This window comes from Streptomyces chengmaiensis, from assembly GCF_029846775.1.
GTDB lineage: Bacteria > Actinomycetota > Actinomycetes > Streptomycetales > Streptomycetaceae > Streptomyces > Streptomyces chengmaiensis.
In genome coordinates this window covers 1-100919 of the sequence record NZ_JARWBG010000025.1, presented here as the reverse complement: position 1 = coordinate 100919, position 100919 = coordinate 1, and the positions used below count along the sequence as shown (strand labels likewise).

General features: G+C 70.6%; 94 protein-coding genes, 2 tRNA genes and 2 pseudogenes. 30 read left to right on the top strand and 68 right to left on the bottom strand.

Annotated elements, in window-relative coordinates; genetic code table 11:
• Positions 1-225 precede the first annotated feature (225 nt).
• From QCN29_RS21545 to QCN29_RS21515, 7 genes are all read right to left on the bottom strand, one after another.
• Positions 226-1326: an ArsR/SmtB family transcription factor gene (locus tag QCN29_RS21545; RefSeq protein ID WP_279930131.1), complete on the bottom strand. Its 1101-nt coding sequence runs from the start codon at positions 1324-1326 to the stop codon at positions 226-228.
• Between the two features lie 640 nt (positions 1327-1966).
• Positions 1967-4684: a pyruvate, phosphate dikinase gene (gene ppdK, locus QCN29_RS21540; RefSeq protein ID WP_240138124.1), complete on the bottom strand. Its 2718-nt coding sequence runs from the start codon at positions 4682-4684 to the stop codon at positions 1967-1969.
• A 381-nt stretch (positions 4685-5065) separates the two neighbouring features.
• Positions 5066-5770 (bottom strand): HAD family hydrolase, encoded by a 705-nt coding sequence (locus QCN29_RS21535; protein ID WP_279930128.1) that lies wholly within the window; start codon positions 5768-5770, stop codon positions 5066-5068.
• Positions 5767-6939, bottom strand: a complete 1173-nt coding sequence (locus QCN29_RS21530; RefSeq protein ID WP_279930127.1) for an ABC transporter ATP-binding protein — start codon at positions 6937-6939, stop codon at positions 5767-5769. The genes QCN29_RS21535 and QCN29_RS21530 overlap by 4 nt, the downstream gene beginning before the upstream one ends.
• A 4-nt stretch (positions 6940-6943) precedes the next feature.
• Positions 6944-7849 carry an ABC transporter permease gene (locus tag QCN29_RS21525; protein WP_398859641.1) on the bottom strand — a complete coding sequence of 302 codons (906 nt, stop codon included), beginning with the start codon at positions 7847-7849 and terminating at the stop codon, positions 6944-6946.
• Positions 7837-8742 carry an ABC transporter permease gene (locus tag QCN29_RS21520; protein ID WP_240138121.1) on the bottom strand — a complete coding sequence of 302 codons (906 nt, stop codon included), beginning with the start codon at positions 8740-8742 and terminating at the stop codon, positions 7837-7839. The genes QCN29_RS21525 and QCN29_RS21520 overlap by 13 nt, the downstream gene beginning before the upstream one ends.
• The gene (locus QCN29_RS21515) at positions 8742-9899 is read right to left on the bottom strand and encodes an ABC transporter substrate-binding protein (protein WP_240138120.1); all 1158 of its coding nucleotides are present in this window, start codon (positions 9897-9899) and stop codon (positions 8742-8744) included. Before QCN29_RS21515 ends, QCN29_RS21520 begins: the two co-directional genes overlap by 1 nt.
• Positions 9900-10171: 272 nt before the next feature.
• Here QCN29_RS21515 and QCN29_RS21510 point away from each other — a divergent pair, with 272 nt between their 5' ends.
• Positions 10172-10924, top strand: a complete 753-nt coding sequence (locus QCN29_RS21510) for a GntR family transcriptional regulator (RefSeq protein ID WP_240138119.1) — start codon at positions 10172-10174, stop codon at positions 10922-10924.
• A gap of 134 nt (positions 10925-11058) precedes the next feature.
• Here the strand turns inward: QCN29_RS21510 and dusB are convergent, their stop codons facing one another.
• The 4 genes from dusB to QCN29_RS21490 form a co-directional block, all read right to left on the bottom strand.
• Positions 11059-12255 (bottom strand): tRNA dihydrouridine synthase DusB, encoded by a 1197-nt coding sequence (dusB, locus tag QCN29_RS21505; protein WP_279930123.1) that lies wholly within the window; start codon positions 12253-12255, stop codon positions 11059-11061.
• A gap of 151 nt (positions 12256-12406) precedes the next feature.
• Positions 12407-12616, bottom strand: a complete 210-nt coding sequence (locus tag QCN29_RS21500; RefSeq protein WP_240138117.1) for a DUF6243 family protein — start codon at positions 12614-12616, stop codon at positions 12407-12409.
• Positions 12617-12878: 262 nt separating this feature from the next.
• The gene (locus QCN29_RS21495) at positions 12879-13100 is read right to left on the bottom strand and encodes a hypothetical protein (protein ID WP_240138116.1); all 222 of its coding nucleotides are present in this window, start codon (positions 13098-13100) and stop codon (positions 12879-12881) included.
• An 85-nt stretch (positions 13101-13185) separates the two neighbouring features.
• Entirely contained in the window at positions 13186-14568 is a 1383-nt protein-coding gene (locus QCN29_RS21490) for a glycine--tRNA ligase (RefSeq protein WP_240138115.1), read from the bottom strand.
• A gap of 253 nt (positions 14569-14821) precedes the next feature.
• Between QCN29_RS21490 and QCN29_RS21485 the strand changes: the two genes are divergently transcribed.
• The 4 genes from QCN29_RS21485 (at position 14822) to QCN29_RS21470 (ending at position 18248) form a co-directional block, all read left to right on the top strand.
• Entirely contained in the window at positions 14822-15889 is a 1068-nt protein-coding gene (locus QCN29_RS21485; protein ID WP_279930121.1) for a metal ABC transporter substrate-binding protein, read from the top strand.
• A gap of 56 nt (positions 15890-15945) precedes the next feature.
• Entirely contained in the window at positions 15946-16737 is a 792-nt protein-coding gene (locus tag QCN29_RS21480) for a metal ABC transporter ATP-binding protein (RefSeq protein ID WP_279930138.1), read from the top strand.
• 4 nt (positions 16738-16741) lie between these two features.
• Positions 16742-17680: a metal ABC transporter permease gene (locus QCN29_RS21475; RefSeq protein ID WP_279930120.1), complete on the top strand. Its 939-nt coding sequence runs from the start codon at positions 16742-16744 to the stop codon at positions 17678-17680.
• Positions 17681-17816: 136 nt separating this feature from the next.
• Positions 17817-18248, top strand: a complete 432-nt coding sequence (locus QCN29_RS21470) for a Fur family transcriptional regulator (RefSeq protein WP_279930119.1) — start codon at positions 17817-17819, stop codon at positions 18246-18248.
• Positions 18249-18349: 101 nt separating this feature from the next.
• Here the strand turns inward: QCN29_RS21470 and QCN29_RS21465 are convergent, their stop codons facing one another.
• Together QCN29_RS21465 and recO are read right to left on the bottom strand one after the other, a co-directional pair.
• Complete coding sequence (locus QCN29_RS21465; RefSeq protein ID WP_279930116.1) at positions 18350-19174, bottom strand: isoprenyl transferase; 825 nt, start codon at positions 19172-19174, stop codon at positions 18350-18352.
• Positions 19175-19206: 32 nt separating this feature from the next.
• A complete protein-coding gene (gene recO / locus QCN29_RS21460) occupies positions 19207-19953 on the bottom strand; it encodes a DNA repair protein RecO (RefSeq protein ID WP_279930114.1) in 747 nt (248 codons plus the stop codon).
• 306 nt (positions 19954-20259) lie between these two features.
• Between recO and QCN29_RS21455 the strand changes: the two genes are divergently transcribed.
• Positions 20260-21549: a hypothetical protein gene (locus tag QCN29_RS21455; protein ID WP_279930111.1), complete on the top strand. Its 1290-nt coding sequence runs from the start codon at positions 20260-20262 to the stop codon at positions 21547-21549.
• On the opposite strand, the gene QCN29_RS21450 is transcribed toward QCN29_RS21455, so the two are convergent.
• Positions 21497-21709 carry a hypothetical protein gene (locus tag QCN29_RS21450; protein WP_279930137.1) on the bottom strand — a complete coding sequence of 71 codons (213 nt, stop codon included), beginning with the start codon at positions 21707-21709 and terminating at the stop codon, positions 21497-21499. The two genes, QCN29_RS21455 and QCN29_RS21450, sit on opposite strands and share 53 nt — an antisense overlap.
• Positions 21710-21711: 2 nt before the next feature.
• The gene (locus QCN29_RS21445) at positions 21712-21972 is read right to left on the bottom strand and encodes a hypothetical protein (RefSeq protein WP_279930110.1); all 261 of its coding nucleotides are present in this window, start codon (positions 21970-21972) and stop codon (positions 21712-21714) included.
• Positions 21973-22086: 114 nt separating this feature from the next.
• Between QCN29_RS21445 and QCN29_RS21440 the strand changes: the two genes are divergently transcribed.
• The 5 genes from QCN29_RS21440 (at position 22087) to QCN29_RS21420 (ending at position 25949) form a co-directional block, all read left to right on the top strand.
• Positions 22087-22920 carry a helix-turn-helix domain-containing protein gene (locus QCN29_RS21440; protein WP_279930107.1) on the top strand — a complete coding sequence of 278 codons (834 nt, stop codon included), beginning with the start codon at positions 22087-22089 and terminating at the stop codon, positions 22918-22920.
• Positions 22902-23186, top strand: coding sequence for a DUF397 domain-containing protein (locus QCN29_RS21435; RefSeq protein ID WP_279930105.1), 285 nt, complete (start codon positions 22902-22904; stop codon positions 23184-23186). Before QCN29_RS21440 ends, QCN29_RS21435 begins: the two co-directional genes overlap by 19 nt.
• 98 nt (positions 23187-23284) lie before the next feature.
• Complete coding sequence (locus QCN29_RS21430) at positions 23285-23635, top strand: hypothetical protein (protein ID WP_279930104.1); 351 nt, start codon at positions 23285-23287, stop codon at positions 23633-23635.
• A 35-nt stretch (positions 23636-23670) separates the two neighbouring features.
• A complete protein-coding gene (locus QCN29_RS21425) occupies positions 23671-25350 on the top strand; it encodes an alpha/beta hydrolase (protein ID WP_279930103.1) in 1680 nt (559 codons plus the stop codon).
• 104 nt (positions 25351-25454) lie between these two features.
• On the top strand, positions 25455-25949 hold the full coding sequence (locus tag QCN29_RS21420; RefSeq protein ID WP_279930101.1) for a hypothetical protein: 495 nt from the start codon (positions 25455-25457) through the stop codon (positions 25947-25949).
• 107 nt (positions 25950-26056) lie between these two features.
• Here the strand turns inward: QCN29_RS21420 and QCN29_RS21415 are convergent, their stop codons facing one another.
• From QCN29_RS21415 to leuA, 6 genes and pseudogenes are all read right to left on the bottom strand, one after another.
• Positions 26057-26860 carry a hypothetical protein gene (locus tag QCN29_RS21415; RefSeq protein WP_279930099.1) on the bottom strand — a complete coding sequence of 268 codons (804 nt, stop codon included), beginning with the start codon at positions 26858-26860 and terminating at the stop codon, positions 26057-26059.
• A gap of 89 nt (positions 26861-26949) precedes the next feature.
• Positions 26950-27093 carry a hypothetical protein gene (locus QCN29_RS21410; RefSeq protein WP_279930097.1) on the bottom strand — a complete coding sequence of 48 codons (144 nt, stop codon included), beginning with the start codon at positions 27091-27093 and terminating at the stop codon, positions 26950-26952.
• 319 nt (positions 27094-27412) lie between these two features.
• Positions 27413-27757 (bottom strand): annotated as a pseudogene (locus QCN29_RS21405) (VOC family protein); the annotation flags it as partial.
• Positions 27758-27939: 182 nt separating this feature from the next.
• Positions 27940-28293 (bottom strand): annotated as a pseudogene (locus QCN29_RS21400) (HAD domain-containing protein); the annotation flags it as partial.
• A gap of 46 nt (positions 28294-28339) precedes the next feature.
• Positions 28340-29032, bottom strand: a complete 693-nt coding sequence (locus QCN29_RS21395) for a TerB family tellurite resistance protein (protein ID WP_279930096.1) — start codon at positions 29030-29032, stop codon at positions 28340-28342.
• Positions 29033-29236: 204 nt separating this feature from the next.
• A complete protein-coding gene (gene leuA / locus QCN29_RS21390; protein ID WP_279930094.1) occupies positions 29237-31006 on the bottom strand; it encodes a 2-isopropylmalate synthase in 1770 nt (589 codons plus the stop codon).
• A gap of 296 nt (positions 31007-31302) precedes the next feature.
• Between leuA and QCN29_RS21385 the strand changes: the two genes are divergently transcribed.
• On the top strand, positions 31303-32394 hold the full coding sequence (locus tag QCN29_RS21385; RefSeq protein WP_279930091.1) for a M4 family metallopeptidase: 1092 nt from the start codon (positions 31303-31305) through the stop codon (positions 32392-32394).
• A 208-nt stretch (positions 32395-32602) separates the two neighbouring features.
• On the top strand, positions 32603-32869 hold the full coding sequence (locus QCN29_RS21380; RefSeq protein ID WP_279930089.1) for a protealysin inhibitor emfourin: 267 nt from the start codon (positions 32603-32605) through the stop codon (positions 32867-32869).
• Positions 32870-32885: 16 nt separating this feature from the next.
• Here QCN29_RS21380 and QCN29_RS21375 read toward each other — a convergent pair whose 3' ends face one another.
• The 19 genes from QCN29_RS21375 to hrcA all read right to left on the bottom strand — a co-directional run bounded on the left by QCN29_RS21375 (position 32886) and on the right by hrcA (position 53815).
• Positions 32886-33884: a GTPase Era gene (locus tag QCN29_RS21375; RefSeq protein ID WP_398859632.1), complete on the bottom strand. Its 999-nt coding sequence runs from the start codon at positions 33882-33884 to the stop codon at positions 32886-32888.
• An 11-nt stretch (positions 33885-33895) separates the two neighbouring features.
• Positions 33896-35041: a WxL protein peptidoglycan domain-containing protein gene (locus tag QCN29_RS21370; protein ID WP_279930087.1), complete on the bottom strand. Its 1146-nt coding sequence runs from the start codon at positions 35039-35041 to the stop codon at positions 33896-33898.
• Positions 35042-35098: 57 nt separating this feature from the next.
• Positions 35099-36478: a WxL domain-containing protein gene (locus QCN29_RS21365; RefSeq protein WP_279930086.1), complete on the bottom strand. Its 1380-nt coding sequence runs from the start codon at positions 36476-36478 to the stop codon at positions 35099-35101.
• Between the two features lie 303 nt (positions 36479-36781).
• Positions 36782-37267, bottom strand: coding sequence for a hypothetical protein (locus tag QCN29_RS21360; RefSeq protein ID WP_279930085.1), 486 nt, complete (start codon positions 37265-37267; stop codon positions 36782-36784).
• A gap of 442 nt (positions 37268-37709) precedes the next feature.
• Positions 37710-38084 carry a cytidine deaminase gene (locus QCN29_RS21355; RefSeq protein ID WP_279930083.1) on the bottom strand — a complete coding sequence of 125 codons (375 nt, stop codon included), beginning with the start codon at positions 38082-38084 and terminating at the stop codon, positions 37710-37712.
• 129 nt (positions 38085-38213) lie between these two features.
• Positions 38214-38345, bottom strand: a complete 132-nt coding sequence (locus tag QCN29_RS21350; RefSeq protein ID WP_279930082.1) for a hypothetical protein — start codon at positions 38343-38345, stop codon at positions 38214-38216.
• Positions 38346-38468: 123 nt separating this feature from the next.
• A complete protein-coding gene (locus QCN29_RS21345) occupies positions 38469-38825 on the bottom strand; it encodes an MmcQ/YjbR family DNA-binding protein (RefSeq protein WP_279930081.1) in 357 nt (118 codons plus the stop codon).
• A complete protein-coding gene (locus tag QCN29_RS21340; RefSeq protein ID WP_279930080.1) occupies positions 38822-40144 on the bottom strand; it encodes a hemolysin family protein in 1323 nt (440 codons plus the stop codon). The genes QCN29_RS21345 and QCN29_RS21340 overlap by 4 nt, the downstream gene beginning before the upstream one ends.
• A complete protein-coding gene (gene ybeY / locus QCN29_RS21335; protein ID WP_279930079.1) occupies positions 40141-40638 on the bottom strand; it encodes an rRNA maturation RNase YbeY in 498 nt (165 codons plus the stop codon). The genes QCN29_RS21340 and ybeY overlap by 4 nt, the downstream gene beginning before the upstream one ends.
• A gap of 12 nt (positions 40639-40650) precedes the next feature.
• A complete protein-coding gene (locus tag QCN29_RS21330; protein WP_240138536.1) occupies positions 40651-41667 on the bottom strand; it encodes a PhoH family protein in 1017 nt (338 codons plus the stop codon).
• Positions 41668-41945: 278 nt separating this feature from the next.
• Positions 41946-43037 carry a carbohydrate kinase family protein gene (locus tag QCN29_RS21325; protein ID WP_279930136.1) on the bottom strand — a complete coding sequence of 364 codons (1092 nt, stop codon included), beginning with the start codon at positions 43035-43037 and terminating at the stop codon, positions 41946-41948.
• A gap of 169 nt (positions 43038-43206) precedes the next feature.
• Positions 43207-44112: a ribonuclease Z gene (locus QCN29_RS21320; protein WP_279930078.1), complete on the bottom strand. Its 906-nt coding sequence runs from the start codon at positions 44110-44112 to the stop codon at positions 43207-43209.
• Between the two features lie 770 nt (positions 44113-44882).
• Positions 44883-45242 carry a histidine triad nucleotide-binding protein gene (locus tag QCN29_RS21315; RefSeq protein ID WP_279930075.1) on the bottom strand — a complete coding sequence of 120 codons (360 nt, stop codon included), beginning with the start codon at positions 45240-45242 and terminating at the stop codon, positions 44883-44885.
• Positions 45243-45545: 303 nt separating this feature from the next.
• Positions 45546-48890, bottom strand: a complete 3345-nt coding sequence (locus QCN29_RS21310) for a S41 family peptidase (RefSeq protein ID WP_279930074.1) — start codon at positions 48888-48890, stop codon at positions 45546-45548.
• Positions 48891-48922: 32 nt separating this feature from the next.
• Positions 48923-49552, bottom strand: a complete 630-nt coding sequence (locus QCN29_RS21305; RefSeq protein WP_240138540.1) for a hypothetical protein — start codon at positions 49550-49552, stop codon at positions 48923-48925.
• 114 nt (positions 49553-49666) lie between these two features.
• A complete protein-coding gene (locus QCN29_RS21300) occupies positions 49667-50410 on the bottom strand; it encodes a 16S rRNA (uracil(1498)-N(3))-methyltransferase (RefSeq protein ID WP_279930073.1) in 744 nt (247 codons plus the stop codon).
• Complete coding sequence (locus QCN29_RS21295; protein ID WP_279930072.1) at positions 50407-51510, bottom strand: nitronate monooxygenase; 1104 nt, start codon at positions 51508-51510, stop codon at positions 50407-50409. The genes QCN29_RS21300 and QCN29_RS21295 overlap by 4 nt, the downstream gene beginning before the upstream one ends.
• A 145-nt stretch (positions 51511-51655) precedes the next feature.
• Positions 51656-52798 (bottom strand): molecular chaperone DnaJ, encoded by a 1143-nt coding sequence (gene dnaJ, locus QCN29_RS21290; RefSeq protein WP_279930071.1) that lies wholly within the window; start codon positions 52796-52798, stop codon positions 51656-51658.
• A complete protein-coding gene (gene hrcA / locus QCN29_RS21285; RefSeq protein ID WP_240138544.1) occupies positions 52799-53815 on the bottom strand; it encodes a heat-inducible transcriptional repressor HrcA in 1017 nt (338 codons plus the stop codon).
• Positions 53816-53983: 168 nt separating this feature from the next.
• On the opposite strand from hrcA, the gene QCN29_RS21280 reads away from it, so the two are divergent.
• A complete protein-coding gene (locus QCN29_RS21280; protein ID WP_279930069.1) occupies positions 53984-54706 on the top strand; it encodes an MBL fold metallo-hydrolase in 723 nt (240 codons plus the stop codon).
• A gap of 95 nt (positions 54707-54801) precedes the next feature.
• Positions 54802-55617, top strand: coding sequence for a DUF3097 domain-containing protein (locus QCN29_RS21275; RefSeq protein WP_279930067.1), 816 nt, complete (start codon positions 54802-54804; stop codon positions 55615-55617).
• 40 nt (positions 55618-55657) lie between these two features.
• Here the strand turns inward: QCN29_RS21275 and hemW are convergent, their stop codons facing one another.
• The 3 genes from hemW to lepA form a co-directional block, all read right to left on the bottom strand.
• Positions 55658-56890, bottom strand: a complete 1233-nt coding sequence (hemW, locus tag QCN29_RS21270) for a radical SAM family heme chaperone HemW (RefSeq protein WP_279930064.1) — start codon at positions 56888-56890, stop codon at positions 55658-55660.
• Between the two features lie 126 nt (positions 56891-57016).
• Positions 57017-58906, bottom strand: a complete 1890-nt coding sequence (locus QCN29_RS21265; RefSeq protein ID WP_279930061.1) for an AMP-dependent synthetase/ligase — start codon at positions 58904-58906, stop codon at positions 57017-57019.
• A 272-nt stretch (positions 58907-59178) separates the two neighbouring features.
• A complete protein-coding gene (gene lepA / locus QCN29_RS21260) occupies positions 59179-61044 on the bottom strand; it encodes a translation elongation factor 4 (protein WP_279930058.1) in 1866 nt (621 codons plus the stop codon).
• A gap of 216 nt (positions 61045-61260) precedes the next feature.
• Between lepA and rpsT the strand changes: the two genes are divergently transcribed.
• Positions 61261-61527, top strand: a complete 267-nt coding sequence (gene rpsT / locus QCN29_RS21255; RefSeq protein WP_240138550.1) for a 30S ribosomal protein S20 — start codon at positions 61261-61263, stop codon at positions 61525-61527.
• Between the two features lie 207 nt (positions 61528-61734).
• On the opposite strand, the gene QCN29_RS21250 is transcribed toward rpsT, so the two are convergent.
• Positions 61735-62949: a tyrosine-type recombinase/integrase gene (locus tag QCN29_RS21250; protein ID WP_279930057.1), complete on the bottom strand. Its 1215-nt coding sequence runs from the start codon at positions 62947-62949 to the stop codon at positions 61735-61737.
• Positions 62924-63481, bottom strand: a complete 558-nt coding sequence (locus QCN29_RS21245) for a hypothetical protein (protein WP_279930056.1) — start codon at positions 63479-63481, stop codon at positions 62924-62926. The genes QCN29_RS21250 and QCN29_RS21245 overlap by 26 nt, the downstream gene beginning before the upstream one ends.
• A 143-nt stretch (positions 63482-63624) precedes the next feature.
• Here QCN29_RS21245 and QCN29_RS21240 point away from each other — a divergent pair, with 143 nt between their 5' ends.
• The 7 genes from QCN29_RS21240 (at position 63625) to QCN29_RS21210 (ending at position 67458) form a co-directional block, all read left to right on the top strand.
• Positions 63625-63831 carry a helix-turn-helix domain-containing protein gene (locus QCN29_RS21240; RefSeq protein WP_279930055.1) on the top strand — a complete coding sequence of 69 codons (207 nt, stop codon included), beginning with the start codon at positions 63625-63627 and terminating at the stop codon, positions 63829-63831.
• Entirely contained in the window at positions 63828-64292 is a 465-nt protein-coding gene (locus tag QCN29_RS21235) for a hypothetical protein (protein WP_279930053.1), read from the top strand. The genes QCN29_RS21240 and QCN29_RS21235 overlap by 4 nt, the downstream gene beginning before the upstream one ends.
• Entirely contained in the window at positions 64289-65635 is a 1347-nt protein-coding gene (locus QCN29_RS21230) for an AAA family ATPase (RefSeq protein ID WP_279930050.1), read from the top strand. Before QCN29_RS21235 ends, QCN29_RS21230 begins: the two co-directional genes overlap by 4 nt.
• A gap of 17 nt (positions 65636-65652) precedes the next feature.
• Entirely contained in the window at positions 65653-66447 is a 795-nt protein-coding gene (locus QCN29_RS21225) for a hypothetical protein (RefSeq protein ID WP_279930049.1), read from the top strand.
• Positions 66448-66500: 53 nt separating this feature from the next.
• Positions 66501-66704 carry a hypothetical protein gene (locus QCN29_RS21220; RefSeq protein ID WP_279930048.1) on the top strand — a complete coding sequence of 68 codons (204 nt, stop codon included), beginning with the start codon at positions 66501-66503 and terminating at the stop codon, positions 66702-66704.
• Between the two features lie 110 nt (positions 66705-66814).
• Positions 66815-67198, top strand: a complete 384-nt coding sequence (locus QCN29_RS21215; RefSeq protein WP_279930047.1) for a phage terminase small subunit — start codon at positions 66815-66817, stop codon at positions 67196-67198.
• Positions 67195-67458 (top strand): hypothetical protein, encoded by a 264-nt coding sequence (locus tag QCN29_RS21210; RefSeq protein WP_279930045.1) that lies wholly within the window; start codon positions 67195-67197, stop codon positions 67456-67458. The genes QCN29_RS21215 and QCN29_RS21210 overlap by 4 nt, the downstream gene beginning before the upstream one ends.
• A gap of 98 nt (positions 67459-67556) precedes the next feature.
• Here QCN29_RS21210 and QCN29_RS21205 read toward each other — a convergent pair whose 3' ends face one another.
• The 3 genes from QCN29_RS21205 to QCN29_RS21195 all read right to left on the bottom strand — a co-directional run bounded on the left by QCN29_RS21205 (position 67557) and on the right by QCN29_RS21195 (position 68849).
• Complete coding sequence (locus tag QCN29_RS21205; RefSeq protein ID WP_279930043.1) at positions 67557-67760, bottom strand: hypothetical protein; 204 nt, start codon at positions 67758-67760, stop codon at positions 67557-67559.
• 187 nt (positions 67761-67947) lie between these two features.
• Positions 67948-68238, bottom strand: coding sequence for a hypothetical protein (locus tag QCN29_RS21200; RefSeq protein ID WP_279930041.1), 291 nt, complete (start codon positions 68236-68238; stop codon positions 67948-67950).
• A gap of 230 nt (positions 68239-68468) precedes the next feature.
• Positions 68469-68849 carry a hypothetical protein gene (locus QCN29_RS21195; RefSeq protein WP_279930040.1) on the bottom strand — a complete coding sequence of 127 codons (381 nt, stop codon included), beginning with the start codon at positions 68847-68849 and terminating at the stop codon, positions 68469-68471.
• Between the two features lie 147 nt (positions 68850-68996).
• Between QCN29_RS21195 and QCN29_RS21190 the strand changes: the two genes are divergently transcribed.
• Positions 68997-69269, top strand: a complete 273-nt coding sequence (locus tag QCN29_RS21190) for a GntR family transcriptional regulator (protein ID WP_279930039.1) — start codon at positions 68997-68999, stop codon at positions 69267-69269.
• A 519-nt stretch (positions 69270-69788) separates the two neighbouring features.
• On the opposite strand, the gene holA is transcribed toward QCN29_RS21190, so the two are convergent.
• Complete coding sequence (holA, locus tag QCN29_RS21185) at positions 69789-70778, bottom strand: DNA polymerase III subunit delta (protein ID WP_279930038.1); 990 nt, start codon at positions 70776-70778, stop codon at positions 69789-69791.
• 72 nt (positions 70779-70850) lie between these two features.
• Here holA and QCN29_RS21180 point away from each other — a divergent pair, with 72 nt between their 5' ends.
• Positions 70851-71078, top strand: coding sequence for a hypothetical protein (locus QCN29_RS21180; RefSeq protein ID WP_398859644.1), 228 nt, complete (start codon positions 70851-70853; stop codon positions 71076-71078).
• A 110-nt stretch (positions 71079-71188) separates the two neighbouring features.
• Here the strand turns inward: QCN29_RS21180 and QCN29_RS21175 are convergent, their stop codons facing one another.
• The 6 genes from QCN29_RS21175 to leuS all read right to left on the bottom strand — a co-directional run bounded on the left by QCN29_RS21175 (position 71189) and on the right by leuS (position 80917).
• The gene (locus QCN29_RS21175) at positions 71189-71980 is read right to left on the bottom strand and encodes an arylamine N-acetyltransferase family protein (RefSeq protein WP_279930035.1); all 792 of its coding nucleotides are present in this window, start codon (positions 71978-71980) and stop codon (positions 71189-71191) included.
• A 75-nt stretch (positions 71981-72055) separates the two neighbouring features.
• Positions 72056-74818 carry a ComEC/Rec2 family competence protein gene (locus QCN29_RS21170; RefSeq protein WP_279930034.1) on the bottom strand — a complete coding sequence of 921 codons (2763 nt, stop codon included), beginning with the start codon at positions 74816-74818 and terminating at the stop codon, positions 72056-72058.
• An 8-nt stretch (positions 74819-74826) separates the two neighbouring features.
• Positions 74827-76011 carry a ComEA family DNA-binding protein gene (locus tag QCN29_RS21165; RefSeq protein ID WP_279930033.1) on the bottom strand — a complete coding sequence of 395 codons (1185 nt, stop codon included), beginning with the start codon at positions 76009-76011 and terminating at the stop codon, positions 74827-74829.
• A gap of 119 nt (positions 76012-76130) precedes the next feature.
• The gene (locus QCN29_RS21160; protein WP_279930032.1) at positions 76131-76976 is read right to left on the bottom strand and encodes a DegV family protein; all 846 of its coding nucleotides are present in this window, start codon (positions 76974-76976) and stop codon (positions 76131-76133) included.
• Between the two features lie 103 nt (positions 76977-77079).
• Positions 77080-77907, bottom strand: a complete 828-nt coding sequence (locus QCN29_RS21155; RefSeq protein ID WP_279930030.1) for a hypothetical protein — start codon at positions 77905-77907, stop codon at positions 77080-77082.
• A gap of 139 nt (positions 77908-78046) precedes the next feature.
• Entirely contained in the window at positions 78047-80917 is a 2871-nt protein-coding gene (leuS, locus tag QCN29_RS21150; RefSeq protein ID WP_279930028.1) for a leucine--tRNA ligase, read from the bottom strand.
• A gap of 484 nt (positions 80918-81401) precedes the next feature.
• Between leuS and QCN29_RS21145 the strand changes: the two genes are divergently transcribed.
• Together QCN29_RS21145 and QCN29_RS21140 are read left to right on the top strand one after the other, a co-directional pair.
• Complete coding sequence (locus QCN29_RS21145; protein ID WP_318036729.1) at positions 81402-82991, top strand: ferric reductase-like transmembrane domain-containing protein; 1590 nt, start codon at positions 81402-81404, stop codon at positions 82989-82991.
• Entirely contained in the window at positions 82988-84577 is a 1590-nt protein-coding gene (locus QCN29_RS21140) for an NADH-quinone oxidoreductase subunit NuoF family protein (protein ID WP_279930026.1), read from the top strand. Before QCN29_RS21145 ends, QCN29_RS21140 begins: the two co-directional genes overlap by 4 nt.
• A gap of 121 nt (positions 84578-84698) precedes the next feature.
• Here the strand turns inward: QCN29_RS21140 and QCN29_RS21135 are convergent.
• The 8 genes from QCN29_RS21135 to QCN29_RS21100 all read right to left on the bottom strand — a co-directional run bounded on the left by QCN29_RS21135 (position 84699) and on the right by QCN29_RS21100 (position 89500).
• Positions 84699-84771: transfer RNA gene (locus QCN29_RS21135), tRNA-Ala, on the bottom strand.
• 157 nt (positions 84772-84928) lie between these two features.
• Positions 84929-85162, bottom strand: coding sequence for a hypothetical protein (locus tag QCN29_RS21130; protein ID WP_240138561.1), 234 nt, complete (start codon positions 85160-85162; stop codon positions 84929-84931).
• 305 nt (positions 85163-85467) lie between these two features.
• Positions 85468-85540 (bottom strand) — tRNA-Ala (locus tag QCN29_RS21125).
• A 138-nt stretch (positions 85541-85678) separates the two neighbouring features.
• Positions 85679-86299, bottom strand: coding sequence for a histidine phosphatase family protein (locus tag QCN29_RS21120; RefSeq protein WP_279930025.1), 621 nt, complete (start codon positions 86297-86299; stop codon positions 85679-85681).
• 110 nt (positions 86300-86409) lie between these two features.
• Positions 86410-86841, bottom strand: coding sequence for a ribosome silencing factor (rsfS, locus tag QCN29_RS21115; RefSeq protein WP_279930023.1), 432 nt, complete (start codon positions 86839-86841; stop codon positions 86410-86412).
• Positions 86842-86938: 97 nt separating this feature from the next.
• Positions 86939-88651 (bottom strand): LCP family protein, encoded by a 1713-nt coding sequence (locus QCN29_RS21110; protein WP_279930022.1) that lies wholly within the window; start codon positions 88649-88651, stop codon positions 86939-86941.
• A gap of 19 nt (positions 88652-88670) precedes the next feature.
• On the bottom strand, positions 88671-89294 hold the full coding sequence (gene nadD, locus QCN29_RS21105) for a nicotinate-nucleotide adenylyltransferase (RefSeq protein WP_279930020.1): 624 nt from the start codon (positions 89292-89294) through the stop codon (positions 88671-88673).
• A gap of 41 nt (positions 89295-89335) precedes the next feature.
• Positions 89336-89500, bottom strand: a complete 165-nt coding sequence (locus QCN29_RS21100) for a hypothetical protein (protein ID WP_240138566.1) — start codon at positions 89498-89500, stop codon at positions 89336-89338.
• A 288-nt stretch (positions 89501-89788) separates the two neighbouring features.
• Between QCN29_RS21100 and QCN29_RS21095 the strand changes: the two genes are divergently transcribed.
• Complete coding sequence (locus tag QCN29_RS21095; RefSeq protein ID WP_279930019.1) at positions 89789-90865, top strand: M48 family metallopeptidase; 1077 nt, start codon at positions 89789-89791, stop codon at positions 90863-90865.
• A 137-nt stretch (positions 90866-91002) separates the two neighbouring features.
• Here QCN29_RS21095 and QCN29_RS21090 read toward each other — a convergent pair whose 3' ends face one another.
• The 5 genes from QCN29_RS21090 to proB form a co-directional block, all read right to left on the bottom strand.
• Positions 91003-92085, bottom strand: coding sequence for an SCO2583 family membrane protein (locus QCN29_RS21090; protein ID WP_279930017.1), 1083 nt, complete (start codon positions 92083-92085; stop codon positions 91003-91005).
• A gap of 123 nt (positions 92086-92208) precedes the next feature.
• Positions 92209-92832, bottom strand: coding sequence for an SCO2584 family spore wall biosynthesis protein (locus QCN29_RS21085; protein WP_279930016.1), 624 nt, complete (start codon positions 92830-92832; stop codon positions 92209-92211).
• A gap of 78 nt (positions 92833-92910) precedes the next feature.
• Complete coding sequence (locus tag QCN29_RS21080; RefSeq protein ID WP_279930015.1) at positions 92911-94209, bottom strand: glutamate-5-semialdehyde dehydrogenase; 1299 nt, start codon at positions 94207-94209, stop codon at positions 92911-92913.
• A gap of 126 nt (positions 94210-94335) precedes the next feature.
• Positions 94336-95016, bottom strand: a complete 681-nt coding sequence (locus QCN29_RS21075; RefSeq protein ID WP_398859614.1) for a hypothetical protein — start codon at positions 95014-95016, stop codon at positions 94336-94338.
• 130 nt (positions 95017-95146) lie between these two features.
• Positions 95147-96274: a glutamate 5-kinase gene (proB, locus tag QCN29_RS21070; protein ID WP_240138571.1), complete on the bottom strand. Its 1128-nt coding sequence runs from the start codon at positions 96272-96274 to the stop codon at positions 95147-95149.
• A gap of 368 nt (positions 96275-96642) precedes the next feature.
• Between proB and QCN29_RS21065 the strand changes: the two genes are divergently transcribed.
• Entirely contained in the window at positions 96643-99513 is a 2871-nt protein-coding gene (locus QCN29_RS21065; protein ID WP_279930011.1) for a bifunctional glycosyltransferase/CDP-glycerol:glycerophosphate glycerophosphotransferase, read from the top strand.
• 14 nt (positions 99514-99527) lie between these two features.
• Positions 99528-100676 carry a glycosyltransferase gene (locus QCN29_RS21060; protein ID WP_279930132.1) on the top strand — a complete coding sequence of 383 codons (1149 nt, stop codon included), beginning with the start codon at positions 99528-99530 and terminating at the stop codon, positions 100674-100676.
• The last annotated feature ends 243 nt before the right edge of the window (positions 100677-100919 follow it).

The following is a 100919-nucleotide window of genomic DNA, read 5'->3' as shown; positions in this document are numbered from 1 at the left end:
CGCAAACGCCTCCAACTCACCACGCGCCAAAGTCATCTCGTCCGGAGTCACACCCACTCAACGCCACACCGGGCCCGAAGGACACGCACCAGGACAACCAACCTGACCAAGCACTACTAGCCCCTCCGCCCGCAGCCGGCCCGCTCACAGCCCCTCCGCCCGCAGCCGGCCGCGGGGGCCGTGGGCGGTTCAACGGGCCGTGGACCCGGCTGCTGCCGTCAGCCGTCAGACGGGCGTCCGGGCCGGCAGCCGGGCGACGGGCGGGGCAAGCCGGGGTCCGGCCGCCTCCGGGCGCCCGGGCCCCGGCTCGTCCGGCGGCACGGACCCCGGCGGCTCCCCCAGCGCCTCGGGGGTGACGCCGCCGCGCAGCAACGCCGCGCCCAGCGGCGTGAGCGTATGCAGCACGGAGTTGCCGTGGCGCAGGGTCACCACCAGGCCGGCCTCGCGCAGCACCGCCGCGTGCTGGCTCGCGGAGGCGAGCGACACCCCCGCCCTGCGGGCCAGCTCGCTGGTGGTGCTGCCGCTGCGGATGGCCTGCAGGACGGCGGAGCGGGTGTGGCCGACCAGCCGGCCCAGGGAAGGCCCGCCGGGCTCGTGGAAGGCCGGGCCGCAGCGGTCCGCGACCGGGTAGACGAGGACCGGCGGCAGCGTGGGGTCGCGGTAGACCACGGGCGTCCCGCGGCAGAAGAACGACGGCTGGAGCAGCAGGCCCCGGCCGCCGAGGCGCAGTTCGCGGTCGACGGGGTAGTCCGCCTCCAGCACGGGTGCGCGCCAGCGCAGCACGGGCGACAGGGAGTCGAGGAGTTCGTCGGGGCCGCCGTCCAGCAGCGCACGGCCGCGCACGGCGCGGTCCGCCTCGATCCTGGCCTGCAGATGGGGCCAGTACGGCTCGACGGCGGCGCGGAAGTAGCCGTGCAGCGCGCCGACGAGCCGGGCGAGCGGCTCGGCTCTCCCCTCGGCGAGCGCGGCGAGCCTGCCGGGCAGCCCGGGCACACAGGCGCGGTCGGCGGCCGCCAGGGCCAGCTCGGCGCGCAGCCGGGCGGGCGGGGTGGCGCGCAGGGCCTGGAGGCCCGCGTCGAGCCCGTCCCGCGCCTCCGGCGGGGTCAGAAAGTCCGGGAAATAGCCCTTCGGCGGCACCAGCGCCGAGAGCAGCCGTGTTTCACCGTTCAACCGGGCGCGGGTTTCGGACCGCCATTCCCCGAAGACCGTCGCACCGCGCCGGTCCCGCAATCGGTGAAAGCTCAGAATCGTTTCCCACAACACGTCCGGCCTGGCCGCCATCCGCACCCCTGCGAGGTCGTCCCCGGTGAAATGGATACGCAGCACTGAACCCCCACTGTTGCATCCGCTAATTGTCCCGATCCCCGAGTATGCACGCCATCACAGGCCGTCACCACGGAGTTTCGGCCACAGTTGAAACGCCTCGCGGGCCCGGGGTGACAACCGAAAGGCTGTACGACGTCGGGCATGAATCCTTCTGTCACCGATGTGACGTGGCGAAGACCGTGGGGGGCTTTGCGCGTCCGGCGGCGGCTGGCAGAGGGTGCGGCTCCGTGCCCGGCATGGGTAATGGGGCACGGCCGGAGGATGGGGATCCACCGGCCGTGCCCCGCCCGGATTTTGCACAGCGAATGGCAGAGATTCGATTGCCGTTAGCGCGAACGGACGTACGGAATTCAACAGCAGGCAGCGGAAGTCCGCGGGAAAGCATGCGCCGCGACCGGCCGGGGCCGAGAACTCGGAGCGCTCTCAGAGCAGTTACAGAACGGACGTGCGCCCGCGGGACTATGCCGCGTGCGCCTTGCCCCGCGGGCAAGCGGAAGGGGCGGACGCCCCGCACAAGGCGTCCGCCCCTTCCTCTTTCACCCCGGAGCCGCCGCAGGAGTGCGGTGAGGGTGAGTCCTCCCGCGGCGGCTCCGGCGCCCTTCGCAGGCGCGCCCGCAGGCGCCTGGCGGGCCCCGCGGCGTCAGCGCGAGTCGCTGCCGGGGGCCCCCGACGACACAGCGGCCGCCCGGCCCGCCTCCAGCCGCGCCACCGGGATCCGGAACGGCGAGCAGGAGACGTAGTCGAGGCCGGCCTCATGGAAGAAGTGCACCGACTCGGGGTCGCCGCCGTGCTCGCCGCACACGCCCAGCTTCAGATCCGGGCGGGTGGCGCGGCCTGCCGCGACGGCGTCCCGGACGAGCTTGCCCACGCCGTCCTTGTCAATGGTCTCGAACGGGGAGACGCCGAAGATGCCCTTTTCCAGGTAGGCGGTGAAGAAGCTGGCCTCCACGTCGTCACGGGAGAAGCCCCACACGGTCTGGGTGAGGTCGTTGGTGCCGAAGGAGAAGAACTCGGCGGCCTCCGCGATCTGGTCCGCGGTCAGCGCGGCCCGCGGAAGCTCGATCATCGTGCCGAGCGCCAGCTTCAGCTCCACGCCGCTGGCGGCCTCGACCTCCGCGATGACCGCTTCGGCCTCCTCGCGGACGATCTCCAGCTCCTGCACGGTGCCGACCAGCGGGATCATGATCTCGGCGCGCGGGTCTCCCTTGGCGTTCTTCCGCTCGGCCGCGGCCTCGGCGATGGCCCGGACCTGCATGGTGAACAGTCCGGGGATGACCAGGCCGAGGCGGACGCCGCGCAGGCCCAGCATCGGGTTCTGCTCATGCAGCCGGTGCACGGCCTGGAGCAGCCGCAGCTCGTTCTCGTGCGGCTCGTGGCGGGCCTCGGCGAGCGCCACGCGCACCGACAGATCGGTGATGTCGGGCAGGAACTCGTGCAGCGGCGGGTCCAGCAGCCGTACGGTGACGGGCAGCCCGTCCATGGCCTCGAACAGCTCGATGAAGTCCTGCTTCTGCAGCGGCAGCAGGGCTTCGAGCGCCTCCTGCCGCTCGTCGTCGTGGTCGGCGAGGATCAGCTTCTCGACCATCTCGCGGCGCTCACCGAGGAACATGTGCTCGGTGCGGCACAGTCCGATGCCCTGGGCGCCGAACCGCCGCGCCCGCAGGGCGTCCTCGGCGTTGTCGGCGTTGGCCCGCACCCGCAGCCGGCGGACCCGGTCCGCGTACGCCATGATCCGGTGGACGGCTCCGACCAGCTCGTCGGCGTCGTCGGCGCCCGCGTGCATCCGGCCCTCGAAGTACTCGACGACCGGGGAGGGCACGACGGGCACCTCGCCGAGGTACACCTTGCCGCTGGAGCCGTCGATGGATACGACGTCGCCCTCTTCGATCACCCTGTCGCCTGCGGTCATCCTGCGGCGCTTGGTGTCCACCTGGAGCTCCTCCGCACCGCAGACGCAGGTCTTGCCCATGCCGCGGGCGACGACGGCGGCGTGGGAGGTCTTGCCGCCGCGGGAGGTCAGGATTCCCTCGGCGGCGATCATGCCGTCGAGGTCGTCGGGGTTGGTCTCGCGGCGGATGAGGATGACCTTCTCACCCGAGCGGGACCACTTGACGGCCGTGTAGGAGTCAAAGACGGCCTTGCCGACCGCCGCGCCCGGCGAGGCTGCGATGCCCCGGCCCAGCAGCTCGGCTTTCGCACCGTCGTCAAAGCGCGGGAACATCAGCTGCGCCAGCTGCGCGCCGTTGACCCGCTGCAGAGCCTCGGCCTCGTCGATCAGCCCCTGGTCGACAAGTTGTGTGGCGATGCGGAAGGCCGCGCCCGCGGTGCGCTTGCCGACGCGGGTCTGCAGCATCCACAGCTGGCCGCGCTCGATGGTGAACTCGATGTCGCACAGGTCCTTGTAGTGCGTTTCGAGCGTCTCCATGATCTGCATCAGCTGGTCGTACGACTTCTTGTCGATGTTCTCCAGCTCTGCGAGCGCCACGGTGTTGCGGATGCCGGCGACGACGTCCTCGCCCTGCGCGTTCTGCAGGTAGTCGCCGTAGACGCCCTGGTGGCCGCTGGCGGGGTCGCGGGTGAAGGCGACGCCGGTGCCGGAGTCGGGCCCGAGGTTGCCGAAGACCATGGAGCAGACGTTGACGGCCGTGCCGAGGTCGCCGGGGATGCGCTCCTGGCGGCGGTAGAGCTTGGCCCGCTCGGTGTTCCAGGAGTCGAAGACGGAGCGGATGGCCAGATCCATCTGCTCACGCGGGTCCTGGGGGAACTCGCGGCCCGCCTCGGACTTGACGATCTTCTTGAACCGCTTGACCAGCTTCTGCAGGTCGCCGGCGTCCAGGTCGGTGTCGACGGTGACCTTCTTGGCCTCCTTGGCCTCGTCGAGAGCCTCCTCGAACAGCTCGCCGTCGACGCCCATGACGGTCTTGCCGAACATCTGGATGAGACGGCGGTAGGAGTCCCAGGCGAACCGCTCGTCGCCGGACTGCTTGGCCAGACCCGCAACCGAGTCGTCGGAGAGGCCGATGTTCAGGACGGTGTCCATCATTCCGGGCATCGAGAACTTGGCGCCGGAGCGTACGGATACCAGCAGCGGGTTGTCGGCCTGCCCGAGCTTCTTGCCCATGGTCTGCTCGAGGCCGGCCAGGTGCGCGCTGACCTCGTCGCGCAGGGCGGGCGGCTCCTCGCCGCTGTCGAGGTAGACCTTGCACGCCTCGGTGGTGATCGTGAAGCCCGGGGGGACGGGGAGACCGAGGTTGGTCATCTCGGCGAGGTTCGCACCTTTTCCGCCGAGCAGGTCCTTGAGGTCCTTGTTGCCCTCGGTGAAGTCGTAGACGAACTTCTGATCTTTGATTTCCGACACGGGTCTCGACTCCTCGAGGACTCGGTGGCTGCCCTGACGGCGAGGAACATACCCAGATCAAAGGCGTCTGGGTACGTCCACTTGCGCGTCATACGGCCTTAACCACTCGTCCGCCAGCAGATCGAAAGTGACTGCCGCGTAGTAAGCCGCTTCGACCTCCCTTCACCCGCCGAAGCGCACTTGACTCAAACCAGAGATTACGCGCTCACATGAGCGCCTCCATCGGCTTTTGTTTTCAAGTCTTGAAGCCAAAAGGGGTGGCACCCCGTGCCACCCCTTCTAGATCTGGAGCGAGGGGCCCACCCCCTCGAGACCGCTCATCTGAGCGCAACCCCTATCAAGGGTGGCGAGAATCACGCACTCCTACACGTCCCGATTTCATCATCCGGACTCACCGACGGGTGCCCGCAACGCGCCGGAAACACACCGTCCGAGCATCGCCGGATCCACCTCCTCCAGGCTCCCGGCGAAGACCCGGCGGGCCGACGGCTCCACCGGCAGCAGCGAGGGCACCACCAGCACCGCGCACCCCGCGGCCTCGGCGGACACGCTGCCGTCCGGCGAGTCCTCCACCGCCACACAGTCCCCGGGGAGCGCCCCGAACCGCTCGGCCGCAGCCCGGTAGGGGTCGGGGTGCGGCTTGGTCCGCACGGTGTCGTCCGCGGACAGCGTGAACGCGAACGGCACTCCGGCCAGCGCTCCCTGTGCCACCGCATCCACAACGACCCGCGGCGAGGCGCTGACCAGCGCGAACGGCACTCCGTCAGCTTCCAGCGCGGACAGCAGCCGCCGGGCGCCGGGGCGCAGCGGCGCGCCCGCGGCCACCTTGGCGAAGAACGTCCGGGTCAGCTCGGCCGCCACGCGCGCCGCGGACTGCGGGCCTCTCGCACGGGTGACCCGTATGAGATGGGCGGCGGTGTCCTCGACGGCGCGGCCGACGACCTCGGGCGCGTCGGCGTCGCCGAGGTCGTGGCCGAGCCCGGCCGCGACCTCCTCGGCCGCCTGCCACCACAGGACCTCGGTGTCGACGAGGGTGCCGTCCATGTCGAAGAGGACGGCGGCGGGGCGGGGCGCGTCAGGGCTCACTCGGGGGCCCCGGCAGCTGCGGCCCCGGCAGTCGCCGTCGCGGCCGCCGCCTCCGTCGGCGTCTCCGCCGGCGACGCCGACGGCACGACACGGACCGGGCGCTCCGCGAGGCCGATCCGGACGCGGGCACCGGGTGCCAGGTCCACTGCGTCGCGCGAGGGGACGTCCGCGGTGATCGTGCCGACGCCCGCCAGCTCCGCGTGGACGCGGGTGACCGCGCCGAGGAAGGAGGCGGAGGCGACGACCGCCTCGCCGTCCGGTTCGGCGGCCACGGCGACGTTCTCGGGCCGGATGAGCACCTCCACATCCCGTACGGCGGTCGGCACGTCGCCGTCCACGGGCAGCCTCTGCCCCGCTACCGCCACGGTCCCGCCGCCGGTCAGCAGACCCGGCAGCCGGTTCATGGTGCCGATGAAGGAGGCCACGAAGGCGGTCGCGGGCCGCTCGTACAGCTCGGCCGGGGCGGCGCACTGCTCCAGCCTCCCCGCGTTGAGGACGGCGACCCGGTCCGCCATGGACAGCGCCTCCTCCTGGTCGTGGGTGACGAACACGGCAGTGACGCCGAGGGAGAGCTGCAGCCGCCGGATCTCCTCCCGCAGGCTGAGCCGCACCTTGGCGTCCAGCGCGGACAGCGGCTCGTCGAGCAGCAGCACCCGCGGCTCGAGGGCCAGGGCGCGGGCGAGGGCCACGCGCTGCTGCTGGCCTCCGGACATCTGGTGCGGAAAGCGGTCCCCGTGGTCGGGCAGACCCACCAGGTCGAGGAGTTCGGCGGCGCGGGCGTTGCGCCGGGCGGCCGGGACCCTGCGGACGCGCATCCCGAAGGCGACGTTGTCGCGGGCGCTCAGATTGGGGAAGAGGCTGTACGACTGGAACACCATCCCGGCGTCGCGCCGGTTGGCCGGCACACCGGTGATGTCCTCGCCGTCGAGCAGCACCTCGCCCGCGTCCGGGTGCTCGAATCCGGCGAGCACCCGCAGAGCGGTGGTCTTGCCGCAGCCCGAGGGGCCGAGGAGCGCCATCAGTTCGCCGGGCTCGACACTCAGATCGAGGCCGTCGAGGGCGACGGTCGCGCCGAACGCCCGGCGCAGCCCGCGGAATTCGACGCGCGCGCCGGACGCCGCTGCGGCGGCCGGGCGTGCCCGCTCGGCCTCGGCGGTGGGGGTGGACATGGTCTCAGGGCTCCTTGCGGGAGGTACGGGAGGAGTCGCGGGACGGGGCGGCGGTGGCCGCCGCCGTCCCCGCGCGGGACAGCAGAAGCAGCAGCGCCCAGGTGATGAGCAGGCTGAGGACGGAGACGGCCACGGACATCTTCGCCTGCGAGCCGGAGATGGTGACGATCCACACCGCGAACGGCTCGAAGCCGAGGAGCGAGGCGATGGTGAACTCGCCGAGCACCAGCGCCAGGGTGAGGAACGCGGCCCCCGCGAGCGCGGCACGCAGATTGGGCAGCAGGACGCGGACGACGACGTACGGCCAGGACGCGCCGCAGTTGCGGGCGGCCTCCACCAGGGTCGGCACATCGACCGCGCGCAGCCCGGTGTCCAGCGAGCGGTAGACGAACGGCAGCGCCAGCACCGTGTACGCGAGGACGAGCACGACCGGGAACTCTTCGTTCTGCACGGCGAGGAACGTCTGGTACAGCGGCGTGCGCGACAGATGGTCCGGCCCCCAGCGCAGCACGGTGCTGACGCCGGTGACCAGCGCGATCGGCGGCACGACCAGCGGCAGCATGCACATCACCTCGACCACGGGCCGCAGCCGCGGCGCGCCGAGGCGCACCGCGACCAGCGCGGGCACGGCCAGCAGCAGGGCGAGCGCGATGGTCGCGGCGGCGAGGGAGAGCGACAGCAGCAGGCTGTCGGTGAATCCGTCGGCGGCGAGCAGCGCGGTGTAGGCCTCGAAGGAAACGCCCTGCCCCGGGGTGTGCACGGTGAAGACGAAGGAGGCGGCCAGCGGGATCAGGAAGTAGCAGGCGGCGAGCGCGAGCACGGCCCCCCGCCAGACGCGGGGCCGCCCGCTCCGGCGTGTCGCGGCCGCCCGCGCGGGGCGGTCGATCGTGGAGGTCGTCATCGCAGCCATCGCGCGCTCCGTCGCTGGAGGGGGAGGTAGACCGCCATCACGAGCCCGGCGATCAGGATCATGTCGAGGCTGAGGGCGAGAGCCACGTTCTCCTGGCCGACGAGCACGTTCCCGGACAGCGCGTCGGCGATCTTCAGGGTGACGAGCGGCACCGAGCCGCCGACGAGGGCGGCGGCGGTGGCATGCGCGGCGAAGGCGCTGCCGAAGAGGAGGACGAAGCCGCCGAGCAGCGAGGGCGCGAGCACGGGCAGGCCGATGTGGAGCCAGAACTGGCGTCCGCTTGCGCCGGCGTTCTGCGCGGCTTCGCGCCACTGGGGCCGCAGCCCGTCCAGCGCGGGGACGATCACGAGCACCATCAGCGGGGTGAGGAAGTACAGATAGACGACGGCGAGCCCGGTGAAGGAGTACAGGTTCCAGCCGAGCGAGGTGAGGTCGGCGAGCTGGGTGACGACTCCGGAGATGCCGAGGGTCGCGATGAACGCGAACGCGAGCGGTACGCCGCCGAAGTTGGCGAGCACGCCGGACGCGGTGAGCGCGGCGTCGCGCAGGGCGCGGGAGCGTGAGGTGACGATCGCCTGGGCGATCAGGACGCCGAGGACCGAGCCGATCAGCGCAGTGAGCGCCGAGAGCTGCACGCTGCCGATCAGGGAGCCGAGATAGGGCCCCTGGAGCGAGCGGGCGAGATGCTCGCCGGTGACCGCGGTGGCGCCGGTGTCCGGGTCGGTGCGGGTGACGGCCCCGTACAGCAGCGCGCCGACGGGCAGTCCGAAGCACAGCGCGGTGAAGCCGAGCAGCGGCAGCGCGGCGAGATGCGTGCGGGGTCCGCGCCGCCGCCGGCGGCGACGGGACGCGCCGCCGGCGACAGGCGTGGGGGGCTGGGAGAGCGCGGTCATCAGGAGAGGGCCTTGTCCCACTTCTCTGCGAGGTCGGCCTTGGCCTTGTCCAGCTCCTCGGAGGAGGGGAAGGCGGGCGCGTCGGAGACCTTGGGGAGCTTGCCGGTGAACTCCTTGTCCGCGGTGCCGTCCTCGATCATCGCGGGGAGCAGAACGGGCCGGGCGTACCCCTTCAGCCACAGGTTCTGGCCCTCGGCGCTGTAGAGGAACTCCATCCACAGGCGGGCGGCGGCCGGGTGCGGGGCCTCCTTGTTGACGGCCTGCGAGTAGTACTGGGCGTAGACGCCGTCGCTGGGGACGGCGACCTTCCAGTCGACGCCCTTGTCCTTGAACTGGTCGGCGTACCCGGCGTTGAGGTAGTCCCAGTCGATGCTGATGGGCGTCTCGCCCTTCTCGACCGTGGCCGGGGTGGACTCCACGGGGATGAAGTTGCCGCTCTTCTTCAGCTCGGCGAAGAAGTCGATGCCGGACTGGATGTCGCCAAAGGAGCCCTTGTTCGCGAGCGCCGCGGCGTACACCCCGCCGAAGGCGGACCCGGACTTGGTCGGGTTGCCGTTGAGCGCGACCTTGCCCTTGTACTCGGGCTTGAGCAGGTCGGCGAACGTCTGCGGGCAGTTCTTGATCCGCTCGGCGTCGCAGCCGATGGAGACATAGCCGCCGTAGTCGTTGTACCAGCGCGCCTCGGCGTCCTTCTGGGAGTCCGGGATCTTGTCCCAGGACTCGACCTTGTAAGGCGCGAACAGCCCTTCCTCGGCGCCGCTCCGGGCGAAGGCGATACCCAGGTCCAGCACGTCGGGGGCGCGCTTCTGGCCCTTGCGGGACTTCACGGCGGCGATCTCGTCGGCGCTGGAGGCGTCCGGGTTCTCGCTGTTGACCTTGATCTTGTACTTCGCTTCGAACGCCTTGATGACCTCGCCGTAGTTGGCCCAGTCCGGCGGCAGGGCGATGACGTTGAGCTCGCCCTCCTTCTGGGCTGCGGCGATGAGCTCCTTCATCCCGCCGAAGTCGGCGGCGGAGCCGGCGGCAGACGCCTTGACCCCGCCGCTGCCGGCCGCGTCGGCCGTGTCGTCGGGGGCGGCGCCACAGGCGCTGAGGGACGTGAGGACGGCGGCGGCGCCGAGCAGGGCGGCCGTGCCGCGGCCGGCAGATCTGAACACGGGTCTCTCCCAAGAGCCGAGGGGACGGAACTTGTCTGAACAAGCCGGGTTCAGTTCGCCTGGCAGACCTGGCCGGTTCATGAACGGCGAATGACGTGCCGGGCACGGCTTCCCGAAGACCGAAAACCGTGTTCTCCCCGTGATCCAGCGCCCAGCGGGTCTCTCGGCGACGGTGGCGACAGCAGCCCCTCCCCCGGTCTAGGCTGACTGGAAACAGCAGCAGTTCTACGGCGAACTGCGCACACTTGACCCCTGACACGGAGGGCGAACGCGTGGCGGCATCGCGTTATCTACAGATCGCGGAGGCGCTGCGCCGCTCGATCCTCGGCGGCGAGTACCCGGTCGGCTCCCAGCTGCCCAGCGAGAGCGACCTCGCGGCCCGCTGGTCCGCCTCCCGCGGCACGGTGCGCCAGGCGGTCGCCCTCCTCGCCTCCGAAGGCCTCATCGGCTCCCGCCAGGGCGCGCGCCGCATCGTGCTTCGGCGCGAACGGCGGCACAGTTTCGCCGAGTTGAACAGCTTCGCCCAGTGGGCGCAGGGCGAGGGCTACGAGATCTCCAGCCGCATCCTGACCCGTACCCGCCGCCCCGCCACTCCCACGGAGTCCACCCGACTGACCCTGCCGCCGGGCGCCGGCGTCCTCTATGTGGTCCGCCTGCGCCTCCTCGACGGCGAACCGGCCATGCTGGAACGCACCGCCTACGCGGACTGGGTCGCTCCGTCGGTCGAGGAGCTCCCCGACGACTGCGTCTCCATCATGAACAGCCTCGCCGACGCCCACGGCATCGTCGCCCACTACGGCGACCATCTGATCGACGCGGTCCCGGCCGGCAGCGTCGACGCCCGCCTCCTCCACGTCCGCCGTGGCAGCCCCCTCCTCCGCCAGCGCCATCTGACCTGCACCGCGACGGGCCGCCCCATCGAGTGGACCGACGACCGGTATGTGGCGGGCGCGGTCACCTTCAGCGTCAGCAACTCCGCGGACGCCTCCCCGCTGTCGCGCCGGGCGGGCAGGCTGGACGGGTAGCCCTTCCCTCGGCGCGCCTGGAAGGGGCCTCAAGGGCCCGGAGGCAGGCAGAAGCCGGGACGCAGGCAGAGCCCGTGACGCAGGCAGAGCCCGTGACGCAGGCAGAGCGCGCGACGCAGGCAGAGCCCGGGACGTCAGCCGCCCGAGGTGTCCAGTTCCGCGTCCGCCGTGACGCCGGCGCAGTCGTACGGGTCCCGCAGCCAGCCGTCCGGCAGCACCACCCGGTTGTTGCCGGACGTCCGCCCGCGCGGGCCGTCCGCGCCGGACGGCCAGGGCTGGTCGAGGTCCAGCTCGGCGAGCAGCTCGCGCAGCTCGTCCAGGGAGGAGGTGATCGCGAGCCGCTTGCGCATCTCGGAGCCCACCGAGAAGCCCTTCAGATACCAGGCCACATGCTTGCGGAAGTCGACGACGCCCCGCGCCTCGTCGCCGATCCACTCCCCCAGCAGGTGCGCATGGCGCACCATGACGTCCGCGACCTGACGCAGCGACGGCCTTGCGTACGCGTCCGGGCCCGCGCCCTCGAAGCCCGCCACCAGGTCCGCGAAGAGCCACGGGCGGCCCAGGCAGCCGCGCCCCACCACGACCCCGTCGCAGCCGGTCTCGCGGACCATGCGCAGCGCGTCGTCCGCCGTCCAGATGTCGCCGTTGCCGAGCACCGGGATCTCCGGCACATGCTCCTTCAGGCGGGCGACGGCATCCCAGTCGGCCGTGCCGCCGTAGTGCTGGGCAGCAGTGCGGCCGTGCAGCGCGATCGCCGTCACGCCCTCCTCGACCGCGATCCGGCCGGCGTCCAGATACGTCAGGTGATCGTCGTCGATGCCCTTGCGCATCTTCATCGTCACCGGAAGATCCCCGGCGTTCGTCACCGCCTCGTGCAGGATCGCACGCAGCAGCGGCCGCTTGTACGGCAGGGCGGAGCCGCCGCCCTTGCGGGTGACCTTCGGCACCGGGCAGCCGAAGTTCAGATCGACGTGGTCGGCCAGGTCCTCGTCCACGATCATGCGGACGGCCTTGCCGACGGTGACCGGGTCCACCCCGTACAGCTGGATCGACCGCGGGGTCTCGCTCGCGTCGAAGTGGATCAGCTGCATGGTCTTGTCGTTGCGCTCCACCAGCGCCCGCGTCGTGATCATCTCGCTGACGAACAGCCCCTTCCCGCCGGCGGCTGCACCCCCCGGGGGACGACCCCCGAACCCCCGCCCGCCTTCGGCGAATTCGCGGCACAGCGTCCGGAACGGCGCGTTGGTGATGCCGGCCATGGGAGCGAGCACCACGGGCGGCTGCACGGCGTACGGGCCTATCGACAGCCCGGGGAGCGGGGTGGTGGTCATCGACCCATTGTCCCGCACCGCGGCAGTGCCCTCACACACCCGCGGGCACGGCCGACCCGCAAAGCCCGGGGAGCGGGCCTCGGCCGCTCCTGGACCAGGGCCCGGCCCGCAGCGCGCTGCGGGCCGGGCCCTGGTCTTCTGTGCCGTGTGTTCAGCTGTCGCCGTCCTGCCGCGGCGACTGAGGAGACGGCGCCGACTGCCCCCGGCTGCGCTCACGCATCCTGCGCAGCAGGTCCTGCTTCTGGTCGGCGGCGGCGCTGCGGTCGGCCGCGCGGGACGGGCCGCCGCCCTGCTGGTCGGCGCGGGACAGCTTGCGGCGCTGACCGCCGACGCCGAGGAGGTTGTTACGGCTCTTGGCCATGGGTTTCTCCCATTCGCAGTGAGAAGTGCGGTATGTGGTGATTCGCGTCGGAAGGAGGCGGCGCCGGGCCGGCAGGCCGGGCCGCCCTCCCCTCACTCGTAGATCGGGAGGAATGCGTCCATGACGGCGACGGTAGCGGGGCGAGGGGCGTCGGAACACCCGATTTTCGGGCCCTCGGGACGACCGTCGGGGGCCCGCGCCCTCGACGGCGCACCGTGACGCGTCCCCTCGACGGCGCACCGTGACGCGTCCCGCGGAGCGCTCAGGCGCGGCCCGCGGCCGGGTCAACCGTCGCCTGGTGGGCTTCCATGAGGTGGCTCTCCGCTTTCAGCCAGGGGAGATACGGCAGGAACCGCGCGGCCTTGCGCCAGCCGCAGGTGCCGCAGCGCAACGTGCGCCGGATTCCGGCCCGGTGGGCGCGCACGACGTGTTCGCGGCCGTGCTGGTCCCATCTGCTGAGGCTGGGTATGAGGGTCGTCGGCATGGTGCCCAGTGTGCAGCGAAGCCCCCGGTTCCGTACGTGGAACCGGGGGCTTCGCATGCCGTGAAGCCGCCTTGGGGCGCGGGCGTCAGCAGCCGAGCAGGCGGCTGCCCAGGTAGGTCTGGATCTGGTCGAGCGAGACGCGCTCCTGCTTCATCGTGTCGCGCTCGCGCACGGTGACCGCGTTGTCGTCCAGGGTGTCGAAGTCGACGGTGACGCAGAACGGCGTGCCGATCTCGTCCTGGCGGCGGTAGCGGCGGCCGATGGCGCCCGCGTCGTCGAACTCGATGTTCCAGAGCTTGCGCAGGTCCGAGGCGAGGCCCTTGGCCTTGGGCGAGAGCTGCGGGTTGCGGGAGAGCGGAAGCACCGCGACCTTGACGGGAGCGAGGCGCGGGTCGAGGCGCATCACGGCGCGCTTCTCCATGACGCCCTTGGCGTTGGGGGCCTCGTCCTCGTTGTACGCGTCGAGGAGGAAGGCGAGCATGGTGCGGCCGACGCCTGCGGCGGGCTCGATGACGTACGGGGTCCAGCGCTCGCCGGCTTCCTGGTCAAAGTACGACAGGTCGGTGCCGGACGCCTGGGAGTGGGCGGAGAGGTCGTAGTCGGTGCGGTTGGCGACGCCCTCCAGCTCGCCCCACTCGCTGCCGCCGAACTGGAAGCGGTACTCGATGTCGGCGGTGCGCTTGGAGTAGTGGGAGAGCTTCTCCTTGGGGTGCTCGTACCAGCGCATGTTCTCCTCACGGAGACCAAGGTCGCGGTACCAGTTCCAGCGCTGCTCCATCCAGTACTCGTGCCACTGCTCGTCCTCGCCGGGCTTGACGAAGAACTCCATCTCCATCTGCTCGAACTCGCGGGTGCGGAAGATGAAGTTGCCGGGGGTGATCTCGTTGCGGAAGGACTTGCCCATCTGCGCGATGCCGAAGGGCGGCTTCTTCCGGGAGGTCTGCTGGACCTGGGCGAAGTTGGTGAAGATGCCCTGGGCGGTCTCCGGACGCAGGTAGGCGACGGAGCCGGAGTCCTGGGTGGGGCCGAGGTGGGTGGAGAGCAGACCGGAGAACTGCTTGGGCTCGGTGAAGGTGCCCTTGTTGCCGCAGTTGGGGCAGTTGAGGTCGGCGAGGCCGTTCTCGGGGAGCTTGCCGTGCTTCTCCTCGTAGGCCTCTTCGAGGTGGTCGGCGCGGAAGCGCTTGTGGCAGGAGGTGCACTCGGTCAGCGGGTCGGTGAAGGTGGCGACATGGCCGGAGGCCTCCCACACCTCGGTGGCCAGGATCACCGAGGAGTCGATGCCTACCACGTCCTCGCGCGAGGTGACCATGTAACGCCACCACAGGCGCTTGATGTTCTCCTTCAGCTCGACACCCAGCGGCCCGTAATCCCAGGCGGCCCGCTGACCGCCGTAGATCTCGCTGCAGGGGTAGACGAAGCCACGGCGCTTGCTCAGGTTGACGATGGTGTCGATCTTGTCGGCGGCCACGGTGCTCTCTTCATTACGACGACGACGAACGGACAAAACTGGCGCGTAGCGCCTCGATGAGGGGTGATGGTCGGGAGACGGATGGACGAAGGGGCGGCGCGTAGCGCCTCGATGAGGGGTGGTGGTCGGGAGACGGGCGGGCGAATGCTTCAGATTACCGGCGGCCGCACCCCTCGGATCAAATCGGTAGGGGGCGGAGGCCCTTTGAAGACCTTGTTGACAATCGTTTCCAGTTTTGTTGAAAATGACTTCCATGAACGTACGACGCCGCCTCATACCCGCCGCCGCTGCCGCCGGAGCGATCACGCTCGGGCTGACTGCCCTGACCGCCTGCTCCGGCTCCACCTCGGCCGACGGCAAGGGCGAGGACGGCAGGCTGAAGGTGGTGGCGTCGTTCTACCCCATGCAGTTCCTGGCCGAGCAGATCGGCGGCGACCACGTCTCCGTCACCACGCTCACCAAGCCGGGCGTCGAGCCGCACGACCTGGAGCTCAAGCCCCGCCAGACCGCCGAGCTGAACGAAGCCGGCTACATCCTGTACCTCAAGGGCATCCAGCCGGCCGTCGACAAGGCCATCAGCCAGTCCGGGGCCGAGCACAAGGTCGACGCCGCGACGCTGACCACGCTGGAGAACCACGGCCCCGAGGTCGGCCACGACCACGAGGGCGAGGGCCACACAGACGAGCCCGGCCACGAGGGCGAGGCGCACGCCGACGAGCAGGGCCACCAGGAAGGCGGTCACAGCGAAGAGGGCCACGCAGACGAAGGCCACGAGGCCGAGGGCCACGGCGACCCCGCTCTCGCCGACCCCCACATCTGGCTCGACCCCGTGAAGTACGCGGAGGTCGCCGAGAAGGTCGGCGAGACCCTCGGCAAGGCCGACCCCGACCACGCCGCCGACTACGCCAAGAACGCCGACGCCCTGGTCAAGAAGCTCGACGCGCTGCACACGCAGTTCGCGGACGGTCTGAAGAACACCTCCACCAGGACCTTCATCACCACCCACTCCGCCTTCGGCTACCTCGCCGAGCGCTACGGCCTCGTCCAGGAGAGCATCGCCGGCCTCAGCCCCGAGTCCGACCCCTCCCCCGCCCGGGTCAAGGAGCTCCAGGAGACCGCCGAGAAGGACAAGGTCACCACGGTCTTCTTCGAGACCCTCGCCAGCGACAAGACCGCCAGGACCCTCGCCGGCGACACCGGACTGAAGACAGACGTCCTGGACCCCCTGGAGGGAATCACGGACAGGTCCAAGGGCGATGACTACATCGAGGTCATGGAGGCCAACCTCACCGCGCTCAAGAAGGCGCTCGGCGCGAAATGACAGACGTAGTGGAGGCGACGGCGATGAGTGAGCCCGCCATACCCGCGGCCGGAGCGATGGCCGCACCCGCAGGAGCCGCGGCGGAGACGGAACCCCCCGTCATATCCGTCCGCGGCGCCCGTGCCACCCTCGGCGCCCGCCCCGTGCTGCGGGGCGTCGACCTCACCGTGCGCCGCGGTGAGGTCGTCGCGCTGCTCGGCGCGAACGGCTCCGGCAAGTCCACCGCCGTCCGCTCCGTGATCGGCCAGGTTCCACTGGCCGCAGGGGAGATACGGCTCTTCGGCGACCCGCTGCGCCGCTTCCGCCAGTGGTCGCGCCTGGGCTATGTGCCGCAGCGCACCACCGCTGCGAGCGGTGTGCCCGCCACGGTCCGCGAGGTGGTCTCCGCGGGCCGGCTCTCCCGTACGCGGCTGGGCTGGGCTTCCCGCGCCGACAAGGAGGCCGTGCAGCGGGTGATCGACCTGGTGGGTCTGGGCGACCGTGCCAGGGACTCGGTGAGCGCGCTCTCCGGCGGCCAGCACCAGCGGGTGCTGATCGCCCGGGCGCTCGCCGCGCAGCCCGATCTGCTGATCATGGACGAGCCGATGGCCGGGGTCGATCTGGCCAGTCAGGAGATCCTCGCCCACACACTGCGCGAGCAGGTCGCACACGGTACGACGGTGCTGCTGGTGCTGCATGAGCTGGGCCCGCTGGAGCCGCTGATCGACCGTGCCGTGGTGCTGCGCGACGGCTGCGTGGTCCATGACGGACCGCCGCCCGAGGCGGTCGGCCAGCACGCGCTGCCCGGCCACGACCACGTACATCCGCATGCGGCCGACGAGCCGCTCCGCACGGGACTGCTGACTTAGGACCATGGACATCCTCGACACCGCCTTTATGCAGCGGGCGTTCATCGCCGCGATCCTGGTCGGCGTCACCGCGCCCGCCGTCGGCATCTATCTCGTGCAGCGCCGGCAGGCGCTGATGGGCGACGGCATCGGCCATGTCGCCATGACCGGTGTGGGTCTGGGCTTTCTGCTGTCGGCCAACCCCATCTGGATGGCCACGCTGGTGTCCGTCGCCGGCGCGATCACCATGGAGCTGATCCGGACATACGGCCGCACCCGCGGCGACATCGCGCTTGCGCTGCTGTTCTACGGGGGCATGGCGGGCGGCGTGATGCTGATCGAGCTGTCGGACGGGGGTTCGGCCGCCAACCTCTCCAGCTATCTCTTCGGCTCGCTGTCCACGGTCTCCGACGCCGACCTGACGGCGATCGCGCTGCTGGCCGCGTTTGTGATCCTGGTGTCGATCGGGCTGCGGAGGCAGTTGTTCGCGGTCAGCCAGGACGAGGAGTTCGCGCGGGTGACCGGCCTGCCGGTGCGGGCGCTGAATCTGCTGATCGCGGTGACCGCGGCGGTGACCGTCACCGTCGCCATGCGGGTGGTCGGACTGCTGCTGGTCAGCGCGCTGATGGTGGTCCCGGTGGCGGCGGCGCAGCAGCTGTCCCGGTCGTTCCGGGCGACGTTCGCAGGCGCGGTGGTGATCGGGGTGACCGTCTCGGTGGCGGGCACGGCCACCTCGTACTACCAGGACGTGCCGCCGGGAGCGACCATTGTTCTGTTGACGATCGCGCTCTTCGTCGTGCTCGCCGCACTGGCGACCCCGCTGGCGCGGCGACGCGCCCGGGCGGCCGAGGCCGCTGTGGCGGCGGCGCACGCGGCCGGGCAGGCCTCGGAGCCCCTGACGCCCCTTGGGACCCCGGGCCCCCCGCGGACTCCGGAGACTCCGGCGGACGACGTCAGGGTCTGAACCCGCCCCGTGGGCCGTCTTCAGTCAAGGAGCGCGTCAAGGTCTGGCCAGGAGTCGACAGGTCGGCCGGGTGTCCCACGCAACCTGGCACAATTGGCCGGACGTGAGTGAAGAGCGGCGAGGCGAGGAGGCACCTGTGACGACGGCGCCAAGCGGCGGAAAGGCGGCCCCTGTGCGCGGTCGGTCGACCCGGCAGCGCGCCGCGGTGGCGGCGGCGCTCGACGAGGTCGACGAGTTCCGCAGTGCGCAGGAGCTCCATGACATGCTGAAGCACCGCGGCGACTCGGTCGGGCTGACGACGGTCTATCGCACGCTGCAGTCGCTCGCCGAGGCGGGCGAGGTCGATGTGCTGCGCACCAGCGACGGCGAGTCGGTGTACCGCCGTTGCTCGACGGACGACCACCACCACCATCTGGTGTGCCGGCTGTGCGGCAAGGCCGTGGAGGTCGAGGGCCCGGCGGTGGAGCAGTGGGCGGAGTCGATCGCGGCGCAGCACGGTTATGTGAATGTGGCGCACACGGTCGAGATCTTCGGTACATGTGCGGAGTGCGCCGCGAAGAAGCAGTGACCGCAGGGTCATGTGCGGGAGCGTTCGCAGGATGACTCGCAGGATGAGGGGCGGGGCGCCGGGCACCCCGCCCCTTGTGCGTCATCCGGTCACTTGGCCGTTCACTTGACGGCCTCGTCGCCGACCTCGTTGGGGATCGCGCCGCCGAAGCGGCGGTCGCGCTGTGCGTACTCCAGGCAGGCGCGCCACAGGTCGCGGCGGTCGAAGTCGGGCCACAGCACGTCCTGGAAGACCATTTCGGCGTAGCTGCTCTGCCAGATCAGGTAGTTGGAGGTGCGCATCTCGCCGCTGGGCCGCAGGAAGAGGTCGACATCCGGCATGTCCGGGTAGTACAGGTATTTCTGCACGGTCTTCTCATTGACCTTGCCGGGGTCGAGCTTGCCGGCCCTGACGTCGGCGGCGATGGCCGCGGCGGCGTCGGCGATCTCGGCGCGGCCGCCGTAGTTGACGCAGAAGTACAGGGTCATCGCGTCATTGCCCTTGGTCTGCTCCTGGGCGACCTGGAGCTCCTGGACGACGGACTTCCACATGCGGGGCATCCGGCCGACCCAGCGGATGCGGATGCCGAGCTCGTCCATTTCGTCGCGGCGGCGGCGGATGACGTCGCGGTTGAAGTTCATCAGGAAGCGGACCTCGTCGGGCGAGCGCTTCCAGTTCTCGGTCGAGAACGCGTAGAGGGAGAGGTTCTTCACCCCGATCTCCAGGCAGCCCTTGAGGACGTCGAGGACGACTCCCTCGCCGACCTTGTGGCCCTCGGTGCGGGGCAGCCCGCGCTCCTTGGCCCAGCGGCCGTTGCCGTCCATGACGACCGCGACATGGTTGGGGATCAGCTCGCCGGGGATCTTGGGTGGCCGGGCGCCGGACGGGTGCGGCTCGGGGACCTTGTACTCGCGGCGGGACCGGCCCAGGATTCCGCGTCGTGCCATGCGGCTCACATCTCCCATTGGTGTGTTGATCGCTACTTCTCGACGTATCGCAGTGAGCGCAGCCCGCGCTCCAGGTGCCAGTGCAGATAGGCGGAGACCAGTCCGCTGCCCTCTCTGACGTACCGCGGCTCGCAGGCGTCCGCCGTGGCCCAGTCGCCGGTCAGCAGCGCGCTGAGCAGCCCGACGGCCTCCGCAGAGGGTACGACGCTGCCCGGCACCCGGCAGTCGCCGCATATGACGCCGCCCGCGGCGACGGAGAAGAACCGGTTCGGCCCGGGGAGGCCGCAGCGGGCGCAGGCCTCGAAGCTGGGGGCGTAGCCGTTGACGGCGAGGGAGCGCAGCAGGAAGGCGTCGAGGACGAGGTTGGGGGCGTGCTCGCCGCGGGCGAGGGTGCGCAGTGCGCCGATGAGGAGGAGGTACTGCTGGACGGCCGGTTCGCCTTCGTGGTCGGTGAAGCGTTCGGCGGTCTCCAGCATGGCGGTGCCGGCGGTGTAGCGGGCGTAGTCGGCGACGATTCCGCCACCGTACGGAGCGATGGTCTCGCTCTGGGTGCACAGCGGCAGTCCGCGGCCGATCAGGTCGCTGCCGCGGGCGAAGAACTGGACGTCGACGTGGGAGAAGGGTTCCAGCCGTGCGCCGAACTTCGACTTGGTGCGCCGCACGCCGCGGGCGACGGCCCGCACCCGCCCGTGTCCGCGGGTGAGGAGCGTGATGATGCGGTCGGCCTCGCCCAGTTTCTGGGTGCGCAGGACGATGCCGTCATCACGGAAGAGGGTCATGGCTCCATTGTCCCGTACCACCGGCCGGCGGCGGACCCGGTCCTGCGACCCGGTCCGGCGACCCGCTCCGGCGAGCGTGGCAATTGCCGTAGCAGCTCCCCCGGGCGGCGGCGACGTCGCGGAATGAGTCGGATGGGCCGGAGATCCGCAGGGTCGTCCGGCAGCCCGGGAGACGCGCCCGCGCAGAGCCCCGCTGCACGACTTGCAGCACAGCGACGTCGGCAAGGCCGAATAGCGACGCCGCAACCGTGAACCGAGCAGCGCCACCCCACCCCCGCCATTCGTCGGTTGATACTTTTATCCGCCATGGATCAGAGGTGGAACCGGCTGATCGTCGGAGTGGCGCTGCTCGGCCTGGCTTTCGGCGGCTGGAGCCTGTGGACCAACCTCGACGAGTTACGGACCCGCGCCCGCAGCCAGGAGGAGATAGCCAAGGCATGCGGGGGCCTGGTGGACCCGGAGAAAGTGCTGAGGCTGCACGGGGGAACGCTGCGCGCACAAGCCCCCGACGATGCGGACGATCGCATCACCGCACCCGTCACCGGGACAGAACGCTGCGTCGTCTATCGCGTGACGGGGAAAGACAAACTCTTCGGCCTGTTCCAGCTGTCCATACGCCCCAAGCCGAACGAGCGATACGCCCACCTCGTCGGGAACAGCGTCACGGCCCCCTTCGAGAACGAGATACGCGAAGGCACGGACAACCCGGTGCGCGACGCCGACATCCCGATGGAGCACCCCCTTGGTGACGGCCGCCTCGGCAGCTACACACAGGGCAGGGTCACCATGAAGGCCGTGTGCGACGCACCGGATAACGGGAAACTCACCTCGGTGTCGGCCACCGCACTGGCTTCCTACGACCCGGACACGGTGACGGCCGAGGAGCGCAGGACCCTGGCGGCCCTGGCAAGGGAGGCCGCGCAGAAGGCAGCGGCCCAGCTGGACTGCTCCGCACAGCTCGCCCGGCCCCCGAAAAACCTCAAGCCGCCGAACCGACGCCTCGGCGCCGCGACCGCTGCGGACGGCACCTGCGCCTGGTACGCACGTTTCCTGCACGGCGCCGACCGCGGAAGGCTGCCCGACCGCTTCCTGGCGGCTCCGACCAGCGCACGGGCCTGGACGGAGTCCTGTCTGCTCGCCCTGAGCACGGATGAACTGCGCCGTATATGGCCCGAGCTGAATCCGTGGCTGCACCGGGACTTCGAGCTGGAGCCCTTTCTCCGGCATCTGCCGTGGTGGATGCAGACGGAGTCCTTCTTCGGCGACGAAGCGACAGCGGTCACCGCTGAAGGCGTCATTGACCAGACACCGCTCAAACCCGGTACCGCAGGGGAGGTCGGCGGCGCGAATGTCTGGTGGGCCTCTTCCACCTGTCAGGACCAACCCGCCCTCCATACGCTGACGGTTGCCTACCCCTACGACCGCACCGTACGGGCGCGGCTCTCGGCGGTGTTCCGCGCGTACGTCGTCGACGTCACCGCCCGCCGCGGCTGCGCGGACGTGAAGTTCCCATCCGCGTCCGCCTTCAAGGAGGCCCCAGAGGTCAAGGAACCTCCCCGCGGCTCCGGGCGTTCTCGTACGCCGTCTGCGCGCTGATCCGCTCGGAGGCGGTGGCCGGCCGGACCTTCTCCGGCGTGCACACCCACTCCCGACCGCCGCCCAACGGCCGCAGCCGCAGAGTGTGCCCGGTCTGACCGACGTACCTGCCCACCGTTCCGGTGCGGACGTCGACGACGTACGTGCCCTCGACCGGCATCGTCACTGCGCTGCTCCCCCTTTCCCCGAGAGCACAGCGGCGGCGATGGCACGCGCCGTGTCCACGTTGCAGCGCCCCAGTTCAATGAGCGGGCAGGGGATGTCCCGGGTGTACGAGGCGAGCTCGACGCGCAGCGACGGCAGCGTAATGCCCGACTGCTGCAGGACTTCACGCAGTCTGTTTACGGTCTCCTCCGCCTCTTCGATGCAATTCACCGAGTGCCGGGTGCGCGGGTTCGGGGGCTTCGACATGTTCGCGGCCATGGTTTTCCTCTTCGATCCGACTTCACGTTTCGCAATACAAGGGTGACGCTCCGCAGCTACGCTCAACAGGGGGACGCGCACTACAACGGACGTGTGTCACAAGGGGATTGATCCATGGCCAAGGGTCTGCGGCAGGCGGCGTGGGAATTCTTCGGCGCGGAGCTGAAGCGGCGGAGAGAGGCGGCGGGCCTCACACAATCGGAGCTGGGGACACGGGTGTTCGTGTCCGGCGGATACATCGGCCAGTTCGAACAGGCCATCAGAAAACCGCAGTTGGATGTGGCGCAGCGCATCGACGAGGTGCTGCAAACCGATGGCATTTTCGAGAGGATGTGGCGAAAGCTGATCGACAAGTCGCCGTATGCGACCTACTTCGCCGCGGCGGCGGAGCTCGAAGCCCTGGCCACGAAAATCTGCGACTTCGCCCCGACGCTCATCCCGGGCCTGCTTCAGACGAAGGAGTACGCACGCGCGGTCGTACTGGCAAGTAACCCGCTGGCGACAGAGGAGTTCCTCGAAGACACCGTCGGCGCACGTATGGACCGCGCGAAGATCCTGGGCGATGCCACGCGTCCGCTGTACTGGGCGATCCTTCACGAATCAGCACTGCGGATCCAGGCAGGGACATCAGTCGACATGGCCCACCAGCTCGACCATCTCGCGACGATGGTCCGCGACCGCAAGGCGCTGATCCAGATCGTTCCGTTCGCAACCGGCGCACACCCGCAGATGGGCAAGATGTTCACGCTGATGGAGTTCGAGGACGCTCCGCCAACGGCCTATACAGAAGCGGTGTATTCGGGGAATTTGCTGGACGATCCAGCGGTGGTGAAGCGTACACAGGCCGCTTACGATCTCCTCAGGGCCGCCGCGCTGTCGCCGGAGGCGTCCCTGGCCCTGATCGAGTCGGCGGCGGAGGACTTCAGACGATGCGAGCGTTCGACCTGAGCACCGCCCGGTGGCGCAAGAGCAGCTACAGCGACGGGGACGGCGGCGAATGCGTCGAAGTGGGGTACGACTTCCCGAGCGCGGCCGCCTGGCGGAAGAGCAGCCACAGCGACGGGGACGGCGGCAGCTGCCTCGAAGTGCTGGACAACATCCCCGGCGTCGTCCCCGTCCGTGACTCCAAGCTCCCCTCCAGCCCCGTCCTCGTGGTCACCGCCCCCGCCTGGGCCGCCTTCGTCGAGACCCTCAAGCCCGCACACGAGGCTTGACTCCTCGGAGTTGTCCACAGGCACCCTTCGACACAGAACGGCCCGGGTAGTGTTCTCGGACACGGTGATCGCCAACCAGCGAGACACGGGGAGGCTGTATGGGCACGCCGCTCGGGGGCACGGGTGGTTTCTGGATCGAGGCAGACGACGTGCAGAAGGCGGGGGCAGCCGCGCGCAAGGTTGCACAGGACATCCCTGCAGACATCAAGACTCTCTACAAACCCACGGACAACGCCGTCAAGGGGCTTCCCGGCTGGCGGACCGCAAAGGCTCTCGACGAGTGTGTCGATGCCTGGGCCAAGGCGCTGCGGTCTCTGGCCGGACTGGTCGACGGGGCCGGAGACGCGGTCAGTGCCTCAGGGAAGGCATCCCGCAATGAGGACGACGAGCGCCGCCGAGCCTTTCAGGGCCTGCCGCCCTACACGTACGGTGCCGGGATGCCTCGGTGAAGGTCTCCGAACTGCGAGATGCCAAGCCGTTTCCCATGGCAGACGCGGGGGACGCCTGGGACAAACTGGCCGAGGCCTTCGGCAAGCATATCGAGGCGTGCGGCAAGCACCTCCACCGCCGGCTCGGCCAGGAGACATGGGGCGGTCTGGCCGCTGAGACGGCCGCCGACAAGCTCGGCAGGATGCAGCGGTATCTGAACGTCGCCAAACAGGAGCTGGACAGCGTCGGGACAGTACTCAGAGCAGCGGGCGTCGAGTTCGCCACACATCAGAACACGCTGAAGGACGCTTTGGCGGACGCGGAAGCAGCCGGATACAAGGTCTCCGAGGACGGCTCCGTCGCCGCTCCCGACATCAGCACGGAGGACATGCAGCCCGGAGACATCGCCATGATGCGCCGCGACCAGGCCACTCGTGCGCAGGGCTATGCCGACCGGATCGGCCGCGCCCTGTCAGAAGCGGCTTCGGCCGACAGAGAGTATGCGAAATCGGTCAAGCTGTTCACGGACGCGGCCAACCGATGCGCCAAAGGGGACTGGAGCGTACGGGCCGCCGAGTTGTTCACCGCGAGCAGCCTTCACGGGGATCTGCTGACCGAGCTGGGCATGCCGGACAAGAACGCGTCGCCAGAGGCCGTCCGTGCGTGGTGGGACGATTTGTCACCCTCGCTCCAGGCGGAGATCATCCAGGACTACGCCCAGGAAATCGGCAACCGAGACGGCATCCCCGCCGCCGACCGGGACAAGGCCAACCGTGCCTATCTCCCGATGCTCCTCGCCGGCCTCGAGTCCGAGTACGCAGGCGCGTCAGGTGACCGCGCGGAGTCACTCAAGGCCAAGGTCGAGGGCGTGAAGGGCATCCAGGACCAGCTGGCGAAAGGCGGCGAACCACGCCCGTATCTCCTGGGCCTAGGTGCGGAGGGCAACGGCCGGGCAATAGTCTCCTTCGGCAACCCGGACACGTCGAAGAACGTCTCGGCGTACGTACCGGGGCTGAATACAAGGCTGGAGGGGCACTTCGCCAGCGCGGATGTGCAGCGGGCCCGGGACGTGGCCGTGACCGCCGGTCGACTCGATCGGGACAACCCGACCGCATCGATCGTGTGGCTCGGCTATGACACACCGCAGCTGCGTGAGGCTAGCCCTTCGGCCCTGGACGTGATGTCAGACGACCATGCTGAGGCAGGTGCACCGGCGTACAACCAATTCCTACGCGGCATCCGCGCGACTCACGATGGCGGGGACCCCCACATCACCGCTCTCGGTCACTCTTACGGTTCCCTCACTGTTGGGGAGGCCAGCCAGGCGAAGGGAGGTCTCCCGGCCGACGATGTGATTCTCATCGGCAGCCCGGGAGTCGGCGTCGACAAGGCCGAGGATTTTGGCGTAGGGGCGAACCATGTGTACGTCGGAGCAGCCGACAATGACCAGGTGACCAAGCTGCCTGCCAAGAATCCACTTGAGTACCTGGCTCCGGGCAGTGAGTTCGGCACACACCGAATCTGGTTCGGCACGGACCCTGCCGACCGGGACTTCGGCGGCAACCACTTCGCCGTGGAGCCAGGCCAGGACACGGGTCTGCCGGGTTTGGTCAGCGGTAACCTGCCTGCGCACTCCCACTATTTCGACCCCGAGGACGGGCCGACATCTCTGAAGAACATCGCGCTCGTGGTGACTGGCAATGGGGACAGCATCAAGCGAGTTGAGCCGCGATGAGCCGGGGTTGGAAGTGGACCCGCGCGGTCGGAACAGCCGCCTTGGCCTTGGCGCTCGCGGCGTGCGGGTCAGATGCGGACCAAGGGAAGCAGAAGGACGCCACCATGAACATGCAACAGGCGGGCGAACGCGCAGAGGTTGTCCTGGACGAGGCACTTGCCGGCATCAAGCCGCCACTGAAGTGGGAGTACGGCACACCGGGCGAGATCGCCTGCGGCGACGAGCTGAACCGCGCTACGGGCGGCTCAAACGTCAAGCGGTCCCGGGTAATCACGACGACGGTCACGAAGGAGCGCCGCGGCAGTCTCTTCGGGCTCGTTCAACGGCACTGGGAGGCCGAGGGTTACACCATTACGAGCGTTAACGCAGACGCAAAATTCCCTGATGTGTTCGCCGAAACGTCTGACGGATTTGTTGTGTCGATGAACGTGGGAGCCACAGGGAATGTGTGGTTCGACGTCTCCTCTCCCTGCGCAACCGCCTCAGACGTAACGTACCCGGCAGGCACCCCGGGCGCTTCCGGAGGCCCCAAGACGGAAGAGGTCACCCCAACGCACCATTCCTCGTTCTGGTCATCCAGCGAACCGCTCCCACAGTGACGACCCGCTGACCAGCCGAGCGTGTCGAGCAGTTCACGCTCGCTCCGCGACGACACCGACATGGTCTTCGCCCTCGCCGAGCAGGCCCGGCGCGAAGGGCTGGGTTCTCAGTGCACGTCGAACTCGTAGCCATGCCGGATGTCCACGGGGCAGCTGAACACCCGGAGGTCTCCCCACCTGCCCACGGTGATACGTGTGGTGTGGTCGCTGGCCACGGTGAACAGGAGTCTCATGGGGATGTCACACTCACGGCAGCGGAACTCCCACGGTTCAGTGAGGTGCCAGGTGGGCCAGCCGCCGAACTTGCATCCCGCCACGCGTGTGATGACGTCGCCCCCGTCCTCGCCGGAGGTCTCCTTCACCAGCCGTTCCACGTCATCCGCGACCTCGTCCGGCAGTTCCTCCGGGTAGGGAAAATCTGTCAGTGGCACTGGGGTCAGCAGACACGGCCGGGGCGAGAAGCCGTAGTCCTCTTCTTCCTGCCGCACGGGCGCGGGGGCCGTAAAGGGCTCCTGCGGCAGGTCGGCTGTCCGCCGCCAGCGGATCTCCACCACCGGGCTTCCGTCCGCGTGTGGAGCCGGTGGGTCCCAGTGCGGGTTCGGGCACCACAGCAACTGGAACACATCAGCGCCTTGCGGCCACCAGTCTCCCGGTGCGTCCCGTCGCAAGACCTGCACCACCGGGACCATTGCCACGGGCGGCAGCCCGGACGGCTCCTGTTCGTCCGGCACGGAGCAGTGCGGCCACGGCTCGTGTACAGGCCAGAGCATCGGCCCGGCGATGGAGCTGTCCTGGTGCCCCGGTGTCCCCGGCGTCGGATGGAGGACGACCGCGGGCCGGGCGTAGGGAGCGAGAGTGGGGACTGCGGCGAGAATGGACTCGGCGGGCGGTCTGTTCGAGTACGGCAGCACGATCGAACGGTACGCGGGCCTCCCAAAGGCATCAACCGCGTGATCAAGCTCATCGCCTGCAACGCGTCCGGCTTCCGCAACACCGACAATCAGCGACTACCAAAGAGGTCTTCGCCCAACGGCAGCGGATCGGCGAACTCATCGGCCGGCTCCGCGTCTTCGACCAGTTGGTCCCCGGTGAATCCGTCCAGCAGCTGACCACTGAGAACACCACCCTCAAGCACCGCGGCCACCAGCTCACCCCGGAGCACCACAGGCTGCAGGAGCGACTCGAAGGCACCGCTCCAACCTCCGCTTCGTCGACAAGCGCATCGCCGATCTCGAAGCCCAACTCCTTGAACAGGACCACCCATGACGCTCCCGCTCGGCTCCGCCTGTGTCTTGGCTCCCCGGCCAGCGAGTTGAGCGTTGTGGTCGGCGAGTGAGCCGATCTCTCCCCGACACGCAAGCCCTGTCCGCCCGAATCGATCGAGAGGCCGCAGCCCAACCCACCCGGTTCACGGCGCGTGAGCATGCGAAGCTCGCCTGTCCGGGAGTCGCCAAGGAGCCGCGTCAGGACCGGGCGAGGACACAGAACTCGTGGCCCTCCAGGTCGGTCAGGCACGTCCACGGGACGTCGCCCTGGCCGACGTCAAGGTCGGTGGCGCCGAGGGCCCGCAGCCGGGCCACCTCCGCAGCTTTGATGTCACCGGGGCCCGGCACCAGGTCAAGATGGACGCGGTCCGGCGCAGTCTTCACGTTGGGCGAGCGGAGGAACTCAAGATACGGGCCGACACCCTTGGCCGAGCCGACGGGTTTCACGGCGGTCGCGCCGGGTTCTCCGCTGGACACAACCCAGCCGAGCGCCTCCGCCCAGAACCGGCCGACCGCCGAGTCATCCAGAGCCTTTATGTTCACCAGGACAGGTCGCAGCGTCATGCCGGAGATCCTAAGCACCCGCCCTGCAACGACATCCGCAGTTACCGTCGCCCGCGCGAGTGCGATCGAGACCGCCCTCGCCAACGAGCCACCCCGTCACGGACGCCTGCGCGCATCCACCCAGTTCACAGCCCACCTGATCACTCCGAGAGTCGGTAAATCGCCCAGTCGACAAGGGCACGCGTCTTCCAGTGCAGCCCGTTCCACTCGTCCTGGGCGTCGGTGTCGGACGGCTCCGGCCAGATCACCACGGCCAGCGGCGGCAGGCCGATGCGGGGCGCGATGGACTCGTTTGCGTCAGCCATCCAGGTCGTCGCCCAGACCACCTCGCACGGCAGTGCCGAAAGCCGGGGCCCGTGTTCGGGGTTGATCCTGGTCAGGAGCGGATTCGCAGCGGCATCGAGGCCCCCGAGACCCGTCGTGTACGTCGGATGCTGCTCTGGTGCCGCGCCGAAGGGAATGAGTGGTCCGTCTACGTCGAGAAACAGCAGCGGACGCTGGAGGTGGCCGGTCACAGCAGCACGATAGTGAGGCCTTCCGACGAGCCCGCTGCGGCGGCTCCTAGAACAGCGCGCGTGCCGAGTCCAGCAGGCGGGTCGTGTCCTCCGGGGCCAGTTGGAGCGCCGTGCCGACCGTCGTCAGGACGTCGCGTTCCGCGGGGATGTAGGGGCCGTCCGCGAGGGCGATGCGGGCGCCCTGGAAGAGGATGGATTCGCGGCCCGCGGGGGCCAGGTGGGGGGCCAGGGGTTCGAGGGCCTCGTGGAGTTCGATGGCCAGGGCCGCGCCGCAGGGGCCGGAGTCGGCGATGAAGCGGCCGGTGTCGGCGGCGAGGGCGTCGATGAAGGAGGTCAGCTGGTCCTCGGTGCAGTCGTCGAGGCCGGCCGCGCGGACCGTGGTGACCGCCGTTTCGCGGACCGTGCGGGAGGCGGTGCCGCCGGAGGCGAGGACTGCCAGGGCGACGGTGTGCACCGCGTCGCGGAGCATCGCGGAGAAGCGGGTGGTCGTGGGGTGGTCCAGGACGTCCATGCCGTAGCGGGAGCGGCAGGCCGCGCACTCGACGACCGGGCCCGCGGAGCCGCGCGGCAGCAGCGGGACGCCCAGGAAGGTGAAGCGCCGGCGACCGGTGCGCCGGCGGTAGTTGCGGTCGCCGCCGCAGCCGGGGCAGAAGAACTCTCCGTCACCGATGGTGTTCCACGAGGTGTGGACTCCGCATACCAGCACTTTTCGGCCGAATACTCCACGTACTGGCAGCACGTCGCACCTCCGTAACCATCCGGCAACACTGCCGCGTTGACGTGATGTTAGCCACATCGATGAGGGCGCGTCAGCACCCCGGCGACGGTACACCGGGGACATGGCCGATTCCCCTCCCTCGCGCTGCCTGTGCAGCGGTGCGCCCCCGGTCGCCCCTTGCTGCAGGGGGACCGGGGGCGCGGGGCCCGGCGGGCCCCGAAAGTGTTACTGGCGGGCGGCGCGGTTGACGGCCGAGACCACCGCCTTGAGCGAGGCGCGTGTGGTGTTGGCGTCGATGCCGATGCCCCACAGGACCTTTCCGTCGATGGCGCACTCGATGTACGAGGCGGCCTGGGCGGAGGCGCCCTCGCTCATCGTGTGCTCGGTGTAGTCCAGGACGCGGGCGTCGATGCCGATGGCCTGGAGTGCGTCGACGAAGGCGGAGATGGGGCCGTTGCCGGTGCCGGTCAGGTTGGTGTCGGCGCCGTCGACGACCGCCTCGACGGTCAGGGTGTCGACGCCGTCGGTGTCGGTGGTGGTCTGGCCCGAGCGGAGCTGGACGCGGCCCCAGGCGCTCTGCGGGTCGGGGTGGGGCAGGTACTCGTCCTGGAAGACCGCCCAGATGTCCTTCGGCGTGATCTCGCCGCCCTCGGTGTCCGTCTTCGCCTGGATGATCTTCGAGAACTCGATCTGCATCCGGCGGGGCAGGTCCAGCTTGTGGTCGTTCTTCAGGACGTAGGCGACGCCGCCCTTGCCGGACTGCGAGTTGACCCGGATGACGGCCTCGTAGGAGCGGCCGACGTCCTTGGGGTCGATCGGCAGATACGGAACCGCCCACTCCAGCTCGTCCACGGTGACGCCGCGCGCGGCCGCGTCCGTCTCCATGGCGTCGAAGCCCTTCTTGATGGCGTCCTGGTGGGAGCCGGAGAAGGCGGTGTAGACCAGGTCGCCCGCGTACGGGTGGCGGGGGTGGATCTCCATCTGGTTGCAGTACTCGGAGGTCCGGCGGATCTCGTCGATCTGCGAGAAGTCGATCTGCGGGTCCACGCCCTGCGAGAAGAGGTTCATGCCCAGGGTGACCAGGTCGACGTTGCCGGTGCGCTCGCCCTGCCCGAACAGACAGCCTTCGATGCGGTCCGCGCCCGCCATGATGGCCAGCTCGGCGGCGGCGACGGCGGTGCCGCGGTCGTTGTGCGGGTGCACGGACAGACAGACGTGCTCGCGCCGGGACAGGTTCCGGGACATCCACTCGAAGCGGTCGGCGTGTGTGGAGGGCGTGGAGCGCTCCACCGTCGCGGGCAGGTTCAGGATGATCTCGCGGCCCGCCTCCGGCTGCCAGACGTCCATGACGCCCTCGCAGACCTCCAGCGCGAAGTCCAGCTCGGTGTCCGTGAAGATCTCCGGGCTGTACTGGTAGCCGAAGACCGTCTCATCCCCGAGGATCTTGTCCGCGTACTCCATCACCAGCCGGGTGCCGTCGACGGCGATCTGCTTGATGTCGTCCTTGGAGCCCCGGAAGACGACCCGGCGGAACACGGGCGCGGTCGCGTTGTACAGGTGGACGGTGGCGCGGTGCGCGCCGCGCAGGGACTCCACCGTGCGCTCGATCAGGTCCTCGCGGGCCTGGGTGAGCACGGAGATGGTCACGTCCTCGGGGATTGCGCCCTCTTCGATGATGGAGCGCACGAACGCGAAGTCCGTCTCGCCGGACGACGGGAAACCGACCTCGATCTCCTTGTAGCCCATGCGCACCAGCAGGTCGAACATCTCGCGCTTGCGGGCCGGCGACATCGGGTCGATCAGCGCCTGGTTGCCGTCGCGCAGATCGGTCGACAGCCAGCGGGGCGCGACCGTGATCCGGTTGTCGGGCCAGGTGCGGTCCGGGATGTCCACGGCCTCGTACGGCTGGTACTTGTGGATCGGCATCCCGGACGGCTGCTGGGTGCGGGTCGCGTTGGTGATGGGCGTGGGGCGACCGACAGGGGTCTCAGACATTGCGCAGGGCTCCTCGGAGTGTCCTCTGGGACGGCCGACGGGTCGTGATCACCGCAACACCAGACTCCGCGGGGAGGGGGTCGGCCTACGACTACAGGCCCTCGCCGCGGCGGCTAAGGAGAAGCAGCCCGCTACGCATGATGAACGAGCGTAGCCGAGAGGCGCGGAAGTCTGCGGTCCCGTTCCAGTATGCGGGACGACTCATGGGTTACGGGCAAACGTAGTTAATCACTCCATTTCATCAATCATTGCGCCGGACGGTGACAGCTCGGTGACCCAGTGCCACATTGCGGAACATGACTGAAATCCAGCCCACGCAGTTCTGCACCATCGTGCCTCCGCATGTCCTCGACCGGCTGGCCCGCTCGCAGGACCCCGCCCTGTCCGCGCCCGCCCGCCGCACCCTGGAGGCGGACGCCGTACAGCGCACCCGACGGCAGCTGACTGCCGTCGCCGCCCCGGTTCCGGCCCCCGAGGCGACGGCAGACGCGGATGCCGGCGCGGACGCGGAGGGCGCGCCGGAGTGCCCGCGGCGCACCGTCCACGACTGCCGGAACGGCACGGACCTGCCGGGCGTCGTGGTCCGCGCCGAGGGCGACGAGCCGGTCGGGGACGCCACGGTCAACCGCGTCTACAGCGGTCTCGGCGCCACCTTCGAGCTGCTGCTGAAGGAGTACGGGCGCAGCTCCCTCGACGGCACGGGCCTGCCGCTCAACGCCAGCGTCCACTTCGGCGACCGGTACGGGAACGCCTTCTGGGACGGCGAGCAGATGGTCTTCGGAGACGGCGACGGCGAGATCTTCCTCGACTTCTCCATCCCGGTCGACGTCATCGCGCACGAGCTGGCGCACGGCCTGACGCAGCACACGGCGAACCTCAGCTACTACGGCCAGCCGGGCGCGCTGAACGAATCGGTCTCCGATGTGATCGGCTCGCTGGTCAAGCAGTACACCCTGGGTCAGAGCGCCGACGAGGCCGACTGGCTGATCGGCGCGGGGCTGCTCGCACCGCGCGTCACAGGCGTCGCGCTGCGCTCGATGAAGGCGCCGGGCACGGCGTACGACGACGATGTGCTGGGCAGGGACCCGCAGCCCGCGACGATGCAGGACTACGTCCGCACCGGCCGGGACAACGGCGGGGTGCATATCAACTCGGGCATTCCGAACCACGCCTTCTATCTGTTCGCGACGCGGCTGGGCGGCAAGGCGTGGGAGCGGGCTGGGCAGGTCTGGTTCGACGTGCTGACCGGCGGGGAGCTGGCCGTGGACGCGGACTTCGCTCGCTTCGCCCGGCTGACGGCGTCGGCAGCGGCCGCCCGGTACGGGGAGGGCGCCGAGCACGAGGCGGTGGTGAAGGCCTGGGCGCAGGTGGGGGTGGAGACCGCCTGACGGGCCTGTCCCTCGCGGGAGCGCGCGACCGGGTCGGGGCCCGGACGGGGCCGCGGGGACACCCGCCGCCGGGTGCCGTCCGGACGGGCGTCCGCGTGGTTGTCGACATGTCCGGGGTGACGCGGGTGTACCCCGCCCTCAGGGACGGGACGCCTACGCGGCGGCTCTCCGGTGTCGCCGCGCCCCGATTCGTACTAGAACGGGTGCCATGCGTATTCAGGTGAGGCGTACCGGAGGATTCGGCGGGATCGAGCGGTTCGCGGAGCTGGACACCGCGGACCGCGCCGACGCCGACGAGTTGCAGGAGCTCGCCAGGCAGGTACTGGCCAAAGGGCACCGGACTCCGCCGGTCGGGGTGCCGGACGGATTCAGCTACCAGATCACGGTGGAGGGGGAAACGGTGTACGCGACGGATCCGCGGTTGTCGGAGCGGGAGAGCCGGTTGGTGTCGCTGGTGCTGAAGGAGGGGGCATAGAGGGCGGAGCCCCGGCTCAGAAGCCCAGCTTCCGCAGCTGCTTCGGATCCCGCTGCCAGTCCTTCGCGACCTTCACATGAAGGTCCAGGTACACCGGCGTCCCCAGCAGCGCCTCGATGTGCTTGCGGGACTTGATGCCGACTTCCTTCAGGCGCTTGCCCTTGGGGCCGATGATGATGCCCTTCTGGCTGGGGCGCTCGATGTAGACGTTGGCGTGGATGTCGAGGAGGGGCTTGTCGGCGGGGCGGTCCTCGCGGGGGAGCATTTCCTCGACGACGACGGCGATGGAGTGGGGCAGCTCGTCCCGCACGCCTTCGAGCGCGGCCTCGCGGATCAGCTCGGCGACCATGACCTGCTCGGGCTCGTCGGTGAGGTCGCCCTCGGGGTAGAGGGCCGGCCCCTCCGGCAGGAGGGGGATCAGCAGGTCGGCGACCAGATGGACCTGTCTGCCCGCCCGTCGCCCGCCGTCGCCCTTGCCTGATGAGCCGCGCTCCGCGCCTTCCTTTGCGGAGACGGGGACGATCTCGGCCCACTCGATGCCCAGCTCCTTGCCGAGCCGGTCGATCGCGATGAGCTGCTCGGCGAGGGTCCTGGAGTCGACCAGGTCGGTCTTGGTGACGACGGCGACCTTGGGGGTCTTCTTGATTCCGGCCAGCTCCTTGGCGATGAAGCGGTCGCCGGGGCCGATCTTCTGGTCGGCGGGCAGGCAGAAGCCGATGACGTCGACCTCGGCCCAGGTGGTGCGTACGACGTCGTTGAGCCGCTCGCCGAGCAGTGTGCGCGGCTTGTGCAGGCCGGGGGTGTCGACCAGGATCAGCTGTGCGTCGGGGCGGTGCACGATGCCGCGCACGGTGTGCCGGGTGGTCTGCGGCCGGTTGGAGGTGATCGCGACCTTCTGGCCGACCAGAGCGTTCGTGAGGGTGGACTTGCCCGCGTTGGGGCGGCCTACGAAGCAGGCGAAGCCGGCCCGGTGCGGACCGTTGTTCTCTGGGGTGCGAGCGCTCATGGCGCCCATTCTCCCCGATGTCAGACCCTCGGGCGTACACGCGGCCTGCCGGGCCGGGAGCCGCGCCGCACCCCGGCCCTGACCCGCGCCCCTGCCCTCGCCCTGACCCGCGTCCCTGCCCTCGCCCTGATCCTGGCGCTGATCCTGGCCCTGGCCCGTACGACGGCGGCGCCCGCGAGCGCCGTCGCGAGGAGGAGCACGACGAGCCAGGGCAGGGCGACGAAGGGAGCGGTGGCCGCCTCGCGCACGTCGCGGGCGGTGGCGGTGAGCCGGACCTCGCCCCATTCGAGCTGGGGCGCGTCCGTCCAGCGCTCGGTCAGCCGGATCTTCTGGCGGGGCAGCAGCTCCGCGGGGACCTTCGTCAGCTCGCGGTCGAGGAGGTCCCGCCCGAACAGTCCCTCCGCCTTCAGCGTCACCTTGGGGCTGAGGGTGACATTGCCGCTGTTGCGGAGTGTGTACGAGATGAGCGTGCTGCTCTCGCCGAAGCCGGGCACCAGGGGTTTGTCGTGGGTGAGGGTGACGTCCTCGACGGCCAGGGCGGGCACGGCCGGGCCGCCGACCCGCAGATAGACGCGGGCCCCGACGGCCTGCCGCACGCCGACGTCCACGGCCGCGCCGTCGCCGGCCGAGGCGATGCGTTCGTCGAGGGCGACGAGTGCCCCGGCGTGATCGCCGGGCTCGGCGTCTTCTGGGACTGCGACGGTGTACGGGACGGTGACGGAGCCGTGGGCGGGGACGGTGATCCGCTCGCGTTCCGGTGTCGCCCACGCCCCGATGCCGCGCTGCTCCTCCTGCCGGGTGCGTACGGCGAAGCCGCCGTCGCGCGCGGTGTTGTAGGCGTCGGCGGCGTACAGCAGGAAGGTCAGCGGCTCGGCGGTCTTGTTGGCGACGGTCACTTCGTCGGCGACGGCGGCGCCGGGGTCGGCGGAGAGGTAGAAGTACGGTCTGCTGCCCAGCTGGGAGGCGGCGGGGTAGACCGACCAGTTGCCGTTGTCGGCGGCATGGGCGACGCCGCTCGCGGCGGGGAAGCCGAGGGGGAGGAGTGNNNCGGGGTAGACCGACCAGTTGCCGTTGTCGGCGGCATGGGCGACGCCGCTCGCGGCGGGGAAGCCGAGGGGGAGGAGTGTGAGCAGGGCGGCGAGCAGGAGGACGTACGCCTTGCGCATGCATCCCTCCGGGGTCGTGGCGGGGCCGGCCCCGCCGACACGGTTTCATTCGAGAGTTCAGGTGAGGGTCAGGGTGAGCACCGCGGAGTAGTCGCCGGGTGCGGTGAACGCCGGAACCTCCAGCGAGAGGCCCGCGTCGACGGTGAACTCACCGCCGGTGAGCGTCCCGTTGGGGGTGGTGGCCAGCGTGGCGCCGGCCGAGCCGACCGGTCCCGCGGAGCCCGCGGCACAGGTGCTGGGGCTGCCCGGCTTGGTCGCGCAGGCCGGGGTCCAGCTCAGCGCGCCCGCGTCGATCTTCGCGCCGTCGGGTCCGGAGAAGTCGGTGACCTTGCCGGTCAGCGACCAGCCCGCGGGGCCGCCGCGGAAGTCCTTGACGGTCACGGTTCGGAGGTCGCCGGTGGACGCGCCGCCCGCGCCGAAGTCGACGGCGGACATCTCGACGGCGTCGCCCGCCTGGGACATGGTGAGGGCGCCCGGGGCGACGGAGGCCGTGAGCTGCTGGCTGTTCTCCGGCAGCGGGGTGTCCTCGATGACGGTGTAGGCGGCCGGGCCCGCGCCGGTGTCGGGGTCCCAGGCGTCGCCCTCGTACGCGACGATCCCGGTGGTGGCCGGGTCGCTGACCTTGAGCCGTGCGGTGAAGCCGCCGTCGGCGTCCGCCGTGACGGTCATGGTGTCGCCGGTCTCGGCGTCCCCGGCCCGGCCGGCGACGGTGATGTCCGCGAGCGGGGTGAACTTGACGCCGGTGACGGTGACCCGGTCGCCGGGTTTGCCGGACGCGGCGGCGAGCTGGATGGCGCGCTCGTTGGCGCCGGGCTCGTCGGTCGCGGTGACGGTCTCGGAGACGGGGGCGGGCGGATTGATCACGGTGCAGGGGGTGTCCAGCTCCATGATGTAGCTGGTGTGGATGTTGTAGTCGCCCGGCGAGAGGGTGATCGAGCCGGCTTCGGAAACCGTGAACGTGCCGGTCATCGAGAACGGCGGGAACTCTCCCTTGCCGGGAACGGGCGGGTTCTTCTTGGGGCCCGCGACGGTGACTTCGCCGGTCTGCGCACCGCCGAGGGTGACCTTGCCGGTGGGCGTCATGATGTCGGCGGGCAGCGCGAGGTCGACGGGGTTGCTGGCGGCCGGTTTGGTGACGGTGTACGTCACGGTGACGGTGTCGCCCACCTTCGGGGCGGCGTTGTCGACGGTGATCTCTGCGGTCGTGGTGCCGTCGATGGGCGGGATGCCGGCGATCGGCGGGGGTACGCAGTGGGTGTCGAAGTCCACCGGTGCGGAGGCGGTCTCCAGGGCTGCGGCGGGCGAGGCGGCGAGCGGGCCCGCGCCGACGATCAGTGCGGCCGCGCCCAGTGCGGCGCCCCACCGCCGCCGTGCGGACCGCCTCGCGCTTCCGGGCGGTGCTGCGGCCCTGCGGGGTCCGGGGGTGGCTGAAGGCATGACTGCCCCCTTCTTACTGCCTGGTCCTGATGGGTGCGGACGCGGCGGCTCTTCCGCGGCGGCAGGGGGCCATTGACGGGCGGGGGCGGCAAGAAGTCAATGGAATCGAAATGCACCGACTGATGACCCATCAGATACTGTCAAGATCCCGTGAGCGTTCCGCGGGGGCGGCGTGGACGACGAGGACGGCGTGGACGGCAGGGGCGGCGTGGACGGCGTGGACGGCGCAGACCCAAGCGTGTGCCGGCGCCCCCGCGGACCGCGGGGGCGCCGACGGCGGATTCGCGCGGACGCGCACGCGTGTCAGTCGAACACGAACGGGCCCGGCGACTGACTGCTCACGGCGTCGCAGCCGACGCGGATGCCGAAGATGGTCATCGACAGGGCCGTCCCGCCGAAGTACGAGTCGAGGCTGTCGCCGGAGGCGACGGTCCCGCTCAACGGCCCGATGACGACCGGCGACCCGGCCGGGAGGGCCGGGTTCTTCTCTCCGGTGAACTGTGCCGTCCCGCCGCCGTTCCTCGCCAGGGTGAGCGTCGCGTCGATCTCGTCCGCGCCGACGGCGACGGGTGTGGTCACGGCGGAGGTGAGAGTGATGGTCGCGGCTGTGCCTTCCTGGGTCGCGGTGAGGCTCGCCGCGCCGCCGCCCCAGAATCCGCAGTCGTACGAGGCCGTCGCGGTGGCGGGCGTGACGGCCGCGGCGGCCGGGGCGAAGGCGAGTGACAGTGCGGCAAGGGCGGCGGCCGCCAGGGCGGTTGCGCCGATGCCTGACCGGGCGCTGGGTCGCATGGGATTCCCCTTTCCCGTGTGGGGGGAGTGGGTGCAGCCCTGACTGCGGCGCGGAACAGCACACGAGCTGCGCCGAGGGTGAACGGGTGGACTCGGACCGTCGCTTCGGGTGGGCGGGGTGCGCACGCGCCACCGCGCGGACGGCCGGCCGATGCGGCCCGGACGGCGGCTCGCCCTCCAGGGCCCGGCCGACCCGTCGATCTGACGGTCCGTCGGCTGATCTGCTGTTCATTGATGCGCAGGAGCACCATGAACGCAAGGGGGCGAGCGGCGTTTTGTCGAGCGCGCTGGCTGGACGGGCACGCCGACTGGACGGGCGCTCCGGCTGGACGGGCACGCCGACTGGATGAGCGCGCCGGCTGGATGAGCGCGCCGGCTGGATCCCGGGCCGCCGCGCCGGGCAGAGGGCCGCCGCCGCGCCGAGCCGCGGCGGCGGGCTGTTTCAGTCGGCCGTTCCGGCGGGCGTGGCGGAGGTCAGTGTGCCGTCGGGGGCCGCCAGGAGGACCGGGGTGTCCGGGCCGCCGAGATCGCGAACCGCCGCCCGGTCCTGGTCCGAGGGGGCCTGCGCGGTGGACACGACCGCCGCCGCCTCCAGTGACCGCGCGCCGCTCGCGACGGCCATCGCCACCGCCGTCTGCAGCGCGGAGAGCTTCAGCGAGTCCAGCGCCACCGTTCCGGCGACATATGTGCGCCCGGTCTCGTCCCGTACGGCCGCGCCCTCGGGCACGGCGTTGCGTGCGCGGGCGCTGCGCGCCAGGGTGATGATCTTGCGGTCCTCGGGGCCCAGGCCGGTGCTCTGGTCGGTGCTCTGCGTCATGGACCGAGCATAGATCGGCGACGCGTACGCGAGCGGCGAGGCCCCGGGGCGGGGAACCTCGCCGCTCAGACGTTTCCGCAGCCTCATCGGCTCTGCGGGAGACCCTGCCGGGCCTTAAGCGGGGACGCTTCAGCTCTGCGCACCCTTGACGAGCTTGTCGCCCGCGCGCTTTGCCAGGTCCTCGAACGGGCTCTTCGCGCCCGGCTCCTGGCTCGGGATGACCAGCACGCGCGTCACTCCGGCCCCCTGGCGGGCCACCATGTGGCGATCGTCGTGGCCGCGGCGCTGCCGGCCGCGGCCGCGCTGCGGTCCGGGTCCCGGTCCCGGCGGTCCCGGTCCCGGCGGTGCGGCGGCCGAACCGCCGGGTGACGCCGTACGGCGGCGTCAGGGCCGGTCGAGGCGGAGGCGCTGCGCCTTGGGGAGGGTGGCGACCACCAGGTCGTAGGAGTCCTCGATCAGCTCCCGGACGAACCGCTCCGGGAGCTGATCGACGGTCACCGTGTTCCAGTGGCGCTTGTTCATGTGGTAGCCGGGGACGATGGCCGGGCCGTGTTCGGCGCGTAGCTGGACCGCGAGGTCCGGGTCGCATTTGAGGTTGACCGAGAGCGGCCGGGCGTCCAGGGCGCTGAGCGCGAACATCTTCCCGCCCACCTTGAACACCGAGGTCTCGGGCGTGAAGGGGAAGTCCTCCACCGCGCCGTTGAACTCCAGGCAGAAGGCTCTCAGTTCCTCCGCGTTCACTCCCCCGCTCCTCCTCTGCGGCCGTCCCCGCCGACTGCCGGCGGCTCCTGGCCGACGGGTTCGGCGAGCACCGTGACGATCTTGTTGCGACGGCCGGCGGGGGACTCGGCGGTCAGCCGCAGCGCCCGCCCGTCCGACAGGTCCACCACGGCGGACGCGCCGGCGATGGGGACCCGGCCCAGCGCCTTGGCGAGCAGCCCGCCGACCGTCTCCACGTCCTCGTCGTCGAACGCGTCGAGGCCGTAGAGCTCGCCGAAATCGCCCAGGTCGAGGCGGGCGGTGACGCGGAAGCGCCTGCCGCCGAGTTCCTCGACCGGCGGCAGCTCCCGGTCGTACTCGTCGGTGATCTCGCCGACGATCTCCTCGAGGATGTCCTCGATGGTGACGATGCCGGCGGTGCCGCCGTACTCGTCGATGACGACGGCCACGTGGTTGCGCTTCTGCTGCATCTCGCGCAGCAGGTCGCCGGCGTTCTTGGTGTCGGGCACGAAGACGGCGGGCCGCATCGCGGTGGAGACCAGATCGGCCTCCGCCTCGCGGTTGATGTGCGTCTTGCGCACCAGATCCTTGAGGTAGACGATGCCGACGACGTCGTCCTCGTTCTCCCCGGTGACGGGGATGCGGGAGAAACCGGAGCGAAGCGCCAGCGTCAGCGCCTGGCGCACGGTCTTGAAGCGCTCGATGGAGATGATGTCGGTGCGCGGCACCATCACCTCGCGCACCAGGGTGTCGCCCAGTTCGAAGACGGAGTGCACCATGCGGCGCTCCTCGTCCTCGATGAGCTGCTCCTGTTCGGCGAGGTCGACCATCGCCCGCAGCTCGGCCTCGCTGGCGAACGGGCCCTTGCGGAAGCCTTTTCCGGGGGTGAGGGCGTTGCCGATGAGGATCAGCAGCTGAGGGACCGGGCCCATGATCCGGGCGAGCGGCAGCAGGACGTACGCGGAGGCGGTGGCCGTGTTCAGCGGGTGCTGGCGGCCGATGGTGCGCGGTGAGACGCCGACGGCGACGTAGGACACCAGGACCATCACGGCGATCGCGACCAGCAGCGCCGCCCAGGTCTCGGCGAACTCCTCCAGGCAGACGTAGGTGACCAGCACCCCGGCCGCCATCTCGCAGGCGACCCGCACCAGCAGGGCGACATTGAGATAGCGCGTGGGGTCGGCGGCGACCTGGGCCAGCCTGGCCGCGCCGCGCCGCCCGGAGCGGACGGCCTCGGCGGCGCGGAAGCTGGAGACCCGGGCGATGCCCGCTTCGGCGCAGGCGGCCAGCCAGGCGACGACGACCAGCAGGACGGCGCCGAAGATCAGTTGACCGGTCATGACACGGTGGGCGCCGGGGACGGGCCGGTCAGGCCCTTCTCCGCCCGCCAGCCGTCCACGATCGCGGCCTGCAGGCCGAACATCTCGGCCCGCTCGTCGGGCTCCTCGTGGTCGTAGCCGAGCAGATGCAGCACGCCGTGGACGGTCAGCAGCTGGAGCTCCTCGTCCATGGAGTGCTGGGTGGGGGCCTGCTCGCCCTGCCGCGCGGCGACCTCGGGGCAGAGCACGATGTCGCCGAGGAGCCCCTGCGGGGGCTCCTCGTCGTCCTTTGCCGGCGGGCGCAGCTCGTCCATCGGGAAGGACATGACATCGGTGGGACCGGGCAGATCCATCCACTGGACGTGCAGCTGCTCCATGGCCTCGGCGTCCACGACGATCACCGAGAGCTCGGAGAGCGGGTGGATGCGCATCCGGGCGAGCGCATAGCGGGCGATCTCCAGGATCGCCCGCTCGTCGACCTCGGTGCCGGACTCGTTGTTGACGTCGATCGACATGGTGCTGTGCGTCTACTTCCCGTGGGTCCCGTGCGACGTGCCGTTGCGGCTGTCGTACTCCTCGTACGCGTCGACGATACGGCCCACCAGCTTGTGCCGTACGACGTCGTGCGAAGTGAGCCGGGAGAAGTGGACGTCGTCCACTCCGTCGAGGATCTCCTGGACCTGGCGCAGCCCGGACTTGGTGCCGCCGGGCAGGTCGATCTGGGTGATGTCACCCGTGATGACGATCTTCGAGTCGAAGCCGAGCCTCGTCAGGAACATCTTCATCTGCTCGGGGTTCGTGTTCTGCGCCTCGTCCAGGATGATGAACGCGTCATTGAGCGTCCTGCCGCGCATATAGGCCAGGGGCGCGACCTCGATGGTGCCCGCGGCCATCAGCCGGGGGATGGAGTCGGGGTCGAGCATGTCGTGCAGCGCGTCGTACAGCGGGCGCAGATACGGGTCGATCTTCTCGTAGAGCGTGCCGGGCAGGAAGCCGAGCCGCTCGCCCGCCTCGACCGCGGGCCTGGTCAGGATGATCCGGTTGACCTGCTTGGACTGCAGGGCCTGGACCGCCTTGGCCATGGCGAGATAGGTCTTCCCGGTGCCTGCGGGGCCGATGCCGAAGACGACGGTGTGCTTGTCGATGGCGTCGACATAGCGCTTCTGGTTGAGCGTCTTGGGACGGATGGTGCGGCCGCGGCTGGAGAGGATGTTCTGAGTGAGGACCTCGGAAGGGGTCTCCACCGCTGCTCCCCCGGTCTCGTCCTTGAGCATGGCGATGGACCGTTCCACGGCGTCCTCCGTCATCGGCTGCCCGGTGCGGAGCACGAGCATCATCTCGTCGAACAGGCGCTGGATCAGTGCGACTTCCGTGGGGTCGCCCACCGCGCTGATCTCATTGCCCCGTACATGGATGTCGGCGTGTGGGAAGGCGTCCTCGATCACGCGGAGCAACGCGTCGCCCGAGCCGAGCACGGTCACCATCGGATGCTTGGCGGGTACGGTGAAGTGGGCTCGTACCTGATCTGTGGGTGTCTGAGTCATGGGCCGGCTCTCTGGCCTGCGCATACCTCCTGTTGCAGGGTTCTCGCCTGTCGACAACCTCTGGAACTCCAAGCCTACGACGCCGCGCTGACAAGGCCGAGACCTTTTCCGCCCCGCGGCGGCGGCGCATATGCCGGCGCCGCTGCGCTCGGGCGGGCCGGTATGCGCCGACCGGTATGCGCCGGCCGGTATGCGTCGACCGGTGTGCGCCGGCCGGTGTGCGTCGACCGGTGTGCGCCGGCCGGAACGCTCAGGCCGGTGCGCTCGGACCGGTGCGCTCAGGCCGAGCGGCGGAAGCCGATGGTCGGGACCGCCCGGCGCAGCGGCCAGGGCCGGGTGGGGGCCGGGAGCAGTGCCTGCAGAAAGGCGTAGCGGCGCAGCGCGGCCGGGTCCTGGTCGGGGACGTCCTGGACATGGCTCCACCAGGCCGCGATCTCGGACCAGCCGGGTGCGGAGAGTGACCCGCCGAACTCCTGGACCGACAGGGCGGCGGTCAGCCCGGCGAAGGCGAGCCGGTCGGCGAGCGGCCAGCCCGCGAGGGTGCCGGTGACGAACCCGGCCACGAAGACGTCGCCCGCGCCTGTCGGGTCCAGTGCCTCCACGGCGATGGCGGGGACCTGGGCGCACTCGCCGGTCGCGCCGTCCACGGCGTAAGCGCCCTCGGAGCCGAGCGTGACCACGGCGACGGGGACCTGCTCGGTCAGGGCGTGCGCGGCCGCCAGAGGGCACTCCGTGCGGGTGTAGCGCATCGCCTCCTCCGCGTTGGGCAGGAACGCCTCGCAGTGTTCGAGGTCGGCGAGGTCGTCCGGGTCCCAGCGGCCGCTGTCGTCCCAGCCGACGTCTGCGAAGATCCTGGCCCCCTTGCGGGCGGCCTGGGCGATCCACTCGGCACGCCCGGGGGCGAGCGAGGCGACCGCGGCGCGGGCGCGCGGCGGGCAGTCGGGGGCGGGCTCCGGGGGCGGGGCCTCATGGCCGTGGGAGACCATCGTGCGCTCCCCCTCGTACGCCATGGAGACGGTGACCGGGGAGTGCCAGCCGCGGACGGTGCGGGAGAGGGAGAGGTCGATGCCCTCGCCCTGCTCCAGGGCGTCCCAGCAGTACTCGCCGTAGTGGTCGTCGCCGAAGGCCGCGGCCAGCGAGGTGCGCAGTCCGAGGCGGGCGAGCGCGGTGGCCATGTTGGCGACGCCGCCGGGGCTGGAGCCCATGCCGCGCGCCCAGGACTCGGTGCCGCGCACGGGTGCGCTGTCCAGACCGGTGAAGATGATGTCCAGGAAGACATTGCCGGTGAGGTAGACGTCGCAGGCCGGGTCGTCGGGCGTCCGCAGGTCGGCCAGCGGGTCCAGGCAGCCGGGGCGCCCCACAGGTGTCAGATGCCCCGGCCCCCTGGGATCCGCCCGGTCTCCCCGCTGCTCTCCGTGGTGAGTGGTCACCGTACGCGCTCCAGAAACGTGGTGCCGATCAGGCCAGTGTGCCCGATCGGGGCCCCTGCGGTCCTGTGATGTCCCGGATGCGCGGCACGGGCGGCCGCCGGGGCGGCAGTCAGACCCGCTTGGGCACGGGGATGCGCGTCAGATCCCTGGCCACGGTCAGCTCGCCGTCGAATCCCGCGGCGCGGGCCTGGCGGGCGAACTCCTCGGGGTCGCTGTAGCGCTGTGAGAAGTGGGTGAGCACGAGATGGCGCACGCGTGCGTCCCGGGCGGCAGCGGCGGCCTGTCCGGCTGTCAGATGGCCGTGCTCCGCGGCCAGTCGCTCATCCTCGTCGAGGAACGTCGACTCGATGACGAGCATGTCGCAGCCCTCCGCGAGGGCGTGGACGCCGTCGCACAGCCGGGTGTCCATGACGAAGGCGAACCGCTGGCCCCTGCGGACCTCGCTGACGTCGTCCAGGGTGACGCCCCGCAGCTCCCCTTCACGCTGGAGCCGTCCCACCTCCGGGCCCGCGATGCCGTGCTCCGCGAGCCTCTCGGGAAGCATGCGGCGGCCGTCGGGCTCGACGAGCTTGTATCCGTACGACTCCACGGGGTGGGAGAGCCTGCGCGCCTCGAGGGTGTACGGGGCGGTGGCGACGAGCACCCCGTCGGCGGCCACGGGGGCCTGGCTCAGCTGCACGGTCTCGCGGTAGGCGGTGGCGTACCGCAGCCGGTCGAAGAAGCGCTGTCCGCTCGCCGGGTAGTGAGCGGCGACCTCGTGGGGGACGCGGTCGAGGTTGATGCGCTGGATGACGCCGGCGAGGCCGAGGGAGTGGTCGCCGTGGAAGTGCGTGACGCAGATCCGGTTGATGTCGTGCGCGGCGACCCCGGCCCGCAGCATCTGGCGCTGGGTGCCCTCGCCGGGGTCGAAGAGGATGCCTTCGCCGTCCCAGCGGAGCAGATAGCCGTTGTGGTTGCGGTGGCGGGTGGGCACCTGGCTGGCGGTGCCCAGGACGACCAGTTCTCGTACGGACAATGCGGGTGATCTCGTCTTTCCGTGGTCCGTGGTCCGGGGGTCCGTGGTCCGGCTTCCGATGGTCCGTGGTCCGTGGTCCGGGGGTCCGTGGTCCGGCTTCCGATGGTCCGTGGTCCGTGGTCCGGGGGTCCGTGGTCCGGCTTCCGATGGTCCGTGGTCCGTGGTCCGGGGGTCCGTGGTCCGGCTTCCGATGGTCCGTGGTCCGTGGTCCGGGGGTCCGTGGTCCGGCTTCCGATGGTCCGTGGTCCGTGGTCCGGGGGTCCGTGGTCCGGCTTCCGATGGTCCGTGGTCCGTGGTCCGGGGGTCCGTGGTCCGGCTTCCGATGGTCCGTGGTCCGTGGTCCGGGGGTCCGTGGTCCGGCTTCCGATGGTCCGTGGTCCGTGGTCCGGGGGTCCGTGGTCCGGCTTCCGATGGTCCGTGGTCCGTGGTCCGGGGGTCCGTGGTCCGGCTTCCGATGGTCCGTGGTCCGTGGTCCGGGGGTCCGTGGTCCGGCTTCCGATGGTCCGTGGTCCGTGGTCCGGGGGTCCGTGGTCCGGCTTCCGATGGTCCGTGGTCCGTGGTCCGGGGGTCCGTGGTCCGGCTTCCGATGGTCCGTGGTCCGTGGTCCGGGGGTCCGTGGTCCGGCTTCCGATGGTCCGTGGTCCGTGGTCCGGGGGTCCGTGGTCCGGCTTCCGATGGTCCGTGGTCCGTGGTCCGGGGGTCCGTGGTCCGGCTTCCGATGGTCCGTGGTCCGTGGTCCGGGGGTCCGTGGTCCGGCTTCCGATGGTCCGTTAACCGGGGGGCCATTCGAGGCCGCGGCCGCCGAGGAGGTGGGCGTGCGCGTGGAACACGGTCTGGCCCGCGCCGCTGCCGGTGTTGAAGACGATCCGGTAGCCGACGCCGTCGACCTTCTCCTCCGCGGCCACCTCGCCGGCCTCACGCAGCAGGTCGGCGGCGAGCTGCGGCGCGGCGGAGGCGAGAGACGCGGCGTCGGCGTAATGCGCCTTGGGGATGACGAGGATGTGGGTGGGGGCCTGCGGGTTGATGTCGCGGAAGGCGACGGTCGTCTCGGTGTCCTTGACGATGGTGGCGGGCACCTCCCCCGCGACGATCTTGCAGAACAGGCAGTCCGCCTGCGGCTCTCCCGCCATGGTCGGGGTCCTCCTCGCGTAGGTCTTCGGCACATGCGGTCTGTGGCAGGTGCATCGTATCCGGCGGCGGTCGGCGCTCTGCGCCGTGCCGTTTCCGGCCGCTTCGCGGCCCGGGTGCAGACCCGTTGCCCGCACCGTCACGACGCCGAGGCTTCGGCAGGGCAGCGCCGCTGCAGGCCCCAGGGACGAGCTCTGCGCGGGAGGCGGCGGCGCGAAGCCGACGCCGTACGGGGCGCAGGGCGGCAGCCCTTGCACATCGCCTCCCCTGGAGGGGCCGTGGCGAAGCGCCCGGCGGGGCCACGGCTACGGCAGAGGCGGGAGCTCCGGCGGGGTCTTGGGCGGGTGGTCGGCGAGGGCCGCGAGGGCCATGCGGACGGCCTCGTCCAACTGGGGGTCGCGGCCCGCCGCGTAGTCCTGCGGGGCGGTGACGACCTCGACGTCCGGGTCGACGCCGTGGTTCTCCACGCCCCACCCGTAACCCTCCAGCCAGAAGGCGTACTTGGGCTGGGTGACCAGCGTGCCGTCCACCAGGCTGTAGCGGCTGTCGATGCCGATGACACCGCCCCAGGTGCGCACCCCGACGACCGGTCCGATGCCGAGCGCCTTGATCGCCGCGTTGACGATGTCGCCGTCGGAGCCGGAGAACTCGTTGGCGACGGCCACGACGGGCCCGCGCGGCGCGTCCTGTGGATAGCTGAAGGGACGCATGCCGCGCGGCGCGTCCCAGCCGACCACACGGCGGGCGAGCTTCTCGACGACGAGCTGCGAGGTGTGGCCGCCGCGGTTCTCCCGCACGTCGACGATCAGCCCCTCCCGCGCGACCTCGACCCGCAGGTCGCGGTGGATCTGCGCCCACCCGGGAGCCTGCATGTCCGGCACGTGCAGATAGCCGAGCCGGCCGCCGGACTTCTCGTGCACATAGGCCCGCCGGTCGGCCACCCAGGCGTGGTACCGGAGCGGTTCCTCGTCGGCGAGCGGCACCACGACGGCGTGCCGCAGTTCGCCGCCGTCGGCCGGGGAGAGGGTGAGCTCCACCGGCTTGCCCGCGGAGCCGACGAGCAGCGGCCCAGGACCGGCGGTGCGGTCGACCGGAACGCCGTCCACCGCGACGATCGCGTCCCCCGTCCGCACGGCGACGCCCGGCGCGGCGAGGGGCGAGTGCGCGTGCGGGTCGGACGTCTCGGACGGCAGGACCCGGTCGACGCGCCAGAGCCCGTCCTCCCCGCGGGAGACGTCCGCGCCGAGGAGGCCCTGTCTGCCGGTTCTGTCCCCGCCCCACACACGCGGGGTGACATACGCGTGGGAGGTGCCCAGTTCGCCCTGCACCTCCCACAGGACGTCGATCAGGTCGTCGTGGGTGGCGATGCGCCCCAGGAGGGGCCGGTAGCGGGCCAGTACGCCGTCCCAGTCGACCCCGCCCAGGTCGGCGCGCCAGAAGTTGTCCCGCATCAGCCGTCCGGCCTCGTCGTACATCTGCCGCCATTCGGCGGGCGGGTCGACCGTGCCGCGCACCCTGGCCAGATCGACGGTGACATGCGTGTCTCCGTCCTCCTCGCGGGCGGCCCTGCGGTCGCTGGGGACGACCTTGAGCTTGCCGTCGGTGTGCAGCAGCACCCGTCTGCCGTCGCCGCTGACGTGGAAGTGCGAGGCGTCGGAGGCCAGTTCCTCGACGTCCCGCCTGACGAGGTCGTACCGCTCCAGCACGGTGTCCGGCCCCGGGTCGTCGGGGGTGGCGCGGGTCGCGCCGAGGACTCCGCGCAGCGGGTGGCGCAGCCACAGCAGCCCGTCCTTGGCGGCGCGCAGGGTCGAATAGCGGGCGGCTTCGACGGGGAACGGCACGATGCGGTCGGCGAGTTGGTCGAGGTCGATGCGGGTGACGGCGGACGCGGAGCCCGCGGCGCCGCGGGCTTCGCCGTCGTCCGGCCCGTCGACTCGGTCCGCTCCCGCCTCCGGAACGTCGGCGTTCGCCGCTGCTTTCGCCGCTGTCGCTGCTTTGTCGGGTGCGTCGCCGTCGAAGGCGCGGCCGTGCCTTTGCGGCCCGAACGGGGAGGGGGTTGCCGCGGCCAGCGTGATCAGGTGCGGGCGGCAGCCGCCGACGAAGGCGAGGTCGAAGACGTGTGTGTCGTAGACGGGGTCGAAGGCCCGTTCCGACAGGAAGGCGAGGTGCTTGCCGTCGAGGGTGAAGGCCGGCTGGAAGTCGGCGAAACGCAGCGGCGTCGCCTCGCAGACGCTCAGATCCGCGGTGTTGGCGAGTTTGATCTGGCGGAGCGGGGACGGCCCGGGGTGCGACCAGGCCAGCCAGGCGGAGTCCGGTGAGAACGCCAGCCCGTTGGCCTCCCCGTGCTCGCTGCGGTCGACTTCGCGCAGCTCGCCCGTCTCGCGCTCCACGAGCAGCACACGGCCGTCGTGGGAGGCGACGGCGGCGTGGCGGCCGTCGGGTGACACGGCCAGGCTCAGTACGCGGCCGAGGCGGCCCGCCGCGAGTCTCCGCGGCGTCGCACCGGGCGCCACGCCGGTAGCCGGGGCGAATTCGAGGGCGTCCTCGCCCTCGGCGTCGGTCACCCAGACGACGTGCTCGTCGCCGCCCGCCCGGAAGGTGCGCGGCAGTCTGCCCCGTACGCCGGGCCGGGCGGCGAGCGCCCGCGCCGGGCCCTCGCGGTGGGTGACCCAGTGGATGCCGCCGCGGATCTCCACGGCGCTGCCCCGGCCGGTGTGGTCGGGGACGGCCGCGCCGACGTGGTGCTCCGCGCGGATGGGCCGGGGACGCAGATCGGTGCGCTGGCCGCCGAGCCGGACGGCGATCCGGGACGGCTCGGCACCGGGGCCGTCGGAGCCGTCGACGTCGTCGGAGGCGTCGGGGCCGTCGAGACCGTCGAGCAGCCACAGTTCACCGGCCGCGCAGTACACGACGCGGCGGCCGTCCGTGGCGGCATGACGGGCGTAGTGGCCGCCGAGAGGGGTGTGGCGGCGCAGCTGCGATGCGTCGGGCAGCGAGGAGTACAGAGCTCCGACGCCTTCGTGGTCGGAGAGGAAGGCGATGCGGTCGCCGGCCCAGAGGGGGTACTCGATGTTGCCGTCGAGCTGCTCGTGAACGCGCGCGTACGTCATGTCTTCGTCGCCGTCCGGCGGTTGCTGCAGCCAGAGTTTGCCGGCGGTTCCGCCCCGGTAGCGCTTCCAGTAGGCGGCCTCCCGGCCCATCGTGACCGACAGCAGCAGCGTCCGCGGCCCGTACGCCACATCGCCGACGGGCCCGTACGGCAGCGTCTGAGCCGGCCCGCCGTCGAGCGGCACCGCCCGTGCCCAGCTGCGGCGCAGGGACGCCTGCCCGTGGGTGCTGACCGCGAGGACGCGGCCGTCGGGGGTCCAGCCGCGGACGGAGGTCTTCCAACTTCCCCAGTACGTCAGCCGCGTGGAGGGGCCGCCGTCCAGCGGGGCCACATGCACCTCGGGGGCGCCGTCGCGGTAGGAGGTCCACGCGACATGCCTGCCGTCGGGCGAGATCCTGGGGTGGTTCACGGGCATGTTGTCGGCGCTGACGCGCCATGCGCGGCCGCCGTCGAGCGGCGCCGCCCAGACGTCGTCCTCCGCGGTGAAGACGACCAACTCGCCGTGGAGGTGCGGGTACCGGAGGTAGCCAGGGTGCGTCACAGGGTCACCCTAGGCATGCGAGGGCCGCGCGGTCAGGCGTTTGGATCACTTGGCCGGGGATCGCCGACGGGGGTGGGCGTGGGAGGGGTCTTCGGGGCGACGGTCACGGTGACCGTGACGGCAGGCGTCGGGGGCGGCTCGGGGGGCGCGGTCGGAGCGGGAGTCACGGTGGCGGTGACGGTGGACGGGGGGCGCGTCGGCCAGGGGCTTTCCGTCGGCGGCGGGGTCACCGTGGCCGTGGCCGTCGGCTGTGCCCCGCAGTCGCCGAGCATGGTGGCCTCGAAGACGGTCTTGCGGCCCACCTTGGCCGTCAGTTCGCCGTGGACGCACCGCCCCTCGATCTCACGCGTCACCTTTCCCGTGATGGTGATCCGCTGCCCGGAACCGGTCTCGCCTCGGCAGTCGACGGTCACCGGCGCGGGAGGGGAGGACGAGGGGGCGACGCTGCCGATGATGCCGGGGGCCGCCTTGCCCGTGCAGCTCAGCCAGCGCACGTCGAAGCGGAGTCGCTCCAGAGTGCTGGTCGCGGTTCTGTCGGTGGTGACGGCCGCGGCGACGGCGCTCAGCCCGCCGGAGGCGCCCGGCTCGCACCCCGTCGCGGCGATCCCGGCCACCGCCGCGGCGACGGCGATCGTGACGCGTCGTCGTCTCGAGGACACCATGTAGGGCAGGGTGCCAGCTGCCGGAGTACGAGGAAAGCAGCCTTCGCGCCGTGTCCGGTCCCCGCGAGGAAGGCGCGGGCACGGCGCGCGAAGCCCGTCGAGGGCGCGTGCTGTTCAGGACCAGCGGCCCGTACGGCCGAGCAGCAGCGCCGTGGCGGCCGTTCCCGCCGTCGAGGTGCGCAGGACGGTGCGGCCCAGGCGGTACGGCTTCGCTCCTGCTTCGGCGAAGAGGGCCAACTCCTCGGGGGAGACGCCCCCTTCGGGACCGACGACCAGCACGATCGAGCCCTCGGCTGGCAGTTCGGCGGCGGCCAGCGGCTGGGCGCCCTCCTCGTGGAGGACGGCCGCGAAGTCCGCTGCGGCGAGCAGCGCCGCGACCTGCTTGGTGCCCGCGGCATCCGCGACATCGGGGAAGCGGAGCCTGCGCGACTGCTTGCCCGCCTCGCGGGCGGCAGTGCGCCACTTGGCCAGGGACTTGACGCCGCGGTCGCCCTTCCACTGTGTGATGCAGCGGGCCGCCGTCCAGGGCACGATCGCGTCCACGCCGGTCTCCGTCATGGTCTCGACGGCGAGTTCGCCGCGGTCCCCTTTGGGGAGGGCCTGGACGACGGTGATGCGGGGCGCGGCCTCGGGCTCCTCGGGGAACTCGACTGGCTCCACGACCAGCCGGTCCTTGCCCTCGGTCCGCAGCACCCGCCCGGCGGCGCCGTGGCCCCTGCCGTCCGTGAGCACGACGTCCTCGCCCGGCTTGAGCCGTTTGACGGAGACGGCGTGGCGCCCCTCGGGGCCGTCGAGGGTGAGGACCGAGCCCGGTCCCACCCCGTCGAGGGACTCCACGACGAAGACGGGCGCGGTCATCGCGTCACACTCCCGGAGCTCCCGCTGCCGGCGGCGCCGGGCTCAACACCGGCCCGGGCCGCCTCCGCCTCGGCGGCCAGCACGGCGACGAGTTCTCCCGCGGGCAGGGCGCGGGCCAGCCGGTGCCCCTGCCCTGCCCACAGGGCCATGCCCTGGGGGTCGCCCGCCTTGGCGGCGGCCTTGCGCAGCCCGCTGGTCAGATGGTGGATCTGCGGATAGGCGGCGGGGGCGTACGGTCCGTGCTCCCGCATGAACCGGTTGACCAGGCCGCGGGCCGGCCGTCCGGAGAACGCCCTGGTCGACTCGGTGCGGGCGAAAAGCGGATCGGTCATGGCCTGCTTGTGGAGCGCGTGGGCCCCGGACTCGGGACACACGAGGAAAGCCGTGCCCAGCTGTGCGGCGCTCGCGCCCGCGGCGAGGACGGCGGCGACCTGGCCGCCGCGCATCAGCCCGCCGGCGGCGACGATCGGCAGCCGTACGGTCTCGCGGACCAGTGCGACCAGTGAGAGCAGTCCGAGACCCGACCCGTCGGCGTCCGGGTCGTCCCGGTGGGAGCCCTGGTGCCCGCCCGCCTCGACGCCCTGCACGCACACGGCGGCCGCGCCCGCCTCCTCGGCGGCCAGCGCCTCCTCCGGGATGGTCGCGGTGACCACGGTGACCGTGCCGACCTTCGCGAACGCCTCCAGCACCGCGGGGGTCGGGCAGCCGAAGGTGAACGACACGACGGCGACGGGATCGTCGAGGAGTACGGCCAGCTTGGCCTCGTACCCGTCGTCCGCGCCGCTGTCGGGGTCGCCGAGCTCCGTCTCGTACCAGGCGGACTCCCCGGCCAGCTGCTGGCGGTAGACGTCGACGGCGGCGGTGTCGGCGGTCCCGGGCTGCGGCATGAAGAGATTCACCCCGAAGGGATGGCCCGTGAGCGCGCGGAGCCGTTTCACCTCCTGGTACATGCCGTCCGCCGTCTTGTACCCGGCCGCGAGGAACCCCAGCCCGCCCGCCTCGGCCACCGCGGCGGCGAGCTGGGGACACGATGCGCCGCCGGCCATGGGGGCCTGCACGATCGGAAGCCGGCAGAGGTCGGTCAGTGCGGTGGACGACATGCCCTGCATCGTGCCACGTCCCGCTCTGCGCCGGGGCTCCGCCCCCGGACCCCCGCTTACGGGGGCTCCGCCCCGGACCCCCGCTCCTCAATCGCCGGAGGGGCTGGATCATCCAGCCCCTCCGGGGGGCTCGGGGGCTTGACCCCTAACGCCCGTTGAACGCGTCCTTCAGGCGTGAGAACAACCCCTGCTGCCCCGGCTGGAACTGCCCCATCGGCCGCTCCTCACCCCGCAGCTTCGCCAGCTCCCGCAGCAGCCGCTCCTGCTCGGGGTCGAGCTTCGACGGGGTCTGGACCTCCACATGCACGATGAGGTCGCCGCGGCCGCCTCCGCGCAGATGGGTGACGCCTCGGCCGTGCAGCGGGATGGACTGGCCGGACTGGGTGCCCGGACGGATGTCGACCTCCTCCATCCCGTCCAGCGTCTCCAGCGGGCACTTCGTGCCCAGCGCCGCCGCCGTCATCGGGATGGTCACCGTGCAGTGCAGATCGTCGCCGCGCCGCTGGAAGACGGGGTGCGGCAGCTCGTGGATCTCAACGTACAGATCACCCGCGGGCCCGCCGCCGGGACCGACCTCGCCCTCGCCCGCGAGCTGGATGCGGGTGCCGTTGTCGACGCCTGCCGGGATCTTGACGGTGAGCGTCCGGCGGGAGCGCACCCGGCCGTCGCCCGCGCACTCCGGGCACGGCGTCGGCACGACGGTGCCGAAGCCCTGGCACTGGGGGCACGGCCGCGAGGTCATGACCTGGCCCAGGAAGGACCGGGTGACCTGCGAGACCTCTCCACGGCCGCGGCACATGTCGCATGTCTGCGCGGACGTGCCGGGCGCCGCGCCCTCACCGCTGCATGTCGTGCAGACGACGGCGGTGTCGACCTGGATGTCCTTGGTGGTGCCAAAGGCCGCCTCGGTGAGCTCGACCTCCAGGCGAATCATCGCGTCCTGCCCGCGCCGGGTGCGCGAGCGCGGCCCGCGCTGCGACGCGGTGCCGAAGAAGGCGTCCATGATGTCCGAGAAGTTCCCGAACCCGCCCGCGCCGAAGCCGGCGCCCGCGCCGCCACCGCCGCCCGCCTGGGACAGCGGGTCGCCGCCGAGGTCGTAGACCTGCTTCTTCTGCGGGTCCGACAGCACCTCGTACGCCGCGTTGATCTCCTTGAAGCGCTCCTGCGTCTTCGGGTCCGGATTCACATCCGGGTGGAGTTCGCGCGCGAGGCGGCGAAAGGCCTTCTTGATCTCGTCCTGCGATGCGTCGCGACGCACGCCGAGTACGGCGTAGTAGTCCGTGGCCACTTACGACTCCGCCAGGATCTGTCCGACGTAACGTGCCACTGCGCGTACCGCTCCCATCGTTCCGGGGTAGTCCATGCGGGTCGGTCCGACCACGCCGAGTTTGGCAACTGCCTCGTCGCCCGAACCGTAGCCGACCGCGACCACGGACGTGGAACTGAGCCCCTCGTGCTCGTTCTCATGGCCGATCCGCACGGTCACGCCGGAGTCCTTGGCCTCGCCGAACAGTTTGAGGAGCACGACCTGCTCCTCAAGCGCCTCCAGCACCGGCCGGATGGTCAGCGGGAAGTCATGCACGAAGCGGGTCAGATTGGCGGTGCCGCCGATCATCAGCCGCTCCTCGGTCTCCTCGACCAGGGTCTCCAGCAGGGTCGCGAGCACCGTGGAGACGGTGGCCCGGTCCTCCGTTTCGAACGAGTCGGGGAGGTCCTGCACCAGCTGCGGCACATCCGTGAAGCGCCGGCCCACGACACGGGCGTTGAGCCGGGCCCGAAGGTCCGCGAGCGAGGTCTCGCCGAACGGCGCGGGGCAGTCGACCATACGCTGTTCGACCCGCCCGGTGTCCGTGATCAGCACGAGCATCAGCCGGGCGGGAGCAAGGGAGAGCAGTTCCACATGCCGGACCGTGGAACGGGTCAGCGAGGGGTACTGGACGACGGCGACCTGGCGGGTCAGCTGCGCCAGCAGCCGCACCGTGCGCCCGACGATGTCGTCGAGGTCGACGGCCCCGTCCAGGAAGTTCTGAATCGCCCGGCGCTCGGGGGAGGACAGCGGCTTGACGCCCGCCAACCTGTCCACGAACAGCCGGTAGCCCTTGTCTGTCGGGATCCGCCCGGCGCTGGTGTGCGGCTGGGCGATGAAGCCCTCCTCCTCCAGCACCGCCATGTCATTGCGGACGGTCGCGGGCGAGACGCCGAGCCGGTGACGCTCGGTGAGCGCCTTGGACCCGACGGGCTCCTCCGTGCCGACATAGTCCTGGACGATCGCGCGCAGCACTTCGAGTCTGCGTTCACTGAGCACTGCGCACACCTCCAGCTGTGGTCTCTCTCGGTTCCTCGCCTGGCACTCACTGCATCCGAGTGCCAGCCTTTCCCCGAGCCAGTGTACGGCCGTGGGGTGCGCCCCTAGCAAGGGCGGCCGACCACGCTACCGCGAGCCGTCCCAGGTCGTTGCCAGTAGCGTCGCCGTATGGACGTCAGTTGGGAAGACTTCGGCTGGGAGCGGTTGGCCGACGGGGTGGGCCGACGGCGGCTTCCGGTATGGGACGCGACCGTGGGGCTGGTGGCCGGCGGGGACGCCGTTCTGCTGTTCGACACGGGGTCCACGCTGCGTGAGGGGGCCGCGATCCGGGCCCAGGTCGAGACCCTGACGGGCGGGCGTCGAGTGACGCATATCGCACTGAGCCATCCGCACTTCGACCATGTGCTGGGCACATCGGCCTTCTCCGGCGCCCATGTGTACGGGGCGGTCGGCGTCGACGCCCTGATGCGGCGGGAGCGGGACGCGATCCGCGCGGACGCGGTGCGGGAGGGGCTGGACGCGGCCGAGGCGGGCGAGTCCGTCGACCTGATGGTGCTTCCCCAGCACGGGGTGTTCGGCGAGCAGACGCTGGACCTCGGCGGCCGGCAGGTGCTGCTGGCCAATGTGGGGCCCGGCCACACCGGGCACGATCTGGCGCTGCTGGCGCCAGGCGACCCCGAGGTGGTGTTCTGCGGCGATCTCGTCGAGGAGTCGGGCGAGCCCCAGGCCGGCCCGGACGCCATCGCCTCACGCTGGCCCGCCGCCCTGGACCGGCTGCTGGCCCTGGGCGGGGACGACGCGATGTATGTGCCGGGGCACGGGGCGGTGGTCGACGCCGCGTTCGTACGGCGTCAGCGCGATGTGCTGGCGACACGCTTCGGCGTGTCGTAGCGTCGGCCGAGTGCGCGGCTGCGGCCCGGACCTGACGCCCCCTTGGCCGCATCCCCCGGGCGACGGCCCCCGGACCCCCGGCAGAATGGCCCTCCATGCGACCGCGACACTACAGCGCCGACCTGACAGCCCCCTGGAAGAAGTCCGCCCCGGCGCCCGAGGTGCCCGCGGAGCCGGATCTGGTGGTGGAGGAGGTCGCCACGGGCTTCTGCGGCGCGGTGATCCGCTGCGAGGCGGGAACGGTCACCCTGGAGGACCGCTTCGGCAAGCACCGGGCCTTCCCGCTCGCCCCACGCGGCTTCCTGCTGGAGGGCAGGGTCGTCACCCTGGTCCGCCCATCCTCCCCCGCCCCGTCGCGCCCCGCACGCACCGCCTCCGGCTCCCTCGCGGTCCCGGGCGCACGGGCCCGCGTCGCCCGCGCCGGGCGCATCTATGTGGAGGGCCGCCATGACGCGGAGCTGGTCGAGAAGGTGTGGGGCGACGATCTGCGCATCGAGGGCGTCGTCGTGGAGTACCTGGAGGGCGTCGACGACCTCCAGGCGGTCGTCGCGGACTTCGCACCGGGGCCGGACGCCCGCCTGGGCGTCCTGGTCGACCACCTGGTCCCGGGTTCGAAGGAGTCCCGCATCGCGGCCCGGGTCACGGGCGCCGGCGACGGCGACGTGCTCGTGGTGGGGCACCCGTACGTCGACGTCTGGCAGGCCGTGAAGCCCTCCTCGCTGGGCATCCCCGCCTGGCCGGCCGTCCCGCGCGGCGAGGACTGGAAGACCGGCGTCTGCCGGGCTCTGGGCTGGCCCCTCGACACGGGCGCGGCCTGGCAGCGCATCCTGGGCTCCGTGCACTCCTACAAGGACCTGGAGCCGGCGCTGCTGGGCGCTGTGGAGCGGCTCATCGACCATGTGACGGCGTGAGCGTCCGGCCCGTTGCGGGGGCCCTGGGGGGCCTGGGCCCTCAGTCCACCAGGTCCCTCACCACCGCGTCCGCGAGCAGCCGCCCCCGCAGCGTCAGCGCCGCCCGCCCCGCCTCATACGGCCCGGGTTCGAGGAGCCCCTCGGACAGGGCCCGTCCGGACGCCTCCAGGCCCGCCTTCCGCAGCAACTCCAGCGGCACGCCCTCCCGCAGCCGCAGCTCCAGCAGCACCCGCTCCACCCGGCGGTCCTCCGCCGACAGGAGCTCGCGGCCCGCGCCCGGGGAACGACCCTGCGCCAGGGCGGCCGCGTACGCGCCCGGGTGCTTCACGTTCCACCACCGGACACCGCCCACATGGCTGTGTGCGCCGGGGCCCGCGCCCCACCAGTCCGCGCCGCGCCAGTAGAGCTCGTTGTGCAGGCAGCGGCCCGCCTGTGAGGCGGTCCAGTTCGACACCTCGTACCACTCGAAGCCGGCCGCGGACAGGGTCTCCTCGGCGATCAGATAACGGTCCGCGTGCACGTCGTCGTCGGTCATCGGGACCTCGCCGCGCCGGATGCGGCGGGCGAGCTGGGTGCCCTCCTCGACGATCAGCGCGTATGCCGACACATGGTCGGGGCCCGCGCCGACGGAGGCGTCGAGCGAGGCCCGCCAGTCGTCGTCGCTCTCCCCCGGCGTGCCGTAGATCAGGTCGAGGTTCACATGGTCGAAGCCGGCGGCCCGGGCCTCGGCCACGCAGGCCTCGGGACGTCCCGGGGTGTGCGTACGGTCGAGGATCTTCAGCACATGCCGCCGGGCGCTCTGCATGCCGAAGGAGATCCGGTTGAAGCCGCCTTCCCGCAGCTCCGCCAGATAGGCCGGATCCACGGACTCCGGGTTGGCCTCCGTGGTGACCTCCGCGTCGTCGGCGAGCCCGAACTCGTCCCGTACCGCGCCGAGCATGGCCACCAGGTCGCCAGCGGCGAGCAGCGTCGGGGTGCCGCCGCCGACGAAGACGGTCCGCACGGGCCGCGGGTCGTCGCCGAGGACCTTGCGGGCGAGCCGGACCTCGTCGGCGAGCGTGGCGGCGTAGTTGTCGCGGGAGGCGAGCACGCCGCCGCTGCCGCGCAGCTCGGTGGCGGTGTAGGTGTTGAAGTCGCAGTAGCCGCACCGGGTGGCGCAGTACGGCACATGGAGATAGAAGGCGAGCGGACGGTCGGCTGACGCGTCGAGCGCGGACGCGGGCAGGGAGCCGTCCTCCGGCACGGGCTCGCCGTCGGGCAGTACGGAAGGCATGCCCTCCATTGTCCGTCACCGGCGGCGAACCCCTGCCGGGCGTCGCGCGCAGGCGTCGGGGCCGGGCGTCGGACTCGGACGTCGCGCGCCGGGCCGTGTGCGACGCGTCCGAGCCCGACGGCGGCCTCAGGCCTCGCGGGCGCCGTCGTACATCTCCTCGATGAGGTCCTTGTACTCACGCTCGACGACGGGCCGCTTGAGCTTGAGGCTGGGCGTCAGCTCGCCGTGCTCGATGTCCAGGTCGCGCGGCAGCAGCCGGAACTTCTTGATCGTCTGCCAGCGCTGAAGGCCTTCGTTGAGGCGCTGCACATAGCCGTCGACGAGCTGCTCCACCTCCTTGGAGGCGACGACCTCGGCGTAGGACTTGCCGCCCAGGCCGTGCTCCTCGGCCCAGCCGAGGATGGTCGCCTCGTCGAGGGCGATCAACGCGGTGCAGAAGTTCCGGTCCGCGCCGTGCACCAGAATGTTGGAGACGAACGGGCAGACCGCCTTGAACTGGCCCTCGATCTCGGCGGGCGCCACATACTTGCCGCCGGACGTCTTGATCAGGTCCTTCTTCCGGTCGGTGATCCGCAGATAGCCGTCGGCGGACAGCTCCCCGATGTCGCCGGTGTGCAGCCAGCCGTCCGACTCGAGGACCTCGGCGGTCTTGTCGGACAGTCCGTGGTAGCCCTCCATGATTCCGGGGCCGCGGAGCAGGATCTCGCCGTCGTCCGCGATGCGCACCTCGCAGCCGGGCAGCGGCTTGCCCACGGTGCCGGTGCGGTAGGCCTCGCCGGGGTTGACGAAGCTGGCGGCGCTGGACTCGGTGAGGCCGTAGCCCTCGAGGATGTGGATGCCCGCGCCGGAGAAGAAGTAGCCGATGTCGGGTGAGAGGGCCGCGGAGCCGGAGATGGCGGCGCGCAGCCGGCCGCCGAAGGCCTCGCGGAGCTTGCCGTAGACCAGCACGTCGGCGATCTTGTGCTTGGCGCTCAGCCCGAAGGGGGCGGATGCCTTGCCGGTGCGGCGGTAGCTGTCCTGTGCGGCCTTGGCGTACTCGCGGGCGACGCCGGCCGCCCACTGGAAGATCTTGTACTTGGCCCCGCCGGCGGCGCGCGCCTTGGCGGCGACGCCGTTGTAGACCTTTTCGAAGATCCGCGGAACGGCCGCCATATAGGTGGGCTGCACGACCGGCAGATTCTCGATGATCTTGTCGACGCGGCCGTCGACGGCGGTGACATGGCCGACCTCGATCTGCCCGGAGGTGAGCACCTTGCCGAAGACATGGGCGAGCGGCAGCCACAGGTACTGAACATCGTCCTTGAAGATCAGTCCGGTGGCGGCCATGGCCTTGGCCATGTACGACCAGTTGTCATGGGGCAGCCGGACGCCCTTGGGCCGGCCCGTGGTGCCCGAGGTGTAGATCAGGGTCGCAAGCTGATCAGCGGTGATCGCCTTGATGCGCTCCTTGACCGCGTCCGGGTGCTTCTCGAGGTGCTGTGCGCCCCGCGCCTCCAGCTCGGCGAGGGAGAGCACCCAGCCGTCCGGGTCCGCGGGGTCGGCCTCCACCCCCTCGGTGTCGATGACCACGACATGGCTGAGGCCCGGCAGCTCGGCACGCTTCTCCCGCGCCTTGGCCAGCTGTGAGGCGTCCTCGGCGATCAGCATCCGGCTCTCGGAGTCGGCCAGGATGTACGCGGACTCCTCGGCGTTGGTCGACGGGTAGACGGTCGTGGTGGCCCCACCCGCGCACATCACGCCCAGGTCGGCGAGAATCCACTCGACACGGGTGGAGGAGGCGAGGGCCACCCGCTCCTCGGGGCGCAGCCCCAGGTCGACAAGGCCTGCGGCGATGGCGTCGACGCGGTCGGCGGCCTGCCGCCAGCTCAACGACTTCCAGTCGTCGGGGCCCTGACCGGAGGCGGGGGGCACCGGATAGCGGTATGCCTCGCCGTCCGGCGTGGCCGCCACTCGCTCGGTGAAGAGCATCGCCACGGAGGGCGGTCGGTTCTCGATCAGAGTCTGGTTTTCGCTCACGACGTCGTCCTCCGAGCCTGGCCTTCCCGGGCCTCTTTAACTGGCGAGTAACCATCGAGCCGTGATCAGAGTAGAGCGGACGGGTCCGGCACGTAAGTCTCTTCGCACTGCCGCTTGATAACGAACACGGCGCGAACACGGCGCGAAAATGCATCCGCCCCGGCCGTCCGGCCGGGGCGGATCCTCTCACGCCGCTTCCTCGTCCCCCGCTTCGCGCCCTGCCTCTGCCCTTGCTTCTGCCCTTGCTTCTGCTTCTCGCCCTGCTTCTCGCCCTACTTCTTGCCCTTGGCGCCTTCGTCGCTGGAGAGGACGGCGATGAAGGCCTCCTGCGGGACCTCCACGCTGCCGACCATCTTCATCCGCTTCTTGCCTTCCTTCTGCTTCTCCAGCAGCTTCCGCTTACGGGAGATGTCACCGCCGTAGCACTTGGCGAGGACGTCCTTGCGGATGGCTCGGATGGTCTCGCGGGCGATCACGCGCGAGCCGATGGCCGCCTGGACCGGCACCTCGAACGCCTGCCGGGGGATCAGCTCCTTGAGCTTGGCGACCAGCCGTACGCCGTATGCGTACGCATGATCCTTGTGGGTGATCGCGGAGAACGCGTCGACCTTGTCGCCGTGCAGCAGGATGTCCACCTTGACCAGGCTGGACGCCTGCTCGCCGGTGGGCTCGTAGTCGAGGGAGGCGTAGCCGCGCGTCTTGGACTTCAGCTGGTCGAAGAAGTCGAAGACGATCTCGGCGAGGGGGAGGGTGTAGCGGATCTCCACCCGGTCCTCGGAGAGGTAGTCCATGCCCAGCAGAGTGCCGCGGCGGCCCTGGCAGAGCTCCATGATCGAGCCGATGAACTCGCTGGGGGCGAGGATGGTGGCCCGCACGACCGGCTCATGAACCTCGGCGATCTTCCCCTCGGGGAACTCGCTCGGGTTGGTGACCGTGTGCTCCGTCCCGTCCTCCATCACCACGCGGTAGACCACGTTGGGCGCGGTGGCGATCAGGTCGAGCCCGAACTCGCGCTCCAGGCGCTCGCGGATCACGTCCAGGTGCAGCAGGCCCAGGAAGCCCACGCGGAAGCCGAAGCCCAGGGCGGCGGAGGTCTCGGGCTCGTAGACCAGGGCAGCGTCGTTGAGCTGGAGCTTGTCGAGGGCCTCGCGCAGCTCCGGGTAGTCGGAGCCGTCCAGCGGATACAGGCCGGAGAACACCATGGGCTTGGGGTCCTTGTAGCCGCCCAGCGGCTCCTCGGCGCCCTTGGTCTGCTGGGTGATCGTGTCGCCGACCTTCGACTGGCGGACGTCCTTCACACCTGTGATCAGATAGCCCACCTCGCCGACCCCGAGACCGTCGGCCGGGAGCATCTCGGGCGAATTGGTCCCGATCTCCAGCAGTTCGTGGGTGGCGCCGGTGGACATCATGCGGATGCGCTCGCGCTTGCCGAGCTGACCGTCGACGACCCGGACGTAGGTCACGACGCCGCGGTACGAGTCATAGACCGAGTCGAAGATCATCGCGCGGGCGGGGGCGTCCTTCACGCCGACCGGGGCGGGGACCTCGCGGACGACGCGGTCGAGCAGAGCCTCGACTCCGAGGCCCGTCTTGGCCGACACCTTCAGCACGTCCTCGGGCTCGCAGCCCACCAGGTTGGCCAGCTCCTCCGAGAACTTCTCGGGCTGCGCGGCAGGCAGGTCGATCTTGTTCAGCACCGGGACGATCGCGAGGTCGTTCTCCATCGCCAGATAGAGGTTGGCGAGGGTCTGCGCCTCGATGCCCTGGGCGGCGTCGACCAGCAGGATCGTGCCCTCACAGGCGGCGAGGGAGCGCGACACCTCATAGGTGAAGTCGACGTGCCCCGGAGTGTCGATCATGTTGAGGATATGGGTCCTGCCCCCGTCCGGGCCCTCGGTGGGCGCCCAGGGCAGCCGCACGGCCTGGGACTTGATGGTGATGCCGCGTTCGCGCTCGATGTCCATGCGGTCGAGGTACTGGGCGCGCATCTGCCGCTGCTCGACCACTCCGGTCAGCTGGAGCATCCTGTCGGCAAGCGTCGACTTGCCGTGGTCGATGTGCGCGATAATGCAGAAGTTGCGGATCAGCGCCGGGTCGGTACGGCTCGGCTCGGGCACATTGCTGGGGATCGCGGGCACGCAGGGTCCTGATTCTCGAGACGCCGGGCGCGTCTGGCTCGGTCGATGGCTGAGGCTTACGTCTTCAGTCGATACGTAGGCTCCATGGTCCCACGCGCACGGGAGTGTGCTCGGTTTGGGCCGCTCGATGAGCGACTGGTAGCCTGGGCAGCTGTGTCTCGCGCACCCTCTCGCGTGGGACGGTTAAGAGATCACCGAACCTGTAAAGGCTCTTTCGTGGCGAACATCAAGTCCCAGATCAAGCGGAACAAGACCAACGAGAAGGCGCGCCTGCGCAACAAGGCCGTCAAGTCCTCGGTCAAGACCGCGATCCGCCAGGCCCGCGAGGCCATCGCGGCGGGCGACGTCGAGAAGGCCACCGCGGCCGTCGCCGTGGCGTCGAAGAAGCTCGACAAGGCCGCCTCGAAGGGTGTCCTCCACAAGAACAACGCCGCCAACAAGAAGTCGGCGCTGGCCACCAAGGTCGCCACCCTCAAGGGCTGAGCTCTTGATTGATCGCCGGTAGGGATCCGGCGGGCCCTCTCATCCGCCCCCTTTCCCGGCTACTGCACTCTCCGCGCCGCACGCGGCCTGCGTTCGCCACGCGGGTGCGGCGCACCAGCTGAACAAGCTAAGCCCCTGGTCATTGGCCAGTTGCTCACTGCCCGTCCGGATCCCCCCGGATGGGCAGTACGCATTTTGTACACATCGTTAGTGATCTTCCTTCGGCTTCCATTGCTCGCCGATCTTTGCCAGAGCGGCCTTGCGCCCCGAGTCGAGCACGTCGGCTACTTCGTCGAGACGGTCGGGCCAGAGGTGCCCGTAGACGTCCAGCGTCATGGCTGCCGACTTGTGCCCGAGCATCAGCTGCACAACCTTCACGTCCGCCCCTGCCGCGATGGCAAGCGACGCCGCGGTATGCCTCAGCTTGTGCGGCGTGATGCCGAGCCCCTCCAACCCCGCGGCCTTCACCGCCTGATCGAAGACGGCTGGACGCCACGTGCTGTAGCGCAGATGCGTCCCGCCTGCCCCAACCCACAGCAGGTCGTCCCGCTTGCGTTTGTGGGTGAGCGGCCGCAGGTCCTCCACCAGGGAGGCGAGCACGGGCGCGGACCGGCGCTCATGGTTCTTCACGGGCCCGATCTTCATCCCGCCCTTGACCCTGGTGTGCGCCTGCACAATCCGCAGGCGGCGCGTGTCGAGCTGGACCCGAGCGACTTCCAGCGCAGTCGCCTCGCCCCACCTGATCCCGCAGTAACCGAGAACCAGGATCAGCGTCCGATACTCCCCCGCCGCTTCGGCGAGCCCGGCCAACTGCTCATGGGAGAGGTAGACGTGCTCCCCGTCATCCCCGATGGGCGGCAGCTCGTGATCCGTCGCGGGGCTGGACGGGATCTTCCCCGACTGTACGGCGCGCTTCATGACCATGCCGAACACGAGGTAGATCTTTGCGATCCGGGCGGGAGACAACTTACCGCCGCGCTTCCCCGGCTGGCTGCACAGCTCGTTCACCCAGTCGGAGACGTCCTCCCATGCGATCGACGCCACCCTATGCTCCCCCCACTTGGGGATCACGTACAGGTCGAGCAGTTCTCGGTAGTCGTTCCTGGTCCGCTCGCCCTGCTTCCGGAGAGACTCGAACCACTCCTCCGCGATGTCGGAGAACTGCACCTTCCCTTGCTTCGGGTCCCGGTACGTGCCCTTCTCAAGGCGCTCTTCGATCGCCCGCTTTTCGGCCTCCGCCTGCGGCATCTTCTGGAACGTCTTGGCCTTCGGCTTGCCATCAGGCCCGTACCAGCGGACGCGCCAGCGGCCGGGCGGGTTGCGCTTGCTACCGACCTTCTTCGCGGTCTGCCACTTCTCGACCGCGGCCTGATAGTCGGCGTGACTCGCGCGGTCCTCAATCCACACTCGGGCCACGTTCACCCCCCTCTTCTTCTGCCCATCCCTTGAACACCTCTACTGCGGCCCGCTGCCCCTCCTGAGTGGTTTGGTCCCACCCGATGCCATCCGGCGTTGCCGCCATCAGGTACATGGCCAGCAACTTTCGCCGCTCCTCCTGGTCGGCCTCCTCCGGCCACTCCAGAGGGACCCTGCCCTGAGCCCATCGCCAAGCGATCCGACCGCGGATCTCACCTACACCGGTGAGCTCAACAAATCCGCGGACACTTGCCGGCAGCAGGAGCGTGATCACCGGCACCTGGAGGACAACGGCCAGCGCCATGAGGTCATCGACGTCCACCCGCCTCACAGGCTTGGGCTCTCCGCTCTTGCCTGGCTCGGTGTCAGGTGCTCCGTTCTCGATCTTGTTTAGCGCGTCTGCACTCAGTGGACGCCCTACTTCCTTAAGCGCCGCAGCAAGAGCACGGAGGGTCAACCCTCGCTCTCCACGGAGGCGCTTCACGTTGGCGGCAACTGTCCGCCCCGTCGGTCCCAATTCGATACGTCCCGTCGTCATGATCCGGACGCTAGCAGTCGAGATTTCTTCGACAGAAGTCCGGATCTTGCGAGTCCCGAATAATCCCGAGTACGATCGTCATCATCTCGGAGGCTCTCGCGATTATGCAAGTCTTTGTCGCGAAAAATTCGACAGGAGTCATTGTGGCTCAGCAACTCATGACAGCAGCGCAGGTGTCTGCGGAGTACGGCATTGCCGTACAAACACTGGCCAACTGGCGCTGGCAGGGCATTGGCCCTGCGTACGTGAAGGCGACTTCCGGTCGCGGCGGTCGGGTCCTCTACCGCCGCTCCTCTATTGAGTCCTGGCTCGACGAACAGACCGTGCAGACCGGGGGATCCGCGGCATGAGCGAAAAGGCGAACGCCCCCGCGGGTGAGGCGGGGGCGCGCAGTGACCGGCTGGGCGGCGGGTCAGTCGACAGCGTAGCGCGCTGCATGCATCTGGACGATGTGGTTGCCGCGTGGGCCGAGGCGCAGGTGACCGGTCTTCTGCCGCGTGAGGTGGAGGTGCCGACGTACGGGGTCCAGGCGTGGGTCGAGCTGCCGGCGGGGGACGCGCGGAAGGCCGCCGCTGTGTTGGTGGCCGCTGAGATGTGGCGTCGCTACGGCGACGAAGAGGCTCTTCTCGCGTGGTTCCGACAGGCATGGCGTGCGCGGCCGCCCTTGGCTGAGGGCAGGAGCCGTGCCGAGTTGGCGGCGCGGGCCCGGTCCCGGCCTGCGCATCGGCTTCGGGCTACGCCTGGCTGGCCGCCGATCCGGATTCCCGGTAAGCCGGGCCGCTACCTCACCGTTCAGGGGCGTGCGGCATGACCGCGGAAGCCCTCGTCTATCAGCTTGCGGGCGCGCCGATGGACGTCGGAGCGGGCCCGATGCAGCAGTTGCCCAGCCAGGAGGCGCAGTCGGATTGCAGCCGTCGTGTCAAGCTCACGCCCGCCTCGGCGATCGAGCCGGAGCCCGTGATCTGGGCGTGGGAGCCGGAGGCAGGAGAAGGGCGCATTCCCGCGGGTGCGCTCACTCTGGCTGCCGGTCGGGAGGGGACGGGCAAGTCGTCGTTCGGCATCTGGGTCGCCGCGCGCCTGTCCCGCGGTGAGCTGCCTGGAACGTTCTGCGGGCAGCCGAGGAACGTCTTCTACGCGGCCGTGGAGGACTCTTGGTCCCGCACCCTGGTGCCTCGCCTCATCGCGGCCGGTGCCGACCTGGACCGCGTGTTCCGCATCGATGTGGAAGACGTCGAGCGCGGGGAGACCATGCTGTCGCTTCCCATGGACGTCTCCCTCATCGAGCGGGCCATCGCAGAACACGACGTCGCTGCGCTCATCGTCGACCCGCTCATGTCCACCTTGGGAAGCAGCACTGATGCGCACCGCACTCAGGATGTGCGGCAGGCACTCGAGCCCCTGGTGCGCATGGCCGAGCGAACCAAGGCGCTGACCCTGGGCATCGCCCACTTCAACAAGGGCGGCGGTACGGATGCGTCCCAGCTCATCTCAGGTTCCGGCGCGTTCAAGGATCTGGCCCGTGCCGTCATCGCCTTCGCCCGCGACCGCGAGACCGAAGAGCAGGTGATGACGCAGACGAAGAACAGCCTCGGCCGTCTGGACCTCCCCTCGCTGTCGTACCGGATCGAGGGGTTCGACGTGCACACCAGGAAGGGTGTGGCGAACGTCGGCCGCCTCGCCTTCACCGGCATCTCAGAGCGCAGCGTCGAGGACACCCTCGCGGCCCCGGTCGACCGGGACGAGGCAGGCGAGCGAGACGAGGCCGCCGCCTGGCTCGTCGACTACCTCACCGACCACGGGGGCGAAGCCCCCGCGGGGGACGTCATCAAGGCCGCTGAGAAGGACGGGTTCGCCAAGCGCACCATCCAGCGGGCCCGCTCAAAGGTCGGCGTGACATCCCAGAAGTCCGGCTTCGGCAAGGGCTGGGCGTGGGTACTGAGCGTGACCAACGACAGCGAAGACGACACGAAGATGCCGAAGGTGCCAGCACCCAAGGAGTTGGCACCTTCGGCACCTTCGCTGACACCTTCAGCCACCCCGTCACCGCCCGTAGACGAAACCGACCGCCCTAAGGCCCCCTGCAAGAAGTGCGGCCGCCCCCAGTGGAACGCCGAAGGCTCCCCCCACTGCTTCGACTGCCGCCCCGCGGCCTAACCGAAAGGAAGATCACTGTGGAGAAGCTGAGGGAAGAGATCGACATCGTCATGGATGGCGTGCGCAAGGCCATCCTCGCCCACGAGGAGAACCACCGCACCAGCGGACTGCCTCCCAAGGGACGCGCCCCGCTCGGCACCGCCATGAGCGCCGTGCGCTCCTACAGCACGCTGGTCACCTCCGCCTACGAGAAGCTGGAGAAGCTGCGCCTGGACGACACCATGTTCCCCGAGGGCAAGAAGCGGATGATGCAGGAGCTGCTCACCGACGCCGAGCAGAAGACGGAGGACAAGCAGCGTTCGGCCGACAACAACGCCGTCGTGGCCCGCGCCTCGTTCATCACCGCCGCTTTCCCCGCCCTGTCCAAGAACCGGGAGGCGATCGCCCGTGAGGATGCCCGCATGATCCTGGACGCCTCCAAAGATCCGGATGTACGGCTCGGGCAACTGGCCCTGCGGCAGGACGACGTGGGGGCGCTGGTCGTCACCCAGTGGGGCAGGGACTACCTCGAATCGCGCGGGCTCGGCGAGCACGAGATCAGGGCGACCCAGGAACTCGTCATCGGCCACGCTCTCAACGGCGCCGCCGACCAGAGCGGCGACCGCGAACGCTCCGCCGCCGCGCGTGGCGCCATGGCCGCCCAGTCCGTCATCGGCCTCAACGACGCCGCAGCCGGAGCCGTACGCGGGCTGTTCGCCAGCATGCGCGACTACTACCACGTGCCCCGCGAGGAGTACCCCGTGCCGCGCGACCCGCGCCGCCCCGCCGCACCCCAAGTGTTCGGCGATGACGTCGAGCCGATGTCGTTCTAACCCTTCGCCGCGCGGCGTGACCCGTCGCGCGGCGAACACCGGAAAGGCACGTCATGCCCGATCACACCGTGACCGTCATCGTCAGCGACGGCATGCAGTTCGGCTACGAGGGACGCACCTTCACCGGCGGCGACCTGATCAGCCTGCCCGCCGAGCACGTACACACCTGGCTCTCCCGTGGCCTGGTCGAACTACCCGAAGACCACGAGCAGACACCGCACAACCACATGTCCCCGGCAAGGGGTGACAGACCGTAACCCACCCCCAGGGGGGTGACCCCCAACCCTCGGGGGTGGCAGAGCGCGGGGGAGGGCTCCGGGGGATCGGTCGACCAATCAACCTCAACGATCACCACGGAGGGTGAGCGATGCCGAAGCAGCGGGACCCGTCGCGGCCGTACAGCCGCGCGCACCGGGGGCAAGGCGGCGGCCGGGCCGGCCTTCTGGTCGCGCTGCCCGCCGGCGGCTGCACTCTGCCCGTTCCCGACATGCCCGCCGGACGGGAGTGGTCCGAGGCGGACCGGGCCCGCTGGCGCGAGTTGTGGCAGTCGCCGCAGGCCACCCAGTGGGACGACACCGCGCGCGGCACGGTCGCCGTCCTACTCGTCTACGAGTCGGCGATCCTCGCCGGTACCGCCTCGGCGTGGATGGCGCAGGAGGCCCGGTACGCCAGCGAGGCACTCGGGCTGACTCCCCGCGCGATGGCCGCGCTCGGATGGCGCATCGTCGACGTCGAGGACGGCGCGCCGTGACGACCGCCCGCCGCGCCGCCCGCGCCGCCCGCGCCGCCCGCGCCGCCCGCCTGCCGGACGATGACGATGATCCGCCCCCGCCGCCGCGCACCGACCCGTCATGGCGCGAGGCGCTGGACACAGTCGCTCAGGACTGGCCCGATCAAGGACCGCTCGGGATGTCGCAGGACTTCATGGTCGTCTGCGCGGCATGGCGACGATGGCGACGTGCCCGCGACGAATGGAACACCCGGCGGAACAACAGACGGCCCCCGGAGTGATCCTCCGGGGGCCGTCTGGCCGTGACCGCCCGCCCCGCTGGTTCCGCCTGGAGGGGAAGGAACCGACACGAGGGACGGGCGGCCGACTCTTGCGACCGCTACCGGCCCTCCGGCCGCGGCGCGTTGTGGCAGACGCACGCGCACCGCAACGAGAGCACCGGCCGCTCACCAGGGAACGGGGTGCCGCTGGCGTACACGTCCTGCGGGTGGCACAAGGAGTGCTCGCCCATCTCGCACTCACCGGACCGCCCGAAGCGCTCCGCGTCCGCCCGTACCTGGGCGACCGTACGCACTACGCTCACGACTCGCCTCCCGCAGTGCAGCGGCGGCACCGGCACGCGGGCCAAGCCAGCGACAGCGGCACCGGCCGCGACCGGCCCGGCCGCACCGTCACGAGAGCGGAGACCTCCGCCTGCCCGCCATCGGGCCCGACGCGGTAGGCGCGCACGGTCATCCGGGACCGTCCCGGCGCAGGGACACGTCCCGCGATCACCGCTCGCCCTCCGCCCGCTCGCGCCACCCCGGCTCCAGCAGATCCAGCGCGTCCGGCAGCACCGGAAGGTGCGGCGCGCACTCCGGGCAGGCGTAGACGTTGAAACCAGGGCCCGATCCTGCGTGCACCTCGGAGACCACCACCGGCCGCGACGTCAGCGCGTTGCACCGCACGCACATCCTCACCGGACGGCGCACCCCCACCGGCCGCGGTCCGGCCGCCTCGCGAGGGACCTCCCAGGTGTGCCCGAAGGCGTCGCGGTGGTCGCCGTCGTGCCCGGCGGGCACGACGCACGGCAGGCGGTGCCTTCCCGGACCCGGCCGCTCCCACCCTGCGCGCCGCGCGCCGCACCGCGGCCCGTCCGCCTCGCAGGCGTCAGGGCAGCCAGAGGCGCATACGAGAACCTGCGCCCCGGACACGTACCGCTCCCCGGACGGCTCCGGCATCCACGGGCCGTACGTGCTCCCACACCGCCCGCACTCTGGCGTGGTCGGCTCCGACCGCTTCCCAGAGCCGCTCACCGGGCCACCCCCGCCCCGTGCAGAACGCGGGTGTCCAGATCGATGCCGAAGTCCGCCGCGAGGACCAACGTCATCCGCCGCCGCTGCTGCCGGGCCCGCTCCTGCCGCCGCTCATGCTCGATCAGGTATGGCCGCACCAGGGCGACCGCGCCGCCGTCCAGCGGCTCGTTCATCCCGTACGGGGAGCGGGGCCGCAGGCTCCATCCGCCAGCCGGACCGAACCGCTCGCCCTGCCCGTCCGCGGACCGCGCGGCGGGACAAGCTTCCTGGGGCCGTGCAGCGGGGACGATAGGACGGGCACCAGCCCGCCGACCGCCCGTACCGGGCGCGAACACCAGCCGGAGCCATACGGCGATCCGGCAGATAAGGTCAGTCATGTCGACGCTCCTCGAAAGCGTTGGCCACGCCCCGGGGCCCTGCCAGGCCGCCGGGGTCTTTACTATGAGACCTTACCGCGCCTTACCGCGCCTTGCCGAGGGTTCCTGCGGTCGCGGAGTATGGTGCGGCAACCTACGGTCGCTGGTATGAGTGCTGATCTTGACCGGACGCGAGCGGTGTGGCGGCAGGTGGCACAGATCGTCATCGGACGCATCAAGGACGGCACCTACGCGCCAGGCTCCCGTGTACCGTCCACGCTGGAGCTGGCTACCGAGCTCGGCATCGCGTCATCGACCAGTCAGAAGGCATTGGCGTACCTGCGCCGTGAGGGCTGGCTGCGGGGTGAGACGGGCATCGGCACTTTCGTTGCCGACCAGCCGCCCGCCGACGGCTCCGCGGGTGGCGAGTCCGTCGTCTGACCTCCTGCGCTCGATGAGGGTCCGGTCGCTGGCCCCGGAGGATGACTCACGCCCTCCGGGGCGGCCGCGTTTCCCGTACACATGCCGTACACATGGGGACGGGACGAGCCGGGATAGCCTCTGATACAGCGGGATGACATTTCCGCAGGTCAACCAGCATATGCGGGTGTTTTCGCAGGTAGCTCAGAGGTGATCAGCGCACGCGGCCTGCGTTCGCCACGCGGGTGCGGCGCACCAGCTGAAAGCGAAGGCCCCGGCCTACCGCCCTTTCCCCAGGGCAGGCGCCGGGGCCTTCGTCATGCCGTCCGCAACCGTATGCCGTCCGCAACCGCCGGGCGGGGTCATCGCCACCTCCCCCTGGAAGCTGCGAGAAACACCGTGCCGCGCGCTTGCCGGTGCCGCGACCGGCAATGTCCGCCCGCCGAGGAGCGCCATCCGCCGCCGCGGGCGCCCCCGCGCCCGAAGGGCTGCGGGGGAGCGTGCAGGACGGCACGAGGGGGCAAAGCGCCGGGAGGAGCACTAGCCACGGCGGGAGCGAGCCGCCCGCGCCACCGCGACCACCGCCTTCTCAAGGGCGTACTCCGGATCGTCCCCGCCTCCCTTCACACCCTCGTCCGCCGCGGCGACGGCCCGCATCGCCGCCGCGACGCCGTCCGGGGTCCACCCCCGCATCTGCTGCCGTACACGGTCGATCTTCCATGGCGGCATGCCCAGCTCGCGTGCGAGATCGGCGGGCCGTCCACCCCGTGCGGAGGACAGCTTGCCGATCGCCCGGACGCCCTGCGCCAGCGCGCTGGTGATCAGGACCGGGGCGACCCCGGTCGACAGCGACCAGCGCAGCGCCTCCAGGGCCTCCGCCGCCCGACCCTCCACCGCACGGTCGGCCACCGTGAAGCTCGACGCTTCGGCACGGCCCGTGTAGTAGCGCGCGACGACCGCTTCGTCGATCGTGCCGTCCACGTCCGCCGCGAGCTGCGCCACCGCGCTCGCCAGCTCCCGCAGATCACTTCCGATCGAGTCGACCAGGGCCTGGCAGGCCTCGGGCGTCGCCGATCTGCCGAGCCCCCGGAACTCCGACCGGACGAACATCAGCCGCTCCGCGGGCTTCGTCGTCTTGGGGCAGGCGACCTCACGCGCCCCTGCCTTCCGGGCCGCGTCCAGCAGGCCCTTGCCCTTGGCGCCCCCGGGGTGCAGCAGCACCAGAGTGATCTCCTCCGCGGGCGCGGCGAGATAGGCCTTCACGTCCTTGACCGTGTCGGCGGACAGATCCTGGGCGTTCCGCACGATCACGACCTTGCGCTCGGCGAAGAGCGAGGGGCTGGTCAGCTCGGCGAGTGTGCCGGGCTGCAGCTGGTCGGCGGTGAGGTCGCGGACGTCCGTGTCGGGGTCGGCCGCCCGCGCCGCCGCCGTCACCTGTCGCACCGCACGGTCCAGAAGCAGGTCCTCCTGGCCCACGGCGAGCGTGACGGGGGCGAGAGGATCGTCGGTCGAATTCTTTCTGCTGGCCATCGCCGTCCAGCATCCCACGGCCCACTGACACTCCCGCCCGTACCGGAGAATGGGCGGGTGAGTGAACGACACATCCTGGTGCTGCCGGACCGCGACTCCGCGGAAGACCTGGCCGAGGGGCTCGCCGACCGCTTCGGGGTGATGGAGGAACCCCAGCTCGTACGGGACGCCCTGGCCGGCGAGGACGACGCGGAAGACGCCCAGTGGCTGGTCGTCGTGGAGGATCCGGACGGCCGCCTGGCCCCTGCCGCGCTGGACGACTTCGCCGCCGAATTCGAAGGCTGGCTCGAAGCCCCCTGAACCGCCGGTTTCCCGTCTCAGCCGTCTCCGCCGTCTCCGCCGTTTCCGCCGTCTCCGCCGTCTCCGCCTGTCCTCCGGTACCTCTGGCGCACGATCCGCCGGGAGGGGCGCTAGCTCCGCCGTCGCGCCACCGGCGCGGACGGCAGCCGGTCGAGCCGCAGCCCGAAGTGGTCGCGGTAGGCGGCCAGGAGAGCGGCGTCATTCGCCAGCTCCCGTACCTGGCGTTCGCCGTGCTCGGTGGTCACCAGCTTCCGGCCGGAGATCGTGATCCGGCCGCCGGAGGTGAGTCTGGAGCACACGACGGATCGGCAGAAGTGCGATTCGGGCGACGTGCGATGCCACCATGCCCCGGCGGCGAAGTCCCTCAGCTCACGGGGCCGCGTCTCCAGCCGGAACTGGGGCTTGTCGTCCCGGAGCACATCAAGGTCGCCGCCCTCCGGCGCCTCGGCGACCCGGAACGTGCCCGCCGGGTCCAGCTGGTCGCCGCGCTCGTCGAGCGCCAGCGGGTAGTGGCTGTGGTCGCCGAAGCCGACGTCTGCCAGCCAGGGCCCCGAGGAGTCGGCCGGCTCCACCCGCAAGGCGAGATGGTCGTAGGGAATGCCCAGCCGGCCGTCCTCTCCGAACACCCGTGCCTGGAGCAGTTCGACCCGGAAGCCGAGCGCCCGCAGCAAGAGAGCGAAGGCCCCGTTGAGTTCGTAGCAGAAGCCGCCGCGCCGTTCGTCCACGATCTTGGCGAGGAGCGCTTCCTCCTCCAGCAGGATGTCCTCACCGAGATGGATGGACAGATTCTCGAACGGCACCTCCGTCAGATGGTGCAGCTGAAGCTGGCGCAGGGCGCCCGCGTCCGCCCGCTCCGGCCGGTCGGCTCCGATGCGGCTGAGGTAGTCGTCCATGGGGTCCATGGGGCCAGTGTCGTCTTCTGGTGACCCTTTCGCATGCATCCCAAGTCCTAGGCCTGTCGGCCGAGACATGGTCGGTCACATCCGGTCCGGCCCCTCGGCTGCGGCCGGTGCCGAGCAGCCGGCGGCAAGCGCGCGGGGAGGAGGGGAGCGTGCCCGTTGCCCGCGTGGTGATGCGGCACGGCCGTCGGCGCTGGGGGCCGACGGGTCCCTGACGAGCGCATGCAGTCCGCCGCCCTCGCCCGCCACCGCGATCGCCCCGGCCTCGTCGGTGCGCAGCACTCGTGCCCCTGCGGCCCGCAGCGCCGCCACCGTGCGAGGAGAAGGATGGCCGTAGCGGTTCTGTCTGCCACAGGAGATCAGCGCGAGGCGCGGGCGGACGGCTTGCAGCAGCCCGGGATGCTGGTGGGCCGAGCCATGGTGGGCGACCTTGAGGACGTCGACGGGCGGCAGGGCGGGGTGGGCCCGCAGCAGACCGCGCTGGGCGGGCGGTTCGAGGTCGCCGGGGAGCAGCACGGTCGGCCCGTCCTCGATCCGTAGGAGCAGTGTGACGCTGGCGTCGTTCGCCCCCTCCGGGGCCGCCGCCCTCCCCGCGGGAGCGTCAGATCCGCTCCGCCTCTCAGGCCTCTCAGGCCAGAGAACCTGCCACGAGAGCCGCCCCACGGCGCGACGTTCTCCGGCTGCTGCGGTGAGCACCGGCACTCGGGCGGCGGCGGCCGTTCGCCGGACGAACCGCACCTGGTCGCTCGGCTCGCCGAACGCCGTCGTCTGGACGGCACCCACCGCTCTGCCCCTGAGGACGCCGGGTAGCCCGTGCACATGGTCGGCGTGGAAGTGGGTGAGCAGCACCAGGGGGATCCGGGTGACGCCGAGCTCCCGCAGACAGCGGTCTGCCGGCTCCGGGTCGGGCCCCGTGTCGACGACGACCGCCGACCCGTCGCCCGTTGCGAGGACCAAGGCGTCGCCCTGCCCGACATCGCACATCACCAGCGCCCACGCCGGGGGCGGCCAGCCGGTGACGGCTCTGGTCAGCGAGGGCGGGCGCAGCAGGACGAGCAGGAGCAGCAGCGCGCACCCCGCGGCCGCCCACGGGTGCCGGGGCGCCCTGCGCACGGCGAGCACGATGAGCAGCATGGCGACGGCGAGCAGCAGCCCTCCTGTCCAGCCGCCCGGCCAGCCCGCCTCCGCTCCGGGCAGCGCCGCGCCGGTGCGGGCGACGGAGGCGATCCACTCGGCGGGCCATCCTGCGCAGCGGGCCAGCAGTTCGGCAGCCGGCATCGCCGCCGGTGCGGTGGCGAGCGCGGCGAATCCGAGGACCGTGGCCGGGGCCACCGCGAGTTCGGCGATCAGATTGCAGGGAATCGCGACCAGGCTGACCCGGGAGGCGAAGACTGTGACCACGGGTGCGCAGACGACCTGCGCGGCTGCTGCGGCGGCCAGCGCCTCGGCCAGCTTCGGCGGCACCCGGCGCCGCTGGAGTGCGCGGCTCCAGCCGGGCGCGAGCGTGAGCAGGGCCCCGGTGGCCAGCACGGAGAGCAGGAAGCCGTAACTGCGGGACAGCCAGGGGTCGTAGAGCAGCAACAGCAGCACGGCCGCGGCCAGGGCGGGGAGCAGCGAGCGGCGACGGCCCGTGCCGATGGCGAGCAGGGTGACGGCCCCGCATGCGGCCGCCCGGAGGACGCTGGGTTCCGGGCGGCACACCATGACGAAGGCGAGGGTGACCGCCCCGCCTGCCAGGGCGGTCTGACGCAGAGTGATGCCCAGTCGCGGTGCCAGTCCGCGCCGCTCCGCGAGGAGTGCCGCGCCCGGCGGACCGATCAGCAGGATCAGCAGGATGTTCAGGTTGCTGCCGGATACGGCCAGCAGGTGCGTCAGGTCGGTCGCCTCGAAGGCGTCCTTCAGCTCGGGCCCGATGCGTGAGGTGTCTCCGACGACCAGTCCGGGCAGCAGGGCACGGGCGTCCTCAGGGAGTCCGTCGGTCGCCTCGCGCAGCCCTGCGCGGAGGCTGCCCGCCGTTCTCTGAAGAGCGCTCGGCGGTCCGGTGATGCGGGGCGGCTCCTCACCGCGGGTCCTGAGCACGGCTGCGTAGGGGGCGCCGTCCCGCAGCGGAGGGGTGAGCCTCCCGGTCAGGGTGAGCCGGGTGGAGGGCAGCAGTCTCAGCCACTGCTGCGCGCTCTCCCCTGCCGGGATGATTACCAGCAGCGGTGTCCTGGTCGCGGTCACCGCCCGGTCGGCCGTGGTGACTTCCGTCGCCTCGGTGTCGAGCACGACGACGGCCCCGGCCATCCTGTTGCCCCGGACCTTCGGCCGGGTGGTCCGTGGGTCGGCGGCGACCGTCACCTCGACCGTCGCATGGGCCCGCTGACGGGCCAGCTCGGGCAGCGGCCCTCTCCGCAGATCCGCGCCGTGCAGGCCCGCGGAGGCGGCGGCCGCCGCGGCGCACATCAGGAGTGCTGCGGCTGCCGTGCGGCCCTGCCGATGCCACGGCGGCCGGTGCCGCGGCAGCTCATGCGGAGGCGGCTCATGCGGAGGCGGCTCATGCGGAGGAAGCCGGCGTTTGCGCAGTCCCTGCCGCATCCGCTCCTGCCCGCCGCGCGCTGTCCACAGGGCCCGCGCCGCCGGTGGGACGCTCAGCAGACACGCGACCAGGGTGCACACCGCGACAGCTGTCGCCGTCCACCGGCCGGGCGCGTCGAGTGCGAGGGCCGACGCCGCCCAGGCGGCCAGGGCAGGCGGCACCAGCCGGAGATCCGCCGGCCCGTCTCGCCGCGGGCGTTCGGGGTCCGGCGGCAGGCTGTCCGGGCCCGACTCGGCCACTGCGCCGTTCCGCGGGTCGGACATGGCACGGTTCATGGCCGCACCAGAGGCTGCAGGTCCTCGAACCTGCGGTCGCCGATGCCGTTCACCTCGCGCAGTTCGCCCACCGACCGGAAACCGCCGTGGCGGGCGCGGTAGTCGACGATGTGCTGGGCCAGGACCGGACCCACGCCAGGCAGGGTGTCCAGCTGCTCCAGCGAGGCGGAGTTGAGGCTGACCGGCCCTGCGGGCCGTGCACCGCCGGGCCCCGACCCGCCTCCCGCGGCGGGAGCCGGTGGCGCCGGAGCGCCCACCAGCACCTGCTCTCCGTCGAGCAGCGGGCGGGCCTGGTTGAGCCCGGTGAGGTCCGTGCCCGGCTTTGCTCCTCCGGCCGCCTTGAGCGCGTCGACGACCCTGGAGCCCGCGGGCAGCCGCTGGATCCCCGGCCGTCGCACCTTGCCGCTCACGTCGATGACGATCGTCGCTGCGGGGCCCGCGGCGGACTGGGCAGTTCCCGGCGCGATCCGCGGGTCGTCCGGCGTCCCGGCGCCCGCCGGGGAGTCCTGGTCCGGGCCGGGGCTCGGGTTCGCCACCGCTGCCGCCGTTCCCTGGCGCACCAGCTCCGGGGCGTGCACGGTCTGCGGTTCCCCGGTCCAGAAGTGCCGTACGGCGAAGGCCGCCGCGACCACGAGCACCACGGCAAGCGCGGCCAGGGCTCGCGGCTCCAGTCCGCATCGGAGCCGTACCCACAGGGGGAGACGTTCCCGGAGGGCGAGCGCCGCCCGCTGCCGAGCGGAGGTCTCGGGCTCCGCTTGCTCCTCCTCCGCTCTCGTCGCTGCGGCGGAGGCAGGCGAGGCGGACCAGGAGTGGGCGACGCCGCCGAGGCGAGGGGGCGGATCGGCGCCGAACATGGCGTCGGCACGTCGGCGCACTGCGGCGGCAGGAGCGGACGGCAGCCCTGCCCGCCCTCGCAGGCGAGGTGTCCGGCCCGGTCGGCCGCCCGGAGCCGCTCTCCCGCCGAGCCAAGGTTCCGGGCCCGGGCCGGCACTGCCCAGGGCTTCGCCGTCTCGCGGCCCGTCGCCCCGGCAGGCTTCAGTGCCCGTACGGCGCAGAGCCTCGGCTCGGCGGATCGAGCGGGCGCGGCGGGTGGAGTGCATGCCGCGTCCGTCTCGGAGACGGCCGTCCGAAGCCGGGGCACGGCCCGGGCCACTGGTTGCAGAACGTGTTCGAAGAGCCATGTCCCAGACGGTAGGCACATCCACATGAACCCTCTGAGCAGCCTCAATTCCCGTGGATTACCGACTGGTTGTGGATAATTCGCTCACCCTCACGAATGAAGACGGATGGCGCAGAGCGCTCAGCGCGGAGACACGACGGCCGCCAGAAGGCCCGGCCCCGTATGTGCGCCGATGACCGCGCCCACCTCGCTGACGTGCAACTCCCCCAGTCCCGGCACCCGTTCACGCAGCCGTTCGGCGAGCGCTGCGGCCCGCTCGGGCGCGGCGAGATGGTGCACCGCGACGTCCACCGTGTTGGCGCCCGCGCTTTCGGCCGCGATCTCCTCAAGCCGGGCGATCGCCTTGGACGCCGTACGCACCTTCTCCAGCAGTTCGATACGGCCGCCGTCGAGTTGCAGCAGCGGTTTCACCGCGAGCGCGGAGCCGAGCAGCGCTTGCGCGGCGCCGATGCGTCCGCCGCGGCGCAGATAGTCGAGCGTGTCGACATAGAAATAGGCGGAGATTCCCGAAGCCCGCTTCTCCGCCGCGGCCACGGCGTCGTCCAGGGTTCCGCCGGCCCCCGCCGCCTCGGCGGCCGCAAGCGCGCAGAACCCCAGCGCCATGGCGACCATTCTGGTGTCGACCACCCGCACGGGCACCGGCGCGTCCTTGGCGGCCAGCACGGCGGCGTCGTACGTCCCGGAGAGCTCCGACGACAGATGCAGCGAGACGATTCCCTCTGCGCCTGCCTCCGCCCTCGCCCGATAGGCTGCGGCGAACGTCTCCGGGCTCGGCCGGGAGGTGGTCACAGGACGTCGCTTCTGGAGGGCGAGGGCCAGAGAACGGGCCGAGATATCGGTGCCCTCTTCCAGCGCCTCGTCGCCGAGAACGACGGTCAGCGGCACCGTGGTGATGCCGTGCCGTTCCATCGTCTGCGGCGGAAGGTAGGCCGTGGAATCGGTGACGATCGCGACATGGCGGGACATGAGCGGGAGGTTACTCGCCGAAGCCGGTTCACCGCAGCCCGGCCCCGCCCGTCGCTCTCAACCGTCTCGGGCACTCCTTCTCACACCGTCACCTCAGGCCGCCTCAGGTCGTCGTCTCCGGGCGGGAGGTCTTCTCCCAGGGGTAGGAAGCCTGCTGCCGGGGATCACGGCCTGTGATCGCCGGTGGCTGGTCGGCGATCGTCGACCCCGGCCCCGCGCCCGCCCCCGCTGCGGCGTCTGCCGCCGGCCCCGCGCCTTGTTCTGCGCCGGTCTCCGGCCACGTCTGCTCGGCGGGAACCCCGTCTGCGGCGGCCGGCCCCGCCTCCGGCCAGTCGGCGGCCGCCGTCGGTCGGTCCGCCGCCGACGGTGACGTGTGCGAGGGCGTCGCCGACGACCAGTGGCGCAGCGCGCCCGCTTCCACGTCGATCTGCGCGCTGAGCGAGTCCAGATCGTCGTCGGCGAACTTCCGCGCCCGGTCCCTGGCCGCCCATCGCAGCGACTCGGCCGATGCCGTGATCCGTTCCGTACGTTCCCTCAGTCCCGGCAGCAGGGACGCGGTGGTGGCCCGGTCCGGCTCGCGCTCGAGGCGCCTGAGCTCGTCGTCCAGCTCATGCCCATGCGCACTGAGCCGCTGGAACAGCCCGAGGGACTCGGACAGCGACGCATCCTCCGTCACGCCTGCCTGCAGAGCGTCCTGTGTCGCCCTCATGGAGGTGCGCAGCTTCAGCCGCAGCTGCGCAAGCTCGGCCGTGACGCCGCCCTGGCCATAGCTCTTGGCGCGCAGCGCGGTGTCCTCGACGGTGCGGCGCGCCTGCGTGACCGTGCGCTCCACTCCCCGCTTGGCCGCGCGCACGGCCTTGACGGTCACATACACCCCCAGCGCCACGAAGGCGATGAACAGCAGCGCCAGGATGAGTACCACGGCCTCCATGAGCGCCCTCCGGCGTCGGTTGGTTGTCCTTCCACGGTAAACGGAGCGGGCAGGCTGCGGGTTCCAGACGAACCCGCAACCTGCCCGTAAGGGAAACCCCGGAATGCGGGAATTCTCCGCTCAAGGGGCGTAAGGGATGCTACGCAGGCACGATGTTGACCAGTTTCGGCGCCCGCACGATCACCTTGCGGATGCCTGCGCCACCCAGCGCCGCGACCACGGCCGGCTCCCCCAGGGCGCGCTTCTCCAGCTCCTCGTCGGAGACGGACGGCGAGACCTCCAGACGCGCCTTGATCTTGCCCTTGATCTGCACCACGCAGGTCACGGTCTCGTCCACCACATAGGCCGGGTCGGCGACCGGGAAGTCCTGGTGCACGACCGAGCCGCTGTGGCCCAGCCGGTGCCACAGCTCCTCCGCGATATGCGGGGCCAGCGGCGCGATCAGCAGCACCAGGCGCTCCGCGACGCTGCGGGGAACGGGGCCGCCGGCCTTCGTCAGATGGTTGTTCAGCTCAGTGATCTTGGCGATGGCGGTGTTGAAGCGCAGGCCTTCCATGTCCTGACCGACGCCGTCGATGGCCTTGTGCAGGGCGCGCAGCGTGTCCTCGTCCGGCTCGGCGTCGACGACGGTGACCTCCCCGGTCGCCTCGTCGACGACATTGCGCCACAGGCGCTGCAGCAGCCGGTACTGGCCGACGACGGCGCGCGTGTCCCAGGGGCGGGAGACATCCAGCGGCCCCATGGCCATCTCGTACAGGCGCAGCGTGTCGGCGCCGTACTCCGCGCAGATCTCGTCCGGAGTGACCGCGTTCTTCAGGGATTTGCCCATCTTGCCCAGCTCGCGCTTGACGGGCTCGCCCTCGAAGGAGAACTTCCCGTCCCGCTCCTCGACTTCGGCGGCGGGCACCGGGAAGCCGCGGCTGTTCCGGTACACATAGGCCTGGATCATGCCCTGGTTGAACAGCTTGTGGAAGGGTTCTGCCGAGGAGACATGCCCCAGGTCGTACAGCACCTTCGACCAGAAGCGCGCGTACAGCAGATGCAGCACGGCGTGCTCTGCGCCGCCGACGTACAGGTCGACGCCGCCGTGCGGTGCGCCGTCGCGCGGCCCCATCCAGTAGCGCTCGATCTCGGGGTCGACCAGCTGGGAGTCGTTGTGCGGGTCCAGGTAGCGCAGCTCGTACCAGCACGAACCCGCCCAGTTGGGCATGGTGTTGGTCTCGCGGCGGTACCTTCGCGGACCGGCGCCGTCGCCCAGGTCCAGTTCGACGTGGACCCAGTCCTCGTTGCGGGACAGCGGGGTCTCGGGCTGGGTGTGGCGATCGTCGGGGTCGAAGGTGCGCGGCGCGTAGTCGTCCACCTCCGGCAGCTCCAGCGGCAGCATCGACTCGGGCAGCGCGTGGGCGACGCCGTCCTCGTCGTAGACGATGGGGAACGGCTCGCCCCAGTAGCGCTGACGGCTGAACAGCCAGTCGCGCAGCCGGAAGTTGACGGTGCCCTCGCCGATGCCCTTGTTCTGCAGCCACTCGGTGACGGCGGCCTTGGCCTCGGCGACGCCCAGGCCGTTCAGCGAGATCTCGGCGTTCGCCGAGTTGACGATCTTCGCCTCGTGCGAGACGAACGCGTCGTCCCAGGAAGCCGGGTCGGCGCCGCGGCCGTCCGAGGGCTCGACGACGCAGCGCATCGGCAGCTCGAAGGCGCGCGCGAAGGCGAAGTCGCGGATGTCGTGGGCCGGGACGGCCATGATCGCGCCGGTGCCGTAGCCCATCAGCACGTAGTCGGCGATGAAGACGGGGACGCGTTCGCCGCTGACGGGGTTGACGGCGTACGCGCCCGTGAAGACTCCGGTCTTGTCCTTGGCCTCGGCCTGGCGCTCGACGTCCGACTTCGCGGCGGCCTGCCTGCGGTAGGCGTCGACGGCCTCGGCGGGCGTGGCGTGGCCTCCAGTCCACACGTCGTGCGTGCCCGCGGGCCAGGTGTCCGGCACGAACTTCTCGACCAGGGGATGTTCGGGGGCCAGCACCATGTACGTCGCCCCGAACAGGGTGTCCTGGCGCGTGGTGAAGACCGTGATGTGCTCGCCGTCGATGGGGAAGTCGACGCGCGCGCCCTCGGAGCGGCCGATCCAGTTGCGCTGCTGCAGCTTGATGGCGTCCGGCCAGTCCAGCGCGTCCAGGTCCTGCAGCAGCCGGTCGGCGTAGGCGGTGATGCGCATGTTCCACTGGCGCAGCTTGGCCTTGAAGACCGGGAAGTTGCCGCGCTCGGAGCGGCCGTCGGCGGTGACCTCCTCGTTGGCCAGCACGGTGCCCAGGCCGGGGCACCAGTTGACGGGCGCGTCGGAGGCGTAGGCCAGGCGGTACTCGCCCAGGACGTCGGAGCGCTCCACGGCGCTCAGCTCACTCCAGGCGCGGCCCCCGGGGACCGGACGCCGTCCGCTCTCGAACTGCGCGACCAGTTCGGTGATCGGGCGGGCCGTCCTCGCCTCCTCGTCGTACCAGGAGTTGAAGATCTGCACGAAGATCCACTGGGTCCACTTGTAGTAGTCCGGGTCGATCGTCGCGAAGGAGCGGCGCTTGTCGTGGCCCAGACCCAGGCGGCGCAGCTGGGCCTTCATGTTGACGATGTTGGCCTCGGTGGACACCCGCGGGTGGGTGCCGGTCTGCACCGCATACTGCTCGGCCGGCAGGCCGAAGGCGTCGAAGCCCAGGGTGTGCAGGACGTTGTGCCCGGTCATGCGCTGGTGGCGGGCGTAGACGTCCGTGGCGATATAGCCCAGCGGGTGGCCGACGTGCAGGCCCGCACCCGAGGGGTACGGGAACATGTCCATGACGAACTTCCTGGGCCGGGCGGTCAGCTCCGGGTCGCCCGCCAGGTCGCCGACGGGGTTCGGCGCCGCATAGGCGCCCTCGGCGTCCCAGACGTCCTGCCAGCGTGCCTCGATGCCGGCGGCCATGGCCGCCGTGTAACGATGCGGGGCCGCCGTCTCGGCAGCCGTGTTCGTCTCGCTCATGATCCCTAAAGCTCCATCGATCGTCTCTGCCAGCCGGACCCGCACCCAAGCCGAGCCCACAAACAAAAGGGCCCCTCGCACAGGAGGGGTCGCCGCGCTGATTCCGGCCGGATCTCTCACCGATCTCTCATCGGCCGGGACTGATCAGCGCGGCTCGCTAAGCAGAAGGCGTACGGCACGCATGGCGTCAGGGTACAGCACGGCGGCGCGCGGACCCGGCGCAACGGTCCGCAACGACCCGCACCCGCCCCGTGACCGGAGCTTACTCCGCGTAACACCCTGTTCCGGGGCAACCCCAGAGTCAGTTGCGGTCGCTTCCCGGTCTAAACCCGCAAACCTCGTACCAGCTGGTATGCGGGGACCTAGCATGCGTCAGCGGGACCGCCTTTGCCGCACCACTGGGAGGAGCCCCATGAACCCTCAACGCATGCCGCGTCCGTCGCCCGAGTCGGGCCCTGGTCTGAGCCGCCGGGCGCAAGGAGGTGTGGTCGCTGGGGCGTTGGTGCTCCTGCCCCTCATCGCCGTCGTCGGAGGCGACGCCCTCCGGGCCGCGCTCGACTTCGCCTCCGGAGTGCTCTCCCTGGTCTCCCTGAGCGCCTCCGTGGCGTGGGGCCTGATCGCCACCGACCGGCTGCTGCTCTCCCCACGGCACCGTCTGCTCGCCCAGGCCGTGCACCGGACGACCGCGATCTCGTCGCTGGCCTTTCTGCTGCTGCATGTCACCGTCAAGGTGTCGCTGGGGCATGTCGCCCTGATCGGCGCGCTGATCCCCTTCAGCCTGGGCGTCACCAGCACCGAGGCCCTCATCGGCTTCGGCTCGCTGGCCGGACTGCTGATGGTCGTCGCCGGCACGACCGGCGCACTGCGCAGTGCGCTGGCGGGCAATGTGCGGACGGCGGGCCGCTGGCGCCCCCTGCACATGCTGGCCTACCCGGCCTGGTGTTTCGCGCTGGTGCACGGCCTGTACACGGGTCGGCCCGCGGCCGGCTGGGTGGTGGCGATGTACTCCCTGGCCCTGCTGGGCGTCGCCGCCGTGGTGTCGCTGCGTCTGCTTCCGCCGCCGCTGAAGCGCACGATCGCCGCCCGGATCACGACCCTTACGGGCAGCGCCGACTCGCCGACCGCCGAGGAGCAGTTCCGCCGCAATCTCAGCGCCTCGCCGCTGCCGGGGGCCTCGGGCCTGGCCGGCATGCCGGGTCCGGCGGCGGGCGGCGGCCGTGCGGACCGCACGGCGGGACGGCGGGGCGGCATGTCCCCGCAGGGGGCCTTCGGGCGGTTCGAGCAGGAGATCAGGCGTGAGTCCCCCCTGGAGCAGACGCGTGTCCAGGCCCCGAGGATCGAGGCGCCGTCGCCGCAGCTGTACGAGGTGCCGCCGCCTGCCGAAGCCGGCCCTGACGGCGCGGCCCCCGGGACCGGCCCCGGACCCGGCCGCGGAATCGCCGCCGCATACCGCGCCGTCTCCCTGTCGGGAGACCGTGCGGACCGCGGCGCGCCGCAGAGCGACGCACCGGGCGCCCCGCTGGCCGAGCGGGTGCCGATGACCGAGGAGCTGCCGATCGTGTCCGAGCCGGGGGCTGCCAAGTCCGGGCTGTGGCCCACTCCCTCGCCTCCGCCGCCGACGCCCGCCTCGCCCTCGTCGGCCGCGCAGGGGACCGCTTCCGCTTACGGAGCCTTCGGCGCCCCCGGGGACTCCGGAGCCTCTGCCGCCGCCCCCGGAGGGCCCGCCTCGTACGAGACTCCCCCCACGCCCTCGTACGACACCCCGTACGGCGCCGCAGCCGGCGTCACGGCGCCGTACGGCGCGGCAGGCGGCTCTTCCGAGGCCGCGTACGGCGACAGCCCTTACGGCTCTTCGTACGCCCCCGGGGGCGGCGGATACGACGGCCCGTCCCCCTTCGACCCGTCCGGCTCCCCCTTCGGAGCCTCGTCCGACTCCCCGTTCAACGCCCCCTTGGATCCCGACCCCACCCCCCGACCCTCAGGCGTCTTCGATGAGACGGCGCCGCTGCCAGGGCCGCTCTTCCCGCCCCCGGCGGGGGAACCCTGGCACGCACCCGCAGGAGAACGACCGTGAACGCCCCCCTCCCCGACGTCCCCGAGGTCCGCGTCGTCGGCCTTCCCCAGCTGACCCAGGGGTTCGACCTCGTCGAGCGCCTCGACCTCCAGATGCATCTGAAGGTGCACGGACCGTTGGAACCCGTGACCGGAGAGCGGCTGGCCCAGCTCGCCGAGGAGATCTCACTGCGCGGCCGCGGCGGCGCAGGCTTCCCCTTCGGGCAGAAGCTCCGTGCCGTCGCCAAGTCCTCCATCCGGCGCGGGGTGCGGCCCGTCGTCGTGATCAACGGCAGCGAGGGCGAGCCCGCCTGCCGCAAGGACACGGTCCTGCTCAACCGCGCCCCCCATCTGATCCTGGACGGGGCGCTGCTGGCCGCGGAGGCGCTCGGCGCACGCACCCTGGTCGTGGCGGTCACCCGCAACTCCACGGAGATCTCGATACGCGCCGCACTGGCCGAGCGCGGGCTCACGGACCGCCGCGGCGCACAGCTGCGGGCCCGGGTGGTACGCACCCCCGAGCGCATGGTCTCCGGTGAGGCCTCCGCCGTCATCCGCGCCGTGGGCGGCGGGCCCGCGCTGCCGCCGGGGAGGCGGGAACGCGCCTCCGACTCGGGGGTGGGCGGCGCTCCCACGCTGCTGTCCAACGCCGAGACGTTCGCCCAGCTCGCCGTCGCCGCCCGGATCGGGTCAAACCGCTACGGGCACACCGGACTGGACACCGAGCCCGGCACGGTCATGCTCACGCTCTCCGGGGCCGTGGCACGGCCGATGGTGATCGAGGCCCCCACGGGCGTGCCGCTGCGCTACATCCTCCAGCTGGCGGGCGCCCCGCCGCTGCCTCAGGGAGTGCTCACCGGCGGCTACCACGGCAACTGGATCGACTCGGTCGCCGTCCAGGAGGCGGTCCTCTCACGGGAGTCCCTGGCGTCCGTCGGCGGCGCGCTGGGCGCGGGCGCGATCCTGCCCATCGGCCCGGAGACCTGCCCGCTGGGGGAGGCGCTGCGAGTGGCGAACTGGCTGGCCGCCGAGACCGCGGGCCAGTGCGGGCCGTGCCGCCTGGGCCTGCCGGCGGCAGCAGGCGGGCTGTCCGATGTCCTGAACGGCGGGGGCCCCGCGGCACTCGAGGCGCTGCGCGAGGTCACCCAGGCCGTGAAGGGCCGCGGAGCGTGCAAACACCCGGACGGCTCCGCCCGGTTCTTCGCGTCGACGCTGTCGGCCTTCACGGACGACCTCGCCGCCCATGTCCTGGACGGCGGCTGCGGGCGGGAGACGACGGGTGTGCTGCCGCTTCCGGGGCCGGGCTACGAGGAGGCGGAGGAGTCCATTCCGAGCGGCGAGAAGCTGGCGGTGGACTGGACGCTCTGCCAGGGACACGGGCTCTGCGCCGACATCGTGCCCGAGCTGATCAGGCTGGGCCCGGACGGGTATCCGGCGCTGGCGGACGCGGCGGTGCCGGTGCATCTGAGGGGGCGTGCGCAGCGAGCGGTGCGCCGTTGTCCCGCTCTGGCACTCCGTATCGAACAGGGCCCCGCTCCCACCCCGTCGAAGCGCCCGGAGCTGCCGCCCGGCGGCGGCCGGAAGGCCCTGGGCAGCGGCCGCAGTTGACCCGACGTCACAGCGGTCCGCCGTCACGGTGCTGCGACAGCAGCCTGTGACGGCGGGCCTGTGACGACAGGGGCGGAACGCCGAGAGGGCCATCCGGATCGGATGGCCCTCTTGGCTTCTGTGGAGCTAAGGAGAATTGAACTCCTGACCTCCTGCATGCCATGCAGGCGCTCTACCAACTGAGCTATAGCCCCTTGCGCTGCGCCGACCGGCTCATCCAATGGAATCGGCCTGCCCGGCTTGGGGTTTCCCCCGCGGCGACATCGACAACATTACACGGTCACCCCAGTGCATCACCAAATCGTTTCCGTTCTGCACGGACAAGGTAGGGAATGTTCGGTTTTGCAGGTGCTACGCCGTGGCGAACGAGTAGAAGCGCTTGAGCGTGCAGTGCTCGTCCAGGAGACGCCCGTAGATGGGCTCCCCTTCGAGCTCCCGGTAGGTCTCGATGGGGTCACCCTTTATGATCAGCGCCCTGGCACACTCCTCGCACCAGTACTGGTACTCGGGGTTGACCGGGTCCATGTCCCGGACGATCGGCGTACCGCTGTCGCACCAGTCGCATTTCCGCCTGTGTGCACCCATCATTCAGCTCCAGCTGTGGCCGCAGGCCGTGCACACGTAGGAAACCCCTCCGTTGTCACCGAGGACTTGGGCGACATGGCCGGAACCGCAGGACGGGCAGGTGAGGTGGGGCGGCGCCTGAGCCGCGGCAAGCAGGTCATCAGCCCCCTCGCTGCTGCTGGCGGACATGGCGCTCAACCCTCCCGTTCTCGCCGGCGTCCCCTCCGGCCGTCTGATTCTGCCATGACCACGCAACGAGGTCAGCGGCGTTCGCGCACGCACTCAACGCGAAATCCCGCCCTCACTGGAGGACGGGATCCGATCTGTGGAGCTAAGGAGAATTGAACTCCTGACCTCCTGCATGCCATGCAGGCGCTCTACCAACTGAGCTATAGCCCCTTGTGTTCTTCGCGCTCCGCGCTGCGAACAAGAAGAACTTTAGCCGGTGACCTGCCGGAAAGTGAAATCCGGGGTGCCGGGTCCCGTGCGCCGTGGTCGGCGGCGCGGTGCGGGGGCCGCCGACCACGGCGCACGGGGTCAGTCGTCGTCTCCGAGGACCGGCTCGGGGAGCGTGCCGGCGTTGTGCTCGAGCAGCCGCCAGCCGCGCGCGCCCTCGCCCAGGACGGACCAGCTGCAGTTGGAGAGTCCACCGAGGCTCTCCCAGTGGCGGGCCTCCAAGCCGAGGAGCCGCCCGATGGTGGTGCGGATGGTGCCGCCGTGGCTGACGACGACGAGGGTACCGTCCTCGGGCAGCTTCTCCGCGTGGTGCAGCACGACCGGGGCAGCCCGGTCCGCGACCTCGGTCTCCAGCTCGCCGCCGCCGCGGCGCACGGGCTCGCCGCGCTTCCAGGCCGCGTACTGCTCGCCGTACCGGGCAACGATCTCGTCGTGCGTCAGCCCCTGCCACTCGCCCGCGAACGTCTCACGCAGGGCGGCGTCGTACGCGATGTCGAGGCCGGTGATCGCGGCCAGCTCGCCGGCGGTGGCCGCGGCCCTCCTGAGATCGGAGGCGACGATGGCGTCGGGCTTGAGCGAGGCCAGGAGACGGGCGGACCGGCGTGCCTGAGCGAGGCCGGTCACCGTCAGCTCGATGTCCGTGGAGCCCTGGAAGCGGCGCTCCAGGTTCCAGGACGTCTGACCGTGCCTCCACAGCACCACGCGCCGGCCGCGGACGGGCCTGGGCGCCGCGTGCGCCGTGGAAGCGGACTCCCCGGGAGCACCGGACTCGCCGGGGGCACCGGACTCGCCGGCGCCGTGGGCCGTGCCGTTCAGCTCAGCTCACCGTCCGTGCCGCCGGTGAGCCGGGCGTGCTCCTCGCCCTTGCCGCGGGTCTTCTGCGCGTCCTCGGGGAGCGTGATCTCCGGGCAGTCCTTCCACAGGCGCTCCAGCGCGTAGAAGATGCGCTCCTCGGTGTGCTGGACGTGCACCACGATGTCGACGTAGTCGAGCAGGATCCAGCGGGCGTCCCGGTCTCCCTCCCGACGCACGGGCTTGGCGCCGAGGTCCTTGTTCAGCCGCTCCTCGATCTCGTCGACGATCGACTTGACCTGGCGGTCGTTGGGAGCGGAGGCGAGCAGAAAGGCGTCGGTGATCGACAGCACATCGCTGACGTCGTACGCGATGATGTCGTGCGCGAGTCGGTCGGCGGCCGCCTGGGCGGCGGCGTTGACAAGCTCGAGGGAGCGGTCAGTGGCGGTCACAAGCTGGCTTTCGTCGGCGGTCGGTACCCCTCAAGGGTCTCACGGACCGCCGACGGTCCTCACCGGCATTGTTCCCGGGCCATGGAACTGACGCCGCTCACTCCCGCCCGTACTCGAAGTCCTTGCCGAGGGTGACGGCCACCTGGGCGTTGCGGACGGTTTCGCCCTTCTCGACCGCGCTCTCCGGCAGGCCCAGCGTCTTGGCGACCTCCACTGCCTTGGCCTTCTCCGTCTCGTCGCCGTAGGTGACGCTCGAGGTGGTTTCGGTGTCCGCCTTGCCTGCGTCGACGACCGAGTAGCCGCCGTTGACGAGAGTGACCCGGGCCGGCTCGGCGGCGGCGTCGTCCCCGGTGGCGTTCCGGATGCCCACGCGCACGGCGACGCCCTGCTCCGGGGCGCTGACCGAGCCGCCCAGGACGTCCTTGACCACGCTGTCCGTGGCCTCCTGGCTGAGCGTGCCGTCCTCCTCCACGGGGAGCACGGCGGTCGTGTAGTCGCCGCCCTTGGCGTGCCGCGCCAGGGAGGCGAGGGACGCGCCGAGGTCCTTCTCTGTCAGCGAGGGGTCGAGGATCTGCGCCAGGGTCTCGACGATGACGGTGGCCGACTTGGGGTCGTCCGGGAACTTGCGCAGCACGCCCTGCATCACCTGTCCGAAGCGCTGCAACTGCTTCTGCTCGGCCTCTCCGGGGGCGAGGTAGGTGGCGTAGGAGACGGCCGCGCGGCCGTCGAGCGTCTGGTTCTCGCCCTTCTTCACCTGCGGCTCCTCGCCCTTCTTCGCGGCGGGGACCTCGATGTCGGTGGTCAGGTCGATGCCGCCGACCAGTTCGACCAGGTTCTCCAGATAGGGGGTGTCGAGCCGCCAGGTGCCGCTGATCTTCGCGCCGAGCAGCGAGCCGAGGGCCTCGCGGGTGCCAGTCGAGCCGTCGTCCTCGACGGACTTTCCGAGGGTGGTGGCCGTGCCGTCGTCCTGGGCGACGGACAGGGAGCGGGGCAGCAGGACGCTCGTGCCGTGCCCCCTCGTGGTGTTGTCGACGAGCAGCGCGGTGGAAGTGCCCTCCTTCTTGGTGTTGTGCAGATGGACCACGATCACGTCGCGCTTCTGCGGGCCGGACGCCGCTGTGGTGTTCTGCTTCCGGGAATCGGACATCCCGGGGAACTTGCCCGCGTACCACAGGTAGCCGACGCCGCCGACGACGGCGAGGGCCATGACGACGATCAGCCCGACGATGCGGTTGCGGCCGCGGCGCTTGGCCTCCTCGCGCCGCTCGGAGCGGCTCTCGGTGAACTTCAGCCAGTCGATGACGTCTTCGGAGTCCTCGTCGGGCTCCTCGATGAAGGAGAACTGCTCGGTCCGGTAGCCGCCGCCGTCACCGTCACCGGCGCCGCCGTCGTCGGCCGGGGGCCTGCGGCGGCCGGGCTGCCGCTGGTCCGGAACGGCGGCATCCGGGACGGCGGTGGAGGTCCGCTCCGGCGTCCCAGGCTGCGCCTGGGCGTGCTGCTGCGGGCTGCCCCACTGCTGAGCCGCGTACCCGTGCTCCCCGGCGGGGGCGGCCGCGGGCGCGGAGGGGTCGTAGCCGTACCCCTGCTGGGCGTAGGGGTCGTACTGCTGGGGCTGGGCGTAGGGGTCGTAGCCGTACCCCTGGCCGTCCTGGGGCTGGGCGTACGGGTCGTACCCGCCGTAGTTCTGCTGCTGCGGCCGGTCCTGCGGCTGAGACTGGGGCTGGGCGTACACCGGCTGTCCGTACTCGTCGTAGCCGATCAGCTGCGGCTGCGGGTAGTACGGGTCGTACGGCTGCTGCTGGTCGTTCACCGGTGCCCCTCTCCGCGGCTCATTCGCCGCGGTACAACTGGCGCTTGTCGATGTAGCGCACCACACCGTCCGGCACCAGATACCAGACCGGGTCGCCCTGCGCGACCCTCGCCCGGCAGTCCGTCGACGAGATGGCCAGCGCGGGAACCTCGACCAGCGAGACCCCGCCTTCCGGCAGCCCGTCGTCCGTCAGATCGTGGCCCGGCCGGGTCACGCCGATGAAGTGGGCGAGCGAGAAGAGCTCTTCGGCGTCCCGCCACCCGAGGATCTGGGAGAGCGCGTCGGCGCCCGTGATGAAGAACAGATCAGCGTCGTCGTTGAGCGTGCGCAGCTCGCGCAGGGTGTCGATGGTGTACGTGGGCCCGCCGCGGTCGATGTCGATGCGGCTGACGGAGAACTGGGGGTTGGACGCCGTGGCGATGACCGTCATCAGGTAACGGTCCTCCGCCGGGGAGACGTTCTTGTGGGTCTTCTGCCACGGCTGTCCGGTCGGCACAAACACGACCTCGTCCAGATGGAACAAGGCGGCGACCTCGCTGGCCGCCACCAGGTGTCCATGGTGGATCGGGTCGAATGTCCCACCCATCACGCCGAGTCGGCGTTTGCCGGAACGAGCACCGGCGGGCACTTCCTGCTCTCCCATGCGTGCAGAGCCTACTGCCATGGCGGCCCGGCCCGGTCCGGTCAGCGGTCCCGGTTGAAGCGGGTGGTGATCCACAGCAGCAGAAGCAGCGCCAGGAGGGCGCCGCCACCGGTGATGTAGGGGTTGAGGCTTGCGTGGTTGCCGCCGTGCTCGGCGCCTTCGGCGAGAGTGACGAGGCTGGCGGCGGCGGTGCTGGCGAGGGTCATCGTCGGCTGGACCTATCGATCGGGAGTCGGACGTCGCGCGGAGCCCGGAGCGGACTTCGCGCACATCGTATGCGGGCGGCCCGGGCACGCTCACGCCGACTCAGTCGTTGTCGTCGTTGTCGTCGTTGTCGCCTGCGGAACCGCCTCCCAGTCGGTCCGCGGGCCGGGTTGTCCACAGGCTCCGACGCACGGGAGGTCGAACACCTACGCTATGGGGTGTTCGGGGGACGGGTCAGCACATGCACACAGGACTGGCAGGACTCGTGAAGAAGGAAGCAGGGGGCATCCATGACCGATGACAACGGCAGCACGGGCGGCGACGGCGGCCGGGAGAAGACGCCGAGCCGGCAGCGGAAGCGCTTCCCGGGCATCTCCTCCCGTGCCTATGAGCATCCAGCGGACCGCTCGGCGCTGGTCGCGCTGCGCAAGCTCAGCGGCTTCGACACCGTCTTCAAGGCACTCAGCGGGCTGCTGCCAGAGCGCAGCCTGCGACTGCTCTTTCTGTCCGACTCGGTGCGGGTGGGCGACGCCCAGTTCGCCCATCTCCACACCATGCTGCGCGACGCCTGCTACATCCTGGACCTGGAGAAGGTCCCGGCGATGTACGTCACGCAGGACCCCAAGCCGAACGCCATGTGCATCGGCCTGGACGAGCCGATCATCGTGGTCAGCACCGGCCTGGTGGAACTGCTCGACGAGGAGGAGATGCGGGCCGTCATCGGGCATGAGGTGGGGCACGCCCTCTCGGGCCATTCCGTGTACCGCACGATTCTGCTCTTCCTGACGAATCTGGCGCTGAAGGTCGCGTGGATCCCCCTCGGCAATGTGGCGATCATGGCGATCGTCACGGCTCTGCGCGAGTGGTTCCGCAAGTCGGAGCTGTCGGCGGACCGGGCCGGGCTGCTGGTCGGACAGGATCTGCAGTCGTCGATGCGGGGCCTGATGAAGATCGCGGGTGGCAACCACCTGCACCAGATGAACGTCGACGCCTTCCTGGAGCAGGCGGAGGAGTACGAGGCGTCGGGCGACCTGCGGGATTCGGTGCTCAAGATCCTCAATGTGCTGCCCCGCACCCACCCGTTCACCACGGTGCGCGCGGCCGAGCTGAAGAAGTGGGCCGGGACCCGCGACTACCAGCGGATCATGGACGGTCACTATCCGCGGCGGACGGAGGACGGGGACACTTCGGTGTCCGACTCCTTCCGCGAGTCCGCGACGCACTATGCCGACACGGTGCGCACCAGCAAGGACCCGCTGATGAAGCTCGTCGGAGACATAGCAGGCGGCGCCGGGGACCTGGGCGGAAAACTGCGCGAGAAGTTCACCGGAGGCAGCGGCGGGGGCGGCGCCAAGAGCGCCGGCTGAGCCACAGCCGTCGGCACCCAGGCCGGACCGCTGAGCCACGGGCGCCGGCACCCAGGCCGGACCGCTGAGCCACAGCCGTCGGCACCCAGGCCGGACCGCTGAGCCACGGGCGCCGGCCCGCCGCGGCCGGCTCCCGGTCACGGCGAGGGCCGGGCGGTCGGGGAGAGGGTGCCGCACAGCCCCGCGGTCACCGGGCCGTGCTCGTACGGGTCGGTGACCGCGGGCCCCTCTTGGCTCGCCCGCTCCCCGGCGAGCAGCGGTCGCAGTACGTCGGACAGGTCTGCGGAGCAGGACTGGGGGCCGGCCATGACCGTGCTGGCCGTGACTTCGGCCCGACGGTGGTGCAGGTCGTCGCGGTCGAAGCGGAAGTGCAGCTCCCGGCGGACGGTGAACAGGGACGCCTGGTCGGACGCGCTCTTGTCGGCAGGGCGCAGGACGAAGGCGAAGGTGTGGTCGGAGACCACCTCAAGGGAGTCCTGGCCCCTCTGGCCGTAGCGCAGCGTGCCCTGCACGCGCACCTCCGGGTCGGCCAGCTCCACCTCGGCCGGGTCGTAGCGCACCAGCCAGCCGGTGGCGGAGTGCGCGCCGTCGGCGGCGGGGGTCTCCACACTCCGGTCGAACTGTTCGAACTGGTCCGGGTCGAGCAGGGCCCGCACGGGTCGCACCGCGGCGCCGCTGAGCACCTCGGGGTTGAGGGTGGATTCGACGATGTACTCCTTGGCGGTGGTGAGCGCCGTCATCACCTGCCCTTCGGAGAAGTCCGCCGTGCGGCGGGCGGCGGGCAGGGTGACGCCCGCGGCCCCGACTCGGTACTCGGCGGCGGGCCCGTTCCCGTACAGCTCTTCGGGGGTGCCGCCGGGGACGGGGCCCTGCGGGGCGAGCGGGATCACGCTCATCCGCAGCGGCTCGGCGGCGGTGACGGGGGCGGGCTGGTAAGGCTGGCGGAGGCCCAGGTAGACGGCCGTGCCGAAGGCGATGGCGACCAGAAGGAGGATGACCAGGATCTGTGTTCTCGCGGTTCTGCCGCTCCAGGCGGGGAGGCTGCGCACGGCCTGCGCATGCTCGCCCATCCGCTCCTGTGCGGAGAACTCCTGGAGCCGGGCAGCACGTACAAACGATTCGTCGAAGACGACGGACCGGAACTCGTCCTCGTTGCCGCCGTGGGGCTCCTCGGGTGTCCCGTCAGGCGTTCCCTCGGGCGGGTCTCCACGCCCTGCCATACCTTCAGGGTAGGTCTGACAGGGCCACGGTAAACGCGCTGGTACATGACAAGTTCGGATGGCTTCCGACGACCGCTCGCCGGGGCCCCGGCCCGGGTCTCCACGGGGCTTCGGCCAGGGGCCTCAGGGGGTGCGGGGGTCTGCTGAGACGGGCGGGGCGGAGTACTCCGCCGAGGCCGAGGGACTGCCGTCGCGGCCGGCGGCGGGGCCCTTGGCGGGGGTGGGGGCGTCCACGCCGGTGGTCGCGGGCGGCGGGGCCGGGTCCTGGCGGTTGCCGGCGGCGCCCCGGTAGACGGCGGTGAAGGCCAGGGCGACCATCCCGACGCCCATCACGACGGCCAGGACCCAGGCGACGGGGCGGTGCCAGCGGATGCCGCGGTAGGGGCGCAGAGCTCCGCCGTGACGGCCGTAGGGGTCGGCGTACTCGCCGTACTCCGCATCCTCGCCGTCGTAGCCGCCGCCGTGGGCGTAGCCGCCGGGGCCGTATGCGCCGTAGCCGCCGACGTCGTCGTCGTAGAGCTCGTCGTCGGCGGGGCTGCGGCCATGCGAGTGGCGGGCGGCCTCGGCCTCGGCGCGGGCCTGGGCGGCGGCGAGCAGCCGCTCGACCGCGGTGGGTTCATGGACCTCGGCGGCCCGGACGAAGTCCTCGTCGAACACCACGGAGGCGAAGTCCTCATCCGCGCCTCCGCGGTCGTCGTCGGGCTCCCAGCCGTCCGGGAACGGCCTGCCCCCCACGTCGTCCGGCACGCCTTCAGAGTAGACCTGGGGCAGCCGTTTTGTGCAGGGAGAGCGTGAACTCTCCCCGGGCTCAGTGACGGACGGTGTCTACCGAGTGTGACCGTCGCCGGTCACGATGTACTTGGTCGAGGTCAGCTCCGGCAGGCCCATGGGGCCTCGGGCGTGCAGTTTCTGCGTGGAGATGCCGATCTCCGCGCCAAAGCCGAACTGGCCTCCGTCCGTGAAGCGCGTGGACGCGTTCACGGCGACCGTGGTGGAGTCCACCAATTGGGTGAAGCGGCGCGCTGCTGCCTGGGAGGTGGTGACGATCGCCTCGGTGTGCCCCGAGGACCAGAGCCGGATATGGGCCACGGCTGCGTCCAGGGAGTCCACGACGGCGGCGGCGATGTCGTAGGAGAGGTACTCGGCCTCCCAGTCGTCGGCGGTGGCCTCGACGACGGCCGCCTTGGCGCCGGCGGTCCGGGCGATGTCCAGGACCCGTTCGTCGCCGTGGACGGTCACGCCGGCGTCGGCCAGGGCGTCCAGGGCGCGGGGCAGGAAGGCGGCGGCGATGTCCTGGTGGACCAGGAGCGTCTCGGCCGCGTTGCAGACGCTGGGGCGCTGCGCCTTGGAGTTGATCAGGATGTCGACGGCCATGTCGAGATCGGTCTGCGCGTCGATGTACACATGGCAGTTGCCGGTGCCGGTCTCGATGACCGGGACGGTGGACTCCTCGACGACGGTGCGGATGAGCGAGGCGCCGCCGCGCGGGATGAGGACGTCCACCATGCCGCGGGCGCGCATCAGCTCCCGCACCGAGTCGCGGCCTTCGCCGGGCACGATCTGGACGGCGTCGGCGGGCAGCCCCGAGCCGCCGACGGCGTCGCGGATGACCCTCACCAGCGCGGTGTTGGAGGAGTACGCGGACGACGAGCCGCGCAGCAGGACGGCGTTGCCCGACTTCAGGCAGAGTGCCGCGGCGTCCACGGTGACGTTGGGGCGCGCCTCGTAGATGATGCCGACGACTCCCAGGGGGACGCGCACCTGGCGCAGATCGATGCCGTTGGGCAGGGTCGAGCCGCGGACGACCTCCCCGACCGGGTCGGGCAGCGCGGCCACGTGGCGCACGTCGGCGGCGATGGCGCGGACGCGCTCCGGGGTCAGGGTGAGCCGGTCGATGATCGCCTCGCTGGTGCCGGCCTCACGGGCGCGGGCGACGTCCTCGGCGTTGGCCGTGACGATCTCGCTCGTCCGCACTTCGAGGGCGTCCGCGATCGCCAGCAGCGCGTCGTCCTTGGCCGAGCGCGGCTGGGGCGCGAGGTCGGCTGCGGCGGCACGGGCACGGTAGGCGGCCTGGGCGACGGGGGACATGTTGTCGTACGGCGAGACCGAAGAGAGCGACGTCATGCCCGCAGGGTAATGCGCTCCCCGCGGGCGTCCATCACGTATCCCGCACTCCGAGACGCAAACCCCGTATACGAGACAGAAGCCACAGAGGGGGCGGCTCAGGCGGCGGCGGCTCGGGGGGACGGCTCAGAAGGGATGGACGCCCACCGGTGAGGCGGGGGGCGGGCCGTAGCCCTCGGCTACGCGCTGGTGGTAGGTCTGCCGGTCGATGACCTCCAGGCCCACGATCTTCCAGGGCGGCAGCTTGGCGGTCGACCGGTGCTCGCCCCACAGCCGCAGCGCCACGGCCGCGGCGTCGTGCAGATCCCTGGCCTCTTCCCAGTAGCGGATCTCGGCGTGGTCGTCGGCGTACCGGCTGGTGAGCAGGAAGGGGTGGTCGTGAGCCAGCTGCTCCAGGGCGCGGCGGACCTCCTTCAGCGGGGCCCGGGGGCCGGAGACGCTCAGCGTGATGTGCCACAGCTTGGACTGCGTCTGCTCCTCGCCGCGGGCGCCGGCCCCGGCTTCCTCGCCGGCGGGCACCGTGTCGGCGTCGACGCTCCGCTGTGGCTCGTCTCCCGCCTCCCGGCTGCGCCGCTCCCACTCGGCGCGACGGGCCTGCACGCCGCAGCCGGCCCCTGCCGAGGCCTCGGCAGGAACGTCGGCACGGGCGTCGGCGGCATCAACAGCATCGACGGCATCGACGGGGCCGTCCGCGAAGTCCGCGGCCGCTTTGACACTGGTCAGGAACCGTTCCTCGCCCCCTGCCCGGCGGGCGCGGGGGGCTCCCCCCGCGCCCCGGGGCACATCCCCTGGGCGCGCTCGTCTCACCGGCGGCCTCCTGTTGCTGAGTTGTCGTGCGGCACCCCGCCTGCCCCCGCAACAAAGTTGAGCAGCCCGCGACGGAGCGCGGGGCGGTTTTGCCGAAGGTCTGCGCTGGATGGCCGGAGTTTCAGCCGTTTCAGGGGTGCAGAACAACCAGATCGTCTCTGTGTACGACTTCCCGCTCATATGCCGGGCCCAGCTCCTTGGCCAGCTCCCGTGTGGAGCGTCCGAGGAGCAGGGGAATCTCCTTGGCGTCGAAGTTGACCAGCCCCCGGGCGACCGGCCGGCCGGCGGAGTCCCGCAGCTCAACGGGGTCGCCCGCGCTGAACTCGCCTTCCACCGCCGCGATTCCGGCGGGCAGCAGCGACTTCCTGCCCTCCACCACGGCCCGCACCGCGCCGTCGTCCAGCATGAGGGCGCCCTGCGGGGTGGAGGCGTGGGCGAGCCAGAGCAGCCGGTCCGCCGAGCGCCGCCCGGTGCTGTGGAAGTACGTGCCGGTGGCGCGCCCGGCGAGGGCGTCCGCGGCACGGCTGGCGGAGGTCAGGACGACCGGAACACCCGCCGCGGCCGCGATCCTGGCGGCCTCGACCTTGGTGACCATGCCGCCGGTGCCCACGCCGGCCCTGCCCGCGCTGCCGATCTGCACATGTGCGATGTCGGCCGGGCCGCGCACCTCGTCGATGCGCGTGGCCCCGGGGCGCGACGGGTCGCCGTCGTAGAGCCCGTCCACATCGGACAGGAGCACCAGCAGATCGGCCCGTACGAGATGGGCGACGAGCGCGGCGAGGCGGTCGTTGTCGCCAAAGCGGATCTCGTCGGTGGCCACGGTGTCGTTCTCGTTGACGACCGGCACGGCCCCCATGTCCAGCAGCTGGTCGAGGGTCCGGTAGGCGTTGCGGTAGTGCGCGCGCCGGCTGGTGTCGTCGGTGGTCAGCAGCACCTGCCCGACACGCACCCCGTAGCGGGCGAAGGAGGCGGTGTAGCGGGCGACCAGCAGCCCCTGCCCCACACTGGCCGCCGCCTGCTGGCGGGCCAGGTCCTTCGGCCGCCGGGCGAGGCCGAGCGGCGCGAGCCCGGCGGCGATGGCGCCGGAGGAGACGAGCACTATCTCCCTCTCCCCGCCGCTGCGCACCTTGGCGAGGACGTCGACGAGCGCGTCGACCCGGTCGGCGTCGAGCCCTCCGGCCGCCGTGGTCAACGACGACGAGCCGATCTTGACGACGATCCTGCGAGCCTCTGTTACCTGCTGTCTTGCCACTGTCACAAGCCCGAATCTATGCCAGGGCGAGCGCCGTACGCGCGCGCATTCCGCCCGCTGGACGGCGCTGTACATCCATGGCGCCGTCGGCAGCGAGGGCCATGGCCGCCACCCGCAGGTGGCGTCGTCATGGCAGATCGCCACCGAGTCACGCTTCGAAAATTGTTTAGATTCCGCCGCCCCGACAGACACAAAGGGGCTACCTGGTGAAAATTAATACGATATTCGAGGGGTGCACTCGACTGACCTGAGCCGTTGTCGTGGCGGGCACGCACCTGGAGAACGGCAGCCCCGGGAAGACTCCCGCTGTCGGCGATCGGAGGCTTGAACACCAGGTAACTTGGTGATGGCAACAGGGAAGACAATGGATTGAGGTGCCAGTGCCTGACGTCTCAGTGGTCGTCATCGTCTACAACGACGCAGGGCGTCTGCCGACAGCCGTGCAGTCGGTTTTGGGCCAGACTTATCAAAGCGTCGAGGTCCTGATCGTCGATGACTGCAGCAAAGACCGCTCATTTCAGGTAGCCAAGGAACTGGAGGCGGCCCACCCAGGCCGCGTTCGGGCTTTCCAGCTGCCCGAGAACAGCGGCGGTTGCGGAGCGCCCCGCAACTACGGCATCTCCGAGGCGCGCGGCACCTACGTCATGTTCCTCGACAGCGACGACGTTCTGGAGAAGAACGCGTGCCGCAACATGATCGCGGCCGCCGAGCGGACCGACGCCGACCTGGTGTCCGGCATGTGCGTCCGGGTCTATGTCGACAGCCGCCATGCCAAGACCGTCGAGTGGTATCCGTGGCTCTACTCCCGCAGCCGCACCATCGAGTCGATCACCGAGCTGCCGGATCTGCTGGTCTTTGACACCCTTTCCACAAACAAGTGTTACCGCCGCAGCTTCGTCCTGGAACACAATCTCCAGTTCCCCGTCGGCATCCACTACGAGGATCTGCTCTTCTCAGCACAGGCGTACGTAGCGGCTGGCCGGATCGCCCTGATCCCCAACCATGTCTACTTCTGGAACATCTCGGAGAAGGCTTCCACGAAGTCGATCAGTAACCGACGGCACGAGATCGCCAACTTCGAGCACCGAGTGGAAATCCACCGACGCGTCGACGAGCTGCTGCAGGCCAATGGGTACGAGGACCTCAAGTTCCACAAGGATGTCAAATTCCTCAAGCACGACCTCGTTCTTCATCTCCGCGACCTGCCTCTGGTCGACCATGAGTACCGCCGCGAGTTCAGGGATCTGGCCAATGCGTACCTCGCGGCCGTCGCACCGGACGCCTACGACGAGGTACAGCCGTTCCAGGCCATCTGCGCCTATCTGCTGCGCCGGAACGACTGGGCCAATCTGCTGCCCGCCGCCCAGGCGCTCGCCAGCCCCGGCAAACTGACGTCCTCCCTGGTGGAGCGTGACGGTCGGATCTACTGGTGCGCGGAGCACCTCGACGACCCTGAAGGAGCTCGGATCCTCGATGTCACCGGCCTCGGCTATCACACACGTCCGCTGACGAGTTTTCCCCTGGGCAACAGGCTCACCTCGTACCTCGACAACGGGGTCGGCAAGGTCCGGCTCAGCGGGTCCGTGGTGAATCCGTTGGGCCGTGTCACGGCGGATGCGAAACTGGCGGGCACTCTGGAGCTCCGGGCTCGACGCACTTCGTTGCAGTCGTTCCGGTTCCCACTCACCTCCCTCGCTCACGATGGCGATGTGCTCAGGTGGACAGCCGAAGCCAATATCGCGGGCACACTGCGCCCGCTCGGTGTGATCGACGCGGTCTGGGACGTATGGGTGATCCTGGAGGTCGACGGGGAGACACTGCGTACACGGGTCGCGGTGGGCTCCATCGATGTGGATTCGGCACACGCGCTGCAGGTGCGACCGCGCCTGAGCCGGTTGGTCGCCGACCGCATCAAGCCGTCGGTCTCCAAGAAGGGCAACCTCTCCTATGTGCTGGCGGCCGAGAGCCGGCTCTCCGCCCGCACCCAGAATCTGATCCAACACGCCCTGCAGAGCAAGGCGGCGGATCTGACGAAGACGAGCCTGCGGAAGGTCCGCAAGGCTAAGAAGGACCTGCACTCGGGCAGGACCAAGATTCGCGTCTACCACGAGGCCTTCTCCAAACTGCCGGTCAAGAAGGGCCTGGTGGTCTTCGAGAGCCATTTGGGCAAGCAGTACAGCGACAGCCCCAAGGCCATCTACGAGGAAATGCGCCGTCAGGGCGTCCAGTTCGAGGCCGTCTGGTCGTACGCGGGGAACCAGCCGACCGGATTCCCCGATGACGTGACGCTGGTCAAGCGGTGGAGCTACCCCTACCTGCGGGCACTGGCACAGGCGGAGTTCTGGATCGACAACCAGGGCTTTCCACTGAAGCTCACCAAGCGTGAAGAGACCACCTATATCCAGACCTGGCATGGCTCAGCGCTGAAGAGGATGGGCTTCCACGAACCACGCTTGAAGCTGCGCAGCCGTGCCGGTCAGGATAACTTCCAAAGGACGCTGGACCGCTTCGACCACTTCCTCATCCGCTCCGAGCACGACGCCGAGACCCTGGCCAAGGGCTTCCGGCTGCGTCCCGAGGTGCTGACGCGCACCGGATACCCCCGCAACGACAAGCTCGTCGCGGCTCGCAAACGGGAGGCGGAGACGGGCTCCCGTGAACGCGGCGCGCTCGCCGCAGAGCTCGGCATCGACGAGGCGAAGACGGTGCTGCTCTACGCCCCGACCTTCCGAGCGAACGCCCAGGGCACTGTGAAGCGCTTTGAACCCCCCTTCGATGTCGAGGACTTCGCGTGGAGGTTCGGCGACCGCTACACGCTGCTGATCCGTTCGCACTACCTCAACCAGGTCGTACTTCCCCCGTCGGTACAGGGCAGGGTGCTCGACGTCACCGGCCTCCACGACATCACACCGCTGCTAGCCCTGGCCGACGGACTGATCACCGACTACTCCTCAGTGATGTTCGATTACTCCCTGCTCGACCGCCCGATGATCTTTTTTGCATACGACTACGAGGAGTACGCAAACGAGACCCGTGGCACCTACTTCGATCTGCGGGAAAAGGCACCGGGCCCGGTCGTCACCACCGAGAGTGAGTTGTTTGCAGCCGTCGACGAGCTGAAGGCGACGGACACGGAGTACGCGGAGGCACGCCGACGCTTCGTCGCCGGGTTCGGCGAGTACGACCAAGGCGATGCTGCTCAGCAAATCGTCGCCAAGTTCTTCACCTCCGGGAGCGGTAAGTGACCGAGCAGACCGCCATGGTCGGCGGCCGTGACATCTTCTTCGTCTCCAACAGCTTTGACGAGCTGGGCGGTGTGACGACGTGGTCGCATCAGATGGCACGGCTGTTCCTGAAACGCGGCCACCGGATCCACATCGTCGGCATCACCGACTCCGACGTCCCCCAGGACCTCGGCGGCAGGCTTCCCTATCCGACCACGACGCTCTATGAGGTGCGTCCGCCGAAGGTAGGTCCAGCCCTTGGCCTGAAAGGCAAGCTGAATCTGGTCGAACGCCTCAGGCGTGCGGCCCGCACGGCGGGCATGCACGAACAGGCCGCCAAGCTGAGCAGGATGTTCAATGCGGCACGGCCGGGTGCCGTGGTGATCGTGACGCAGGTGTGGGCGATGGAGTGGGTGCGCCTCGCCGACACGTCCAACGTCACCGTGATCGGCATGAGCCATGAGTCGTACGAGTATTCCAAGGCGACGTCGCGATTCGGCCGGGTCAAGAAGTACTTCGCAGAGGCCGACCATCTGCTGCTACTCACGCAGGAAGACGCGGACCTGTGGATCCGCCAGGGCCTGGACAACGTGGGCTACATGCCCAATCCACTCCCGTTCATGCCCGACGAGCCGTCCCAGCGCACCGAGAAGGTCGTACTGAGTATGGGGCGCCTGACAGACCAGAAGGGCATCGACATGCTGCTCGACGCCTGGGCGGAAGCGGCGTCGTTGAATCCGGACTGGGTGTTGCAGATCTACGGTGACGGCGAAGACGAAGAAGCCCTGAAGAAGCAGTGCACTCATCTCGGACTCGACTCCTCCGTGGAGTGGCGTGGCCGAACCAGCGACGTTCCAGGCGCTCTGCGCGGCGGTTCCGTCTTCGTACAGTCCTCGCGCGGCGAGGGCTTCCCGCTCGCACTGATGGAGGCAATGGCAGCCGCTGTGCCGTGTGCCGCCTTCGACTGCGCCCCCGGCGTCCGTGAAATCATCCGAGACGGCGAGGACGGACTGCTCGCCGCTCCCGGGAACACACACGAGCTTGCGCAGCGCCTTAACACGCTCATGTCCGACCAGGAACTACGAGACCAGATGGGCGAACTGGCCCGCAAGAACATCCAGCGGTACACCACCGACGAGATCGTGCGCCGCTGGGAAGAGCTGTTCGCCTTCTTGGAAAGGTAGCCGGTCATGACCGGTTGAAGGGCCCCGGCACAGACCAGGATGCTGTTGGTTAATTCGGGGCCTGGCGTGACGTCGGCCTTCAAGACCTGGTTGTGGTCTTGAAGGCCGACGTTGTCGTATGGGGTGGGTGCGGATGTCGATGCAGCCGAAGGGGTCTGGGGAGATCCCGGCGGAGACGGTACGGGTGGCTCGGGCCGCGTTCCCGAAGGGGAGCCTGGCGATCCGGGTCCGGGATGAGCTGGG

Excerpts from the sequence above, each read along its gene's own strand:
- QCN29_RS21160 (WP_279930032.1), bottom strand. The coding sequence starts at position 76,976 with ATGTCCCGCCATGTCGCGATCGTCACCGATTCCACGGCCTACCTTCCG.
- QCN29_RS21090 (WP_279930017.1), bottom strand. The coding sequence starts at position 92,085 with ATGGCAGGGCGTGGAGACCCGCCCGAGGGAACGCCTGACGGGACACCC.
- QCN29_RS21360 (WP_279930085.1), bottom strand. The coding sequence starts at position 37,267 with ATGCGACCCAGCGCCCGGTCAGGCATCGGCGCAACCGCCCTGGCGGCC.
- QCN29_RS21480 (WP_279930138.1), top strand. The coding sequence starts at position 15,946 with ATGGCCGCACCCGCAGGAGCCGCGGCGGAGACGGAACCCCCCGTCATA.
- QCN29_RS21165 (WP_279930033.1), bottom strand. The coding sequence starts at position 76,011 with ATGGCTCTTCGAACACGTTCTGCAACCAGTGGCCCGGGCCGTGCCCCG.
- QCN29_RS21455 (WP_279930111.1), top strand. The coding sequence starts at position 20,260 with ATGGATCAGAGGTGGAACCGGCTGATCGTCGGAGTGGCGCTGCTCGGC.
- leuS (WP_279930028.1), bottom strand. The coding sequence starts at position 80,917 with ATGAGCGAGACGAACACGGCTGCCGAGACGGCGGCCCCGCATCGTTAC.
- QCN29_RS21190 (WP_279930039.1), top strand. The coding sequence starts at position 68,997 with ATGAGTGCTGATCTTGACCGGACGCGAGCGGTGTGGCGGCAGGTGGCA.
- holA (WP_279930038.1), bottom strand. The coding sequence starts at position 70,778 with ATGGCCAGCAGAAAGAATTCGACCGACGATCCTCTCGCCCCCGTCACG.
- QCN29_RS21275 (WP_279930067.1), top strand. The coding sequence starts at position 54,802 with ATGCGACCGCGACACTACAGCGCCGACCTGACAGCCCCCTGGAAGAAG.
- QCN29_RS21525 (WP_398859641.1), bottom strand. The coding sequence starts at position 7,849 with ATGGCTGCGATGACGACCTCCACGATCGACCGCCCCGCGCGGGCGGCC.
- QCN29_RS21475 (WP_279930120.1), top strand. The coding sequence starts at position 16,742 with ATGGACATCCTCGACACCGCCTTTATGCAGCGGGCGTTCATCGCCGCG.
- hemW (WP_279930064.1), bottom strand. The coding sequence starts at position 56,890 with ATGCCTTCCGTACTGCCCGACGGCGAGCCCGTGCCGGAGGACGGCTCC.
- QCN29_RS21375 (WP_398859632.1), bottom strand. The coding sequence starts at position 33,884 with ATGGGCGCCATGAGCGCTCGCACCCCAGAGAACAACGGTCCGCACCGG.
- QCN29_RS21100 (WP_240138566.1), bottom strand. The coding sequence starts at position 89,500 with ATGACCCTCGCCAGCACCGCCGCCGCCAGCCTCGTCACTCTCGCCGAA.
- QCN29_RS21130 (WP_240138561.1), bottom strand. The coding sequence starts at position 85,162 with ATGGGTGCACACAGGCGGAAATGCGACTGGTGCGACAGCGGTACGCCG.
- QCN29_RS21385 (WP_279930091.1), top strand. The coding sequence starts at position 31,303 with ATGACTGAAATCCAGCCCACGCAGTTCTGCACCATCGTGCCTCCGCAT.
- QCN29_RS21175 (WP_279930035.1), bottom strand. The coding sequence starts at position 71,980 with ATGGACCCCATGGACGACTACCTCAGCCGCATCGGAGCCGACCGGCCG.
- QCN29_RS21280 (WP_279930069.1), top strand. The coding sequence starts at position 53,984 with ATGGACGTCAGTTGGGAAGACTTCGGCTGGGAGCGGTTGGCCGACGGG.
- QCN29_RS21095 (WP_279930019.1), top strand. The coding sequence starts at position 89,789 with ATGACCGATGACAACGGCAGCACGGGCGGCGACGGCGGCCGGGAGAAG.
- QCN29_RS21380 (WP_279930089.1), top strand. The coding sequence starts at position 32,603 with ATGCGTATTCAGGTGAGGCGTACCGGAGGATTCGGCGGGATCGAGCGG.
- QCN29_RS21425 (WP_279930103.1), top strand. The coding sequence starts at position 23,671 with ATGGCAGACGCGGGGGACGCCTGGGACAAACTGGCCGAGGCCTTCGGC.
- QCN29_RS21440 (WP_279930107.1), top strand. The coding sequence starts at position 22,087 with ATGGCCAAGGGTCTGCGGCAGGCGGCGTGGGAATTCTTCGGCGCGGAG.
- nadD (WP_279930020.1), bottom strand. The coding sequence starts at position 89,294 with ATGGGAGAGCAGGAAGTGCCCGCCGGTGCTCGTTCCGGCAAACGCCGA.
- leuA (WP_279930094.1), bottom strand. The coding sequence starts at position 31,006 with ATGTCTGAGACCCCTGTCGGTCGCCCCACGCCCATCACCAACGCGACC.
- QCN29_RS21245 (WP_279930056.1), bottom strand. The coding sequence starts at position 63,481 with ATGACGACGGGACGTATCGAATTGGGACCGACGGGGCGGACAGTTGCC.
- QCN29_RS21485 (WP_279930121.1), top strand. The coding sequence starts at position 14,822 with ATGAACGTACGACGCCGCCTCATACCCGCCGCCGCTGCCGCCGGAGCG.
- QCN29_RS21080 (WP_279930015.1), bottom strand. The coding sequence starts at position 94,209 with ATGACGTCGCTCTCTTCGGTCTCGCCGTACGACAACATGTCCCCCGTC.
- QCN29_RS21445 (WP_279930110.1), bottom strand. The coding sequence starts at position 21,972 with ATGGCCGCGAACATGTCGAAGCCCCCGAACCCGCGCACCCGGCACTCG.
- QCN29_RS21305 (WP_240138540.1), bottom strand. The coding sequence starts at position 49,552 with ATGGTGTCCTCGAGACGACGACGCGTCACGATCGCCGTCGCCGCGGCG.
- QCN29_RS21330 (WP_240138536.1), bottom strand. The coding sequence starts at position 41,667 with ATGACTCAGACACCCACAGATCAGGTACGAGCCCACTTCACCGTACCC.
- QCN29_RS21215 (WP_279930047.1), top strand. The coding sequence starts at position 66,815 with ATGCCGAAGCAGCGGGACCCGTCGCGGCCGTACAGCCGCGCGCACCGG.
- QCN29_RS21450 (WP_279930137.1), bottom strand. The coding sequence starts at position 21,709 with ATGCCGGTCGAGGGCACGTACGTCGTCGACGTCCGCACCGGAACGGTG.
- QCN29_RS21195 (WP_279930040.1), bottom strand. The coding sequence starts at position 68,849 with ATGACTGACCTTATCTGCCGGATCGCCGTATGGCTCCGGCTGGTGTTC.
- QCN29_RS21420 (WP_279930101.1), top strand. The coding sequence starts at position 25,455 with ATGAACATGCAACAGGCGGGCGAACGCGCAGAGGTTGTCCTGGACGAG.
- QCN29_RS21300 (WP_279930073.1), bottom strand. The coding sequence starts at position 50,410 with ATGACCGCGCCCGTCTTCGTCGTGGAGTCCCTCGACGGGGTGGGACCG.
- QCN29_RS21530 (WP_279930127.1), bottom strand. The coding sequence starts at position 6,939 with ATGTCCACCCCCACCGCCGAGGCCGAGCGGGCACGCCCGGCCGCCGCA.
- QCN29_RS21520 (WP_240138121.1), bottom strand. The coding sequence starts at position 8,742 with ATGACCGCGCTCTCCCAGCCCCCCACGCCTGTCGCCGGCGGCGCGTCC.
- QCN29_RS21155 (WP_279930030.1), bottom strand. The coding sequence starts at position 77,907 with ATGGAGGCCGTGGTACTCATCCTGGCGCTGCTGTTCATCGCCTTCGTG.
- QCN29_RS21500 (WP_240138117.1), bottom strand. The coding sequence starts at position 12,616 with ATGGCCAAGAGCCGTAACAACCTCCTCGGCGTCGGCGGTCAGCGCCGC.
- recO (WP_279930114.1), bottom strand. The coding sequence starts at position 19,953 with ATGACCCTCTTCCGTGATGACGGCATCGTCCTGCGCACCCAGAAACTG.
- QCN29_RS21365 (WP_279930086.1), bottom strand. The coding sequence starts at position 36,478 with ATGCCTTCAGCCACCCCCGGACCCCGCAGGGCCGCAGCACCGCCCGGA.
- QCN29_RS21060 (WP_279930132.1), top strand. The coding sequence starts at position 99,528 with ATGGTCGGCGGCCGTGACATCTTCTTCGTCTCCAACAGCTTTGACGAG.
- dusB (WP_279930123.1), bottom strand. The coding sequence starts at position 12,255 with ATGACCACCACCCCGCTCCCCGGGCTGTCGATAGGCCCGTACGCCGTG.
- QCN29_RS21235 (WP_279930053.1), top strand. The coding sequence starts at position 63,828 with ATGAGCGAAAAGGCGAACGCCCCCGCGGGTGAGGCGGGGGCGCGCAGT.
- QCN29_RS21230 (WP_279930050.1), top strand. The coding sequence starts at position 64,289 with ATGACCGCGGAAGCCCTCGTCTATCAGCTTGCGGGCGCGCCGATGGAC.
- QCN29_RS21315 (WP_279930075.1), bottom strand. The coding sequence starts at position 45,242 with ATGGCGGGAGAGCCGCAGGCGGACTGCCTGTTCTGCAAGATCGTCGCG.
- QCN29_RS21350 (WP_279930082.1), bottom strand. The coding sequence starts at position 38,345 with ATGGTGGCCCGCCAGGGGGCCGGAGTGACGCGCGTGCTGGTCATCCCG.
- QCN29_RS21430 (WP_279930104.1), top strand. The coding sequence starts at position 23,285 with ATGGGCACGCCGCTCGGGGGCACGGGTGGTTTCTGGATCGAGGCAGAC.
- QCN29_RS21465 (WP_279930116.1), bottom strand. The coding sequence starts at position 19,174 with ATGGCACGACGCGGAATCCTGGGCCGGTCCCGCCGCGAGTACAAGGTC.
- QCN29_RS21170 (WP_279930034.1), bottom strand. The coding sequence starts at position 74,818 with ATGTCCGACCCGCGGAACGGCGCAGTGGCCGAGTCGGGCCCGGACAGC.
- QCN29_RS21355 (WP_279930083.1), bottom strand. The coding sequence starts at position 38,084 with ATGACGCAGAGCACCGACCAGAGCACCGGCCTGGGCCCCGAGGACCGC.
- QCN29_RS21495 (WP_240138116.1), bottom strand. The coding sequence starts at position 13,100 with ATGCCGACGACCCTCATACCCAGCCTCAGCAGATGGGACCAGCACGGC.
- QCN29_RS21340 (WP_279930080.1), bottom strand. The coding sequence starts at position 40,144 with ATGACCGGTCAACTGATCTTCGGCGCCGTCCTGCTGGTCGTCGTCGCC.
- QCN29_RS21435 (WP_279930105.1), top strand. The coding sequence starts at position 22,902 with ATGCGAGCGTTCGACCTGAGCACCGCCCGGTGGCGCAAGAGCAGCTAC.
- QCN29_RS21295 (WP_279930072.1), bottom strand. The coding sequence starts at position 51,510 with ATGTCGTCCACCGCACTGACCGACCTCTGCCGGCTTCCGATCGTGCAG.
- QCN29_RS21220 (WP_279930048.1), top strand. The coding sequence starts at position 66,501 with ATGCCCGATCACACCGTGACCGTCATCGTCAGCGACGGCATGCAGTTC.
- ybeY (WP_279930079.1), bottom strand. The coding sequence starts at position 40,638 with ATGTCGATCGACGTCAACAACGAGTCCGGCACCGAGGTCGACGAGCGG.